The organism is Pedobacter sp. 22163 (assembly GCF_052045595.1).
GTDB lineage: Bacteria > Bacteroidota > Bacteroidia > Sphingobacteriales > Sphingobacteriaceae > Pedobacter.
This window is the reverse complement of sequence record NZ_JBQEPM010000009.1, coordinates 57,672-173,014: the sequence shown is the minus strand read 5'-3', so window position 1 is coordinate 173,014 and position 115,343 is coordinate 57,672. Positions and strand designations below refer to the sequence as shown.

Sequence of the window (115,343 nt, the reverse complement as noted above, 5' to 3'; positions counted from 1 at the left end):
GCCGAAGGCGGTCGTTACCAGCCCGATGTCGTGATTGACCTGCCAGACAACAAACATCTTGTAGTCGATGCTAAGGTATCTCTGGTTGCTTATGAGCGTTCGGTATCAGCTGAGAGCGATGAAGAGCGTGAAGGTTATGTAAAACAGCATTTAGCCTCTATTAAAAACCACATCCAGGAATTATCTGCCAAAAATTACCAGGATTTATATAAAATAAACTCTCCGGATTTTGTTTTGTTATTTGTACCGATCGAATCTTCTTTCAGCATTGCGGTGCAAAAAGATGCTGAACTTTTCAATTTTGCCTGGGATAGAAGGGTAGTGATTGTAAGTCCATCAACACTTTTGGCAACTTTACGCACCATAGCCAGCATGTGGAAACAGGAACGCCAAAACCGGAATGTAATGGAAATTGCCCGTTTAAGTGGCGGTATGTACGATAAGTTTGTAGGCTTTATTTCGGATATGGAAAATATTGGTAAACACATCAAAAATGGCCAGGATGCCTACGATAAAGCCATTAATAAATTGTCAGTGGGTTCGGGAAATTTAACCAATACTTCAGAAAAGATTAAAAAATTGGGAGCAAAAACCACCAAACAGATTGATACGAAGTATTTAGATCTTAACGAAGATTAGAATATTTACCCTTTATCAGTGAGTAGAGTAGTTATTTAAACTTAGAGCCGTCACCCTGACCTGTAGCGTAGCGGAAAGCTACGGAGTAAACCGAGCCTTAAGCGAGCTCACCGAAGGTAATTTATTTCAGGGTCTATCTTGCAGAAAAGATGCTGATCCCGAATATTTGGGACAGCATGACGATCGCGTTATACAAAAGAGCTAAAAAATAATTTGCAAAATAAAGACTCATTTGCAAAAATAGTCATTGCTAAAGAAATTTATATTTTCCTAGCAATATCGACTACAAAGTAAAATCGTCATCTCGACTGAAACGCAGTGGAATGGAGAGATCTGCCTATTAAGATTTAGCTTCGCTGAGCCTTCGGGTTCTCGACTTCGTTGCACTCCGCTCGAAATGACGACCTATTTTTACTTATTAAAAGCATTCCAGCCTTGAGCCTTCAGTTCATGTACTTTTTCTGATTTAGAAACCATTTTACAACCTGAGTTTTTATCTGTAACATGTCCAATCACAGTAATATCTACATCATGTTTCAGTTTTTTATAATCATCCTGACTAATGGTAAACAACAATTCATAATCTTCGCCACCACTTAACGCACAAACCGTTGGATCCAAACCTAACTCACGCGCGGTTTCATATGTCATTGGATCTAAAGGTATTTTCTCTTCGTAAATGGTTATTCCTTTATCTGATTGTTCCGCCAAATGCAAAATTTCGGAAGCTAAACCATCCGAAACATCAATCATAGAGGTTGGCTTAATATTCATTTCATCTAAAAGTGCAATAATATCCATCCTTGCTTCTGGTTTCAATTGTCTTTCGATGATATAATCCTTACCTTCTAAATCTGGTTGGATCTGTGGATTTTCCAGGTAGATTAATTTCTCTCTTTCTAAAATTTGCAAGCCTAAATAAGCGCCACCCAAATCGCCTGAAACACACAATAAATCATGTTCTTGAGCGCCATTTCGGTACACTACTTTATCAGCATCGGCATAACCAATACTGGTAATACTAATTACCAGGCCTTGCTTGCTTGATGAAGTATCTCCGCCAATTAAATCAATGTTATATTTGTTGCAAGCCAGTTCGATTCCCTTATAAATTTCTTCAACAGCCTCTAAAGGAAATTTGCTCGACAAACCCAGTGAAACTGTAATCTGACTTGCTTTTCCATTCATGGCATAAATATCACTCAGATTTACCTGAACAGCCTTGTAACCCAAGTGCATTAAAGGCACATAAGCCAAATCGAAATGAATTCCTTCCAACAATAAATCAGTCGAAATTAAGGTCTGTTTTCCTTTGGCATCTAAAACAGCAGCGTCATCGCCAACACCTTTTACCGAATAATCGTTTTTAATTTTAAAATTAGTGGTTAGGTGTTTAATCAACCCAAATTCGCCTAATTCATTAATATCTGTACGCTCTTTATTTTCAAACATATGCAATAGTTAGGGGCGAAGCCCCCGATTTTATTTTTTAAAATTAATTGCCATTCTGAGCGTAGCGAAGAATCTTTAACTGCACTAGCTAGTGTTTCATCGCTTGCAGATCCTTCCTGCGTCAGGATGACAAATCCTTATTTTCCATCCAATTCTTACCCTCAGTAAACCGGGCAATTAACATGGCCGCAACATTATCACCAGTAGCATTTAATAAAGTAGCCATCGGATCAACTAAAGTTCCTATAATCATGGCTGGTGGTAGCGCCTCTGGTGGTAATTGGTAAGCCGAAATCATTAATAACTCGCCAATATAACCGCCATTTGGTATTCCACCTTCTACAATACTCACTAAAACAGTAATACCCAGTGCCAAAATAATGGTATCAACATGTACTAAATCTTTACCAAAAATGGCAAAAACAACAGCAATTTTAACGATAGAACTGATACTCGAACCGTCTTTATGCAAGGTTGAACCTAATGGAATCGTCACATTGGTAATGTAATCTGGTACCCCCATTTTTCGCGCACCATCTAAATTTGCCGGAATAGTGGCAATACTGCTACAGGTTCCGATTGAAGTTAAAGACGGCACAATATTATTTTTCCAAAACACTTTTATTGCTTTAAATCCACCTGCAACAAAGGCATATAAGGTGAAAAAAACGATAAAATAAAATGCTCCCACACCATAGTATAAACCTAAAGCTTTTGCATAGGTTCCAAAAAGCTGTGGACCAAAAACTCCAACCTGATAGGCAAAATAAGCGCCCAAACCAATCGGTCCTAATTTCATAATCAAAATGATGAGTTTTTTCATCACTTCATTACCCGATACCAAGAAGTTTTTAAATCCATCGCCCTCTTTCCCAGAATATAACGTAGAAAAACCAACCAGTACTGAAAAAATAATCAATGCAAGCATGTTTTTTCTACTTCCGATCTCGAAAAATTCTCCTACGGTTAAAAGTTGGGTCATTTGTTCACCAAACGACTGTATTTTCTCAGGTTCAGTTGGTAAAGGCGTATTTCCTAATTGCTGGTGGATAGGAAAAATCCATGTAGCAACCAAGGTTAATACCGCAGAAATGAGTATGGTAGAAAGAAAAACCAAAACCATAATGGTTAATAATCTTCCCAATTTTTTTGTCCGATCTATATTCGCAATTGCTGAGGAAACTGCAAAAAATACCAATGGAATAACAGCTGTAAACAACAGGTTTAAAAATATATCGCCTAATGGTTTTATACTTTCAACACTTTTCCCAAAAATTAAGCCCACAATACTTCCAACAGTTATTCCTGCCAAAAGCCATAATAAGCCTGAGTAATTTTTAAGGATGTTGTTTTTTTCCATAAATGTTAAATTAGACATCCGAAGTTTTGCTGGCCATAAGCCCTTGTAAACTTCGGATGTCTTTTACACTATCTTTTACAAGCCCAATTCTGCAGAAATATCAAGCATGCGCTGTATCGGTTTACGGGCAAGTTCTATAATATGCTCAGGAACAGTCACCTCAGGCAAGCCATTTTTAATACATAAATATAGTTTTTCTAAAGTATTTCTTTTCATGTATGGGCAATCGTTACAAGCACAGCTATTATTCGGTGGCGCCGGAATAAATGTTTTTGTTGGATTTGCCTTTTCCATCTGGTGGATAATTCCACTTTCGGTAGCTACAATAAATTCGGTAGCTGGATTGGTAATGGTATATTTTAGAAGTCCTGTTGTTGAACCAATATAATCGGCCATTTTCAAAACCACTTCTTCACATTCCGGATGCGCAATAAATTTAGCGTTCGGATGGCGTTCTTTTAGTTTTGTAATTTTCTCCTGCGAAAAAATTTCATGTACCATACAGGCACCATTCCACAATACCAGATCCCGTCCTGTTTTCTTTGCTACATAAGCACCTAAATTTCTATCGGGACCGAAGATTATTTTTTGGTCTTTAGGTAAACTCTCTACAATTTGAACGGCATTCGTACTGGTACAAACAATGTCACTTAAAGCTTTTAATTCGGCTGTGCAGTTTACATAAGTGATGACCAGGTGATCTGGATATTTTTCTTTAAACTTTCTAAACAGGTGGGGCGGACAACTATCTGCTAATGAACATCCTGCTTTTACATCTGGTAATAAAACGGTTTTATTTGGCGATAAAATCTTTGCTGTTTCAGCCATAAAATGCACACCAGCAAACACAATTATATCAGCATCTGTTTTTGCAGCTTCTTGCGACAGGCCTAAACTATCACCAATATAATCTGCAATATCCTGAATGTCAGGTTCTTGATAATAATGTGCAAGAATAATGGCATTCTTTTCCTTTTTTAATTTCTCAATCTCGGCAAAAAGATCGAGTGTAGGATCAATTTCTTCTTCTGCGAAACCTTTTTTATTGATTTCTTCTAAGACATCTATGTTCATTTTAAAATTTTCCTTTTTTGAATTTTGACGTTGGCCAAAGATAAAGCTTTCAACGTCTCAATAATTAATAAGTATTTTTAAATAAATAAATCTTGTTTGTTTATTAGTGTGTTAGTATTGTTGACAAGTTTCGAAAAAAAGTTCTTTTATATAAGTTGTTAATCGTTTACTAACATTTAGATTACATTTCTCTAATATCATGAGTTTGATTTTCAGCACTATCGAAAAGTCGTTCAATTTTTATCAATACCCGAATGTTAATTGTTTATAAGTGGGTAAAAAGTTAATTACTTGTACAAAGGTGCTTAAAAATTACTTAAAAGATTGTGGCAAATTGTCTTTTTAGAGTAGCTTTAAACATTCAAATTTATTTGTTAGGATAATTTAGACACAGAGTTAACATTTATCAACTAGTTGTTAACATCGTGGATAAAGTAAATGTTTTTATTAATGAGGAAAGTAGATTTTCTGGTAATTGGTTCAGGTATAGCGGGTTTGAGTTTTGCACTTAAAGCAGCAAAGTTTGGTAAGGTTTTAATTGTTACTAAGTCGAACGAAGACGAATCGAATACAAAATACGCTCAGGGCGGTGTTGCAGTTGTGGTAGATAAAGGTGATTCTTTTGAAAAACATATCGATGATACTTTGATTGCCGGCGATGGATTATGTGATGAAAAAATTGTGGAAATCGTTGTAAAAGAGGGGCCTCAGCGTATTCAGGAGATCATTGATTATGGTATAAATTTCGATAAGGATAACTCCGGTTTCTATGATTTAGCCAAGGAGGGAGGACACTCTGAACACCGTGTTTTGCACTACAAAGACATCACCGGATACGAGATTGAGCGGGTATTGCTGAATGAAATTCATGAGAATAACAACATTGAGATATTAACACATTACTTCGCACTAGAGTTAATTACCCAGCATCACCTGGGTGAGTTTGTGGATAAACGTACCGAAGATATTAACTGTTATGGTGTATATGCCTTTAACACAGAGCTTAACGATGTGGAAAAGATTGTGGCAAGTGTGACCGTAATGGCTTCGGGTGGTGCCGGACACGTGTATTCGGCCACCACAAATCCGGTTATTGCAACGGGCGATGGTATGGCAATGGTTTACCGTGCAAAAGGAAAAGTGAGGAATATGGAGTTTATTCAGTTCCATCCAACTGCTTTGTATCATCCAGGAGAGTACCCGTCGTTCTTAATATCGGAAGCTGTTAGGGGTTTTGGTGGTGTGTTAAGACGGAAGAATGGTGAGGAATTTATGCATGAATATGATGAGCGTAAATCGTTGGCACCACGTGATATAGTAGCCCGTGCGGTAGATAATGAAATGAAGAAATCAGGCGATGACTTTGTTTACCTGGATATTACCATGCGCAAGAAAGCTGATATTCTGAAACACTTTCCTAATATATATGCTAAATGTTTGTCAATAGGGATAGATATGACGAAAGATTATATACCTGTTACACCAGCATCTCATTATATGTGTGGTGGTATCCTTGTTGATGAATATGGCCGCTCTTCAATTAAAAATTTATATGCCTGTGGAGAATGTTCTTCTACAGGTTTACATGGCGCTAACCGTTTGGCATCCAATTCCTTATTAGAAGCTACAGTTTTTGCACACCGTATTTACCAGGATGCTATCGAGAACTTTAAAAATAATATTATTCCAGATCACATTCCCGAATGGGATTCGAAGGGCGTTACCCAAAGTAATGAGGATGTATTGGTAACACATAACCTTAGGGAGCTACAGAAAGTTATGGGTGATTATGTGGGCATTGTCCGTTCTGATTTCCGTTTGGAAAGAGCACACCGTCGTTTATTTTTAATTTACCAGGAAACAGAAGAATTTTATAAAAAGAATAAGGTTTCAGTTAAACTTTGCGAATTGCGTAATGTAATTCAAACGGCTTATCTGGTGATCAAGTCTGCCATGCAACGCAAAGAGAGCAGGGGATTACATTATACTACTGATTATCCTGAACATGCGAAGGAATTGGTAGATACTGTTTTTTAACCCCTAAATCCCCTCAAGGGGACTTAACCAATCGTCCATTATCCATCAACCATATACATTAAAATGCCTTTAATACTACCCGTAAAAGATAAATATCCTGAAATTGGAAAAGACAATTTTATTGCAGAGAATGCCACTATAGTTGGCGATGTTATTATTGGTGATAAATGTTCAGTATGGTTTAATGCTGTAATCAGAGGCGATGTAAACGCCATTACAATCGGAAATGAATCAAACATACAAGATGGTGCAGTAATTCATGCAACGTACTTAAAAGCTTCTACACACATTGGTAATAGAGTATCTGTAGGGCACAATGCCATAGTACATGGGTGTACGGTCCAGGATAATGTTTTAATCGGCATGGGTGCCATTGTAATGGATCATGCTGTTATAGAAGAATATTGTATTATTGCAGCTGGATCTGTAGTACTGGAAAACACCATTTGTGAAACGGGTTATCTATATGCTGGCACACCTGCAAAAAAAATAAAGCCCATTACTGATGAGCAACGGGTTTTATTGAATAAATTACCTGATAATTATATCATGTATTCGGGCTGGTTTATTAGTTAGGTTCGTCATTTCGACTGGAGCGAAGCGAAATGGAGAAATCTTTCTCGAGATAGATCTCTCCGTTCCACTGCATTACAGTCGAGATGATGATTTCTACGGTGTTGGCGGAGGGATAACCAATGGATCTTCACGTTCCCAGTTCGGTTTTAAATCCATTAAAGCCTTTAAATACCAAACTTTTTCGGGTTGATATCCCTCTTTAACATTTCCTGTATCCCAGATTCCATTTTTATTATCATCGTAAATTACCCGGAGCATATATTTGCCTGCCGGATATTTAGAAAAAGTAATTTTCGAATTTTTGCTGACCGGGAAAGATTTTATGACATCCTTTTTTTCACTTAGAAACTGTACGACATATCTTTTCGAGGTGTCTGGAACGGTTACATTTAATACCAGGGTAGTATATGCATCTGGGCTTTCGAGCGAAAAGCGTTTGGTTACATCTTTATTTTTAGCATTAAATATAGCTGTAAATGCACCTGCAGCTAATTTTAAATCATAAGTCCTTTTATTTTTCCAGGGATATTTAATGTAATATTTAAGAAAATCTACACTGTCTTTTACCACCTCAAAAGTTGTCCTTTTTACTGAGTCTTCTAAAAGGGTGATTTTAGATGGATCTGCAGCAGCCATTGGAAAAGGAAAGGTTAGGGTTAACTGTTGGAAAGGGTTTAACTTACCGCCTAATAGGTTATCTGAAATAGCAAGCTCGCGTGTATAGGTGTCTTTTTTACCCCTGGTAAAATTTAAGGTCTGTAAAACTTTACCTTGATCTTGTATGGCAACTTTAACCGAATCGAAACTCAAATCCTTTAACCATATTTTCGCAGTATCATTATTTTTAGAAAAATGGACAAACTTACCCACGTCAACAGCTGGTGGATCTGTAATCGTTATTTTAGGGCTTTTAAGCTGCTGGTTAAAGATGATTGATATACTGCCATCGTTATTTAGTTTTCGGTCTAATACGCGGAATTCTGGTGCCAATTCTTTAAATATCTGCAGATCTATGTTCTCTATATTTTTATCTATTACAATAGGTTCTTTCACAAATCCAACTTCGTCAGAAATCTGCTGGTATATTTTATCTCCACCTCCGCTACTTTCTTTAACTGCATATACTTTATAGGTACCTTTTCTTAGGTTATTCAATTTGTAGGTTCCTGCGCTATCAGTAGTGGTATATATTGATGGACGTTTTTTTCCAAAAATGGTATCTCTTTCTAAAGGCAGAATAAATACGGTAACTTCTTTCTCAGGTTCGTCGGTTAGCGAATTGATTACTTTACCGCTTAATGATAACGAATCTATTTCCGGGCCGGTAGAAAAAACATAAGATAAATTTTTAACTACGTTTCCTTCATTAACATCGGCTACAGATTTTCCAAAATTTAAAGTGTAGGTTGTATTTTTTTCTAAAGAATCTTTGAGAATAATTTCTAATCTTTTTTGCCGCTTTTTTAACTCCGGAGTTTTTTCCTGATCGGGTGAAATAGAAAATTCTTTAAACTCATCTTTAAGATTAAAATATTCATCAAACTCGATCACAATTTTTTTAGCATTAAAATTCCTCGTTTGATTTTTTGGAGTCATGCTTAAAACTTTTGGTGGCTTCGTATCTTTTGGCCCACCTTGTGGTGTTTGGATACTTGCACAACCAAAAAATAGGAGCAAGGTTGTTGCAACCGCTAAATTTTTAAGGTTAAAATACTGAGCTTTTAAATTTGGCATATTTTAAACGTTCTGACGAATTTTTATACTTTTTGGAACCGTAACATTAAAAAATCTTTTTTTTAGCTTATATCGCTTTATTTTAAGTCTGTTTTAAAATAGTTAAAGTATTGATTATCAATTACTTATTAATATAGACCATTAAAACTGATATGTCTGAAGGAGAAACACCCGAAATTCGTGATGCCTGACCTAAAGTACGTGGTTTAATCTTAAATAATTTTTCTCTGGCCTCTTTTGAAATGGAAACAATTTTATTGTAATCGAAATCTGGTTTAATTTCTTTGTCTTCCATCTTCAGCATTTTAGCTACAATTTCATTTTCCTTTTCAAAATAACTTTCATATTTAATTTTGATTTCGGCCTGCTCAATCGTTTCATTGTCTAAATCTTTTGTAGCCTCAGCAAGCGCTTTGCTTACTTTAATCAGATCGGGTAAACCAACATGAGGCCTACCAACCAAACTGTGTATTTTTACATTTTGATTTAAGACACTCGATCCTAAACTTTCGAGCATTGGATTTGCATCGCTCATTTCAATACCCTGGTTTCTGGTGAACTTAACCAAAGCGTCAGCGTTTGCAATTTTCTGATTTACCTTTTCTAAACGCTCGTCAGAAATTAAACCCAGCTCATGCCCGATAGGAGATAAGCGGATATCGGCATTATCTTGTCTCAATAACAAACGATGTTCGGCTCTCGATGTAAACATACGATAAGGTTCTTCCGTTCCTTTTGTTACCAGGTCATCAATTAAGACACCAATATAACTGTCAGATCTTTTCATGATCAGTTCATGTTTATCAGTGATTTTTTGGTGTGCATTTATACCAGCCATGAAACCCTGACAAGCTGCTTCTTCATATCCTGTAGTTCCATTTATCTGTCCGGCTAAAAATAAATTGCTGATCAATTTAGTTTCTAGTGTTAAAGATAACTGGGTAGGTGGGAAGAAATCGTATTCGATGGCATAACCTGGCCTGAACATTTTTGCCTGCTCAAAACCTGGAATTAATCTTAGGGCTTTAAATTGTACATCTTCCGGAAGTGAAGTAGAAAACCCGTTTACATAAATTTCGCAAGTATTCCATCCTTCAGGTTCAACAAAAATCTGATGTCTGTCGCGTTCTGCGAAACGGTTAATTTTATCTTCAATAGATGGACAATATCTCGGGCCTAAACCTTTAATTCTTCCAGTAAACATTGGTGATTTTTCGAAACCTTCCTTTAGCGTTTCATGAACATCTCCATTGGTATATGTGATCCAGCAACAACGTTGGTCAGTCGAAACTTCGGTATCCGTATATGAGAATTTACCTGGATTTTCGTCTCCCCATTGTTCTTCCATTTTGGTATAATCCAAACTTCTTCCGTCCACGCGTGGGGGAGTACCTGTTTTCATTCGGCCTGCTTCCATACCTAGTTCTACTAATTGCTCAGTAATTCCTGTTGATGCTCTTTCGGCAGTTCTACCTCCTCCAAATTTCTTTTCTCCGATGTGCATTATACCGTTTAAGAAAGTTCCATTGGTCAATACTACTGCTGTACTTTCTATCTCGATACCTAAAGATGTTTTAACACCGTATACCGTATTATTTTTAACCAATAGGCCGATAACACTGTCTTGCCAGATATCAAGATTAGGCGTTCTTTCTAATGCTAAACGCCATTCTTCTGCAAAGCGCATTCTATCAATTTGTGCTCTTGGACTCCACATAGCAGGGCCCTTTGATTTGTTGAGCATTCTGAATTGAATAGTCGATTTATCAGAAATAATTCCTGAGTAGCCACCCATCGCATCCACCTCGCGAACAATCTGTCCTTTAGCTACACCACCCATGGCAGGGTTACAACTCATTTGGGCAATGGTGCCCATGTTCATTGTTATTAATAAAACAGATGATCCTAAATTGGCAGCAGCAGCAGCAGCTTCACAACCTGCATGGCCAGCGCCAACAACAATCAAATCGTATTTTGAAAACATTTTATTTTATATTTCTGTAATGTTCCACGTGGAACATTTGGTTTTTATCCTAATATTACGTCGTGCTAAAAATAATTTCAGTACGGCGATTGTGTGATGTTCCACGTGAAACATAACGTGGAAAATATCTTTCAATTGTATTTTGGTTATTCTGAAAGTTCTAGCCAACGCATGGTTAATTCATCAAGCTTTGCCTGAAGCAATTCTATCTCATTGGAAACTTCCTGGATTTTTATATAGTCGGCCGCATCAATTTTAACTAAGCTTTCGTTAAGCGAAGCTATTTTATTCTCCGTTTCAGCAATACCTTTTTCACTATCTTCTAGTTCTTTTTGCTCTTTGAAACTTAATTTTTTTGCTGCTTTAACGGGTGCTTGTTCCACGGCAGGAGCAGGGGTTTTCTTTGTTTCTGCTTTTACTTTTGGTTGCTCTAAACTCAAACGGTATTCAGAATAATTGCCGTTATAAATTTTAACTACACCTTCACCTTCCATGATAAATAGTTGGTCGCTCATTTTATCAAGCAGGTATCTGTCGTGAGAAACCAACATTAATATGCCAGGGAAGTTCTCTAAAAATTCTTCGAGAACGTTCAGGGTATCGATGTCAAGATCGTTAGTCGGCTCATCCAAAATTAAAAAGTTTGGATTTTGCATCAACACTTTCATTAGGTTCAAACGTTTCTTTTCACCACCACTTAATTTCTCTACCATGCCATGTTGTTTCTTCGGCGGGAAGAGAAATAAGGTTAAGAGGGCAGAAGCCGTAATCACTGAACCGTCAGCCATCTTAATATATTCAGCATCCGATTTTACAATATCAATTACCCTTTCCTTTGGGTCGAAAGTTAAACCACCTTGTTTGTAATATCCAAAAACGGTTGTCTCCCCAGTATCAACGTTACCAGCATCTGGCTTTAATTGACTTGTTATGATATTTAGTAAAGTAGATTTACCCGTTCCATTTTTTCCTGCTAAGCCAATTCTGTCTCCTTTTTTAAAGGTATAGCTAAAATCGTTGATGATCGGACGTCCATCAAATGCTTTTTTAATGTGTTCTATCTCAATGATCTTCCCGCCTTGACGAGACATCTTCATTTGGAGGTTAATGCTCTGATTATCAGACTTTTTCTTCGATTTTTCTTCTAAATCGTAAAAAGCATTGATTCTGGCGTTAGATTTGGTTCCACGTGCCTGTGGCATGCGTCTCATCCACTCCAATTCTTTCTTTAATAGCTGTTGGTTCTTATGTAAAACCGTTGCGTCCAAAGCTTCTCTTTCGCTTTTCTTCTCTAAATAATAAGCGTAGTTTCCGTTATAGTTGAAAATCTTACCTCGATCTAATTCAACAATGGTGTTGCAAACATTATCCAAAAAGTACCTATCGTGGGTAACGAGTAAAATTGTTTTTTGTCCGGTAGTTAATAATTTCTCCAACCATTCAATGGTATCGATATCCAAATGGTTGGTTGGCTCATCAAGCACCAGAATTTCCGGATCTTCAATTAATAGTTTAGCCAGGGCCAAACGTTTCTTTTGTCCGCCAGATAGGGTAGCTATTTTCTGTTGAAGATGAGTAATGCCCATTCTGTTTAAAATGGTTTTAATCTCATGTTCATATTCCCAGGCATTGTGTTCGCTTAATTCTTCATATAAACGATTAAGCGTTTTTTCGTCTGGATTTGGGTTTTCAATTAATTCTTCATATTCCTTAATTAACTGTTGTTGTTTATTCTCCAGAGAGAATATGTGGTCGCTAATAGAAAAACCTTCAGTAAATTGTGGTTCCTGATCGAGAAAACCGATTTTAACAGCTTTATTTTTTACAATTTTACCTTCGAGCGGAGGGAACCTTTCTGCCAATAATTTCAAAAGTGTACTCTTACCCGCACCATTAATTCCAACCAACGCCACGCGCTGACCAGAGTTAATACCTAAGGTTAAATTTTTAAATAGCCATTCGTCATGATAACCATGACCTAAGCCTTCTGCCGCAATTAGTGTGCTCAATTTTTTTGTATTTCGGATTTATAAAGGAAAATTAGTGCAAAAGTAAGTATAAAATATTTGGAACGGCATAATCAAATTGTAAAGGGCTTCTGTATCAGCTAAAAATGGCAGAATATTGATGCATTGGGTTGTCTGTTCAGTGGTTCATTGGTAAATGGTCTCTATAAAAGAAAACAGCGGTCGACTCGCTCCACCGCTGCTTCAATCATTAACTAAAACTAAACTTTATCTTGATGTAATGCCCATTATATAAATTCTGGCACATTATGTAATTGTTGTTTTTGAATATAAGACTGTAGTTGATTAGAAATGTTGCAGAAGATCTGGATGTATTATACCAGTATCGCCTAATTGTCGACGAACGCCCGTAACTGTTAGACGAACGGGACCAAGGGCCAGAAGGTACTGCTAATCTGATTGAAAGAACTGGGCAAAAAACTTATCGAGAAATTAACAGTTAAGACGGGTTTAGTTCGGAGTTAGTTCGGACTTAAGACGGAGTTGTGACAATGTTATCCGAACAAAACCTGTTTAAACTCCGAGATTTATGCATTAAAAAATGCAAGTAATAGTTTACGTGAATGGAAGTTAAATATAAGGGCGTTGTTGTGGTCAGTTGGTTCTGCCATGCAAAATATAAAGGCTAGTAGATAACCTGAAAATGAATAAAATGTGCGGCTAAAGAAACTTAGATTAGGGCAACTTCTGCTCTATAGCTTAAATATTCATCTTCTTTCTGCGTCATGAGGCTTTTGGCGGCTTTTCCTTTGTCTTTATAACCCAGTAAATGGAGCGTACCATGGATCATAATGCGGCAAACCTCGTCAAATTCTCGTGTTTTGAAGGTTTTGGCGTTTTCTTTAACGCGCTCAATACTGATGAAAATATCGCTTACAATCTGTTTTTCTTCTTCTGAGTTATCGAAAGTAATGATATCGGTATAAGTATCATGGTTTAAATATTGTTGGTTGATACCCAAGAGGTAGTCGTCGCTACAGAAAATGAAATTAAGTTCCTGCAGTTTAAAGCCTTCCTTTTCAATCGTAGCTTTAATCCACTTCTTCACTTTAAGTTTCTGTGGAAGATTATAGCTAACTGATTCTGTGAAAAATGATATTGCAGGCATATTGTAGTTTTATGGCTGCAAATTTAAGAAATATTCTAATAGTTGCGCTAAACCTGATTCAGCACCTAATTAGATGTTTACTTTTTTTTGAACTTAAATTTAGGACTTCTTGCCGTGTGAAACCGAAAAAATTATGATTTCCTCTCCTATAATCTCGAATATTAGAACATATGGAAATTTATTAAGGACTAAATGACGATAGTTCTTTTTTAGTTTTTGATAAAAGAGCGGATTCTTCTCTAACTTGATATAACACCTGCTTATTTCTGCCAAAAATAAGTCTCCCAATCCTTTTTTTTATTCTTCATACCAATCATAAGCATCTTTTGCCATTTGAATAGCATTGGGCTTTATCAGAATGGTGTACATTACAGTGCTTTAAGGCCTTTAATGATATCCAAAGAATCTTGTTTACTGTAAGATTTAGTTTCACCTTTTAAATGGAGTTCCCGTTCTCTATCAAGTATATCCAGATGTTACTCCGACAGGTTAAATGATTGTTCTTCTTCAATTTCTCTTTCAAGAAGCGTATAAATTGCCCTTATTTTATTATCCTCCGCATCAGATAGATAAGTAATTAATCTTTGTCTTATGGCTGTGCTTGTCATGATATCAAATATAATAAAACTATGTGAATTTATGTCTCTTTAAGCCATGTCTTGTGTACTCGCGAATCAGTTCTATTATTTCGAAATTGTTCACAACTTTTTGACAAGGCCCTGAAATAAATTACCTACGGTGAGCTCGCTTAAGGCTCGGTTATTCCGTAGCTTTTCGCTGCGCTACAGGTCAGGGTGACGCAACTCCTAACATCATCGTTCCATATTCAACGACTTCAAATATTCTGCGATCTTGTTTTTATAGTAATAATTTAAGCTTGGGGGCAGTTTTTGCAGCATATCATTACCGTTTTGTTGTTGTTTTTTAAACTGATCGACCATTTTTTGATAGGATGGAGGAAATTCCTTAGCTGCTTTACTTTCCCGTTTAGCATCTTCTTCCTGATCACGTTCAGCTTTTTCTGCCTCTAATAACTTTGTTAAGAGGTCTTTTTGCCTGTTTAGGGTTTCTTGTTGCAAACGTTTATTAACCAGATCGCTCTCGGTCTGTTTCATTTCTTTAATGGCTTCGTTTAGGTTGCCCATTTTACCTGTGCCATCTTTGTTCTCTTCACGATTGATCTTTTCGAGCGCCTGACGGATCATTTGCTGCTGCTGGGCCATCTTACCAAACTCCTGGCTCATTTGTCCTTTGCCAACTTTACCTTGATTATCTCCCGATTTTTGCATTTGCTCGCGGGCCTTTTGCATGCTTTTGTTCAACTGTTCCTGCATCTGCGAAAGCTGCTTCATGCCTTGCTTTTGCTTCTTTCCACTGCCACCCTTACCATTTTTCTGCATATTTTGCAGCTGACTCAAGGCCTCACTCAACATCAGGGTTAAATTATTGATAGAAGTCATGGTAAACTGCTGAAAACGGTTAGCCTCAGGGGTTCTTCTGTCACCCAAACTTTCCAAACTTTTATCCAGGTTGAAATTAATCTTGTTCATCTCCTCGTTAACCGTCGATTCTATCTGCGGAACGCGCTTGCTTAAACTGTATAAGCTATCGGCAATAGTTTTAAGGTTATCTTTAATACTACGCTGTTTCTGAACATTGCTGGTATAAGAAGGATCGGCCGCTGTCATTTTCTTTAAAGCAAGCATTACTTTTTCCTGATCAAAAGAAGTGGTCAATAAGTTTTCCAAGAGGCGGCGTAACTCTTTAGCATTCAGGTTGTTTTCCATTTCTTCACCCTGCTGCTGCATATCGCTCATTTTTTTTGAGAGCTTTTCTATCTGCTCGCCAGCTTTTTGCTGTTTCTGGCTTGCATTTTTCGAATCCTTTTTATCTAAAGCATCTTTACTGTCCTGCTGTTCTTTTTGTATATCCTGTACATCTTTTTCAGGATTTTCGAAAGGATTTGGTCTTTCAAGGGATTGATTTTTTTCTTCCAGTTTTTTTAGATCATCTTTCAGGTCTTTCATCTCCTTGTTAAGTGCATCCTGTTTTTGCTTTAACGATTCGTTATCCAGCTTTTTATCTTTGGTTTGCTCAGCAAGTTCCTTTTGTTCTTTAGCCAGTTCATTTAAACGATCGATATCGGTTTGAAGGTTTTGTTCAAATTCTAATTGTTTGTAGAGTTCTAAGATTCTGTCGAGTTCGTTTTTGAGGGTTTTATTATCCAGTTGCATTTTCGAGAGCTCATTTTGCGTTTGGTCTTTATTTTTCTCATTCATCAGATTTTGCAACTTTTGCAAAAGTTCTTTTGTTTTCTCATCCAGTACATTATCAAACAGGTCTTTGATCTGCTTCTGTTTTTCAAGGAGCTCTTCTGTTTGCTTTTGGTCTTCCTGTTGTTGGATATTTTTATCGTTTTGCTCTTTTATTTCTTTTACAGCCTCATCAAGCTGTTTTTGTTTGTCTAAAAGGGCTTCAATCTGTTTTTTATCTTCGAAAGAAATCTGTTTTTTATCGATGAGGCTTTCGGCCACCTTTTTACTTTCTTTTTCAATAGTATTGGCCAGGCGTATTGCCGATTGCATTTTCTGTTTTAAAGCCTGGTTGCTTGCATTTACCTGTTCGGCAGTTTCTTTTTTAGTAGGCTGTTTAAAGGTTTTGATTTCCGATCGGGTTACTTTTGCACCATTTACACCGTCGTTATCGGCTACTTCGAAATAATATTCAATTTCCTGGCCGGGCTTGGCCGATGCTGTTTTTAGATCCCAGAAATAGAAGAAGGAATTTTCTGTAGCATTGCTTTTTATGGCAATGTTCTTTGTAACTGTACCAACAACCTGGTTGTTTTCTTTGATGTTGTATTTAAAACTTAATCTGCTAAAACCATAATCGTCAGTTACTTGTCCGCTAAAATATAAAGCTTTATTACTCACTGAGTCGGGCTTTTCTTCAACGTTGATACTCGGCGCTTGATCTTTAACTACGGTAATTTGGTGTGAAAGCGAATCCCTTATCGTAACGTATTGGTTTTTAGGTATGATGCTATATTTTGAATTATTCCTGATGATAGCATTAAAGGCCGATTCGTTATCTTCAACTTTTAAAACATTTTCTGTCCCATTTAAAATAAACAGCAATGAGCTGCTCTGGCCGGTTTTAAAGTTCCAGGTAACTTTTGTGCCTTCGGGTAGCAGCATATCGCCAACATTGGTAATCAGTTCCTGTTTTTTACCCAGATAAGCAGGGTAATTTAAAGTTGCGGTTGCATTAAGTAGTTCAGGCCGTGGTTTAACGGAAACCGTAAACACCGATGAACTAAAGCCACCACCTTTAAAAACCAGTTTTTTATCGCTCTGTATATTTTTGATGCTGTAATTAAACTTACTGATATTCTCTTTTTCGAGTTTATAGGTGTTTTTCCCGTCTTCAACATAAATTTCGGCAGGGAGTTCATCACCGGCCAGTTTAATGTTTAGTGTTAAATCATCACCTTGGGTAACGGTTAAACTTTTATTTAAAACAGTAAAGCTGAAAGGCGCTTTAGGTGCAATGTATTCATCGTACTTAAAAAAACTGTTTGTGCCCTCTCGTAAAATAGCGGGAGCGATAATGGCAATTAGGAGAATAATAGAAAGGGGAATAAAGAGATACTTTAAATACTTCCGGTTATCGTTAATGCTAATGGCCGTGTAAAAGGGGACAGGTTTGAGTTCTAATATTTTTTGATCGATACTGGCAATAATGAGATGATTGTTATTTGGATGATTTTCAGAAAGGCGGTGAAGTTGTAAGGTGTTGAGCAATTTATCCTTAATATCGGAAAAGTGATTTCCGATGATAACCGATGCTTCGTCGAAAGTAAGGTGTTTGCCCAATTTGAGCATTGAAAGCAATGGTTTGATAATTAGAAAGCCAATAAGTAAGGCTCCAACAAGTAAATAGGCAAAAAATACAAAGGTTTTAAAACCAGCGGTTGGATTGAGGTAATAAAGACTCAAAAAAACAACGAGATATAGCCCTAAAAGTATGGCAGCTGCATAAATACTCCCGCGCAAAATTTTATTCAGGTAAAATTTGCGGATAAACTCGTCTATCTTCCGTAATAAATCGCTGTAGTTATTGCTCACCATATCACCGTAAATGTAAAAATAGTTCTAATCAATTGAAAGAAATCTGATATTAGCATAACGTGTTTATTACAAATCGTTTATCTTTTGCTATTTATTGTGTTATTCGTGATGATTTGTTTTCAGAGCTCCAATAGCCCGCCACCACCAACTAGCAGTAATCTAAGCAGTACATTAATTTAAAAATCTTTATCTTGTTTTTATTAATACAAAGGTTACATAGATTTTAAACTAGTTTTCTGATAAAAATCTACTTTTGATTTTTTGTATAATCATACCAAAATATGAAACGAGTATTTATTTCTACACTAATGTTATTCATTTTTACCGCCTCTTTCGCTCAAAAATTTAACTGGAACAAAAACCAGGTAATTGCCCATCGCGGAGCATGGAAGAAAAATAATTTCCCTCAAAATTCTATCGCTTCTTTAAACGAAGCTGTAAAACTGGGTTGTTATGGATCGGAATTCGATGTGTGGATGACCGCAGACAATGTTTTGGTCATTAATCACGATCCGGAATTCCAGGGTTTGGTTATCGAGAAAGTAAACTATGCAGATTTATTGACCAAAACGATGAGCAATGGCGAAAAAATTCCAACACTTGAGGCTTACTTATTGGAAGGTAAAAAGCAAAGAACAACCAAACTTATTTTGGAGATCAAACCTTCGTTAATCAGTAAAGAACGTGGAATTGAGGTGACCAATAAATGTGTTGAAATGGTTCAGAAACTCAAGGTAGTGGAGTGGACGGAGTATATCAGTTTTGACTATGATTACTGTAAAAGGATTTTAGCGCTTTTGCCAAAAGCAAAAGTGGCCTACTTAAAAGGCGAAATCAGTGCTGAGCAAATGAAAGCAGATAAATTAACCGGGGTAGATTATCATTTTAGCGTTTACCAAAAGGATGGATGGATTGAAAATGCCCACAAATTAGGATTAACGGTAAATGCCTGGACGGTAAATACTGCTCCCGAAATTCAATGGCTCTTGGCACACCAGGTTGATTATATCACCACTAACGAACCAGAATTAACTTTCGAAGAGCTTAAAAAAACACCTGTTGCAACGGGTTGGAAACTGAAATGGGCTGATGAATTTAACGATGCCGGATTACCTTTAGCAAAAAACTGGAGTTACGATGTAGGTGGAAAGGGTTGGGGCAATAACGAACTTCAATATTATACCGATGCAGATAGCACAAATGCAATTGTAAAAAAAGGGAGTCTGAATATTACCGCGGTAAAAGCAGACAAGGAAAACAACCATTATACTTCGGCCAGATTGGTAACGAAAAATAAATTTGATTTTAAATACGGAAGGGTAGAAGTTCGCGCCATGTTACCAAAAGGCAGAGGCTTATGGCCTGCAATATGGGCCTTACCAACCGATTCGAAATATGGAGGCTGGCCAAAAAACGGCGAAATTGATATTATGGAACATGTAGGTTATGATCCGGATAGTGTTCATGGAACGGTACATACTGGAAAATTTAACCATGTAATTAAAACGCAGCTTGGCAAGGCCTTAAAAATTAATAATCCTTATACCGAGTACCATGTTTATGCTATAGAGTGGTTTGCAGATCGGATCGATTTCTTTATTGACGATCAAAAATACTTCACTTTTAACAATACCAAAAAAGGATCTGACGATTGGCCATTCGATCAAAACTTCCATCTTATTCTAAATGTAGCCGTAGGTGGTGGTTGGGGCGGAAAAAAAGGAGTAGACGAATCTATTTTCCCCGCAAGTATGAAAGTGGATTATGTGAGGGTGTTTCAGAAGTAATGGTTTGTTGGTTCAATAGTTCATTGGCCATTAGTTTATTCGTTAATCGACTCTGGGCCCCAGAGCGGGAAATTCTGACTAAAGTTAACTGTAAACTGAGAAATGCTAACTGAAAACTTTAACTTACGGTATCTAAGCTATATTGTATAATTTATGGACTCACGTAGAGAATTTCTAAAAAAAGCGGCCTTGTTTGCCGGAGCCACTGGTATGGCCAATACCTTGCCCAGTTCGGTGCTAAAAGCCATGTCGATTAACCCTGAACCGGGCAGTACATTTTACGATGCAGAACACATTGTTTTCCTGATGCAGGAGAACCGTTCTTTCGACCATATGTTCGGTAAAATGAAAGGTGTTCGCGGATTTAATGATCCGCACCCACACATTCAGCCTGACGGAAATAAAGTTTGGTTGCAAAAAGATGGACAGGGTTATACTTATGCACCTTTTCATGTGGATATTAACAAAACGAAAATCACCTGGCAAGGTGGGTTGCCACATTCCTGGAATGATCAGGTTGCCGCACGGAACGGGGGGCGTTATGATAAATGGTTACCCGTTAAAACACCAATGACATTGGCTTATTATGATCGGAATGATATTCCTTTTTATTATGCCATGGCCGATGCTTTTACCATTTGCGATCAGCATTTTTGCTCATCGCTAACCGGAACAACACCAAACAGACTGTTCTTTTTTACAGGAACCGTTCGCGGAGAAAAAAGTGCAAACCGGGTTGCGGTAGTCAATAACGATCAGGCCGAATCGCAAAATAATGTATTTGTAGATTGGCCAACTTTTCAGGAAACATTAGAAGATAGTGGTATCGATTGGCGCATTTATCAAAACGAATTATGGACCTCCAAACTTCCGGAAGGCGAAATAGATGATTGGTTGGGGAATTATGGCGATAATCCCATAGAATACATCAGTAGACACAATGTTAAATTATCGGCTTACTTTAGAAAAAATGGTGATAATACCGTTAAACCGGCTTTAACAGCAAAAGAGGTTCAGGAGAAATACGATAAATTATCTCAAAAGGAAAAAAACTTAGTAGATAAAGCGTTTACTACAAATATTTCTCAGAAAGATTATCTCGATCTTGAACCATTTACTTTTAAGAATGACCAAGGGAAGTCGGAAACGATTAATGTGCCGAAAGGCGATATTTTCCATCAGTTTAGAAAAGATGTAGATAGCGGAAAATTACCAACGGTTTCGTGGTTGGTTGCGCCTCAACGTTTTTCTGATCATACCAGCTCACCATTGTATGGAACCTGGTATGTAAGTGAAGCCCTCGATATTTTAACCAAAAACCCAGAGGTTTGGAAAAAAACAATTTTTGTTTTAACCTACGATGAAAATGACGGGTATTTTGATCATCAGCCCCCTTTTGTGGTACCAAACCCTGATGATTCAACCAGCGGAAAGGTATCTGAAGGAATAAACTATAGCACTGATTTTGAAGCAAGAAAGGGAAGTCCGATCGGCTTGGGCTATCGTGTACCATTGGTTATTGCCTCACCTTGGAGCAAGGGCGGTTTTGTAAACTCTCAGGTTTTCGATCATACGTCATCATTAATGTTTATGGAAAAATGGCTGGCTAAAAAAACAGGCAAAACCATTAAAAGTAACAACATTAGCGATTGGCGAAGGAATATCTGTGGCGATCTAACCTCGGTGTTCAGGCCGTACAATGGAGAAGAAATTAAATCTCCGGAGCCGCTAAAACGCGATGTGGTAGTAACGAATATTGGGAATGCTAAAAATAAGCCTGCACAGGTTGGCCCTACCGCACTGAATAAAACAGAAGTTGCAAAAATAAATAAATTCGAAGCCTTTTCTGCTGAAACATCTAATCATGCCCCTAAGCAGGAAAACGGAACGAAAAATGCCTGTGCCTTGCCTTATCATTTAACTGTTGATGCAAACCTGGTTAACAATGAATTAGCACTTACTTTTCAATCGGTAAAAACCTTGTTCGGTAGCGAAATAGAAACTGTTGGTGTGCCTTTCAACATGAATACCATTGCCAAATTTAAAGGTGTTGCGGGCAAAACATGGGCCTATGCTGTAAAAGCAGGCGATGTGTTAAAAGACAGTATTAAACTGGATGATTTTGATAATGAAGTTTATGATCTTACAATAAGTGGTCCGAATGGTTTTTACAGGCATTTCGTAGGCGGCAAAAAAAATCCTTCCGTTTTTGTAAAAGCATATCCAGAGCAAGCTGGTTTGGTAAGCAAAAAACTTACGGGTACTCTGGTTTTCGCTATTGAGAACAAGGGCGCGAGTTTAGTTACGCTTCAAATTGTAGATAACAAATACAAATCAGGGAGCAAAACGGTAACAATTAAGCCAAAATCGAGTACAAATATCTCGCTTAATCTGGCTAAAAATGCGAATTGGTACGATTTCAGTATTGTGCAGACGGGCAATACAACATTTAAACACCGCTATGCAGGTAAAATAGAAACCGGAGAAATTACCCAAACAGATCCATATATGGGCAACGCATCATAAATATCCCCCAAAAAGGGGGATGGCTTTTGAAAGAAATTATGCTTATTTTGTATTACATGTGCAGTAAACTGTCTATAATCAAAATAAATTTCATAGTTTCTTTCATTTTGCTTTTTAGCCTTAAGCTATCGGCCCAAAGCTATAATTTTACCAATTACAGTCTAAAGGATGGCTTGCCTCAATCGCAGGTAATGGTAATTTATCAGGCAAAAGACAAGACGCTTTGGCTGGGCACTTTCGGTGGGGTAAGTAATTTCGATGGCAGGCAATTTACGTCGTACAGCAAAGCCGATGGGCTAGGATCAAATTCAGTAAACTGCATTGCAGAGGACAACCAGAGCCAAATGCTTTTTGGTACCGAAACCGGTATCAGCATTCTTAAACACGGAAAAATAAGCACACTGTTTTCGGGTAAAGGGGTAAGCCATTTGCTTAAAGACAAGCAGGGTGTTATGTGGGGAATAAGTGAACATAAATTATTCAAAATTGAAAAGGATAAAATTGTTTTTTATTCCATTGCCGGTAAAAACATTCATACCATAAACAGCGATAGTGCTGGAAACCTATATGCGGCTGTATCAGGAAAGGGGATTTATCAATTAAAAAATAACAATTGGGTAATCTACCAGGAGTTGCCCACAGCCATTAATAATTTATCTATCCAGAAAATTTTATTCGATAAAACAGTAAAGAATAAGGCCTATCTCTTAACCAACCGTAGCGGAATTTATGTGCTGGAGAGCAGAATAGTTAAACCGTTTTTTAAAAAACAGGGCATTGATACCTATTATTCCATCGCGCAGGATCATCGTGAAAATATGTGGGTAGGCTCTGAAAAAGGTGCTTACCTGGTCAATAAAAACGGTTCGATCATTAATTTTAATGGAGAAAATGGATTAAGCGATAACCAGGTAAACGAAATATTTAGCGATGCCGAAAATAATATCTGGATATCTTGTTTTAGTGATGGCATTTACAAATATGAAGGCGATGCTTATATTCGGTACAATAGGTTTAAGGGCAAGAACCTGGCTTATCCAATAAGCGGGATAGCGGCAGATAAAAATGATAACCTTTGGTTTGGCACTTTTAACAAAGGTGTTTTTAAGTATGATGGTAAAGATGTACAAAGCATTGATATCCCTGCTTTTAAGGATAAAAAAATATACTTCGTTTATGCCGATAAAGCCAAAAACATTTGGTTTTCTACCTATGGTAAAGGCATTTGGAAATTCGACGGACAGAAATTTAGTCAGGTATTAAAGCCAGAGAAATTTGATAACAGCTCGATAGCTGAAGATGAGGAAGGAGGGATCTGGATAAACGGACTCATGTCGTCTACTTATTTAAAGGACGGGAAAACCGAAAGAATAAGCGGATTTGATGGTTATTTATCGTGTATTTACCCCTTGCGGAAGGATAGCGTGTTTCTTGGCACCTCCAACGGCGTTACACTTATCAAAAACAAAAAGATAGATAAAACATTTCGGATCAAATCGCTCACCAATGTTTACGTACTGAGCATTATAAGACAAGATGATAATTTAATTTTTGCTACGCTTGGCGACGGGATCATTACCTGGAATTTAAAAACGAAAGCCATTAAACGTTATGTTGTTGCTGATGGGTTAAACTCAAATGATATTTACAGCCTTGCAACCGATAAGAATAATAATTTATGGGCCGGAACAGGGCGGGGGATTAACAAATTAACTTTTAATAAGCAGCAACAAAGTTATGAGGTTTTCAGGGATCATCCGTTAATTGTTGAGTGTAACCAAAACGCAATTATCAATTACAAAAACAGCATATTGGTGGGTACTATAAACGGACTCATTCAATGCAAAACCAATGTACTTCAAGAAAACAAAAAGAATCCTTTTATTCATATTCAACAGGTAAGTGTTTTTCATAAAAATGATCGGACAAAGGATCTTTCAGTAGATCTGAATGGAAAAGGAGATAAATTTTATAAACTTAACTACAGTCAAAATCACGTTTCTATAAGTTTTAAAGGAGTTTATCTCACCAATCCAGAAAGTGTACTTTATCGCTACAAACTGGTTGGGGTAGATAACGATTTCAGTAAGCCTGTACCCAATACGGAGATCGAATACTCGGCCATAAGGCCAGGTAGTTATACTTTCCAGGTTTATGCTATTGCAAATGGCCAGCAATCAAATATAGAACAGTTTAGCTTTACCATTGTACCGCCGTATTACGATACCATTTTATTTAAGATTGGCGCATTTTTGGTGCTTATATTCCTGATCTGGCTTATCTTTTACTTGATTTTTAAAACCAGAGAACGCAAAAAACAGCAGTTCGAAAAGTTAAAGTTAAAAGAACAAGAGAAAATAAGAAAGCAAACTGCAGAAGATTTTCATGATGATATTGGCAATAAACTGACCCGGATTAATGTTTTATCCGAAATTTTGGATAAAAAGGTAGCTGGAACCGAAAAAGAGCAAAAAGAACTCATAAGGTTGATCAGAGAAAATGCCAGCCTGCTTTATACCGGAACTAAAGATATCCTTTGGGCACTAGATCCGCATAGCGATAATCTTTTTGAGATATTGATGCACATTAAAAATTTTGGAATCGATCTTTTCCAAAACACGGGCGTTACATTTAAAATGGAAGGCGTGTTAAGCAAATATCAAAAACTACACCTATCGATGGAGTTCAACCGGAACCTAACATTAATTTTTAAGGAGATGTTAAATAATGTGTTAAAACATGCCAAAGCAAGCCAGGTGTTGATTATGGTTATTGAAACCGATCATGATACAGTAAACATCTTAACAACAGACGATGGCGAAGGTTTTGATCTTGAAACGGTACAGAAAGGAAGAGGATTAAACAACATTCAAACCCGCTGCAAACGTATAAAATCGACCTTTCAGATATCTTCTGTCAAAGGGAAAGGTACCACAACAACAATTTCTACCAGAATTCCTGTTACAAAATAGCACTAAAACCGTCTTAATTAAAACCAACCACAAAAATGAGCCAGAATTTACGAATTGTTCTAATCGAAGATGACGATATTTTAAGAATGGGTTATGAATCGTTATTAAGCGATGTAGAAGATTTTGTAGTCGTTAACGCTTATGCTTCATACGATTTAGCTAAAAAACACTTAGAGGCCGATCATCCGGATGTGATTTTGCTCGATATTCAAATGCCCGGCACCAATGGGCTGCAAGCTTTGCCTTTTATCAAAAAAGCCTTACCTAGCGCGAATATTATTATCCTCACCGTTTTCGATTCGCCCGAATTGGTATTCGAAGCCCTAACCATGGGCGCAGGTGGCTACCTCACCAAAAATTCGAGCGCCTCAAAAATTATAGATGCAGTAAGAGAAGTGAGTACAGGCGGAGGGGCCATGAGTACCAATGTAGCGCGCATTGTAATGCATTCTTTTCAAAAAAACCTGAATTCTCCTTTAACTAAACGCGAAACTGAGATTTTAGATCGGATTGCAAATGGACAAACAAAATCTCAAATCGCAAACGATCTGTTTATTGATCAGGAAACCGTAAGGAGCCATGTAAAAAATATTTACATCAAACTCGATGTAAACTCCAAATCAGAAGCGATTAAAACAGCCAAAGAAAAGCGCTTTATTTAATCTATACCTATATTTTACTAAAAAATAATGCGAAAATCACCCTTTTTGGGTGATGCTATGGGTTCAATTTCAGTTTAATTTTACATCATACAATTAAACAAGGCAATGAACCAATCTGCAAAATTCTTTTATGTGCAAGTAAAGCAACTAAATGATGCAGATGCATTTTATGCCAACTGTTTAGGGATGCCTACAGAATCGACAATGATTTCTGAAAAGGAAAAAGGAATTATGGTTAAAGCAGATCATGAGACCAATATTTTCCTGTCAGAACACAAGCATCAAAACCAGACAAATAAAATTGTATTAACCAGCGATGATTGTTTAGAAGATTATTGCAGACTAAAATCGAGAGGGGTTATTTTTAAGAATAGACCAGCTTACCTGAGTGAGGGTTTAAGTATCGAATTTTCTGATCCTTATGGTAATCGTTTTATCATATTGGAGCAGCGTAACTACAATGAGGATTAATGTTATGAGATACGTAAAAGAATTAAGCAATAGGAATAAAATAATAAGCGATAGCACCTGCGAAGCCCTTTATGAGCAACAGAACGATGCTTATACCATTAAATTCGTTTTTAACGGAACCGAAGATTGCGAAATTAACAAGCGTAAGTTTAGCATTTACCCCGATACTTTTGCCGTAGTAAACGCCGGAACAAATTTTAGCAGCAAAATAGATTCGATAAGCCCGGTAAATACATTTTCAGTTTCTTTTGGCGAAAATTTTATTAAAGATTTTCATCATACTTTTTCGAACAGTAACGAAAATTTACTTGCTGGAAAAGAAGCCCAGGAAACACCTCCGTTTATCGAATCACTTTATCCGTTTTCTGGCGATATGCGCTTTAATGTGCTGCATTTAAAAAGTCAGCTCGATAAAGGTTTGAAAGACGAAATGCTGATTAATGAATACCTGTACCACTGTCTTTTAAACTATTATAAAATTTATGATAAAGAGGTGGCCCAGAAATTGGATAAACTCAGCTTTATCAAAACAAAAACCCGCGAAGAGGTTTTAAAAAGATTAACATTTGCTAAAGAATACATTAGCAGCAACTATAATCAGAATATAACATTAGAAAACATCGCCGAACAGGCATGTTTATCGGTTAACCATTTGCTAAGAACATTTAAAGAAGCATATGAAATTAGCCCATACCAGTTTTTGGTGCAGTTAAGACTAAACAGGGCTAAAAAACTATTGCAAACTACCACTTATTCCTTAAGCGAAATAGTAGGTTTAGTAGGGTTTGAATGCCCAAGTTCATTCATCAGGTTATTTAAGCACACGTTCAATATTACCCCTTTAAAATATAGAAAGAGTAGGTTGAACTAAAGTATAAATGGTGATTTCTGCATATTTAGAATGTTGGGATGAAACTATTTTTGAAGCTCTTGCAGGACAATTTGTAGAAGTTTTTTCCTGTTTAGGTTAATAATGATTAAAAAAGCAAACTGCCAGGATTGGGGTTTGCTTTTTTGCGTTTAAAGCCTCTTTCTATCCAGAATGGTGATTTTCGCACATTTTCGGATTTTCTCAGCACCTAAATTGCTTATTGATTTGGTTTACGTGCACATCTGCTAAGAACCTATTGAACTAATTAATTACTAACTATTTATTCCCAAACATGAAACAAAAATTACTATTGATTTTAATGGTGACGGTTTTGTCTTATTTAAATGCCGTAGCGCAAAATAGAACAATTACCGGAAAAGTGGTTGATGCGGATGATGGCTTACCATTGCCAGGCGTATCTATAAAAATAAAAGGGACCGCACAATTAACCCAAACCACCGGGCAAGGAACCTTTTCGATTTTGGCACCAGCAGATGCACAGAGTTTAGTGCTAAGCTATGTTGGTTATACTGAGCAGGAAGTAAGAATAACAGGCGAAACCTTGAATATTCGCATGGTTTCATCTTCTAAGAACCTGCAGGATGTAATTGTCGTAGCCTATGGAACAAGCAAAAAAGAAGCAATTACAGGCTCTGTGGCTACTTTGAGTGCCAAGCAATTAGATAATCGCATTATTACGAACGTTACCAACGTTTTATCTGGCGTTGCACCTGGCGTTGTAACAACTTCCGGAAACGGCCAGCCGGGTAGTAGTTCGGCCATCCGTATCCGTGGATTTGGTTCTATATCGGCATCGAATAGCCCTCTTTTTGTACTAGACGGTTCAGTTTATGATGGCGAACTTGGCGATATAAATGCCAACGATATAGAAAGCATTTCTTTGCTGAAAGATGCATCCTCATCGGCACTTTATGGTTCAAGAGCTGCAAATGGAGTGGTTATCATTACCACAAAAAAGGGTAAATCGGGTACACCAACATTAAATGCAAGCTACAGTCAAGGCTTTTCTAAGCGGGGCATACCAGAATACGATCGGGTTGGGGCATTAGATTACTATCCTTTGATGTGGCAGGCTTTAAAAAACAGCCTGGTTTATCCCGCTACAGGAACTGGCATAAGCGAGTCTGCGGCAGCTACACAAGCTTCTAATACCATTCAAGGCCAATTGATATATAATCCGTTTAACGTACCGAATAACCAGATTGTAGGTGTTGATGGCAAACTGAACCCTAATGCACAATTGCGTTACGATGACTTCGATTGGTTTAAGCAAGCTTCGCGTGTTGGAAAACGGACAGAGTTTAATGTTAATTCGAGCGCTAAAAATGAAAAAACGGACTATTATTTCTCTATGAATTACCTGAAGGATAACGGTTATTTAATTAAAACAGATTTCGAGCGGTTTAATGCCCGTGTTAATGCCAATACCCAATTACGGCCTTGGTTAAAAACAGGTGTAAACCTTTCGGGAAGTTTATCGAACGGAAATTTAGCGCAAGACGCCTCAACCGGGAGTGCCACTGCTTTTGTGAATGTTTTCAATTTTGCCAGAACTATTGGTCCTATTTATCCAATACATGCTTTTGATGCCAATGGTAATCCGGTTTTAACTACCACAGGCGAGCAATGGTATGATTACGGAGGAAACCCTGGTTCTGTTAATAGGCCACAAGGTGCCTTAGCTGGTCGAAATGTAATTTACGAGACTTTGCTAAACGATGTAACCAGCCGCAGGCTTGCCTTAAATGGTAGAGCATATGCCGAGATTAAGTTTTTAAAAGATTTTACTTTTAAACCGACCTTCAGCATCGATTTCATTAATTCGTACAGCAGTGAATACCGAAACCCGATTGTAGGAGACGGGAGTACCGTTGGTGGTTCATCAACAAAACGGAGCACACCAACGCAGAGTTATACATTCAATCAGGTATTATCGTACAGCAAAACATTTGGCAATCATAGTGTAAATGCTTTGGCCGGACATGAAAACTACGACTACGATTGGCGCAGGTTAAGTGCAACCAAACAAAGCCAGATTTTGGATGGAAATACGGAATTCCCGAATTTTGTAACCCCTAGTGATGCGGGAGGATATAAAGATACTTATCGTGTAGAATCTTATTTCGGTAAAGTGGGTTACAATTATTTGGAAAAATACTTTGTAGATGCCTCTATCAGGCGCGATGGTACTTCGCGTTTATCATCAAAATCGAGATGGGGAACATTTTTCTCTGCGGGAGCATCATGGGCAGTTAACAAGGAAGATTTCATGAAAAACATAGGTTGGATCAGTGATTTACGCCTGAAAGCTTCTTATGGTGAGGTAGGAAATGATAATTTAGTTGATGCAAACCTTTTTGAACACAATAGCCTTTACTACAATTACCAGGCTTTTTACGAATTGGGCTGGAACAATGGCAGCGAGCCAGGTTTGTTATTGGCCACAGCTGCAACGCCAGAGTTAAAATGGGAATCGGTAAACACTTTTAATACCGGAATAGCTTTTGGTTTATTTAGAAATCGTCTGAGGGGTGAGATTGAGTATTTCAAACGTGGCTCATCAAACTTATTGTTTGCGGTACCTCAGCCATTGTCTGATCCAATTACTTCTATCCGTCGCAATATTGGTTCTATGTATAATACAGGAATCGATCTGCAATTAAGCGGAGATATTCTAAAATCTGAAAACTTCAACTGGACCTTATTAAGTAATTGGTCCTGGTTAAAAAACAAGATCACAAAAATGCCGGCAGAAACGCCAACCGTAACCAGTGGAACGAAAAGACTTGAAGTTGGCCGCGATATTTACGCCTATTATCTGCGCCAATGGGCCGGAGTAGATCCAACAGATGGTTCGGCTTTATTTGAGCCTAATGCTGGCGTAACAACCAATCTGCGTACGGTTAATGGCCGTGTTTTAACTACGGATATTAACAATGCCCGTTCTGATTATTCCGGATCTGCCATTCCAGATTTATACGGATCGGTTACCAATACTTTTAATTATAAAAACTTTGGGCTATCATTCCTAATCACGTATCAGATAGGGGGTAAATTCTTCGATCAGAACTATCAGGGGCTAATGGCTACCACCTATGGTTCGGCCTTGCACGTTGATGCATTAAACTCATGGATGACACCTGGCCAGGTTACCGATATTCCACGATTGGATATTGGTCGTTCCGGCCAGTTTAACGGTACCTCCAGCCGTTGGTTGGTCGATGCCTCTTACATTGCTTTCCGCAACGTAAATCTATCTTACACTTTGCCACAAAGCTGGATTAGAGGTGCTACTTTAAGCAATGTTAGGGTGTTTGCTGCAGGCGAAAACTTAGGTTTAATATCCAAACGCAAAGGAATGGATCCGACCGAATCGTTCACGGGTTTAAATACAACTAATTATGTGCCTTCGCGGATGATTAGTTTCGGAATCAATGTTTCACTTTAAAAGTTACTATCATGAAATATAAAAAATATTTACTTTTTGCAGGTTTCAGCCTATTAAGCATTACGGCCTGTAAAAAAGATTATCTCGATACAAAACCGACAGATCAGGTTGATAATTCGGCTTTATTTACTTCAGCAGCAAATGCAAAAAATGCCTTAAACGGTGTTTACCGGTATATGTACGAACGTACAACAACAGTGGTATCCACATCGGCACAGAATAAGCCTGGTGTAGGCGGAATAATGCTTTACATGGACTTTATGGGTGAAGACATTGGCATATCTTCATCCAACTGGTATACCTCTGATGGGGGATCGTGGATTAGTCACCGTACCGATAATAGTACCATGCTGGAATATATGTACCGTACCTATTACCGTATTATTGGAAATGTGAATTACATCATCGATAACATTGATCAGGCCTCTGGTGCAGCTGCAGATAAAAACACAGTTAAAGCGGAAGCCCTAACTTTAAGGGGATACGCTTATTTTGGTTTGATACAGCTTTTTGGTAAACGCTACGATGCAGCAGCGAAGCCGAACAATCAGCTTGGTGTGCCACTTTTATTGGCCTCAACCGATACCAATAAACCACGCGCAACTGTAGAAAGTGTCTATGCTGCAATTGTTAGCGACTTAGAAACTGCTATTTCGCTAAATGCCACAGCATCGAATAAGAGCCATGCAGGTGCAGCGGTAGCAAAAGGCATTAGGGCGAGGGTTGCCTTGGTTATGCAGGATTATCCCAATGCCATTAAATATGCCAAAGATATTGTAGATGCCAACCAATATCCGCTATTGTCTGTTACTGATTATCAGGCGGGCTTTAATAACGCAACGTTAGGCGAATTTATATGGTCTTCTATGCCAACATTAGATCAGGGTGATACATTTGGGTCGTATTTTGCGCAGATTGCTTATAACGCAAATACAAGCTTTATGCGTGGAAATCCAAAAAGAATTAATTCGGCGTTATATAATCAGATATCAGCTACGGATGTTCGAAAAAAAATGTGGGAACCAGTACCAACTACCGTTAATTTTCCGTTGCCGGCCACAAATTTTGCTCGTCAACCTTATATGAGCCGTAAATTTTCAGTTAAAGAAGTTGGCGGGCCATCTTTAGGTGATGTTCCTTTAATGCGTACCTCAGAAATGTACCTGGTTTTGGCTGAGGCTTATGCAAAAACTCCTGGAAGTGAGGCAGCTGCCAGAACGGTTTTATTTAACCTGGTTAAACAGAGAGACCCAAGTGCGGTGATTTCGGTAAATACAGGACAGGCCTTAATTGATGAGATTCTTTTTAACAGAAGAATTGAACTTTGGGGAGAAGGCCACAGGTGGTTAGATTTAAAACGTTTAAACCTACCGCTGGATAGAACGGTTGTTCCTAACTACGTTTCTGCTTCTGTTGCAGGCACATTAACTATACCTGCCGGAGACGTTAAATGGCAGTTTTTAATACCAAGGGCAGAAATGGAAGCTAATTCTGGCTTGGCCGGACAGCAAAACCCATAATAATTAAAGCCCTGAAAGAAGGTTATGTTATCATTTAATCAAACAAATGGTAACATAACCTTTTCTTTTATCACATTTTAGTTACCTCAGCATTATGGTGTTATCGGCATATTATTTTTATCAGTTCCGCCCGACCTTTAATAAAAAAAACACAGATAGTTATGAGACTAAAAGCTTTAGTGATTTTATTACTAGGTATTACAATCACAAATAATGTTTTTGCAGCTGAAAAACCAACTGCAAGCCATAAATCGGTTATAAATTATTATATGGACAGCTACATGAATTCTGACTATAAAAAGTTAAAAGCGGTTTTAAGCGAGGATGCTGTTTTTACTTCGAATAGAGATATAAGGGTAATTAAACATAAAGCAAGTGATGTGTTAAGCCAAATGAAGAAAAATGAAGGCGTAGTACAGCGCGACTGCAATATTAGTTCAACCATCGTTTCTGAAACCGATGCCCTGGTGATTGCACGTGTAGATATCAATTACGAATTGTTTGATGGCGCACAACAAAACTTTGTAATCATCGAGAAGGATAAAGAAGGCGAATGGAAAATCACCCAGGTTTACAAAGTATTCGTCACTGGGGAAAGCGAAGCTAAAAAACTCGTTTCAAATTAAGGTCGTCATTCTTAGATGCGAAGAAATTAAAAGCGAATAAAACAAAAAAGCCCTGGTTATTGGGGCTTTTTTGTTTTATTTCTTATTTTTTTAGAAACTAATTGGTAACTCTACCTGCGTTCTGTCCCAGCCAATAACCAGATTAGCACCTCCGGTAATCTCTGTAAAGGTTAAGGAGAAATATTCGATCGGTTTAGCCAGGGTTTTAACCGGAACATTTACACGAACAATATCCTTAGCCTGATTGTAAGTAAAAGCACCCCATTTATCGGTTTCGCTATTTACAATAATCGTCCAGGTATCTTTATTTGGAATAGCGAATAAGCTATAGGTACCAGCTTTGATTTTTTTGCCGCCAATACTTACCTTTTTGAAGAAACGAACCTCTGTACTTTCGTTGGCACCAAAACGCCAAATATTTCCATACTGTTCTAAAACGCCAAAAATATCACGTCCTTTTTTCTGTGGGCGCGAATAAACAATCTTTATAACCGGTTTTGTTGGGTCGCCAGCCTTTGCCTTTGGGGCATTAAGCGGAAAATAAACAATATCTGCAGGACTTGGGTCTGCAACGGGAAATTTTACTTCAGCGGTAGCGGGCTGTTGAGCCTTTGCGCTAAAACAAAGAAGAGCGAAAACAACAATGAAGATATTTTTCATTTGTAGGTTTTTGTTTTCAGTAGCGATGAGCAATCATGATTTTACAGCTATTGGTAAAATCATAACGGTCTCATATGCTGTGGAATTAAATTTTAATCCTTAAAAGGATCTAATTGTATAAAAGGCTAAAAACTAGTATTTTCTTCCTTTTACGATAGCGTTTAAAAATAAGCCTGCTGTTAACAAACCTAAAACACCACCTAACAAAGCGAAAATGTAGTTTTGCGTAATGATTGCTCCGGTTAAAACTCCGAAGAATAAACCTAATGCATAATATAACCAGTTGAAATTATTGCTGCTGTTCTCTTGTACACTCATGTTTTTTGTTATTTGGAGGCAAAGTTAATATTTATTTTAAATTTTAATTTGTCATTGTACCCAATATTCTAATTAATTATCAATTCTAGCCAATTTATAATCATCCTTTTTCAGATAAGTAATCAATTTTGCCAACTTGTTATAAAATTTATCAGTTCTTCTGGCATCGGTACCGATGTGCAACAGCAAGATAAAACCATTTAAACCATTGGGTTTTGTTTCGTTAAAAGTTGTAATCGATCTGTATATCTCATCGCTCGATCGATAGCTTTTTCCCATTTCGGGGTAGGTATAATCAGCATTGGATCGTGTGCCCGGAGTGAAATTGATCAATTGCAAGCCCTGGGCTTTGGTCCAATCTGCTATAGTTTGGTTGTACCATTCGTAAGGAGGCAAAAAATAGCTTGCCGCTTCTTTATTGATTCCAAAATTGGCGATTGCCTGATAATTGTTACTTAAATCGGTTTCAAAATCTGTTTTTGTAACGAGGAGGTTGTCGCGTTTATTCCAATCGCAGTACAATAAATGTTTATCAGAATGTGGACCGAGGTAATGCCCGTCGTTTTTTAGTTTTTTGATCAATGATTGGAAATTTGGGTTCCGATAAAAATTTCCGGTAAGAAAAAAGGATGCTTTAACTTTCTCCTGTGCCAGCACCCTGCTTATTTTTTCACCGCCATCAGCATATTCGTCACCCGTAAAAACCAGGTAGATTTTCTTTTGGGTAGAATCGCCCCGAATGTTCGCGCCCAAGCTATAAGTTTTATGGTCGGATTTAGCCTGTGCTTCCTTGGCCGCTAATAAGTAAATAAGAGATGCTGTTCCATCCATTGTGGGTTCGTTGGTGCTATAATCTCCATAATCATCGTGGTAAACGGCCAGGTCGCTCTGAAAGTCAGCATATTCATCAGTGTCATTGAGTTTGATTCCGATTAATCCTTTATAGATATTCGTATAAACAGGTCCATCAACCAATCCGCCGTTTATGGGATAATTTTTTAAATGGGTAAAGGCAGAATGCGGATCGCTTGGCGTATCTCCCCATTGAGGCAGACCATAAACCATGCTCGTTCCCCAGGGGTTACAGCCAAAAAGCCAATCGAAGTTGGCCTGTTCCAGCTCGGTATAAGTTTTATCGCCACTTAATGCCGAGTACCAGCTGCACTGCATGGCAAAGGCAACGGTTAAGTTATTACTGCACCAAATAAAAGGAATACCACGATAAAAGGCATTGTTTTTTGCACGGCTCCAAACCTGCGATATGCCTTGTTGATAATAGTTGATGGCTGTTTTGCCTTTCGAATCTTGCTTGGCAATTTCGTAATGGCCAAGGTTAATGAATGGGTAATATTGATAGTGCGCTGCGGTGTCTTTTTGTAGCCAGGGCGTGGTGCTTTCTTGCTGGGCGTAGCTTAGGGCCTGCGTTATTTTCTTTCGATCGATCTTTTCTCTTCCGAAATTGAATGATGTTTCGGCCAGTTCCATATCATCAACCCAATTGTCTTCAGCATAAATGTAAGGCGACTTTACGGATGCAGTTTGCGTTACCCCAGGTTTTTGTAATGCAAATTTATAGGCGGTTTTGGCTTTTTTAGCAAGTAATCTGGCGTAATCTCGATCTACATCTTTAAATAAAACCGATCCTAAATTAAAAGCACTCGTAAATTTAGCTGCAGTAGAGCTGGTCCCGGTAGTGTTGTTCATAAATTTGCCCCGCTGCTGTGTTTCGCCGGTAATAAAGTAGAGCGGACGCTCAAAACCTTTTCCGTATTGATTATCTTCTTTTGGAATCCGCATATTGATGTGATCGCGGTCATCGGCCAGTTGGTTAAACATGATTTTTTTTTGTGGGTGCATTTTCAACAGCCAATCCAATCCCCATTTAGCTTCGTCCAGAACATCAGCAAGGCCGTTTTTTCCATCTAAACCATTTGCCTGTTGTTGGTCGCTAAATATTTGAGGGAAGTCGCGATAAGCCATTAACAGGTGATAGGCCGCATTTGCCGAAGTAGTTGAATATTGGAGGTAATCGCTGGCGTCGTGCCAACCACCAGAAGCATCAAAGTGTGTACTGTCTTTAATGCCAGCTTTGGCGCCATATAAAACAAAGCCATCGTGGGTATGGCAGCTATCTTTTAAGTACGGATTAAAACCACTCCGTTGCTGGCGCATATATTGTAGACAGAAATCTGCCGCACCTTTGTACACATCGTTGTTGATCAATAACAGGGGAGAAACAGTACCATTTACCCTGAGGTAGAAATGCCCTGCACTTTTAAAATCACTGAAATTTAATCGGGCGGTTTGGCTAAAAGGACCATAGCTGCCAAAGCTTTTAATATTGGTAGAGGTATAAACAATTTTATTGGTTTCCTTTTCTACAATTTCAAATTGGATAGGAATCTCGCCTGTTTTGCTTGCCCACACAGCAACTTTAACGCTTTCGATGGGGTAGCCAAGCAAATTGATTCTGATCCAACTCTGTTGAATTTTTCTTTGGCTGCCAATAAATGAACATAAGAACCATAGGGCAAATGAGAAAGTTAAAGCTAAAAAGAACTTATTTTTCATTGTAATGGATGGTTATTTCATTTAAAAATAGGGTTTTATCAAGATAATGTAAAAGAAGTAGGGAAACATTTGGAAATTAATCAATCGTTTGATTAATTTTGTGCCGTCAAAAAGAAATGAAAACAGAAAAAGTAGATAAAAGACAGGCCATTCTCGAGGCAGCTGAAAAGTTGTTTTGCGAGACCGGGTATGAGGGTACCTCCACCCGCCAGATTGCCAAGGAATCTGGAGCAAACATGGCAATGATAAATTATTATTTCGGTTCTAAAGAAGGGGTTTTTGTAGAGATTATGAACGAGCGTATTGCTGGTTTTGCATCTCAGTTAAAAATCATCAATGAAGATAAGATTTCGGCATTAGAAAAATTGCACAGGGTTATAGAGGGCTATGTAAATAGGATTCTGAATAACACTGCGTTTCATAAAATGATGCACAGAGAGCTTTCTTTAACCCAAAGGCCAGAAATGTACGATAAGATAAAAGACGCCATGAGCCACAACATGCAGCTTATCGATCGCATTATTACAGATGGGATTGAAGATGGAACCTTTAACAAGGTAGACGTTCGGATGGTAATCGCCACTATTATGGGCACCATAACCAACATTGTTATTGCTCCCCATAAGGTGATATCATGCTCCAACTTCGACTTGAATAACCCGAAAGATAAAAAAATGATTAAGGAGCGGACAATCGCTCACTTACAAGATCTAACAACAGTTTATTTAACAACAAAAAAATGATACCCAGATCAATAAGATTAATGCTTGTGGCATCATTAATTCCAGGAGCTTTGTTTGCACAGGGCCCGAAAGAATTAAACATTAACCAGGCAATAGAACTTGGCATAGCCAACAGTAAAAACTTAAAACTTTCTCAAAACAAAATCGATCAGGCTGTTGCACAGCTGGAGGTTGTAAAAGACAATGTTTTGCCTACGGCAAATGCAAGTTTTATGTACAATCACGCTGAAATACCAACTACTACTTTTACATTACCCGGTAGTGAATCGTCTTTTCATTTACCTAAAAGAGCAGATGCTTTTGTGGGAACAGCAGCAGTACAAGAATTGGTATATGGTGGAGGTAAATTAAGGTACGCTAAAGAATCGACTAAATTACTGGCAGATGTTGCACGTTTAGATGCTGATAAAAGCAAAGAAGAAATTACCTATGCTGTTATTAATACTTATTACGCTTTATACAAAGTATTGCAAAGCAGAAAAGTGGTTGATCAGAATCTAGAATCAATTGCTGCACAGATTAAGCAGGCACAACGTTTCTTCGAGCAGGGCATTGTAACTAAAAACGATGTATTGCGTTTTCAATTGCAACAGGCAAACGTTACGCTAACGCAAATGGATATCGAGAGCAACCGCAAAGTGATTAATTATAACCTGGATATCTTACTAGGTTTACCAGAAGATACTGAAGTGAAAATTGTTGATCCAACAGCTGGCTTAAAAACCCCAGGATCGTTAAATGAATACATCGGGCAGGCAATGGCTAACCGCCAGGAGCTAAAACAACTTGATGTGCAGAACAAAGTTGCCGATTTTAACATTAAAACCATCAAAGCAAATACGTTGCCTACCGTTGGTGTTGGTGCAAACTTATATTACATTAACCCAAGTGGCAATTTTATCCCGCCAACCAACCAATATTTAATGCCCATTACATTAGGCGCAACAGTTTCCTGGAATTTCGGCAACCTTTGGACAAACAAGAACAAGGTAAGCGAAGCGAAGGTTCAGAAAAGTGCAATCAACATTCAGAAAGACATTTTATCTGACCAGGTAAAAACAGATATCAACAAAAACTTTCAAGGTTACCAGGTGGCGATGAACAAAATCCAGGTATTGGAAACCTCTATTGCACAAGCAACAGAAAACGATAAGTTATTGGCCTCAAAATATAAAAACAATGTGGCTTCGGTTACCGATCGTATCGATGCTGAAACCTTATTGTACCAGGCAAAAATAAACTTAGAGATAGCTAAGGCAGACGCAGGTCTGGCTTACTATACCCTATTAAAATCAACAGGAAAAATAACGCAATAAATACAGCAATGACAACTGAAAAGAAAAAAAAGAACATAGTAGTACCCATCATTTTAGGTGTTTTACTAGTAATAGGCATAATCTTCGGGATTACAGAGTGGAATTATTATAGCAAACACGTAGATACGGATGATGCCCAGATTGATGGCGATATCAGTCCTGTTGTTGCCCGTGTTGGCGGTTATGTTGCGGCGATTAATTTTGAAGAGAATACACATGTAACCGAAGGACAGGTTTTGGTAAAGCTCGATGACAATGACTATAAAGTTAAATTAGAGCAGGCACAATCTGGTCAGAAAGGTGCAAGCGCAGGTGTTGGTGTGGCGCAATCGCAAATTGTAGCTACCCAGGCAAATACTGGAACCGCAAAAGCAAACGTTGATGCTGCAAAATCAAATGTTGAGGCTGCCAATGTTAAATTAAATTTAGCGCAGAAAGATTATAATCGCTACGAAAATCTGGTAAAAGACGGTTCAATCACACAACAAGCTTTCGATCAGGCTAAGGCGAGTAAGGAATCTGCAGAAGCGGCCAGACAATCTGCTCTGGCAGCATATCGTGCAGCGCAAGATCAATATAATGCTGCGGTTAAACAAGTTGGTACCACACAATCACAGTTGGCAGTGAGCAGCAATGTAATCAGCCAACGTCAAAGTGATATCGATTTTGCTAAACTTCAATTATCATATACAGATATTAAAGCCCCTGCAACCGGTATTGTGTCTAAAAAGAATGTTCAAAAAGGACAATTGGTTCAGGCTGGTCAATCTTTATTTTCTATCGTGAATGACGGAAGCATTTATGTAACGGCGAACTTTAAAGAAACTCAATTGGAGAAAATTAAAGAAGGTTCTAAAGTAGAAATTGAGGTTGATGCTTATCCAGACGAAAAAATTGAAGGTGAAGTGTATAATTTCTCTCCAATTACCGGTGCAAAAGGATCTTTATTACCTCCTGATAATGCAACTGGTAACTTCGTTAAAGTTGTTCAGCGTGTACCAGTTAAAATCAAAATCCATCCATCAAAAGAACTGTTGGCTAAGTTGCGCCCAGGAATGAGCGTTAAAGCATCAGTATCTACTAAATAAGTACTAAAATGGCCGAAGTAGGTTTAAAAAAGTGGATTATTACGTTTACGGTAATTACAGCGTCATTATTGGAGCTGATTGATACGACTATCGTAAACGTGGCGATTCCACAAATACAGGGAAACCTGGGCGCTACCCTGGAGGATATCGCCTGGTTATCTACTGGATATGCCGTTGCGAACGTAATCGTCCTGCCTATGTCGGGCTGGTTGGGGAGTCGTTTCGGGCGTAAAAATTATTTCTTAACCTCCATTATCGTTTTTACCCTTGTTTCCTTTTTATGTGGAAACGCAACATCTTTAAATGAACTTATTTTGTTTAGGATTTTGCAGGGAGTAGCCGGCGGCGGATTAATTTCAACAGCACAAGCTATTCTGATCGAAACCTGGCCACGTGAGGATGTGGGTATTGCTACTGCACTGTTTGGTTTAGGTGCCGTTGTTGGTCCAACCGTGGGGCCAACGATTGGCGGTTATATTTTGGAGATAGCAGATTGGCCTTGGATATTTTATGTAAATATTCCCGTCGGAATCCTCGCCGCCTATTGTACCTACACTTTTATTCGAGAGACGCCAAAAGATGGAAAAGGTAAACCAGTTGATTGGTGGGGGATAGCACTATTGGCGATTGCAGTTGGTAGTTTGCAGACGGTACTTGAAAAAGGCGAAAGTGAAGACTGGTTTTCTACACCATATATAACCGCTTTAGCTGTAGTATCTGTTTTTGGTTTGCTTTTATTTATCTGGAGAGAAACCGCTACCGAATACCCGATCGTTAACCTGAGGATTATGAAGAAACGGAGTTTTTCTATCGGTATGTTTACCTCCTTCATTTTAGGGTTTGGGTTATATGGCTCAGTATTCGTGTTCCCCGTATTTGCGCAAAACCTTTTAGGCTTTACCCCTCTACAAACAGGTAAGCTATTTATTGCAGGTGGTATTTGTACGATCGCCATGATGCCTTTCATTGGTATTATGCTTAAAAAGGGTGTTCCTGCACAATTTATGGCTACAGGAGGCATGTTTTTATTCTTCGTTTTCTGTTGGATGTTAAGCAATTCTACATTGGCTTCCGGAACAGGAGATTTCTTCTGGCCATTGGTGATCAGAGGTTTTGGTATGGCTTTATTGTTTGTACCATTAACAACTTTAGCCATGCAGGATTTGTCTGGCGCAGAGATTGGCCAGGGTTCTGGTTTGAATAACATGAGCAGGCAATTAGGTGGGTCTTTTGGTATTGCCGCGTTAACAACACTAATTCACATCCGTTCAGGTTTCCATAGAAGTAGCTTACTTGCTAATGTTAATGAATATAACCCCGCATTTGTTCAGAAATTAAATGCATTAACAAGTGGTTTTATGGCCAAAGGATCATCGTTTATTGATGCCAAATTAATGGCCATGAAAGCAATTGAAGGTTCGGTAATTAAACAAACCATGCTACTTACTTATAACGATGCTTATTGGGTTGCAGGGTTGATCATGTTGTTCTCTATCCCCTTGCTTTATCTTCAAAAGTTTAAGAAAAATGCAAACATTCCTGCCGATGTACACTAAAATTTGCAAAGAAATGCCCTAAAAAATGGCAAAAAACAAAAACAGCCGGTGTATTTTATTACATCGGCTGTTTTAACCCAAAAAATTAACAATCAATGCAATGCCCTTAAACATTGCAAATGTTCTTACTTAACCACATAGTAGCCAAATAAGATTCTAAAATTAAAATTTATTCTACAATTTTCCAAATTGTAAGCCTTAGAATTTTAATACCTTATGCATTTTTTGTAGTATTACGGTATACAAAACTATTGCATAAGCTATGCCTAAACTTCGTTTAACTACGCAACGAGAATCTATTTTTAATAATGAGGTAATCTCAAAATTCGAACTATTTAACAGTTTATTTCTCACCTTGCCTTTTTACAAAATTAAAGATACCGGAACACTGCTTCCGCTGTTTTTTAAGAGCTGTGAAGAAGGCATTGCAAACGGAGAAAAACCTGCACAGATTATCGAAGAATTTTTTGCCAAGTATACAAGTTATACCGACCCTAAGGACATTGTTGACCTGCTTTTCCGTTTTATCCAGTATATCGAACGTCAGGTGGTACTTTTTGATGCCGTTGAAGATGCTTCTTTTACCAAGTTAAATACCACTGATGAACAGAGTACGTTGGCATTTATATTAAAAAAGAATGCCGATAACAAACCGATGTTATCAAAAATTGAGAAGTTGATTGACGAACTTTCGCTTCGTTTGGTTTTAACTGCACACCCAACCCAATTTTATCCTGGAAGTGTATTGGCTATTATTACCGATTTAACTAAGGCCATTCGTGATAACGACCTTACTTCGATGAACTCACTGTTACAGCAACTGGGTAAAACGCCATTTTTTAACAAAAAATCGCCAACACCGGTTGATGAAGCCTTAAACCTGGCCTGGTTTTTAGAAAATACGTTTTATTTCGCTGCGGCGAATATTCAGGAAGAGATAGACCAGAACCTTGATGAATATAACCTGGAGACCAAGAAAATTTTAGAGCTGGGTTTCTGGCCTGGGGGGGATAGAGACGGAAATCCGAACATTCATGCCGATACGACTTTGGAAGTTTCTAAAATGTTGCGACAGATCCTTTTCCGTTGTTATTACCGCGATTTCAGGGTAATTAAACGCCGCATCACCTTTAGAGGTGTTGAAGAAAATATCGCAAAACTGCACGACGTACTGTATCTAAATGCTTTCGACCAGACCTGTGAGCTTCATGATATTTCTGATGAACTAAGGGATAACCTGAATAAGATTAAAGAAACATTGTTAGCCGAACACGAAGGTTTGTTTGTTGACCTGGTTAACGATCTGATCCGTAAGATAGATTTATATGGTAACTACTTCGCGTCGCTTGATATTCGCCAGGACAGCCGTGTGCTGAGAAGTGTACATGCCTATTGCCGCTCAAATAAGCCGATTTCTTCGCTGTATCCTACTGATTATGATAAACTATCCGAAGCGGAGAAATTAGCTTTAATCTCTTTTAAAGAGGCAACGGTTGTTTATGCCAGTGAGCCCGATGCCTTAACAAAAGATACCATTGAAGTAATCAAAGAAATTAAAGGCATTCAAAGACGTAATGGCGAAAAAGCATGTCACCGTTTTATTATCAGTAATTGCCAACAGGCGAGCGATATTTTGCAATTGATTGAGCTTTTCCTTTGGAATGGCTGGAGTAAAGAATCGTTGACTATTGATTTTGTGCCGCTTTTTGAAACCGTTAACGATTTAAAGGGAGCCGCTGCAATTATGGATACGCTTTACAGCAATCCATTCTATAAGGCACATTTAGCCAGCCGTGGAAATAAACAAGACATTATGCTTGGTTATTCTGACAGCACCAAAGATGGTGGTTACTTAATGGCCAATTGGTCTATTTTTAACGGAAAGACCTCATTATCTGCGGTTTCTGCCAAGCACAATATTCAGCTGGCGTTTTTTGATGGCCGTGGTGGGCCGCCTGCGAGAGGTGGAGGTAAAACACATCGCTTTTATGCTTCTATGGGCAAGGAAATTGCGAACAAGAATATGCAGTTAACCGTTCAGGGGCAAACCATCAGCTCTCAATATGGTTCGGTAGAAAGTGCTGAATTTAATATCGAACAATTAATCAACGCAGGACTTACTTCCGGATTAAAAGAAAAACATAATATTCTGTTAGATCCTGAGAATAAAACGCTGCTTGATGAAATGGCTGAAGAAAGTTATAAAGCTTTTGTCGACCTGCGTGAGCACCCATTATTTGTGAGTTATTTAGAGAAATTATCTCCTTTAAAATTATTGTCGCAAGCTAACATTAGTAGCCGCCCGGTTAAAAGAAACGGTGGAGGCGAAATGAAGCTCGAAGATTTAAGGGCCATCAGTTTTGTTACCGCCTGGAGTATGCTGAAACAGAATGTTCCTGGCTTCTATGGAATGGGAACAGCTTTAAAAAATCAGGAAAAAGCTGGAAATTGGGATAAAGTGCTTAAAGTTTATCAGGATTCTGATTATTTGAAAACGATTGTAGATAACTGTATGATGAGTATGAGCAAATCAGACTTTACCATTACAGCGCATTTGGCCGCAGATGCGGCGTTTGGTGCTTTTTGGACGCAACTACACAACGAATTCGAATTAGCCAAGGAGATGCTTTTAAAACTCTCAGGACAGCCAACATTAATGGCTAATTATCCTGTAGATAAAAAATCAATCGCCACCCGCGAAAAAATCATTTTACCATTGGTATTGATTCAGCACTTTGCTTTAGAGAAACTGCAACATGATCAGAACGAGAAAGACCAGCACGCTTTAGAAAAACTTGCCGTTAGAACGGTATTTGGTATTGTAAATGCGGGAAGGAATTTGGCTTAATTAAGCCAAACCTTCAGGTTTTGAAATATAATCCAAGGTCTGTGTCCCCACAGGCCTTTTTTTTATTCCTGTCATTCTGAGGTACAAAGAATCTCATGCATAGCAGCAGGTACTGAAATAGCCACTTTTTGTTAGTCTTGTAATTTTTAGGTTAGAGATTCTTCACTGCGTTCAGAATGACAGATTGCTAACAAACAAAAATCCCCCGCTGATTTTCATCAACGAGGGATTTTATATTTTGAAAAGTCAGATTAAGCTTTAAAACGATTATCGATCAATCGAACCCATTACCTTTTGGCCGAAGGCATTTAATGCGTCCTTTTCGGCTGCACCTTCGCTTACCATCTGATGTACTTCTAAGGCACCACAGATATTGGTAATCATTTCGCCCGCAACATCAACTTCATGTTCACTAACCCCTCTGAATTCGCAAAACGCCTCTAAAACCTCCAAAGTTGTCTCCAGTTGTGCTGGAGTGGTGTTTTGAAATAATTGTCTTATAACCGGAATCTTCATTACTTTATCTTGTTAAATAGTTCAATTAAACCTTCTGCTTTGTTGGTTTGCACCTGATCTACCAAGCTACCGCCTTCAAAAGCTGCGAAAGTTGGTAAATTATCAACATTTGCAAATTTGCGTGAGTTTGGAAGTTTTTCGGCATCAACAATCAGGAAAGCTACATCTTCATTTTCTGAAGCCAGTTTTTTAAACTTCGGTTTCATGATTCTGCAGTTTCCGCACCAAGATGCAGCATACTGAACCATCACCTTTGAGTTATCGGCCAAATACTGTTGAAGATTATCTTCTGTTAATTCTAAAAACATAACGTTTAGTTTAATTAGTTAGCGGCTAAATATTCAGCTACGCCAGTTCTGTTCGCATTCATTGCTTCTTTTCCTTCTTCCCAGTTTGCAGGACAAACTTCACCATGTTTTTGAACGTGAGCATAAGCATCGATTAAACGTAAATATTCTTTAACGTTTCTGCCTAATGGCATATCGTTAACACTTTCGTGGAAAACTTTACCAGTTTCGTCGATTAAATAAGTAGCTCTGAAAGAAACATTTGATCCTGAGAAAGATTCGTTTCCTTCTTCATCATAGTTAACTTCCTGATCTAAAATATCAAGGATGCCAGATAACTGTCTGTGTGTATCAGCTAAGATCGGGTAAGTAACACCTTCAATACCGCCGTTATCTTTTGGTGTATTTAACCAGGCGAAGTGAACTTCGTTGGTATCGCAAGATGCACCAATTACAATTGTATTTCTTTTTTCAAACTCAGGTAAAGCAGCCTGGAAAGCGTGTAGTTCTGTAGGGCAAACGAAAGTAAAATCTTTTGGATACCAGAACAATAACACTTTGCTATTTTTGTTTACAGCTTCTTCAAATACATTGATTTTCAAGTCATCACCCATGTCTGACATTGCATCAATACTAACACTCGGGAATTTTTTGCCTACTATTGCCATAATTTTTTTGTCTTTAATTTTATGCCACAAAGGTAAGGCTAAAACAGGTGTTAAGCAACCCAGTTTTACTAATTGTCAATTGTATTTATTGATAACGATATAGATGAAAACTATATTGTTTTCGTGAAATATAGTTGTGTGCTATTTGCGCCTTTAGTCGTCATTTCGAGCGGAGTTCAACGCAGTCGAGAAATCTAATGAGATAGATCTCTCCGTTCCGCTACGCTTCAGTCGAGATGACGACCAACTTAGGGGAAAGCTACTTCTTCAGCGTATTCTCATACAGCTTAAATATCCTTTTATACTCGTCAGTCCAGCTGCTAGGCTCGATAAAACCGTGGTCTTCAACAGGGTAAACGGCCAGTTCCCAATTGTTTTTGCCCAACTCTATAAAACGTTGACTAATGCGAACAATATCCTGAAAGTGAACATTCACATCAACCATTCCATGCGCCATTAAAAGGTTGCCCTTTAATTTATCGGCGAAATAGATCGGCGAGCTTCTTTTATAAGCAATTGGATCGTTATAAGGTTCGTTTAAAATATTTGAAGTATAACCATGGTTGTAATGTGCCCAGTCGGTAACCGAACGTAAAGCTGCGCCACTGGCAAAAACATCCGACTGGTTAAACATCGCCATTAAAGTAATGAAACCGCCGTAGGAGCCGCCATACAAGCCAACATGTTGGGGATTAGCACCATATTTCTCTACCAAAAATTTAACGCCATCAACCTGATCGGTTAAATCTTTTCCACCCATGTGGCGGTAAATGCCTGTACGGTGATCGCGGCCATAACCAGAACTCCCGGTGTAATCGATATCGATTACGGTATAACCGTTATCGGCCAATAAATTATTGAACATAAACTCACGGAAGTAGGTGCTCCAGCCGAAATGCACATTTTGAAGATAGCCTGCGCCATGAACAAAAACTACCGCAGGGTGGTTGGAATGTGGATTATCAGATTTATACACCCTTGCATAAACATCTGCACCATAGCGGTTTTTAAAGCTTACCATGTCCGGTTGACGCCACTTGTAAGAATTAAATTCGGCAGAAGTAGATTGGGTAATTTTTTCGGCTTTAGCACCAACTTTATTTGGCTGAAGATATAACTCTCCAGGCTTATCCATGAAGGAATAATTAATGGCTATGTATTTTTCGTCAGGAGAGAGGGTAATATCATTTAAGCCTTTCATGGTGGTAATCTGAACAAGCTCACCACCGTTTACACTGATTTTAAAGAAATTTGTAATCCCTGGGTGCTCCTTATTTGTTTTAAGATAAAATGTACTTCTATCCTTTGAGAGCTGAACAGATTGCACTTCCCATTTGCCAGAGGTTAGTTGTTTTTTATCGCCTGTGGCAATATTCGCCACATAAAGGTGCGAGTATCCGGTCGCTTCGCTTTGATAGTAAAAGCGGTTATTGTCTATCCATCCGGTGTTGCCCTGGTAAAAACCACTAATGCCCGGGCCACCAATCCAGGCTTCATCCCGTTGACGGTCTATTAAAGAAAACTTCCCTGTTGATGCATCCAGTTTTAAGATCCAGCGGTCTTTATTGTCGGTAGACGTAGCCACGACAATTGCAGTACTTCCGTTATCATTCCAAAGCGGGCCGAAGAAATTTACAGGTCTGTCTGCGTTTTTCTTTTTTAAAGTATCCAGTTCTTTAGGGTAATCTTTAAGGTAATCAGGAAGATCTTTAATGCCCGGTATGGTAGCAGTCTGAATTGTATAAACAGAATCTTTTTGAGTATCGTAGATAAAGCCCTGCGAAATATTTTCATTTTCCCCAACCTTTGTTCTGCCAGGAATATCTTCAGTATAGCCTGATGATGTGATATAATTCGGAACAACGGTACTGTGGTTATTTTGGGCTGGCGTGGTTAGCTTATAAGTAATAAAATGCCCATCGGGACTAATAGTTACACCATTTAAGAATTTATCTTCGGTGTAAAGCTCTTTTAATGGTTTTGAATCTGCAGATGTAGCGCCAGAACGGCCTCTTCCACCACGGGCACCACCTCTGGTTTCCGCATTTCTTTTTTTAATGATATCAAACAATTCGGTTTGCTGTGCCTTTAACCAGTTATCCTGCTCGGTAAGCTGCTTGGTTTCTGGTCGACCTGCTTTTTTACCTTTAACGAAATTGGTGAGCTGTTTGATTTCGGCAGATTTTAAATCTACTTCAAACAAATTATCACCCAATTGATAAACGATATTTCCATTGGTTAAAAAAACAGGGCTGTTTTCTCGCTCTTGCGTGCTGGTTAGCCGCGTTTCTTTATTGTTTTTGAAATTCTGCAAATAGATATCGCCACTTTTTTCGATTAAGCCAAGCGAGCGGTCATTGTTATAGGTATAGTTTAAACTTAAAAGCTTTTCCTCTTCCTTTTCTGCCGCTTTAGCGGGTTTGGTAGCTGCTGCCGAAATTTTAAATAACTCTTCTTTAGCTTTATTTTCAGGGTTCCAGTTGAAGTACAGGGTTTTGCTATCTGCAGTCCAACGGAAATTGGTTGGTGAAACACCCATCCACTTTGGATCGCGCATTATCTTTTCGACGGTTAAAGGCGCTAATTGTTGTGCAAAAGCATATTCGCCTGTGCAAAGCAAAAGGAAAAGTAAATATTTCTTCATGAATTTTAGGTTTGGCTGCAATTTAGGGAATGGACTTGCTAATTTTAACAGGAAATGGAAATGTTACAACAACCTCACCCTATGAACCGTAGTGCTTTCAAAGGCTGTTCATTCCCTCTCCTCAAGTAGAGGGATACGGAAGGCAGAAGTAGCTGCACCAACTTACATAGGGAGAGGTTAGCGGATTACCCTTCCGGTTTTATCTACATTCACCCGATCAAAAGGTTCCAGATATTCGTTAATGATTACTGCAAATTCTCTTCTGGTTAATACTTTTTTAAGGTCGTATTTAGAATTAAACTTGTAATTTTTGTTCCATTTTTTTTGCAGCTCGGTCTTGGTTGCCTCAATAGATTTATTGCCCACATAACAAATCATAGCAATGGCATTTTCTAAATTTATGGGGATATTCTGATGATCATCAAACCAGATCTGGGCCTTGTAATAATAATCTTTGATCGGCTGCTTAATTTCATCGTAGGTAACATCTTTTTCGGGATTGAAATAGGCTTTATCTTGTTTTATTTCTGCTTTGATAATTCCCGTTATACCCACTTTTTGGATGGCCAGCCAGTTAGAATCAATTGTTTTTACATCTTCAAAGGGCATTAACGTGTGTTTATAGGCTAATAACTCACCCTGGATCCTTTTTAAATTTGATAAACTGGTTTTGGTGTCGAAAAATGCAGCATAGGCCGCGGTGGCGCCAGCAGCAGGACCAATTTCGAACTGATCGGCAGAAATATATAAAAGGTTTTCTTGGTTGGGGATGAGTAAGCTGTATAATGATAAAAAACTGGCCCCTTTGGACGAAACACTTGCTACTGTTGTTCTATATAAGTTTTCATTATAATTTAATTGGCTTGAAATCGCAGGGTTTATACTAGTGATTTTTAATGCAGCTAATAATTGATCTGGTTTATCGGCCATAACCAGAACTTTTGCCCTAATGCTTTTGTCTTTAGTGAGCTTCACTTCCCAGCCATTGCCTGAGCGTTTAATTTCGGTGTAAGGAATACCATTGATTACATTTAAAAGCTGAGTGCTATCAACCGTCACCTTCACAGGTTTCTTTTTATCAGGTTTTGGCTTAGGGATTTCTAAGCTTTTTGCATTTTCGATTTCCCTTTTTAAAAAGCTTTGATAGAAAAGAGTTACTTCTTTGGGCTTGCTTTCAGAAATTTTCTTAAGATCAAGCTGTTCCTTTTGTGTAAGCAGAATTGTTTTAACACCAGATCTGAACGATTGAAAAGATGCTGAATAAGCGGCATCGCCACTACCAATAACCAATACATCTGTTTTTAGGGTTTGGGCATGTATAACCATCGGAATTATGAATGCGAAAACAAAAAACAATCTTTTCATCTTGAATATTAAAATTTGCTGCAATATGCTTTAAATGAATGAATTTTTAATGAAATGAGTGCATTTTAACTAAATTAATGCAAAACTTTAGCAAGTTCGATCAATCGCTTAATTTTCCTATAACTTCACCAAACTTATATTTTCTTAAATTGCTTATACAATAAAAATTGTGAGCCTTTGGTAATTATGGAAGAACAGATAAAATCAGTTTTTGATTTACAGCAGCAACGTAAATTTGGATTGCGAAAATCGGATACCAAAACCCGCATCGCAAAACTAAGGCAGCTTAAACAGGCATTAGAAAATGCTGAGGAAGAAATTTTTGCAGCATTGGAGCGAGACTTAAGCAAAAACCGCTTCGAAACCGCAGTGACGGAACTGTTTTTTACTTATGCTGAAATAGATCACGCCATAAAAAATCTGCATAACTGGATGAAACCCAAATCGGCAGGCAGGACTATGAGCAATCTTTTTGCGCGCAATAAAATTTATTATGAACCAAAAGGTGTTTGCCTGATTATTGCTCCTTGGAACTATCCGTTACAATTGATTATGAGTCCGTTGATTTCTGCCATAGCAGCAGGAAATTGCGTTATACTAAAGCCTTCTGAATTGAGTGCTGCGACGGCAGGTATAATCAGCAAATTGATCTCCAATACGTTTGATCCAAAAGAAATTGCCTGTTTTGAAGGTGATGCCGAAGTTTCTACAGTGTTATTAAAACTTCCTTTTGACCATATATTTTTTACCGGAAGTACCGCAATTGGTAAGGTGGTTATGGAAGCTGCGGCAAAAAATCTTAGCTCAGTTACCTTAGAGCTTGGCGGTAAATCACCAGCTATTATAGACGAAACCTGCGACCTAAAAAAAGCCGCAGAAAAAATTGCCTGGGGCAAATTGGTTAATGCTGGACAAACCTGTATTGCCCCGGATTATGTGTTGATTAAAGAAAATAAGCTCGCCGATTTCGCAGCGCATTATGAAAAAGCTGTTCGGAAAATGTTCTTTAACGGAGCTGAAATTAACAAAAATGATTATGCTAAAATCATTAATCTAAAGCAGTTTAACCGTTTAAATAAATTAATTGAAGAGGCTGTTCGTGATGGAGCAATATTGGCCTTTGGTGGAAAATCGAACGAAAAAGATTTAACCATTACGCCAACACTTTTAACTTCGGTAGCCGAGGGCAGCAGGATTATGCAGGAAGAAATTTTTGGACCAATTTTACCTGTTATTACTTACAACAATCTACAGGAGGCAATTGATTTTGTGAACAGGAAAGAAAAGCCTTTGGCACTTTATGTTTTCTCAGGCAATAAACAGAACCAAGATAAAATTATTACTGAAACAAGTGCAGGCGGGACCTGTGTAAATGATGTATTGGTCCATATCGGTAATCCTAATTTGCCTTTCGGGGGAATAAACAGTAGCGGCATAGGCAGTTGTCATGGTGTTTTCGGTTTTAAAACCTTTTCGCATGAAAGAGCCGTGGTTTTTCAGTCGGAGTTGGGGTTAACCAAAATGATTTATCCGCCTTACGAAAAAAAGATGAGCTTGTTAAAATGGTTGAAGAAATTGATGTAATTCAGTTCCCGCTGATTTAAGGTGATTTTCACAGATATATATACCCAGCTCTTTGCCCTCTGTGTATTCCCTCTGTGATAAAAAACAACAATACTTATTCCTAAAAACCTTATTTTGGGTTCATGGATTTAGAACAGCTTAAATACCCAATTGGCCAATTTTCAATGCCGGAAATTTTCGATCAAAAACAAATCGATATATGGATTTCCGAAATAGAAGCTTTGCCTAGCCAGCTTAAAAACGCTACCGAAAATTTGACCGAAAAAGAATTAAACCAAACTTATCGCCCGGAAGGATGGACGTTGAGGCAAGTTGTTCACCATATTCCCGATAGCCACATTAATGCTTATATCCGTTTTAAACAAGCCATTACCGAAGATGTTCCCGTAATCAGGCCTTATTACGAAGAACGCTGGGCCGAAACGGGGGAAGCAAAAAATGGTGATATCAAATTATCTGTTGATTTATTGGCTGCTTTGCACCAACGTTGGGTTGCTTTTTTAAAAACATTGAAACAAGAAGATTATCAGCGAAAATACATTCACCCAGCTCAGGGAAAAGAACTTACATTAGCCAACATGTTGGGTATGTACGCCTGGCACGGAAAACATCATTTGGCACACATTACAAATACGATAGCAAAATGAAAAGAACTCATTTAAATTTTATGGTCTTAATCCTTATTGGATTTTGCACTAATGTTAACGCGCAAAAAAATCCTTCAAAAACCTTTGCTTTCATTTTAGGTTCATGGGAAATGCAAACTGCCAAGGGTAAAATTATAGAGCAGTGGGTGCAAAATCCGGATAAAACACTCAGCGGGAAAAGCTATCGAATAAATGCAAAAGGTGATAGTTTGCTTACCGAAACCCTTAAGATTAAAAAGATTGGAAAAGATACTTTTTACTGTTCAACTGTAACAGGGCAGAACGAAGGGAAAGAAACTTGTTTCAAACTTATCACCACAAAAGATGAGACCTATGTTTTCGAAGATAAAACACACGATTTTCCGCAGCGGATAGTTTACCAAAATCAGGGCAAAAATGATCTGCTCGCCTGGATTGAAGGCGAGCTTAATGGTAAAAGCCGAAAATCGGAGTTTAGGTATAAACGGCAAGAGTTGTGATCTTATTTTACCTGTAAATGCATATATTTATAGAGCAAGTTGAAATTAATAGTACGCTCTGAAAGAATACTATTTTAACATTTTATTTTAGGATCGTCACCCTGAATTTATTTCAGGGTCTTCATATGAGAGATGCTGAAATAATTCAGCATGACGACCGCCGCCTAGCGCGAACCCTAAAATGATATGTTTAGTTAAAATATTAATCAGATTCATTTAATAATACTAATTATGAATATCAAGCAAACATTAACAATAAGGCCAGATAAACAGCGTTCTAAACGAGTAGAAAATAATAGGCTAGAAGAGAAATCTATTTCGTCATCGAAATTAAACGGTGTGGTGGGAGCAATTGAATTACCCAATGATTTTGACGAAGAAATAGAGCTCCGTGCTTATTTTGAAAGCAAACACTTATAGAATAAATTTAAGTACCTTCTCTGATGGGTTTTAACTAATTTAATTACATCAAAATCAGCATTGCTGCGCTCATGGCAATCATAATGGCATCTTCAACAATGGTTACGGTGCTCATAGGTAGATTGAAAACGGCACCCAAACAGGCACACTGAATCTTTTTCTTGTTTAAAACACTTTCTAAAACACCAAGGATGCTTACCGTCATTACAATTAGCGTAACCCAGTTTACTGCAACTGGTGACAGGTTTAATGCAAAAGATAAGCCTAATCCAAGTTCGATAAAAGCATAGATGTAACCCCACGCACCAAATTTTTTGGCTATGATATCGTACATGGCATAACTTTCGGCAAAAGCTTTCAGATTAAGCATTTTAAAGAAAGAGAAGGTGAGGAAGAAACCCGCCATAAAAACGCGCATGAACACCATGAAATTAATTCCGCTTGATTGCCACGAAACCACAAGCGATATGGCAGTAACATAACTGAATATCAATAAAATGGGTTTATAAGTTTCGGCCCACGATTTTGCTTCTTCAAGTGTTTCGCTATGGTGGGTGGCAGAAATTTGATATTTGCTGTCTTTGCCGCCCAAAGCTTGTTGGAGTGTATCTAAGCCAATATGTTTATCCATGCTAATGGTGGCAGAATTGGTATCTTTCGAAACCTCAACAGAAGTTACATCTGGTAAAACGAGCAGGTTACTTTTTACTTTATTTTCGCAACCGCCGCAAGTCATGCCGGTAAGTTGATAGGTATGTGTCATGATTAAAATCTTTATACAAATTTACCGCTTCCTAGGGCCATAAGCGTTACAGAATAATCATAAAGTTTTATAGAATTTTAGGCTGCTGTCATTCTGAACGCAGTGAAGAATCTCTATCTGCGGGGGACGGTTCTCTGTGATTGTGCGATAATTCCCTCACCGTTTAAATAGTTATCATTAAGAAATTAAGGTCATTAAGGTTTGATCAACGTTTTATAAACAAAGCAAACAAGCCATTAGACAAGTTGTTTTCCCTAAACCCTAAACCCTAAACCCTAAACCCTAAACCCTAAACCCCTGCTTATCCCACCAAAACAGAAGTCATGGTTAACGAACCGCCAACAGCTTTGTCATTAAAGAAAGAAACTTCTTCCTTGTCGTTTTTCATTCCGAGGGTATAAATCAGGGGTAAATAGTGCTCTGGTGTAGGGATGGCCAACATCGCATCGGTACCCAGGTTACGATAATTAATTAAAGGTTTGTGGTCGCCATTGGCAATTAAATTTTTAAACTTATCATTCATTTCAATCGCCCAATCATAACCGCCACCATTAATCATTTCCCAGCTTAACATGCGGAGGTTGTGTACCATGTTTCCGCTGCCCAAAACCAATATCCCTTTTTTACGGAGCGCATAAATTTCTTTGGCTATTTCATAATGCTGTTCCGGCGATTTGGTATAATCGATACTTAATTGCAAAACTGGAATATCGGCATTTGGGTACATGTGTTTTACCACTGTCCAGGTGCCATGATCTAAACCCCAATCGTGGTCTAAACCAACGGGAGTGGAGTGAATTAAATTCGGAATTTCTGCGGCCAGTTTTGGATCTCCTGGGGCAGGATATTGAACATCAAAAAGTGCTTGCGGAAAACCACCAAAATCGTGAATGGTGCTCGGGAAATCCATTGCAGTAACAAAGGTTCCATGTGTGTACCAATGCGCCGACACCACTAATACTGCTTTTGGCACTGGAATATTTTTTGCCAATTCAGCCCAGCTCTGACTAAACTCATTGTTTTCGATCCCGTTCATTGGGGAGCCATGACCAATAAAAAGTGCAGGCATTAATTCGGTTTGAGGTAAGCGCTGGGTAAAACTTCTGAATTGAGATAGTGTAGACATGATTATTGGGTTTGTCTGATAGAAATTTAAATAATCGTCCTCCTGAACTTGTTTCAGGATCTAATGAGAAAGATTCCGGGTCAAGCCCGGAATGACGATCTCCTCAATTATTTCGCCTGAACGAATTCAAGGTTTAATTTAATGGCTACATCTTTTGCAACGCCGGCGCCAGTTGGATCATATTTAATGTTATAATCTAAACGGTTGATGGTTGTTGTAGCACCAAATCCGGCTTTAGTATTGCCTTGCTGATCTTTAGCCGTACCACCGTAAACAACAGCAAATTTTACATCTTTGGTTACATCGCGGATGGTTAATTTACCACTTAATTCATAGTTGTTTCCACTTAATTTTTTGAAGGAAGTGCTTTCGAACTTCATCGTAGGATAAGTCGCCACATTAAAAAAATCGTCAGTTTTTAAGTGGCCGTCTCTCATGTCAACACCAGTTGTAATGCTGTTTACATCAACGCTAAAGCTGATTTTAGCATCCGTCAAATCTGGTTTAGAAGCCGTAACCGTTCCGTCGAATTTTTTAAAAGAACCGTCAACGAAAGAAATACCCATGTGTTTAACCGAAAAGTTAACAAACGAGTGCATCGGATCTATTTTCCAGCTTGTTTGTGCAAATGATGCTACACTGATTGAGGTAGCGATCAGAAATAAGAATAACTTTTTCATAAGTTTATAATTTAGTTTTAACTGTGATGAAGCTATCAGATTTTTCACCAATGTGGTTTGAAAAATCATGATGGTTTCATAATAGTAAATTTATTTAGATACAAATGTAGTTGAGTATCAGCCGATCAGTCTTGACGTATGATAAGAAATTTGAGGTTCGTATACGACTTATAGCCTATCGACCATAAGCCATCAACTATTTCACCTCGTCCAGTGTTTTCCTGCTATCTGTCGATGCTGCTTTATAAACCGAGGGTGTAATTCCCGTTACTTTTTTAAACTGTGCCGATAAGTGTGCAACACTGCTGTAATTCAGTTGATAGGCAATTTCACTTAATGTGAGTTCACCATAAGTGAGCATTTCTTTTGCTTTTTCTATTTTTTGAGCAATAAAATACTTCTCGATAGTTTGATTTTCCACTTCCGAAAAAATAGCACTTAAGCTTGTATATTCCAGTTTTAACTGCTCGCCGAGATAGGCAGAAAGATTGATTTTTAATGGCTCTTGGGTATAGTGTACCAGATTAATAATGGCGGTTTTAATCTGCTCTGCAATCTGGGTTTTCCTATCCTCAAGTAATTCGAACCCAAAACGAGTCAAATTATCCGATATCTTGATTTTCTCCTCCGGAGAAATATTTTCAGCCAAGGTAACTTCGCCAAGTTCAACCAATAATGGTTTAAAGCCGAGCTTTTCAAGCTCAGCTTTAACCACCATTTTACAACGGTTGCATACCATGTTTTTGATATGCAGCTTCATTAGTTCGATTTTATGGTTTCAGAAACGTCACCGCAATCAAACATCATACTTCCATAATATGGATTTTCGATGTTCTCTTTTTCGTTTAACCAGCTTGCCTTTGCCATTGGGCAATGTTGAATGTAAACGGTCTTGCTATTAAACTTTAAACCCTTTAAGGTCTTGATCATGGCATAAGAAATTCCTTCAAAAGCTTTTCTTTGTGTTTTAATGTCATTAGAGCCTGCAAGTTGCGCCGCTTTACTTTTAATGATGGCCGCTTGTTCCATAAATGTTTTATGCTGATCGGCAGGTAAATCTTTATGGTTAACCGCATTTACTTTTGCCGATAAAACCTTTACTTTTTCGATGGCTAAGTCTTTTTTGTCGGTTGCTAAAGCATTTTTCACATCGTAATAAGCTGTTAGCACCTGATTTAAAGCTAGATCTGTTTTGCTTTGTGCGTAAGTGAAAGCTGTTGTTGCGATTGTCATGATGGCAACTATTCCTAATATTTTTTTCATCTGTTATTTTATTTTAAAACGTTAAAGAAATTAAACTCTGCCCTAAGCAGGTACATATTTTTGGTATATCGGTTATCCATATTTCCAGTCGCCTGAAAACGGTAGCCCAAATCGATACGGGTTGTGCTATTTAAAATCATCTGTATGGCTGGGGCTATATCCAAGTACGATTGGCCGCTACTTGGGTCTGTTTTTCCCAACAACTCTAAATATACGTTAAAGTTTGGCTGCTTGTAATCCTTATAAATCACTGGCAAAACCAGGTAACCCGATGATAAACTGTAAGAAAGCATTTTGTCAGGCTGAGGTGTATTTAATCTCAAAACCTTATCAGTAATGATGGCATCAGCGTAACCCAATGTGGCCGAAAGCGCTAGTTTGTGCAAAAGCTGCGTGAAAATTAAGCCTGTTTGCCATCCGCTGTTATCCCCCTCTAAGTTAATATCTCTCGTAAAATTAGGGCGATTACTTGAACTTATTCTCCCAAAAGCTGCAGCCCTGAAGTGGCTATGTGCTTCATCCAGTGATAAAAAGCGATACTTGGCGTAAAGACTCCCACCTTCTAAACGGTATTTTCCGTCCATATCAGATAAAAAACCTTGTGCATGCATCATCAGGTTTTTATTAAAGCCAATCATTACTTCTGGAATAGTTCTGCTTACAAAACCGGGATTGTTGAACATGCCTTCATTCGTAATTCTTACACCTATCGATTTGGTTGGCATATTACTGGCGGGCTCGGTAAATACATAGAGTTCTTGCGTAAAACCATTTGTATAGGCGCCGATAACCATCAGCGCCAATACGAGTATCCTTTTCATCTTAAGAAAGAACTAAGTGATAAATACGCGTTTTTTTTCCGTTAACTACGCCAGTACCACTCGCATAAGCATCAGAATTAGCCGTTGTGGCTTGTTTTTTAAATGCTGAACCTGAGATGAAATTTTTGTCCACTACACTGGCTTTTATAAGCCCATTAAGTGTTTTGCTTTTCGCATTTACAAAACGGTACACATTGCCATCAACAACCGCCTGACCTTTATCGTCTATTTTTACCTGATTAAAATTGAAACTTGCGGTTAAACCACCAACCGAAAAACCAGCATCCTGAACCTTTTTGCGAACCAGGTCAAGGTTAATGTTAGCGTCTTTTTTAAAAGTTAAAACAAAGATATTTTTGTTCAGATCGGGTTTTACGCTACTGATAAAGTTTAAAGTCTCTAAAGATTTTTGTGTAGCGTTAGAACACATAGAACAGGTTAAACCTGTTACCTGTAAATCTGCTGAAGATATTTGTTGCGCCGATACTTTAACGGCGAAGAATAGCATAATGATGCCGAATATTTTTATTGCTTTCATGATTTTTTTGAATTAGAATAATTTTTTAAGCTATCATCTCCTTTGAATTCATTTCAGGGGCACATAGCAAAATGGATCCTGAACCAAGTTCAGGGTGACGAAGAGATTAGAAAATCCTAATTCCTAAAAATACAATTGAAAATATGCAGGGCGATCCGCGAGGAGAGTGGCGGGGCTTTATTCGAAATTTTACTGAAAAACTTCGGCGTAATGTTAGTGAGAAATTCTAAAACCGGAGGATGAAGAAAAAGTTGGATCGAAAACAACTTCGGCATTTGCACCTGTGCCGCTGTTTGATGACTATCTTTAACTTTTACGGTTACCTGTGTATTTTTGCAACAACCGTCGTCTTTCTTTTCGGCAGGAATGTCTTTGCAGAATTTGCAGGAAACTTCATTGCTGAAAAGTTTAACATTTTCCAGTTTGCCTCCACAGAAATGGAGACTTAAAGCCAAACCCATAACACTAACTGCATAGAATACAGCCAAAGAAAGTGCTATTTTTTGTTTTAACTTCATTAATACAAAGGTAAAGGAAAAAATATCGAATAATGCCGGTAATTATTTATTGAATTTCATTTTTTAGCTTACTTTAGCCTTAAACACCAATTAAATGAAGAAAATATTATTATTCCTTTGCACCTTTTCGATACTTTCAGCCTTTGCTGCAAAGCCCAAAAACCAATATGTACGCATTAAAACCGAATTTGGAGAATGCATTGTTAGGTTATATAATCAAACTCCTTTACACCGCGATAACTTTTTGAAATTAACCAAATCGGGATATTACAACGGTGTTTTATTTCACAGGGTGATTAAAGATTTTATGATCCAAGGCGGTGATCCCGATTCTAAAAATGCAAAACCTGATTCTTTATTGGGTGAGGGTGGACCTAAATATACCATTCCGGCAGAGTTTAATGATAGCTTGTTTCACAAGAAAGGCGTTCTGGCTGCGGCCAGGGAAGGTGATGATGTTAATCCGGCCAAAGCATCAAGCGGTAGTCAGTTTTACCTGGTTCAGGGAAAAGTTTTTACCGATCAGCAATTGGATAATGTAGAAGAAAAACGACTTAAATTCAAAATTCCTGAATGGCAGCGTGTGGTATATAAAACGATAGGTGGCACGCCTCATTTGGATAGAAACTATACCGTTTATGGTGAAATAGTGGTTGGTTTGGATATGGTTGATAAAATAGCTGTTCTGGCAACTGATAAAAACAATCGCCCAAAGCAAGATGTAAAAATGGAAGTCACGGTTTTGAAAAGAAGAGCGGCAAAAAAATTGGAGAAACAGCTGTTACAAGCTTCTTGGAAAGATAAGGTGGTTATGTAATTAATGGATCTTGTCTGTTGTCGAAAAAGAATAAAAGCCGAATTTGATCATTTTGAATTTCATAGAACACGGAAGTCTGATTCGTTATCCTTCCTTTTCTACATTGATCGTAAATTGAAGCCTCAAAAATTTCAGGTTGTACTTTTATTATTTTAAGGATTTTATTTGCTTGTTTTAAGAACTTTTTTGCTGATTGTTCACTGAATTTATCCAGAATGAAGAAAAAAATAGCATCAAAAGTTTCTTTTGCTTCATCGGTCCAAAATATGGGCAAACTCATAAATATTTAGCATACCGTTTCATTACCTCGTCATGAGGTGTTAATTTCCCTTCTTCAGCTTGCTTTAATCCTCTTTTAATACCCTCTTGAACATGTTTCGGTAGTTCCTCTAAAACAACCTTTTCGCTGTAGTTTAAAAGCATGTCTAACTCTGACAAAAGATTTTCGTCATCTGTTTCGAATACTTTTTTTGCGATCTCTATTTTTAGCTCTTCAATGCTCATAAACAAATTTAACGAAAGCAAATCTGAATTACTAAGCATTTATTTAATTAATTTCTAAATTTACCGCCCACAACAATTGAAATTTACTGAATGAAGATTATCTCCTATAACGTTAATGGGATTAGGGCGGCAAGTACCAAAAACTTTTTTGGCTGGCTACAAGCTACAGATGCTGATATGGTCTGCCTGCAAGAAGTAAAAGCTTTGCCACTGCAGATTCCTGAAATTATTGCCCTGATTGAGCAACTTGGCTACCATCATTATTGGTTCCCTGCTGAAAAAAAGGGATATAGCGGCGTGGCAATTCTGACCAGAATTAAACCGAATCATATCGAATTTGGCTGCGGTGAAGAATGGATTGATAAAGAGGGTAGGATTTTAAGGGCCGATTTTGATGATTTTTCTTTAATGAGTCTCTATATGCCATCTGGCTCAAGCGGAGATGAACGTCAGGTTAAAAAGTACGAATTTATGCGGTTCTTTGATGAGTACATTGGAGCGTTACGTAAAGAGATTCCTAATTTGATTGTAAGTGGCGATTACAATATCTGTCATACTGCTATAGATATCCATAATCCTAAATCAAATGCCAATTCATCAGGCTTTTTACCGGAAGAACGGGAATGGATGCAGTTGTTTCTGGAAAATGGTTTCATCGATACTTTCCGTCATTTTAATAAAGACCCGCACCATTATACCTGGTGGAGCTACCGTGCCGGCTCGAGAGGAAAGAATTTGGGTTGGCGGATCGATTACCATTTGGCTACAAAGCCTATGGAAAACCGTTTGAAAAATGTTAGAATTTTACCCGACGCAATCCATTCCGATCATTGTCCGGTTCTTTTAGAAATCGATTAATGTATTTGGTTAACCGTTTTGTTGTTCACGATTAACCGATTTAAATAGTTAACCAATTAACCTTCAACTAACCAAATGTTAATCACAAATATAAAAGGCCTGGTGGGCTTACATTCCAAAGATAAATTAGTGCTGCGTGGCGGTGAATTAGATTCGTTACCTGTTCTTGAAAATGCCTGGCTTTTAATTGAAGATGATCTGATCAAGGATTTTGGAAAGATGGATTCAATCCCATCTCACATCTCAAATCTCTCCCCTCAAATCTCTGCAGAAGGCAGGTATGTTTTCCCTTCATGGTGTGATAGCCATACACACATTGTGTTTGCTGCTTCGCGCGAGGAAGAGTTTGCCATGAAAATCCAAGGCAAAAGCTACGAAGAAATTGCCGCGGCGGGTGGTGGGATTCTAAATTCGGCTAATAAACTCCAAAAAGCTTCGGAAGATGAATTATTTGAAAGTGCATCTGTGCGGTTAAAGCAAATGATCCGTCTGGGGACCGGCGCCGTTGAAATAAAAAGCGGGTATGGATTAACCACGGAGAGTGAAATCAAAATGCTCAAGGTGATCCGCAGGCTAAAAGATCAGTTCCCGATTCCCGTAAAAGCAACTTTCTTGGCTGCTCATGCTTATCCAGCTGAATTTAAAAACAACCATCAGGGATACATCGATTTAATTATCAATGAAATGCTGCCTCAAATAGCAGAAGAAAAACTGGCTGATTATATTGATGTTTTTTGCGAAAAAGGGTTTTTCTCTGTCGAAGAAACCGATCAGTTATTAAAGGCTGGTGCAAAATACGGACTAAAACCAAAAGTACATGCCAATCAGCTTTCCGTTTCGGGGGCAGTGGAAGTTTCTGTGCAAAATAGCGCAATTTCAGTTGATCACCTCGAAGAAAGTGATGAAGAAACGATCCGAACGTTAAGAAATGCTGATACCATTGTAACATTACTCCCTTCTTGTTCGTTTTACCTAGGTATTCCTTTTGCTGATGCCAAAAGCTTTATAAGAGCCGATTTACCTGTTGCTTTGGCTACCGATTACAATCCAGGTTCAACACCTTCAGGAAATATGAATTTTGTAGTGTCACTTGCGTGTATTAAAATGAAGATGTTTCCTGAACAGGCGATAAATGCTGCAACATTAAATGGTGCGGCAGCAATGGAGATGAGTGAAGATTATGGAAGCATTACCGTTGGTAAAAAAGCGAACCTGTTTATAACCAAACCGATGCCTTCAATAGCCTATTTGCCATATAGTTTTGGTGAAACGCAAATAGAAACGGTTATTTTAAACGGTGAAATTTATAATGGATAACCTTAAAATATATTCGCAGGGCGACATCGACCGTTTAATCATCGCTCGTGATGGCGAAACCAAACTGGGCGAAAAAGTTGCTGTCTTATCCTCATGGGATGAATTAGAAGGATCAAGTGCGAAATTTGTATTGTTGGGTGTTCCAGAAGACATCGGCGTGCGTGCAAACTTAGGCATTGCAGGTGCAGCCTCTATGTGGCGGCCAAGTTTGGTGGCTTTTTTAAATATCCAGAGCAATCGCTTTTTAAACGGAGAGGAGGTTTTGGTTTTAGGCCATTTCGAAATCGATGAGCCTGAAAATTCTTCCTTAATGGGTTTAAGGAACAAAGTAGCACAGATTGATGAGCTGGTTTATCCTGTAATTGAAAAAATAGTGGCTGCAGGCAAAATACCTATTGTAATTGGTGGTGGCCATAATAATGCCTACCCAATAATTAAGGGGACCTCTTTAGCACATAAAAGCCCAATAGCGGTTTTAAATGTGGATGCACATGCTGATTTAAGAGAACTGGAAGGTAGGCATAGCGGGAACGGATTTTCTTATGCGATAAAAGAAAACTACCTGAATAATTATTTCATGTATGGCTTGCATCAAAACTATAATAATGAAGCTATTTTAAATCAAATAGATTCGAACCCAAAGCTTAAGACTCTGTTTTTTGACGATATTTTAACCGGGGCTGACTTTACTGATATGGTGAATGAAATAGGTTCAGTTGCAGGTTTGGAAATCGATCTTGACTGCGTTCAAAATGTACTTTCCAGCGCCGAAACACCATCTGGTTTCGCAGTTAACGATATTAGAAAGCTGATTTTAACTAGCGCAAAGAAGTTTTCTTATTTGCACTTATGCGAAGGGGCAGCCCGAATGTTGGATGGGAGGGTGAGTAGGTTAACCGCTAAACTGGTTGCTTATCTGGTGAGCGATTTTGTTAAAGCACAGAGTTCTTAGGCCTTTTATCCTTAGCCACGGAGGCACAGAACGCACGGATTATTCCTGTGGTGAGTTGTTCGCCAAAGCCGTCATTTCGAGCAGGGTGTAACGTAACCGGGAAATCTGTCTCGAGCTACTTTTGATTTAGATCTCTCCGTTCCACTGCGTTCCAGTCGAGATGACGAAAAATCGGGGAAGAGTGAAGACTTTTTTATAAAGCACCCAGACCAAAAAATTAAAGGCCACTGAACTACTGAGCCCTTACAGGTGCTCAGCTTCGTACTTCTCACCAGCTTTCAGCATCAACTCAATCTGTTTCAGGTCTTCAGCAGTTAATTCCTCCTTTTCCTGTAACTCGAATACCGCAATCATATTGTCTTCGTATTGTTTTTCGGTTTTGATAACGATTTCCTGTGGCATGCTGGTAAGCTTAAAATTTTATAATTTCTGTTGGCGTAATGCAAAAATCCAACCTGATGTCGTGTTCATTTACATCATCGATTTTTTCAATAGCAGGGGACAAAGATAAGCCTATTTTTTGAGCATTTATATCCTGTAAAAAACGATCGTAAAAGCCCTTGCCATAACCCACCCGGTAACCTTGTTTATCGAAAGCTAAAAGCGGAATAACAACAAGATCTACTTCGCCCTCATGTAGGTTTCCTTTTTGCGGTTCCAGGATGTTATAAAGGTTTTTCCTTAAATCGCCTGCACCTAAATATTCGTGATTGGTCATTAAAGCGGTTTCAAAATCGGCTTTAGGTACAATGATTTTAATTTCTGGGTGATTTTTATTAAGCCATTCGATCAGTAAAAAAGTATTGGGCTCTTTTTTTTCGGTAATAGGCAAAAAAATGTGGAGGGTTTTAATTTGGCTAAAATCGAGCGATTTAAACTCATTTAAGAGGGCTTCGCTTAGGCTTTCGTATGCTGTGTCGCTCAGCAATAATCTTTCTTTTAGCGCTTGCTTTCTGATTTCGGCTTTTAACATAATAACAAAGATAATGTTTTTCAAACCTCGCAGGTTTCGAAAACCCGCGAGGTTTTGTGGCCTAAGATCTAAAGGCTTTGGTTAAATAAACCCGATAGCAGCGTAAAATCCGAAGGTGAGGCACGAGCCAAGGTTTTGAAGCGAATAGCGGGACTGTCGTAGCCCAAGCGCACGAACCTTGCTTTTCTAAAAAATGACCACCTTAGTCATCCTAGTACATCAAAGAAATACTGTTATTTGACATTATGGGTTTAAACCTCACAGGTTTATTAAACCAAAAAGCCACTGAAGTATTCACTTTAGTGGCTTTCATATATTTTAATCAAATTATTTTACACGCTCAACGTACTCGCCGGTACGGGTATCGATTTTAATTTTGTCTCCTTGGTTTACAAACATCGGAACTTTTACCTCAACACCGTTTTCTAATGTTGCAGCTTTTAATGCATTTGTAGACGTATCACCTTTAACAGCTGGCTCCGAATAGGTAATTTCGAATTCAGCAAAGTTTGGCAATTGAGCCATAATCGCTTCTTCACTTTCCATAGAAACGATAATGTTCATGCCTTCCTTTAAGAATTTAATAGCCGAACCGAATAGTGATTTCTCAACGTTAAACTGTTCGTAATTGTTATTGTCCATTACTACCAGATAATCACCTTCTTCGTATAAATATTGATAATCATTGGTTTCAACGCGGCAGATTTCTACAGCCTCGTCGGTATTCATACGTGCTTCAACAATTCTGCCCGATTTGATGTTACGGAATTTACCGGTGTAAAATGCTCCACCTTTTCCTGGTGTACGGTGATTCCATTCGTCAACAGTAACCAGCTCGTTGTTTATGCGAAGAATGTTACCTGTTTTAATTTCTGATGCTTTTGCCATATTGTGTTATCCTAAATTGGATTTATATTTCAGTTTTTCGTGACGGCAAAGGTAAAATTATTTTGATAAAAACCTATAAAGGTTTAAGGTATAAGGCTTAGGGTTTAAGAAAATTTAAACCTTCAACTATGCTATTTTACCCGCTCCATATATTCGCCGGTTTTGGTGTCAACTTTAACCTTATCTCCCTGGTTAATAAATAGAGGTACCCTAATTTCAGCACCGGTTTCTACGGTGGCATATTTTTGTGCACTGGTAGAGGTGTCGCCTTTTACAGCGGGTTCAGAGTAGGTAATTTCTAACTCTACGCTATTAGGAAGCTGTGCGACAATTGGTTCATCACTTTCAAAAGCGATGGTAACATTCATGCCCTCCTTTAAAAACTTAATCGAGTTTCCGAAAAGCAACTTGGGGATATTATACTGCTCAAAAGTGTTGTTGTCCATCACCACCAAATAATCGCCATCTTCATAAAGATATTGATAGTCGTTGGTTTCTACACGGCAAATGGTCACCTCTTCATCGGTCCGGAAACGATATTCTACAATTTTGCCGGTTTTTACGTTGCGCATGCGGGCCTGATAAAAAGCCCTTAAATTTCCTGGAGTACGGTGAATGTACTCTTCTACACTTACCAACTCTCCGTTAAAACGAAGCACATTTCCGCTTTTTACTTCTGATGCCTTTGCCATTTTATAATGAAATCTAGTTTTGTTAATTTTTGAGCACCAAAGTTAAAAAAAGGAATGATGATTTGGAAAGGAAAAACCGTAGTTCATTGGTTCAGTAGTCATTAGTTCATTGGTATTGATGCATTCGCATGATGATTCAGATTTTTGTCTTATTGACTATTCACCGAAAAAAATCCCGTATAAAAGAAATGCCTTTGGGAACCACTCCAAAGGCATAATCAACCTAAACCTCAAACTAAACTATGAAAAACTCTTTGCCTTTTACGGGCTATATATCTTGATTCCGAAACACGGAAATATGATCTTTTACTTGAAGAGATAAATTAAATAATTGTTTCTCTTTTTGGTGGTGCAAAGGTAAGTATAATATGTGAATTACAAAATGTTTTTTAAAAAATTTATTTTTAATACAAATGTATGACAAAAAAGACTAATTGTAAGTGGTAGGTTTTAATCTTAACTTACTTGTAATCTGATATTTGGATCTGTTTTGTGCAGAAATCGTATTCTTGTATTTGGTTGGAGCCAATTATCATTAGCCGGTCCTTCCCAAAATTCTCGATCAGTTCGCGGTACCAATTTATTCCCTGAACGTCTAAATTGCTCGTTGGCTCGTCTAAAAATAAAATTGGTGTATCGGTACAACATGCCAAAGCTAGTTTGGTTCTTTGCTTCATTCCCGATGAAAAGTACTTTATTTCTTTGTTAGCTGCTTTTTCTAATCCCAGTATGGTGATCAGCTTTTTTGAATCGAGCCCCGGAGCAAAATTTTTGAACTTAAAATGGAAATCAATGCTCTCTTTTAAGGTAAATGTTTCCACCAGTTCGAGATATGGTGCAGCCAGGCTGATGTATTTATAGATATTTTCTACAGAAATCTCTTTGGTGTCTGAGAATGAAATTTCTCCTTCGGAAGGAGATAAGCTGCCCGTTAAAACGCTTAATAAAGTCGATTTGCCAGAGCCATTGGGTCCTAATATTGCATAACTGTTACCAGAGGTGAATTCAGTGCTTAAATTCCTGAAAATCCACTCTTTGTTAAACCTTCTGCCAGCATTTTGTAAAGTGATATTCATTTGGGTTAAGCGCTAGGCGTTTGGAGTTTGGCGGTGATCGTTTTTATCATGCAAACGCTATTATCAACACCAATGTATTGCCCGTAGTTGGGCGTGATGTGATAACCCACCTTTTGGTAAAGTGCAATGGCCTCAGGCTGTTTTTTGCCTGTTTCTAAAACGCATGTAGTAAAACCGAGTTCAGCAGCCCAGTTTTCCAATTCATTTAAAACTTTAGCAGCTATGCCTTGCTTCCTATGATCTGGGTGTACAAACATTCTTTTAACTTCGGCTTCTGTTGCTGAAAACGGCTTTATGGCACCACAGCCAACAGCAGTTTCATTTTGATAAGCTACAACAACCTCTTTAATGGTATCAACCTTGTTAAATTGAGCATAAAAAGAATGGTCGTCACCATCTCTAACAGCTAAATCTTTATCCAATAAAGCCACCAAAGTCCTAAAATCGGTGTTGTCTGAATCGGTTCTGATTAGCGTTAAATCACTCATGAATATTTATTTGAATTTGTTTAGGCAATGGTTTTTACCCTCCACCTTAATTAGCTTCCCATTCCAAAGCCCTTCATTACCCCACGGTTAGAATTACGGATAAAATCTACAATTTCATCACGGATTTCCGTTGGTTTAAATTCAGCCTCGATCATGTCTAAAGCTTTAGTTACATTATTGTGTTTTACGAAAAGTACACGGTAAATCTCTTGGATCTCGTCAATCTGTTCGTTGGTAAAACCTCTTCTACGCAAACCAACAGAGTTGATGCCCGCATAAGAAAGTGGTTCGCGCGCTGCTTTAACATAAGGAGGAACATCTTTACGTACTAATGAGCCACCGGTTACGAAAGCATAAGAACCCACTTTAACAAACTGATGTATTGCAACCAAACCTGCCAAAACAACATTGTTTCCAATGGTAATGTGGCCAGCCAAAGTAGTACTGTTCGAGAAAATGCAGTTGTTGCCAACTTCACAGTCGTGCGCAATATGCGAGTATGCCTGAATTAAACAATTGCTACCGATAGTGGTTTTCCATTTATCTTTTGTACCTCTGTTAATGGTTACACACTCGCGGATAGTCGTATTGTCGCCAATTTCTGCGGTGGTAACTTCACCGGCAAATTTTAAATCCTGTGGCTCGCCAGAAATAACAGCACCAGGAAAGATGCGGCAGTTTTTGCCGATACGTGCACCATCCATAATGGTTACGTTTGATCCGATCCAGGTTCCTTCTCCAATTACAACGTCTTTATGTATCACTACAAAGGGTTCGATTACCACGTTTTCGGCAATCTTTGCCTGCGGATGTATGTATGCTAAAGGTTGTATCATTATTGGGCGGGTTCTGCTTGTTTAATTTTTGAAATTTGGGCCATCATTTCGGCTTCGACAACGATTTTTTCGCCAACCATACCTACGCCTTTCATCTGGGCAATACCCCGTCTGATCGGTTCAAGTAAATCGCAACGGAAAACAATAGTGTCGCCAGGAAGTACCTGAGCTCTAAAACGTACGTTATCTATCTTTAAGAAATAAGTTAAATAATTTCTAGGATCTGGAACGGTACTTAGTACTAAAATACCGCCAACCTGAGCCATTGCCTCAATTTGGATTACACCCGGAAAAACCGGTGCGCCAGGGAAGTGACCTCTAAAAAACTCCTCGTTCATGGTTACGTTTTTAACACCAACCACGTGGTTTTTCGAAAGCTCTAATATTTTATCTACAAATAAAAATGGTTGACGGTGCGGCAAAATGTCCATAATCTGAACAACATCATATAATGGCTTTGCACTCGGATCGTACACCTTTTGTATTTTTTTGTTTTTCTCTTTTTTAATCGCTGCTTTAATTTTTTTGGCAAAAGCAACATTTGCTGCGTGGCCAGGGCGTGCAGCCATAATGTGGCCTTTTAAATGCATGCCAACCAAAGCTAAATCGCCGATCATATCTAATAATTTATGACGGGCAGGCTCGTTTTGGTAACGCAGTTCCATGTTGTTCAGAATTCCCTGTGGGGCAACATCGATATCTTTACGGTTAAATAATTTAGCAAGGTGGCTTAATTCATCTTTGGTAACCTCTTTATCTACAATTACAATGGCGTTATTTAAATCGCCACCTTTAATTAAATTGTGTGATAACTGGTATTCCAATTCGTGTAAGAAACAGAAGGTACGGCAAGAAGCAATTTCTTTCTTAAACTCTGCAATGGTATTAATACCGGCGTGCTGGCTGCCCAAAACAGGAGAATTATAATCGATCATACACGTAAAACGATAGTCGTCTAACGGCATGGCTACAATTTCTACTTTTCTATCTTCTTCGGTATAGGTAATGTTATGTGGAATGGTGAAATATTCGCGATCTGCATTTTGCTCAACTGTACCAACTTCTTCCAGTAAATCAACGAATTGGATAGAGCTCCCGTCCATAATTGGAGTTTCTGGCCCGTCTAATTTAATTAGTACGTTATCGAGGTCCATACCAACCAGGGATGCCATTACGTGCTCTACAGTGCTCACGCTGGCGCCATTTTGGGTAAGCGTAGTGCCTCGTGAAGTATCGGTAACGTTATCTGCATCGGCTTCGATAATCGGGTGGCCATCTAAATCAATACGCTGAAATTTAAAGCCATGATTTTCGGGGGCCGGGCAAAATGTTAAAGTAACATTAGCGCCTGTGTGTAAACCAACACCAGATGCTGATATTTCTTGTTTAATCGTTTTTTGTCTAACGTTCATTGTGTATTGTATTCTTTTCCAGTTCAGCTGTAAGCTTTTTCAATTCCTGTTCGAGCGCGTTTATTCTTTTTTCTACATCTGGAAGATGTTTGAAAATTACTGAGGCACGCATCCAGTTGCGCAATGGTTGCGCCGGACTGCCATGCCATTGTTTATTTTCTTCTGTAATATTAAAATTAATACCGGCCTGTGCGCCAATCTGAGTACCCTTAGCCAATGTTAAGTGTCCGGCTATACCAACTTGACCGCCAACAACACTGTTAGGGCCAATTTTTGTACTTCCTGATATGCCCGACTGTGCGGCTAAAACGGTGTTCTCGCCAATCTCTACATTGTGCGCAATCTGGATCAGGTTATCAATTTTTGCACCTTTCTTTACAATTGTTGATCCCATAGTTGCACGATCTACAGTTGTATTTGCGCCAATTTCTACGTCATCTTCGATTATAACGTTTCCAATTTGAGGGATTTTATTGTAAGTGCCGTCTTTTTGCGGGGCAAAACCAAAACCATCGCTTCCGATAACGGTATTGGAATGAATAACAACCCTGCTGCCAATTATTGAATTGTGATAAATTTTTACACCTGGAAAAAAGGTACTGTTTTTGCCGACTTTAGAATTCGCGCCGATAAAGGTTTGCGCATTTATTTTACAGCCGTCTGCTATTTCTACATTTTCGGCCACATAGGCAAAAGCATCTATAAATACGTTTTTGCCAATTTTCGCTGTAGGGTGAACGAATGCCAGTTTATCAATTCCAGATTGTGCAGTCTGGGCATTAATGGCTTCATTATATTTATCCAACAAGATTGTAAAAGCGCTATATGGATTTTCTACACGTATTAATGTACTGGTATAGGGTTGCGTAGGGGCGAAATCTTTTGATACGATAACGACTGACGCCTGAGTAGAATACAAAAAGTTTTCGTACTTAGGGTTCGAAAGAAAAGACAAAGAGCCTTCCTTTCCGTCTTCTATTTTAGAAAGTTCGGTAACGGCTACATCAGGGTTACCATCAATGGAACCGTTTAGAAACTGACTTATCTGCGTGGCAGTAAATTGCATCGTACAAAGGTATATGTTAAATTGATATGAACAAAAAAACCTGCTCGGGTTAAAGGGTGTATATTTTACACAATAATAAGACTTAAAACGGCACTAAAAGTTAAATATTTTGTTAAATAACCTTAAATCCCTCTGGGGTAGCAGAGGATATATTTCTCTACAGTTTTTTGCAGCGACTCGAGATTAGACAAATCAGACGCCTTCGCAATATCAACAATATCGTTATTTTTCATCAAAATCTTGATATTTCCAACCCCTGCGTTATATGCGCGGTTTTGAATCGAATCGGTAAAAACAAAATACCTTGCTTCCTCGGGTTTGATTTCTAACAAATTAACAGCCGCATCCTGTAAAAAAATTACGCGATCGAGATTGGCCATTTCGTTGCCCATCTCTACCTTATAAAGATTTCTGGAAGTAAGCATTTTACATAACGTAGACAAAATTTTATCGGGATGTTTGGCCCAAACCTTAACTGCTGCATAAATGTCCTGGTCATCCAGGTTGGTAAAATGTTCGAGATTTTCGTGCTGTGCAAAGAAATTGTCCTCGTTGATATCGTTTTTTAAGAAATAATTTAATGATGGTGAAGCAAATAAATCGGATCCAGCAGCTGATAATTCTTTTGCACGCTCTAATAGCTTTACCAAAATCATCTCGCCAGCAATAACGGTTTTGTGCAGATAAACCTGCCAGTACATCAGCCGGCGGGCGATTAAAAATTTCTCGATAGAATAAATGCCTTTCTCCTCAATCACCAGATCATCATCGTAAACGTTAAACATTTTAATGATCCGGTCGAAACTGATTACGCCTTCGCTAACACCCGTAAAAAAGCTATCGCGGTTTAAATAATCCATTCTATCGAGATCTAACTGACCGGAAATCAGTTGATGTAGAAATTTTTTAGGATAGGTGCCATTAAAAATTTCGATGGCATGAGTTAACCGCCCATCAAAATGCACATTTAAATCGCGCATCAGTTTTGCCGAAATATCTTCGTGCCTAATTCCAGTTACCAAAGAATGTTCTAATGCGTGCGAAAAAGGGCCATGGCCGATATCGTGCAGTAAAATGGCCAAAATGGCGGCTTCCTCTTCACCATCCGTTATGGTATGCCCTTTACTTTTTAAAAGATTTATGGCCAGACTCATTAAATGCATGGCCCCTAAAGCATGGTGGAAACGCGTGTGTAATGCACCTGGATAAACCAAATGAGTCATTCCAAGCTGTTTGATGTACCGCAAACGTTGGAAATAAGGATGTGAGATCACATCGTAAACTAATTCGGACGGGATACTGATGAAACCGTATACCGGGTCATTTATTATTTTCTTCTTGTTCAATCGTTAAAAATAGTTAAATAGATAGATACGGTACAAAAATTGCTATTTTTATTTATAGTTTGATTTACCTGCCACAATTAAAAGGCAATACTTACCTATTTTTACAATAACATGCAAGAAACTAAAATATTATGGGCCGATGATGAAATCGACTTATTAAAACCTCATATATTATTGCTCAATGATAAAGGTTACCATGTAACTACATTTACCAATGGGAACGATGCGTTGGAGGCATTTGGAAAAGCTCATTTTGACCTGGTTTTTTTGGATGAAAATATGCCGGGGATGAGTGGGATTGAAACCTTATCGGCCATTAAAAACCTGAATCCAGATGTTCCTGTTGTGCTGATTACTAAAAGTGAAGAAGAAAATTTGATGGAGGATGCGATTGGTAGTAAAATTGATGATTATCTGATTAAACCTGTAAACCCTAAGCAGGTTCTGTTAACCATTAAAAAACTGATTGATAACAAACGCCTGGTAAGCGAGAAAACTTCTATGGCTTACCAACAGGATTTCCGCCGATTGGGTATGACACTGGGCGACAGGCTGAATTACGAAGAGTGGGTGGATGTGTATAAAAAAATCGTTTTCTGGGAACTTGAATTAGAGAAACTGGATGATCCGCAGATGCATGAGATTTTAACCATGCAAAAACAGGAAGCGAATACACAGTTCACTAAGTTCATCGAAGAGCATTATCTCGACTGGATTAAAAATAAAGATAAAGCCCCCTTGCTTTCTAATGAGCTGTTAAAGAAAAAAGCCTTCCCTCATATTAACGATACCACACCTGTCTTTTTTATTCTGATTGATAATTTACGTTACGATCAGTGGAAAATCATTAATCCGCTAATATCTGAATATTTCAGGATCGATGAAGAAGATATGTACACAAGCATTTTGCCAACAGCAACGCAATATGCCCGTAACGCCATCTTTTCGGGAATGATGCCTTTGGATATGGAGAAACGTTTCCCTCAGCTGTGGCAGAACGATGATGATGAGGGTGGAAAAAATATGCATGAAGAAGCTTTTCTGGCTGATAACATTAAACGTAGTTTAAGAAAAGATTGTAAATTCAGTTATAATAAAATACTCACTTTTGAGCAGGGGAAAGATCTTGTTGATCAGACCAATAACTTGTTGCAGAACGATTTCAATGCCATTGTATTCAACTTTGTTGATATGTTAAGCCATGCCCGCACGGATATGCAGATGATCCGCGAACTGGCCAATGATGATGCCGCTTACCGTTCGTTAACCTTATCTTGGTTTGAGCATTCGCCACTTTGGGACTTATTGAAAAAAATCTCACAGAAAAAGGTAAAAGTAATCATTACCACCGATCACGGAACCATCCGTGTTAAAAAACCGGTTAAAGTAATAGGCGATAGAAGCACAAACACCAATTTAAGATACAAGCAAGGAAGAAACCTTAATTTTAATGCAAAAGAAGTGTTTTTGATTAAAAATCCTCATGATGCGTTGTTGCCTAAAATCAACATCAGCAGCAGTTATATTTTTGCGAGAGAAGATAGTTATTTCGTTTATCCGAATAATTACAATCAGTTTGTGAATTATTATAACGAAACCTTCCAGCATGGAGGCATTTCACTCGAGGAAATGATTATTCCGGTGGTGACGTATTCACCGAGGTAATGAATAGAATTGAGATAATAGATTTGAGACATGAGGCTTGTCATTTTCAATAGGACCGTCCTCCTGAACTTGTTTCAGGATCTGTCACGATGGTAGGGTCTTCGACAGGCTAGACTGACAAATTACAAAATAACCAGGCAAAAGCAATGCAATTATGTATTACTTTTGCCTTTATTTTTTAAAATGGATATCGAAGTTAACAGTTTAGCCGATTTACCTGCTGTTGCACAGCAGCTTTCAGATTTTGCCAGTGGCCAAAAAGTCTTCATTTTTGAGGGTGATATGGGTGCTGGGAAAACAACCTTCATTAAAAATTTCTGTAAACATTTAGGTATTGATGATGTAGTTTCGAGTCCTACCTATTCTATCGTTAATGAATATGAAAGTCCTAAGGGCCCGGTTTTCCATTTCGATTTTTATAGAATAAAAGATATTCACGAAGCTTATGATCTGGGCTACGAAGAATATTTTTATGGTGGTGGCATTTGTTTAATAGAATGGCCTGAGCGAGTAGAAGAGTTACTACCCGAAAAACATATTAAAATTGAGATAAATGTGCTGGATGAAAACCGCAGATTATTCAAATTTTCGAAGGTATAACAATTAGTTATCAATAAATTAACAGATTTTCCTTACCTTGAACAACCTAAAACTATCAAAATTTTAATTCAACATGGCTACAGGATTACGCGAAGGAATGGCCGATATAGCTCGTCAGGGTTTACTACAAACGCAAGAGGCAAAGCTAGAAACCAGAAATAAAAAAAACAGTCTATACATAGGAATACCCAAGGAAATTTCTTTCCAGGAAAATAGAATTGCATTAACCCCTTTATCTGTTGCATTATTGGTAAATAATGGGCACCGTGTTGTGCTGGAAAGCGGAGCCGGCATTGGGGCTAATTTTTCTGATACTGAGTATGCGGAGCAGGGCGCTAAAATTGCCTATAACAAAAAAGAAGTTTTCGATGCAGATATCCTGGTGAAAATTGCACCACCCATGTTGGAAGAGATTGAGATGATGCATAAAGGGCAAACACTTATTTCTTCGCTGCAAACCGGAACTTTAAAGCAGGACTATTTGAAAGCGTTGATGCATAAAAAAATTAACGCACTATGTTTTGAGAATCTTCGTGATGAAGGTAATGTACTCAGCGTAGTACGCGCCATGAGCGAAATTGTGGGGTCGACCTCTATTTTAATTGCTGCAGAATATTTGAGCAATGTAACGGGCGGAAAAGGTTTAATGCTTGGCGGCTTTACTGGCGTTCCTCCAACAGAGATTGTAATTTTGGGCGCAGGGACGGTGGGCGAATATGCCGCCAGAACAGCTTTGGCATTAGGAGCCGAGGTTAAAGTTTTCGATAGCTCCATTTACCGCTTACGCCGCCTTCAGAATAATTTAGGAAGCAGGGTATTCACTTCGGTAATGCAACCTATTGTGTTGAATAAGGCTATTGTAACCTGCGATGTAGTAATAGGCGCCATTAGAGCTACCCACGGACGGAGTCCATGCATAGTAATGGAAGAAACGGTTGCCAGGATGAAACCACATTCGGTCGTAATTGATGTAAGTATTGATCAAGGGGGCTGTTTTGAAACTTCTGAAGTGACAAACCATACCAATCCGGTATTTAGAAAATACGATGTAATTCACTATTGTGTGCCAAATATTGCTTCGCGTGTACCAAGAACAGCATCTTATGCTTTAACGAACATTTTTGCTCCTATTTTATTGGATATTGGTGAGTTTGGAGGTTTAATGAACATGGTATGGAATAATCCAGGCATTCGTGAGGCGCTTTATATTTACCAGGGTAATTGTACCAATAAAGATCTCGCTGATATGTTCAGTCTGCCATTTAAAGACCTTGAATTGTTGGTCGTTTCGAATCAGTAGAACATAATCCGTCATTGCGAGGAGGAACGACGAAGCAATCTAAATATAGACGTTTATGAAATTCAATTTATTGATATTTTTTCTCATTATTTCTCTTTCGGGTTTTTCCCAAAATAAACCTTCCGCTATAAAAAAACTGGTGGTGGTGAGTTCCTATAATCAATACCTGGCATCTATAAAAACTGACCCGAATAACGAATTGGTTGAAATCAAAAAAGCCATTCCAAATATAAAATTAGATATCCGCTACGCCACTAAGAATAATTTTATGCAGCAGGTAATGTATAAACAGGCAAGGGCTTTTGCCCGAAAACCAGTAGTAGAATCGTTAAAAAAAATCCAAAAGGAACTAAATAAAAAAGGCTATGGCTTGAAAATATTCGATGGTTACCGGCCTTATGCCATTACCATTGAGTTTTATAAAAAGGCCAGTGATAAAAACTTTGTGGCCAATCCGGCAAAGGGATCTAAACACAACAGAGGTTGCGCGGTAGATTTAACATTGATCAATTTAAAAACTGGTAAGGAAATACCAATGCCGACACCTTACGATAGTTTCTCGGCTGCCGCTGCCGCAAAATATGAAAAGGTATCGCCAGAGGCTAAAAAGAACCGCGATTTTTTAATTGCAATAATGGGTAAATATCAGATGAATGTACTGGAGAATGAATGGTGGCACTACGATTTTTCGGGCTGGAAAAACTACGATTTAATGGATATTCCCTTCGAAAAACTTTAGTGGCTAGTTGGGTTCATTAGGCAGGGGAGCTTGGTTGCATTCTCTCCAAGCGGTTGTCAGTCTGAGCGTAGTCGAAGACTTCTGGAGCATTTCCGTGGTGTAAGATGTTACCATCTTACACTAAATTTAGCTCTCCAATTGATGGTAACGCCTAACATCACAAACTACAAATGATGCGGCCTCCCGTATTGTTCCATTTTTACCTTCGCTTTATCCTCTTTTACAGCCAGTTCAAAAATGTAATCGTAATCATCATCTGTTAATTCCTCTTTAGGTTTTTTGCCGCCAAGGGCTTCAATAATCTCGAGAACGGTATTAGAATGGCCTGCTACAATAATAGTTTTGCCAGTATAATTGGTTTTAATGCTGTCTACAAGCGATTTAATGTCTTTATAATCGATTACCTTCGGAACCACCAATGAATCCAATGTTTGGTGCGTTCTTTTTGTTGGCGTGGCAAAAGCAACATCAAATTTTACCTTTTTTAGGTAGGTTGCTAAATCTCCCGCTCTTACTCTTCCTTCATCAGAGAGATTAGGGTTGGTATCCTGTGGGTTCGATTTATCTTTTTCTGCGTGCCTAACAATCCAAACTGTGGTAGTTTGTGCTGAAATTATGTTGGCAAAGAGAAGCGTTAACGACAGTAATACAAGCAGTTTTTTCATGTTATAAATATTGAAAAATTAATTGGATAAGAAAAGCTTTAAAAAGATATGGCAGCGATTAGGTTTTCAATATCCTCCTTTTCATGCCAGGCAGAAAGCACTATACGGTTTAAAGTTTCGTCGGTAGGGTTCGGATAAGGGAAAGACGAAATCAGAACCTGCTTTTGCAAAAGACGTTGTGAAAAATTTACATCACCCAGTAGATATACAGGGAAATCACATTCGTGTTTCCAGGTAAGATTAGCTGCTTTTTCAAGCATTACCATGTTGTTTTTCAGTTTATTTAGGGCCTTTCTATATATATCTTCTGCATGGATAAATGCATAAAGTGCGGCCGGACTAGATGGAGAAGCGCCAATAAAGGTATTCGTACTTTTAAGTTTATTGATTATTTTATTGGAGGCCAAAACAATTCCCGCATCTACACCCAGTGCTTTTGCCATAGAGGCAACCACTACATTTTCGATATTTTCTTGTTTGGGAAGATTTACCATGGCACCCATACCATCATTGTTTACGCCTATTCCATGGGAATCGTCAACAATAAGGATTATATTTTTATCCTTACGGATCTCTTTTACAAAGTCGAAGTCATAAATTTCGGGTACCAGATTATTCATGGAATTACTAATCAATATCCAGGTTTTTTCTTCAGATGAATTTATTTTTTCAATCGTTTCCTGTTCCCAATCTTGAAATAATTTTACGTTTTTGGTTTGATTTTCTACTAACCAAAGTGCAGGGTGTGCTGCAGGGCCATAAATTACTTTCCCTAATCTGGATAAATCCTTAACGGTAAGCTGCGCAGCTAGATATCCGCTTGAAGTAATTAGCGCAGCTTCTACTCCATACCGTGCTGCAGCTACTTTTTCAGCATCATCATAAATGCCAAGCTGAATGTTGTTGGTACGGCTTGTTCCGTTATTTAAGCCGAATTTTTTAATCCCTTCGATATACAGATTAATAAAGTCATGGTTTTTAGGAATGCCCAAATAAGCCGTCCCTCCAAAATATAAATAGGTGTTTCCTTCAATATTTATGTGGTTATAAAAAGGTTGATCAATCGATTTAAAGTTTGGCTTCATATTAATTGTAGTTTCTTCCAAGCTCATCATTTGCAGCACGGATAATAGATTTATCGCTATTGTCATCATGGTAAAATTCCCAGAACATGATTCCATTTGCAATATCTTTGGCGAGTTTAGCTTTTTTCTTGGTGGTTATGGTTCCATTAAAGTAAAATTGAACGCCATCAATTAATGCATTATCTAAACTCACATCAGCCCCCGCTGTTACAAAATCGCGATAGGCCTTAGCCGAGTTATTGGCATTTTTACCATAAGCCGGAATACCCAGAACGGCTTTCTCCTTTGGCATACCGCGGGTGTTTAACCAATAATTTAAACTGGCAACGGCCATGTTATAGGACGCATGCTGTATAGGCTCATTTTTATCCCAGCCAATGCCATCATACACCATAATATTAAAGAAATCTACAGCAGGAAAAACTTCCGATTTTAATCCATCCCGAATACTGCCGGCGTATACGCCAGGGGTTATGGCCGCACTTAAAAATTTATGGTATTTGTGTAGCGAATCTGAAAGCTCTTTCATTAACAACACGTAATTATCTGCAGATCCATCGCTGGTGCTTGGATATTCCCAATCCATATCTACGCCGTCCAGATTATTTGTTTTGGCAAAAGTTAGCACATTTTTTACGAACAGGTTTCTGGCCGTTGCAGATGCCGCCATGCTTACAAAAATACTTTGCGTACCTGATATCGAAATGCCTGTTTTAACGCCATTTGCCCTTGCTTTTTGCATTACGGTTGTAAATCGACCGGGTTGTTCCAACGCAGCTAAACTTCCATCGGTATTGGGATTTAGAAAGGCATAAAAGAGGTGCGTAATCATTTTGAACTTCGAATCGGCAACACTGGTTGGATCCCGGTAACTTGGGAAATAGCTTACAATTTTAAAGCTATTGTCGGATACATATGGTGTAGTAGGGGTAGGAGGTTCTGTGGGCCCTGTTATAGGATCATTTTTCTTACAAGATGATATAATGAGCATGGTAGAGATGCCAATCAATAGGTAGAATTTTTTCATAGGTTAGGTGTTATTTGATGTTACATAATGCTTAAAAAGTATTGTGTATATAAGTGATTATCCTCACCATTTCTGCGCGTACCTCGGCAGTTGGTTTTACAAAGCTGTTGTTCATGAAAGAATAAATGTACGTTTTACCCTTTTTTGTGAGTACATATCCACTTTGATTATGAACGCCACCGAGCGAACCTGTTTTTCCGAAAACAAAAGGTTTATCGGTTTTAGGGTAAGCGTTCTTTAAAGTACCACTTTTACCGCCTGCTGGCAACAGATCAAAAAGCTTTTCCGGATTGTTTACCAACCTGTAAATGGAATCAAGGAGGTATACATTATCACGCGGCGTAAATAAATTCTGACGGGACAAACCAGATCCATCAGCCCATTTTACTTTATCAGGCAAAAAAGAAAGGTAGTTTTTCGTAATATAATCAATGGCTTTTATTGTACTCAATGTATCGCCAATCTGATTGGAGCAAACCAATAACAAATGTTCGGCGATAAAATTATCGCTGGGTAGCATCATGTGTTTTAAAACTGAATCACGCTTTGCGCCCGATAAAGTTTTAGCATACGATGGTATTTTTAAGTTTATAATGCCGACAGGTTTGTGCAGGGTATCTGCTAATATTTCGACGGTAGCCTGTGTACTGGTTTTATATGGGTTTTGCTGATTGTAGCCCGGTTGCACTGAAACAGCGGGATAATGAAAGCGGTTGCTTAAAAAATCTCTGCTTACCTGAAAACTACCTGTTTTTTTTGTAGAATCAACTTCAAAACAGGAGGCAAAAACCTTTGGTTCAATATTGATTTTATTTGGACTGGCATAAGTAGAAGTAACCATGTTATCCATAATAGGCATTTCGGTAATTTCGGGCTGATAATAATAATCGTAATCATCCCACGACCAGCCATCGCCAAAAAAACTACCAGAATATCGTCCGGGAGAAAAGAATAGTTTTTTGTTCGAAGCCAAAAGAAAATTGTAAGCCGATTTATCTTTTACTGCAAATTGTAAAAAAGCCGGATCGCCTGTACCCCAAAAAATCAATGAATCATTACGTTCAATATATTTTAAAGCTGGCATCAAATCTGGCAGCATTTTTAAGCTTGCAAAAAAAGTACAAAGTTTCGTGTTAGATGCTGGGGTGAAATACTTATCGGCATCTTTCTGAAAAATCATTTTTTTATCTGCGGGATTGTAAAGGGCAAAGCCAACCTGATATTGTTTGATTACCTGCGAATTTTTAAATTCTTTAGCTACTTTTTTTGAAATGATTTTATTGGTTGAGCAACTTGTTAACAAACAAATAGATAGCGCAAATACAGGAAAAATAAAATTATGATTTTTTAAGGGAAACATGTTCTAAATTTAAGGGACATAATTATCAACTAATTTATTAAATTTAGTTTAATGTTAACCAAATATAACCCCGGTGTAATAATCTGTTTACGCAAACTAACAATTTGTTTGGGGTTGGTATTTCTTGCTTTTTCTGGGTTCGGCCAGGAATTTCTTTTTAAAAGGAACCGGCAAAAACAGTCGATTACTTTTAGGTGCATCAAAAACCTAATGGTTATCCCGGTGTATGTAAATGGTAAGGGGCCGTATGATTTTGTTCTTGATACTGGAGTTGGACCGATGATTATTACCGATCCATCCATTATCGATTCGTTAAATTTTAGTAAGCTCCGTAAAATTAAGGTATCTGGCTTAGGCATTGAATCAGTTGAAGCCTATGTTTCTCAAAGTTTGGATGTTAAGGTAGGCAGTACAAGCATTAAGAATATACCAACGGCAATTTTAAAAGAAGATCTCTTTAACCTGTCGGGGCATTTGGGACTGAAAATTTACGGCCTGTTGGGCTTCAGTTTTTTTAACAGCTTTATTGTTGATATAAGGTATAGTGAAAATAGGCTGATTATTTACGACCATGATGCCAAAATTAAATACCGCGGTAAAAAAATACCCATTGAAATTCAGAATCAGAAGCCGTATATTTTAGCTACTGTTGATATTCCTGGCGGTAAAACCGTTGAGGCAAGGTTTTTAATGGATACAGGAGCCAGCCATGCTTTATCGCTCGAAATGCTCCATGGAACCGAATTCCCGCTGCCTGAAAAAAAAATCAAAGCAAATTTAGGGATGAGCCTTAGCGGTCAGATTAAGGGATATGTTGGCCGTGTAGACAAGTTTACTGTAGGTGGCCATGTTTTTAAAGATGTTATTGCAGGATTTCCTGATTTTAAGAGTATTGCAGATAAGATCGATTTATCCAAACGGAATGGTAATGTCGGAGCTGATTTGCTGCGGAAATTTAATATTCAGTTTAACTACCAGGGAGGTTTTATTTATGTTAAGCCTAATGGTTTAAGCAAAACCCCTTTCGAACACGATATGATAGGTATGGTGATTTATCTCGATCAGAAAGAGTATAAAAGAGTTCTGATTGGAGAAATAGACGAAAATAGTCCGGCAGAAAAGGCAGGATTATGCCCTGATGATGAAATTATTGCTGTAAATTTCAAAAGCATAGATGCCTATTCTTTAAATGAGCTTACCGAAATGTTTAAATCAAAAGCAGATAGAAATGTAATTTTTGAGATTTTTAGGGACAATCAAGTTTATTTTAAAGTGGTTCGCCTTGAAAAGAGGATCTGAAAAGCGTAATTTTCCGGTTACAAAAGAATTGTCGTGTAACAAGGTTCTAACTTTAACCTCTTATTGCCAAGCAAACTAACTTTTATATACACATGAAGAAAAACTTTAAGGTACTTGCCCTCGCAGGTATCGTAGTACTTGGTGTAGCCGGATCAGGTTCGGTATATGCCCAGAAAAAATCTAAAACAACAAAAGGGGCTACCCCTGCGGCCCCAACTGCTGCCCCGGCAGCAGCACCAAAAAAAGAAGGAATTAAACCATTTTCTGAAGTAATTACCGCAAAAGCGAAAACAACAAACGGTTTATTTAAAACACACAAGGTAGACGATAAATGGTATTTTGAGATACCAGATTCAATGATTAACCGCGAAATGCTTGTGGTTACCCGTTTGGCAAAAGTACCAGCAGGAGTAAAAGTTGGCAACCAGCAATATGGTGGTGAACAATTAAATGAGCAGGTTTGGAAATGGGAGCGCAGAGGTAAACAAGTTTACATCCGTGTACCAAGCTATTCAACAAAGGCCGATCCAAACAGCGATATGTACGAATCGGTACAAAATTCTAATCTTGCACAGATCTTAGCCAGCTTTGAAATTAAAGCTTATAACAAAGATACCACTGGTGTTGTAATTGATGTGACCGATTTTTATAACGGTGACGTAATGGCCATTGGTGCTACGGATCAGATCCGTAAAGCTTATAAAGTTACGATGTATGATGCAACACGTTCTTATATCGATACGGTAAAAACTTTCCCAATTAACGTTGAAGTAAAAACCGCTAAAACATATCGCGCAGCAGAATCTCCGACCGATAACAGTAATGGAGCCGTTACTTTCGAATTCAATACATCGATGTTATTATTGCCAAAAATCCCTGTAAAAGCCAGAATAATGGATAGCAGAGTTGGTTTCTTTGGTCAATCGCAAATTGATTATGGAAGCAACGCACAAAAGGCAGAGCGTACCGCTTACATTCACCGTTGGAATTTGGTTCCAAAAGATACCATCGCCTATAAACGTGGCGAATTGGTAGAACCGGTAAAACCGATTGTAATTTATATTGACCCTGCAACGCCTAAAAAATGGGTGCCGTTTTTAATCCAGGGGATTAACGATTGGCAGGTAGCTTTTGAAGCCGCAGGTTTCAAAAATGCCATTATAGGTAAAGAAGCGCCAACGCCTCAACAAGATCCTCAGTTCAGTGTAGAAGATTCCAGGTATTCAGTTGTTCGCTATTTTGCATCAGATATTGCCAATGCTTACGGTCCGCATATTAGCGACCCACGTACAGGACAGATATTAGAAACGCACATTGGTTGGTACCACAATGTAATGAATCTATTGCACAACTGGTATTTTGTTCAAACGGCAGCCATTAATCCTGAAGTACGTAAAGCTAAATTTACGGATGCGCAAATGGGCGAATTAATCCGTTTTGTTTCTTCACACGAAATTGGCCATACTTTAGGTTTGCCACACAACTTTGGCTCGAGCTATGCTTACCCGGTTGATTCATTACGTTCAAAAGCATTTACAGATAAACATGGTACAGCACCATCTATTATGGATTATGCGCGTTTTAACTACATCGCTCAACCTGGTGATGGCGTAACCAAACTTCATCCGCAAATCGGAGAATACGATAAATGGGTAGTGAAATGGGGTTATTCCTGGATTCCTGGAAACAAAACTGCAGAACAGGAAAAAGAAATTTTAGACCAGTGGACATTGAAGAATGCAGGTAATCCTTTGTATTTCTATGGCCGTCAGGGAACTTCATTAGACCCCCGTTTGCAGAGTGAAGATTTGGGCGACAACGCAATGAAAGCCAGTACTTATGGTATTGCCAACTTAAAACGTATTTTGCCTAACGTAGAAAAATGGACCTATCAAAAAGGAAAAGATTACAGTGATTTAAAAGAAATCTACACCGAAATTGTTGGCCAGTTTAACCGTTATATGGGACATGTGGCAACAAACGTTGGTGGATTAAGCGAAAACTTTAAAACCTATGAGCAAAAAGGGCCAGTTTACGCCTATTTGCCTAAAGCAAAGCAAAAAGAAGCCATTACTTTTTTCAATCAACAATTATTTACTACCCCACTTTGGTTAATCAGCAATGATCAACTCAGTAAATTTGATAATGGCGTATTGTTAAACCGCATTAAAAGTGTTCAAGCAAATACTTTAGGTAATTTATTATCTGCTTCACGTATTGCTCGTTTGTTGGATAACGAAACTAAAAACGGTGCAGCAAAAGCATACACCTTACCTGAATTATTTACAGACTTAAGATCGTCGGTTTTTGTTGCAGGAAGAGCAGATGCATTTAAACGTAATTTACAACGTGCTTATGTAGACCGTTTACAGGATTTAATGACCAAAGAATCAGAACTTCCGGTTGGATTCCCTGTAGATTATGCAGCAAGTTACGGTTTAACGCCAATCAACGTTGGTTTATCTGATATCAGACCACTGGTTAGAGCAGAGTTAAAAACCTTGTTGGCTACTACAAAAGCCAGAGCAGCTGCAGGTGATGCCATTACCAAAGCACATTATGAAGATTTGAATATCAGAATTAAAGATATTTTAGATCCTAAGAAATAAATGATTGAATGATAAAATGAGTGGGTGATTGAATGAAAAGCAATGCGCCATTCAATCATTCAATAACTCACTCATTCAATCATTAAAAAAGCGGAGCAGGTCATTAAATTGATCGCTCCGTTTTTTTATAAGTCAAACCTATCAGGTTTACAACTCGATTCGTCATCCTGAACTCGTTTCAGGATCTATTTTGCGATTAAAATTCATAGGGTTTTCAACAAAAGAATCTTTCTCGACTGCAGCGAAACGGAATGTTCCAAAGGAACTCCTTCGGAGGAGAGATCTATTGTAGCAGATTTAGCTTCGCTGAGCATTCGGGTTCTCGACTTCGTTGCACTTCGCTCGAAATGACGAATCTATTTAACTCCCTTTGTATAATTTTTGATGCTTTAAGCTAAACACATGGCAGTTTTTTATTTTTATGCTTAAAACAGCTATTATGCTTAAAAGATTATTATTTGCCCTTACCTTATTTACGTATAGTTTATCTGCTTTTGGCCAAAGTGCAGATTCGTTAACGGTTATAAAAACCAAATGGCATAAGAGCAGGATTGCCAAACAGGTGGTTTTATTTCAGCATCACTTTGATCAGAAAAATCTTTTCGCTGCCAACGAAAACATTTCGTTTTTAGAAATAATAAATACTGGCCGGAAGGCGGCTTTTGCCATTGGGGCTGAAGAAAAGGAACTAATTACTACCAGCAATTTTGGACTACGTGATACATCAATTGCCGCCGTAAATGGCAATTTTTTCGATGTAAAAAATGGAGGCTCGGTAGATTTTGTTCGTGTTAATGGAAAAACCATTAATACTAACCGCTTGGATAAAAATGGAAATCGGGCAAGGCATCAGGAAGCGGCGGTTGTAATTGAGAACGGAAAAATTTCGATCCAAAAGTGGGATGGGACAAGTGACTGGGAAACAAAACTGGCCGCTAAAGAAGTTTTGTTAAATGGCCCCTTATTAACTTTAAACGATATTGATGAAAAGCTGGATACGACCGGATTTAGCCGCTTGCGCCATCCGCGTACCTGCTTAGGCATAAAGCCTAATGGCAGGGTGATTTTGTTAACTGTTGACGGAAGAAATGAAAACTCGGCAGGCATGAGTTTGTTCGAACTAACCAAGTTAATGCGTTGGCTAGGCTGTGCCAGTGCCCTAAATTTTGATGGTGGAGGTTCTACAACTTTGTGGGTAAACGGAATGCCTGGTAATGGTGTTGTCAACTATCCAACTGATAATAAAAAATGGGACCATGAAGGGCAGCGCAAAGTAGCTAATGTTATTTTGGTGAAAAAACAAACACGGAGATAAACCTGTATCTATAACAGCATGTTTAGCTCTGGTTAAAAAAACTTATTTTAGCCAAAGATTTTTGTTGAAATGATTAAAAATACGATATACTTTTTCTTTTTTGTACTGATGCTTTCTGCCTGTAAGTTTGGCACTAAAACCAGCGACCCAACTTTAAGGGATTTTACTTTCGAGCCTGTAAAAGGCATCCGTTATCAAGAGGTAAAACGCCGGTTTAAGAGTGGACTTTCTTTTAATACGGAAGGTTTTATGCAAAAACCATCCTGGATCATTGAAGTGGTTAAAGAAGATACCATGTCGGCCTGGAGTCCACAGAAACAACGAATGCAAAAATTCTACATGCAGTATGATCACGGGAATGTATATAATTTTGCTGCGGAATTTTTTAAAGTAAAACACATCAGTAAGGATAGTTTGGTTTTTCAGCGGATTCAGGTTGATGGAAAAGTAATTGCTTCAGATGTTCGCTCGGATGTAAATATGACTTTTTACGCGCAGGATTATATTAAAAACAAATTGAAGGTTAAGGCTGCCGACCTGCAAAAACCAAGCAAGGCTGATACTGCTTTTATAGAGAAGCGTGCTGCCAAAGTTAACTTAAATAGTGATAGTGCTTTTGCTGCAACAGATCCGGTTCAGTTTATACCAAAAAGTAAAATTGTAAGGGTAGAAAAAATCAGGACGGTTGATCGGGCCAATAATAGGACCGAAGCTTACGATTATATGTTTCCGCAGTATATTATCAGGATAGATAGGGCTTATAAAGATTTTGCTTACCAGGTTGCAGCCGTGATAGATTTTCAGGGAAGGATACACGTAAAAACGATTTATAATGTGCTTCCCGAGAACGTTGAAGCTAAAAAAAAGGTGGCCCAGGGGATAGCAGATATCTATGTTAGAAACCTTTTTGATGTGGCTCCCGGAACAACACTCGGGATTCCGCATAATAGTGAAATTACTTTAACAATGATTGGGAAGGCAATTAAAAAGCCTTAGTAATCTGCTATTTACAAAATTTTAACGTTAAAAAAATGTTAAAATTTATTTTGATTTTAAAAATTAAAACTTACCTTGCATACTTAATTTTAATATTTAATACAATGCAAGAAGGCACAGTAAAATTCTTCAATGTAACTAAAGGTTTTGGCTTTATCGTACCTGCAAATGGAGATAGCGAAATTTTTGTTCATTCAACAGGTCTTATCGACGAAATCCGTGAAAACGACAAAGTACAGTACGAAGTTGCTAACGGTAAAAAAGGCTTAAATGCCGTTAATGTGAAAGTAATTTAATTTATTTATCATATTTACAGAGAAGGCTGCTTTCTTGCGATGGCGGCCTTTTTTTGTTTTATTTTTCGCAGCCTGAATCCATTCAGGAATTATTCTCACTTTTATGACCTACTATTTTATTGTTCCTGGCTTGGGTAATTCAGGCGCAGATCATTGGCAAACGCATTTCGAAAAATCCGGAGATCATTTTATCCGGATTAATCAGCAAGAATGGGATACACCTGCTAGCAAAGATTGGATTGAAACAATAGATCTCGCCATTTCTGACTATAATTTGGCTGATGTGATTTTAATTGGCCATAGTCTGGGTTGTACCGCAATTGCCAACTGGGCAAAACAATATCAAAAGAAAATTAAAGGAGCTTTACTCGTTGCACCAAGTGATTTGGAAGCTCCCCGATATAACTTCTCAACGGTGGGTTTCGATCATGTACCGCTAGATAAAATAAACTTTAGAACCATTGTTGTAACCAGTTCAAATGATGAATGGGTAACAATAGAAAGGGCTGAATTTTTTGCCGAAAATTGGGGCAGTGAGTTTATTAGTATCGGTAATGCTGGCCATATTAATGCTGATGCCGGATTTGGTGAGTGGCCAAAGGGGCTAGAGATTTTAAAAACCTTGGGGTAATATTCACCTTGCTGAGTTCCCGCAGATTCGGGACAAGCGCAGATGAGCATAAATCTGCGTAAATCAATTTGATCTGCGGGAGCAATTTAAGCGTCCTTACTTCTGCGCCATTTTCTTCCTTAAAAACTGATCGAGAAAAATTAATCCGATCACCAGATCTGCAAAAAGAAAGGCATAAATCGTTGTAGGCGTAATGTATTTCTCTAAATTGAAATCGAAATTCACCTTTAAATCGAATTGAGGCATTGCGAGGTTAGCGTTATAAAACACATAACCCAATAAGGCGAGTAATGAGACCACAAAAAAGCCCCCAATGCTATAAATAATCTTTTTGTCGACCTTTGTTTTCATCGCTACCGGGGCAGGAGCTAAAGCAATACTTTCCATTACATTCCTGTTGAAAGACATAGAAGGTTCATCAAGATCGAGTTCATTAAAAACTAAATTAAGCTTTAGCAGATCCTCGTACTGCGATTTAATCTCAGCATTCGATTCAATTTTTTCTTCGATGGCTTTTTTTGAAGCATCATCCAAATTCCCATCAATATAATCCCAAAGCTGTTGTTCTATTGTATTCATAGTAACTCCTTTACTTCATCTTTTAACAAATATTGTAATTTTTCTTTAAGTCTTTGCCTGGCCCTGTGCAACTTTACTTTTATCGTATTGGGTTCCATGTGCAGCGCTTCGCCAATTTCTTCTAAACTCTGTTCGCCTTTATAAAATAGGGTAATAATAGCCGCATCGTCTGGTAAAAGCTGGGTAATGGCAATATTTAAAAAAGTATGGCTATCCTGCCGCTCGTAGCCATTTGCATTAAAGCTCGAGGTATGGTTTTCGAGCTGTAAAATGGTGCTTTCATCATGTATTGACGTAGTGTCTAAACGGTTTTTCCTTAAAAAAGTCATCGCCGTAGTATAGGTTATCGTGTACAGCCAGGTACTAAATTTAGCTGTTTGTTTAAAGGTGCCCAATGCTTTATATGCTTTTACAAAGCAATCCTGAGCAATTTCTTCCGCGTCTTCCCTGTTTTTCGAAAACCTTAAAGCAAGCGTAAATACAAATCGCTGATGGCGCTTTACCAATAAAGCATACTGATCGGTTTCGCCGTTCAATACTTTCTGGATCAGCTCTAAATCTGTAAGTTTTTGCTCCATGTTTAGCAATAAGACTACATTAAAGATAAGGAGGTTACACGTGAAACATAATTAAGAAGATTTATTATTTATCCGTTGCCAGGTGAATAATATAAATAGGTTAGTTTTTTTGGAAACGAAAGGGCGGTTTTTCATTGGAGATTGCAGCCCTGCTGTTCGCTATAGCCCTCATGCTTCGGGGCTGCCGCTGCCATCAGGTTTATGAACAACGTGGGTGCGCCCTGCAGCCTTAAAAATGAAATGCTGTTTTGGCCATTTAGCCCTGGGTGAAGCGGTACCCTGCAGGCTGAGGTACGAAGACAAAGCGTACGAGTGCAACACGGGGACCAGGCTGGTTGCTTGCACAGGTACTGAGCTCCGAAAAGAAAACGATAAACCAAGCAAGCATTTTTTAGATTTTTCGGAAATGAAAGGGCAGTTTTTTATCGGAGATTGCAGTCCTGCTGTTCGCTATAGCCCTCATACTTCGGGGCTGCCGCTGCCATCAGGTTTATGAACAATGTGGGTGCCCTGCAACCTTAAAAATGAAATGCTGTTTTAGCCATTTAGCCCCGGGTGAAGTGTTACCCTGCAGGCTAAGGCACGAAGCCGAAGTGTATAAGCGGAACACGGGAACCAACTTGATTACTGCACAGGCATTGCGCTCCAAAAAGAGTTTTAAGCCCTGGCTAAACTTGCGAAGTTTTACCTACGCTTTGGGCTTGGTAAACTTCGCAAGCGCACGCTAATGCGAAGCAAAAAACTTTAATCCTGCAATTGATCCTATAAGCGTACAGATAAAAAATATCCGCCAAAAGGTTGCTGGTTCATTGAAATAAAAAATTCCGATAATTACTGTTCCTACGGCACCGATACCCGTCCAAACAGCATAGGCAGTTCCCATGGGTAAAGTTTGGGTTGCTTTATTTAACAATAAAAAACTCAAAATGATACAGACAAAAAAAGCCGTACTCCACTTTATATTCGAAAAATTGTTCGATAATTTAAGGCAGGTGGTAAAGCCAACTTCAAAAAGGCCGGCAATAATTAAGATAATCCAATTCATGATAGATGTGTTTCTGCAAATTTAAGGCACATTTATCAGGCAACATTTTACAAATGTTAAAAAATGAATTTATTTATGAGCTGCTCTTATTCTGCTTAGGGTAACCTGTGTTACTCCCAGGTATGAGGCAATATGTTTTAAGGCTACTCTTTTAATTAATTCGGGAGATTGATCTAGAAAATCCTGATAACGTTCTGCTGCACCTTTAAAAGCCCGGTCTATTAACCTTCTTTCAGTAGCAATTAGTTCCTGTTCTGCAATTTTTCTGCCCCAATTGGCAATTTCTAAATGTTGATCGTAAAGCGAAAAAAGATCGGTTAACCTGATTTGAACTAAACTGCAGTTTTCCAATAGCTCAATGTTTTCGTACCCTGGGCTGTTATTAATATAGCTGTTAAAAGAAAAAAGAACGGCACCACTTTGTCCGAACCAAAAGGTTATTTGCTGGTTTTCGCCGTCAGAATAGGCTCTGGCAATACCACTTTTGAGGATATAGAAATAAGGCTCTGTTTTATCTGCATAGATTAAAATCGTTCCTTTCTGATGTTCTACCCGCTTAGAAAAAGCAGCTAATCTTTCTAAAGCTTCATTGCTGAGCGGCTTAAAGACTTCTATATTTTTTAACTGACTGTACAAGGGAATTTTTAATGTTTGATAAAGCTATCGATTTTTTTTCGGCAAGGGGTGTAACCTGATTAAAAAGTGTGTAGTCATAATACACAGAACACGGTTCAATTTAAACAATAGAATATTTACAAATTAAAAAATTATAATCATGGAAGGTATATTAGTCCCAATCTCGCTTTTTTTAGGTGCATTCGCAATGGTATTCGGAATCCGCTACCTATCAAACAAAGAGAAAATGGCAATGATCGAAAGGGGAATCGATCCGGGTGTGCATAAGGCCACACCAAAACCGTTTTTAAGTTTAAAGTTCGGTTTGCTTTTGGTTGGTTTAGGAATCGGCCTGCTGGTAGCGCTATTTACAGTTAGAGGAGTGTTCGGCAGCGACATGACGCGTAGTGAGCAAGGGCAGTCAGTAGCCATTTACTTTGGTTTCATCGGAATTTTCGGTGGACTGGGTTTAATTGTTTCTTATCTGGTAGAAAAGAAATGGCTGGATAGCAATAAAATGCTTTAATATCAGAGAAGTCAAGTTTTCATAGGGCTTTGGCCATTAAACTTGACTTCTCTCGATTCTTATGTCGTTGGCATTAGATAACTTGCTTTTGGATTTAAGTAACTATCAGATATTAACATCTGACAGCACATCTACTGCGGTTTATTAATAATCGCTACGGTTAAACGGCTAATGCAGTTCATCTTTCCGCGTTCATCGTAAATTTTGATTTCCCAAACCTGGGTTTTGGCCCCAATATGTAAAGGTTTGCAAATACCTTTTACCAAACCACTTTTTACCGGCCGCAAATGGTTGGCGTTTACTTCTAAGCCAACAGCAACATACTTCTCCGGATCTATACACATATAAGAAGCAATACTGCCCAAGGTTTCTGCTAAAACCACTGAGGCGCCGCCGTGCAAAATCCCTGCAGGTTGGTGTGTACGTTCATCAACAGGCATGGTTCCGATAATAAAATCTTCGCCAATTTCAGTAAAGCGGATATCGAGCAGCGCACCTAAATGATTTTTAGGGCGGTTGTTCAGCTCATCAACCGTAAAGTTTTTAAACCACATGGTAACGTTCTTTTAAAATGTAAACATGATGGATAATATGGCCACCCACAATAAATAAAATAGATTTTACATTAATTTCCCTGCCCGAAGCAATTCCTTTTCTGTTTAGTTCTTCTTCGTTTAAAGATTTAAAAAGGTATAAATTGGCTTTACGAAGTGCAATAAATTCTTCGATCAGATCTTCCAGATCGCGCTCGGCAAAGCGGGCATTGGTTACATATTCATCTTCCTCGAAACCTGGTAAAGGCTGCTGTTCTTTTCGGGCAAAACAGGTAATGCGAAAGGCAAAAACACGTTCAGTATCAATAATATGGCCTAACATTTCTTTTAGTGTCCATTTACCTTCGGCATAGGCATAATCAGCTTTATCGGCGTTTGCCCTAAACAGGGCCGGAAGGCTTTGAATCTGATCGTTTAAAATTTCGAAAATATCTCGATCTACTTTACTGATATAGGTTTCACCCCAAGTTGGGTATTCGTTAGGCTGTGGTCGGTTCATATCTTAAACTACTTTTTAATATTATTCTAAAAGTTGTGCCTTTACCCAGTTCAGAGTCTTTTACAAAAATTTCTCCACTATGGTAATTTTCTACAATACGTTTGGTAAGCGATAAACCTAAACCCCAACCGCGTTTACGTGTAGTGTAGCCTGGTTGAAAAACCGCATCAAACTTAGATCTTGGAATACCCTTTCCGGTATCGCTCACATCAATAAATACCTGTTCTTTGGCTAAATTTTCTATAATGTTAATGGAGATCGACCCTTCATTTTCGATGGCATTTGCTGCATTTTTTAAAAGGTTTTCAATCACCCAATCAAATAATGGAACGTTTAACATGGCCCTTACCTGCTCATCGCCGGTAATGCTGAATTTAACCTTGTCTGAGGTGCGTACTTTAAAATAGCGGATAAAATCGCTGATTACAATGTAAACCGTATGATCTTCGAGTATAGGTTTAGAACCGATTTTCGAGAAACGGTCGGTAATAATTTCTAAGCGTTTAATATCGTTCTCCATTTCGGCAATCAGCGGATCATCTTCTGCATCAAATTTAGATTTCATGAGCTCTGTCCAGGCCATGAGTGATGATATTGGTGTACCCAACTGGTGAGCCGTTTCTTTGGCCAAACCTACCCAAACATGATCTTGTTCATCTCTTCGGGCCGAACTGAATGCTGCATAAGCTGTTAAAAGGAAAAGGAAGATAACAGCCATTTGGATGTATGGGAAATACCTCAATTGTGTTAAAATGAAAGAGTCGCGATAGTATGCCTTAAATTTTTTGCCGAAAAAATTCATTTCATCAGGTGGATGCTGCGCTTTCATTTGCCTTAATTGCCTCACAAAATATAAGCTGTCGTAAGTCAGCTTAGTATCCGCAGTAGGATAATTGGTTTTAGTGCTGTCCAAACCAAAAAAAGAGCTGATCATACCTGCAGAATCGATCATGATTACAGGTGTTTTTGTGTTTGCGCGTACCGTTTCTACAATTACACGATAATCGTCATTATCGTAAAGAAACATGGCTCTTTCCTGAATTTTCACCCAAAGATGAAACTGGTCTGCCTCTTCGCGTTCCATTTTTTTTACAAAAGAATCGGTGTAAAATACTGAGGCAATGCCAATTAAGATGGCAAAAATGAGAAGGAAAAACTTCCAGCGGCGTTTCTTTTGATAAGGATTCATGCTTTAGCTAGCCAAATTACAATAACAAAACGAAAAAAACATAAAACCATTATGCTTTTTCAAAAACCTTAAAGCAATCATTTCGAATGCATAATAGCTTCATCGCAGATGAAACACTATAAAATGGATGAAAAACATATCTTTGCAACGTCTTGCGTTTTGCGCAGAGCGGTAAGCGCTAGAGCGCCCAACGCCTAACGCCAACCGCTCAACAAACCAATTATGGATAAGAAAGTTAGAGTAAGATTTGCCCCAAGCCCAACCGGAGGTTTGCATTTAGGTGGTGTGCGCACTGCCTTGTTCAATTATTTATTTGCCAAAAAAAATAATGGAACTTTTGTACTTCGTGTAGAAGATACCGATCAAAACCGCTTTGTTGAAGGCGCCGAAGAATATATCGTTAACTGTTTAAATTGGTGCGGCATTACACCAGATGAAAGTCCGAGCAATCCCGGAGCTTACGGCCCGTACCGCCAAAGCGAACGCAAGCCCAGCTACCGTAAATTTGCCGAACAGTTAATTAGCGATGGTTATGCTTATTACGCCTTCGATACACCGGAAGATTTAGACGCCAAACGTAAAGAAATTCCAAATTTCCAATACGGGCAGGCCACACGTATGCAGATGCGCAATTCTTTAACCCTTACCATTAGTGAGGTTGAAGAGTTATTGGCGGCCAAAACACCACACGTTATCCGCATTAAAGTACCCGCTGATGAAATTGTACATTTTAACGATTTAATCCGCGGTGATGTAAGCTTCGAAACCTCGTTGGTTGATGATAAAGTATTGTTAAAAGCTGATGGAATGCCGACCTATCATTTAGCCGTTGTGGTTGATGATAAGGCGATGGAAATTAGTCATGCTTTTAGGGGAGAAGAATGGTTACCCTCGGCACCGGTTCATATTTTACTTTGGAAATATTTAGGATGGGAAGCGGAGATGCCTGCATGGGCACACCTGCCTTTAATATTAAAGCCAGATGGACATGGAAAATTAAGTAAACGCGATGGCGACCGATTAGGTTTTCCGGTTTATGCCATGAACTGGACCGATCCTAAAACTGGTGATGTAACCAAAGGATTTAAAGAAATGGGTTTTATGCCCGAAGCTTTTATCAATATGCTGGCACTTTTAGGCTGGAATGATGGTACCGACCAGGAGTTATTCTCATTAAAAGAGCTGGAAGAAAAATTCTCAATAGAAAGGATTAGTAAAGCAGGTGCTAAATTCGATTTCGAAAAAGCCAAGTGGTATAACCATGAATGGATTAAATTGCAGGGCGCAGCGCGCTTGGCGGCAAGCGTTAAAGCAGAGTTGCAAAAAGCTGGCATTGAAATAAACGACGATGCTTATTTAAATACCGTTATTGATTTAATTAAAGATCGCTGTACCTTATTGCCTGATTTTGTGGCTCAGAGCAGTTACTTTTTTGCTTCACCTTCAGAATATGATGTAAACTCGGTAAAACCAAAATGGACAGCCGAAAAAGCCGATTTTTTTAATGCTTTTGCTGATAGTTTAGCACTTACCGATGCGGGTACTGCCGAAGCTGCTTTTAAAGCCTTGGCCGAAGAAAAAGGTTTTAAACCAGGCGAATTGATGTTGCCTTTCCGCATTATGCTGGTAGGCGGTAAATTTGGGCCTGGTGTTTTTGATATTGCTGTGTTGTTGGGGATAACAGAGACTAAAACAAGGATAGCAAAAGCAATTGCCGTTTTTAATAGTTAGCATTCATTCTGCGAATGCAAGAATATAATACGGAGAAGTCAGGTTTAAAAACTCGGCTTCTTTTTTTGCAATAATCCAAAAGAATAAATCAATAAAAATAATTTATACTTTAGTATAACAATTGTCCCATAATTAAGGTTATTCATTAAACTAAAGAAGTAAATTATGCAATGGTTTGGTAAAGGGAGTAATAATGTAGAAGATGGAAGAAGCGGGGGCGGTGGGAAAACCATCCTCGGTGGCGGTGTAGGTATAATAATCGTGGTGCTCGGCCTAATTTTTGGCAAAGATTTAACCGGCCTGGTTAGTCAGCTTCCGGCTACTACAGGCACGGAAGAAGTTAAGCAGGGTGTTCCTGCTAACGATCCACAGGCACAGTTTGTATCGGGTGTATTGGAATCAACCGAGCAAGTATGGGATAAAGAATTTCAGGCGATGGGCAAACAGTATGAGTATCCTAAACTCAGACTATTTAGAGAAGCTGTACAAACCGCCTGTGGCAATGCAGGAGCCAATGTAGGTCCGTTTTACTGCCCCGGCGACCATAAAGTTTATATTGATTTATCATTTTACGATGATTTAAAAAACCGTTTCGGTGCTGCCGGAGATTTTGCGCAGGCTTATGTAATTGCACATGAGGTAGGCCATCACGTTCAAAATTTATTGGGAATTTCGGAAAAACTAGATCAGGCACGTGGCCAGGTGAGCGAAAAAGAATATAACCGCCTATCTGTGAAATTAGAGCTACAAGCCGATTTTTTTGCCGGACTTTGGGCGCACAATGCCCAAAACCTTAAAGATTTTAAATTGGATGAAGGCGACATAGAAGAAGCATTAACTGCTGCCAATGCCATAGGTGATGATAAATTGCAAAAACAGGCTACAGGCGATGTTCAGCCAGATTCTTTTACTCATGGTACCTCCGCACAACGGATGTATTGGTTTAAAAAAGGCTTCGAAACAGGAGATATTAAACAGGGTGATACTTTTAATTCAAACAATTTATAAAAAATAAAAACTTTTTTTACAACGCATTGTTTGTTTACAGTTAATGAGGTTTTTATCTCAAAACCAAACATAATTATCCCGGCTTCTTATTTGTTTTAATAAAAGATGATCCTTATAGTTGATGACAGGCCCGAAAACCTGATCTCGTTACAGAAAGTATTACAGGCACACAGTTTTGAGGTTGATACCGCATCGTCTGGCGAAGAAGCGCTGAAAAAAGTTTTAAAAAATAACTATGTCCTGATTATTCTCGATGTACAAATGCCAGATATGGATGGCTTCGAGGTAGCCGAAACCATTTCTGGTTTTAGTAAGGCAAAAGATACTGCCATTATATTTCTTTCTGCTGTAAATACAGAGTTAAAATTTATTACCAAAGGATACCTGAGCGGTGGATTGGACTACATTACCAAGCCAGTTGATATTAATGTGCTGCTCCTAAAAATAAAAACATTTTATCGCATTTATGAGCAGAATAGAAAACTTAACGAGGTGCAGGAAAAATTGCTTGAAGAAATCGAATTCCGAAAACAGGCCGAACATAAAAAAGACGAATTTATCAGTATTGCCAGTCATGAGCTAAAAACACCTTTAACCAGTGTAAAAGGATATATTCAGTTGCTACAGCGCAGCCTTAACAGAGATGATAAAACCATGGCCCAAAACCATCTCGAAAAAGCGAGTACCCAGCTGGAAAAACTAAACGAATTAATTGTCGATCTGCTCGATATCTCAAAAATTGAAAGCGGAAAGATGAAGTTTAACATGAAAAGTTTTTATGCTGATAACATGGTAAATAATGCCATCGAGATGTTGCAGCAATCTAATCCCGATTTTAAAATCAGCAAACTGGGCAAAACAGATGAAATGATATTTGGTGATGAAATGCGCTTGGAACAAGTGGTCATCAATTTTATTACCAATGCCATTAAATATGCTCCGGGTACCAATCAGGTTAATGTAACCACGAATATTAAAGATGAAAAACTTTATCTGGCCGTAAAGGATTTTGGTATTGGTATTTCAAAAGAGCAGCAGCACAAAATTTTTGATAAATTTTATCGGGTAGAAGATAACAGCAACCGCTTTAATGGCCTGGGGATAGGTTTGTACATCTGTTCGGAAATTATTAACCGCCACGGCGGCACAATTGGGGTAAACAGTGTGCCGGATGAAGGTTCTGAGTTTTATTTTATCATCCCAACTACAGAAGAGGAAATCCTTAAAAATCAAATCTAATTATCCTTAATCCATATAATGAAAACAACTCTTAAAAATAATTTACGTTTAGGCCTTGGCTTATCGCTAATTATTCTATTCATCAGTTCGCTTGCCTCTTATGTAAGTATTGGCAACCTTATTAAAAGCACCGAACTCGTTAAACACAGCGATGAGGTTATTTTAAATTCTGAGAATATTATATCCTATTTAAAAGATGCCGAAACTGGTCAGCGGGGCTTTTTATTAACTGGAAACAAGGTGTTTTTAACACCTTATTACGGCGCCAGCGATTCGGCCGCTTTGATACTAAAGAAAGTTGAACTCGATACCAAGGATAATAGCATTCAGCAAAAAAATATAGCAGCGCTTAAAAGTATTCTTTTTAAAAGAATGGATATCATTAAATCGACCGTAGAGATTAAAACTTTAGGCGGTGTTATTGATCCTACGGTTTTGTTTCAAGGTAAGGTTTATATGGATGAGGCCAGATCAATTGTAAGCAAAATTATAACCGAAGAGAAAAGACTGCTTGAAGAAAGAACCAACGAATTAAATAAACTTACAGCCTATACCCCGATACTGATTTTAATTGCAGCGCTCCTTGCCATTCTGATTACGTTGTTTTTTTACCGGAAAGTATCAATCGATTTCGATGAACGTGTTAAACTTCAACAGGAAATTGAAGATAAAAAATACGAGATGGAAAAACGTATTGCTGCCATTAAAGAAATTGCCTATCAAATTTCTAATGGTAATTACGGCGTAAAACTCGATAACCAGACACAAGATGATATTGGCGAGCTTTCCGAATCGCTAAATGCAATGTCATCATCATTGAAAAAATCTTTCGATACTTTAGAAGAGAATGAATGGTTGCAAACCGGCGTAGCTAACTTAAACGTAAAAATGGTTGGCGAAAAAGATGTTTTCCATTTAGCAGAAGATATTATTGAGTTTTTGGCCAATTATACCAAAAGCCAGATTGGTGCCCTTTATTTATTTAAGGATGATGGATATCTGCATTTAAAAGGTCAATATGCTTTGCAAGGACAAAATCTAACCCAAACCTTAGAACTTGGCCAAGGCTTAATTGGCCAGGCGGTTAAAACAGGTAAGCCAATACTATTGGATGATGTTCCACAGAGCGAATTAACCATTACACACGCTACAGGGAATATTAAACCAGCACAGTTAATTGTACTTCCAATTATTAGAAATGAAATTTCAATAGGCGGTTTAGAATTAGGCACTATCGGTAAATACAGCGACCTGCAGTTACACTTTTTAAACCTGGTTTTATCTGATGTGGGTACCGCACTGTTGGGCGCACAGAACAGGCAAAAGCTTCAGCAGTTATTAGAAGAAACGCAGGCACAATCGGAAGAATTGCAGGTTCAGCACAATGAGTTAGAAGGTTTAAATGCAGAGCTCGAAGCACAGGCACAGAAACTTCAGGCCAGTGAAGAAGAATTACGCGTACAGCAAGAAGAATTGTTGCAAAGCAACCAGGAGCTGGAAGAAAGAAGCAGTTTATTGGAAGAAAAAAATGAACTGATTGAAGAACGCAATATAGAAATTCAGCAAAAAGCAGAAGCTTTAGAGCTGAGTACGAGGTACAAATCAGAATTTTTGGCCAATATGTCGCACGAGTTAAGAACACCACTTAATTCGATATTGTTATTATCGAGATTAATGGCCGAAAATGAGGCTATGGATCGCGAGCATCAGGAATATGCAGAGGTTATCCAAAGTTCAGGTCAGGGGCTTTTAAGTTTAATCGACGAAATTTTAGATCTTTCTAAAATTGAAGCAGGCAAAATGGAACTCGACCGGGCAAATATTAAGGTTGATGAGATTATCCTTAACATGCGTTCGCTGTTTAATCCTTTGGCTAAAGATAAAAACCTAAACTTTGTTATCGAAAAATCGGCAGAAGTTCCTGAGTTTTTTCATACCGATAAAATGCGCTTAGAGCAGATTATTAAAAACCTGCTATCAAACGCTATTAAATTTACTACAGTAGGTGCAGTAACCCTAAATATTACTAAAAATGAAAAGTTAGGCGCACTGGTATTTAAAGTTACCGATACAGGCGTAGGTATTGCACCTGAAAAGCAAGGCATGGTATTCGAAGCCTTTCAACAGGCAGACGGCTCCACACGTCGCAAATTTGGTGGCACAGGCCTCGGGCTTTCAATTAGTAGAGAGCTGGCTAAACTGCTGGGGGGATATATTGATTTAAAAAGCACAGAGGGCGAAGGAAGTATTTTTACACTTACCTTGCCCATTGATAGAAATAAAGGTTTTGATGGCACTGTACCTCATGTAGAGAAGCCCGTAGTCGCTTTAGAGGCTCCGGTGAAAAAAGTGAGCCACTTAACTGTCGAAAATATTCCTCAGGAGATTGAAGATGACCGCGATAATATTCTGCCTGATGATAAGGTGATTTTAATTATTGAAGACGATACACCTTTTGCCAAAACACTTTTAGATTTTACCCGCAAAAGAAATTATAAAGGTTTGGTTGCCGTTCGTGGCGATGCAGGTATTGAAATGGCGAAAACCTTTAAACCACTTGCCATTTTACTCGATATCCAATTGCCTGTTAAAGATGGTTGGCAGGTAATGGAAGAGCTGAAATCGGATCCTTCAACACGTCCAATTCCAGTGCACATCATGTCTTCTTTACAGGTTAAGAAAGAAAGTTTGTTAAAAGGTGCAGTAGATTTTATAAATAAACCTTTTGCCTTTGAGCACATGCAAGAGATATTTTCAAAACTAGAACATGCCTTAAGCCGTCACCCTAAAAAGGTACTTATTGTAGAAGAAAATGAACAGCATGCCAAGGCTTTAAGTTATTTTTTAAGCAATTTTAATATCCAGACAGAAATTGTTAACCAGGTAAACGAGGGTGTTTCTGCCCTGCATAAGCCGGAGGTTAACTGCGTGATTTTGGATATGGGTATTCCTGATAAACACGCTTACGAAACCCTGGAAGTGGTAAAGAAAACACCTGGTTTAGAGAATTTACCGATCATCATTTTCACCGGTAAAAACCTTTCAAAGGGAGAAGAAAACCGCATTAAACAATATGCTGATTCTATCGTTGTAAAAACGGCGCATTCTTATCAACGTATTTTGGATGAAGCAGGTTTGTTTCTTCATCTGGTAGAAGAAAAAAGCAAGGAGAAAAGCAAAACACCTAAAAAGTTTTCCGAATTACAGGATGTATTGGTTGGTAAAACGGTTCTTGTAGCGGATGATGATGTGCGTAATATCTTCTCCTTAACCAAAATGTTAGAGCAGCACCAGATGAAAGTGGTAGCAGCTACCGATGGTAAGGAAGCCCTCAAGCTATTAAATGAAAACCCTGAAATTGATGTTGTTTTAATGGATATGATGATGCCAGAACTGGATGGTTACGAAACTACAACAGCCATCAGGCAGGATATCAAATACCGAAACCTGCCTATTTTGGCCGTTACGGCAAAAGCCATGATGGGCGATCGCGAAAAGTGTATTGCTGCAGGTGCATCCGATTATATCAGCAAACCAGTAGATATGGATCAGTTGATATCGTTATTAAGGGTTTGGTTATACGAAAATCATCATAAATCATAAACCATTTTTTATTTTTATGCCTCAAAAATTAATTCTCATAATTGATGATGATAACCGAAACATTTTTGCTTTAAAAGCTGTTTTAAAGGCCAAAGGTTTCGATTGTTTATCTGCTGTAAGTGCCCAGGAAGGGTTTGCTGTTATGGAGAAACACGACAATGTTGCCATCGTTTTAATGGATATGATGATGCCGGATATGGACGGCTATCAGGCTATTGCAGCAATGAAAAAATCGGCTAAAATGCAGAATATACCCGTGTTAGCGGTAACTGCCCAGGCCATGGTTGGCGATAAGGAACGTTGCTTAAGCGCAGGTGCATCGGGTTATGTTTCAAAACCGATAAATGTTGACGAGTTATTAATGCAAATCGAAAATTTTACAAAATAACAGGTGATAAGTGATGCGATAGATAATGAACAGGTAGAAATCCTGTTGAATGATGTTTTGGAAAGCCATGGGTATGATTTTCTGGAATATTCTCATGCATCAATAAAAAGGAGAATTATACGTCTTTACGGACTGGATAATTTTGTGAGTTTCGCCGAATTTCGTTACACGGTTAAAACAGATAAGCAATATTTTAAACGTTTTTTAGAGGAGATTACGGTTAATGTTACCGAAATGTTCCGCGATCCTTCTTTTTATAAATCACTACGAAACGATGTGCTTCCTGTGCTGGGTACCTATCCGTTTATCCGCATTTGGGTCGCAGGTTGTTCTACCGGAGAAGAGGCTTATTCGCTTGCCATTGTTTTAAAAGAACTTAATCTGCTTAATAAATCGCTTATTTATGCAACCGATATTAATCCATCGGTTTTGGATAAAGCAAAAAAAGGCATGTTTCCCTTAAATTATTTAAAGCAGTATTCAGAAAATTACCTGCAATCAGGCGGCTTAAAAGATTTTTCTACTTATTACACGGCGAACTACTCTTTGGCAAAATTTGATGAAAGCTTAAATAGTAAGATGATCTTTTCTACGCATAATTTGGTTTCCGATCATTCTTTTAATGAGTTTCAGCTAATTTTATGTAGAAACGTATTAATTTATTTTGATAAAGACTTGCAGCATAAAGTATTTAACCTTTTTGATAGTAGCATCGAGAAATTAGGATACCTTGCTTTAGGAAGTAAAGAAAGCTTGGAGTTTTGGCCAAAAGCCAAAGAATACAAAAGGGTTAAAATGGAAAAAATATGGCGGAAACTTTAGATTCTACGCCTTGCGGAGCATTAATTATTGGCGGCTCGGCCGGTAGTTTAGATGTGTTGCTCGAAATTTTTCCAGCCCTAAGGAAAGATATTGGTTTCCCTATTATATTAGTAGTTCATCGTAAAGCAAGTAACGAATCTCTTTTAACCGATTTGTTAAAATCTCGTACTATACTAGCGGTTGGGGAAGCAGAAGAAAAAGAGTTTTTAAGCCCTGGCAAAGTTTTTATTGCGCCTGCAGATTATCATATGCTGATAGAGGAAGACCAAAGTATATCTTTAGATTATTCGGAAAAAATAAATTATTCCCGACCATCAATTGATGTTACCTTTCAATCAGCAGCCGAGGTTTTTAGAGGGAAACTAGTCTGTATTTTACTTTCAGGGTCTAATGCAGACGGAGTAGAAGGATTAAAAAGTGTAAACAATTTTGGAGGCAGAGTGGTTATACAGAATCCAAATACGGCCATAATGCCATATATGCCGCAACAGGCGGTGCTGAATGTTGATCCACATGTGATATTGGATAGCCACGATATGGCAGATTATATAAATAAGTTAAATGATTAATTGCTTTTCGGAGGTTAATATGATAGGTACAAAAAAAATATTTGTTTTTGATGATAATAGGGATATCCTTGATCTCTGTACATTTATTTTGGAAGATGCGGGGTATGAGATAAAAACATCTGAAAATGCCAATAACATAGAAGAACAGGTTGCAGCATATATGCCTGATTTAATTTTTATGGATAATTGGTTGCCCGATCTGGGAGGGATACAGGCTACCAAGGCATTAAAAAACCATCCTGATTTAAAACACATTCCGGTAATTTATTTTTCGGCCAATAATGATATATCTTCATTAGCTGATGAAGCCGGTGCCGATAGTTACCTATCGAAACCATTTGATATTGCTGCACTCGAAGAAATTGTGAAAAAACATTTGAGCTAGCGCCTAAGACTCACGAAGTTTAAGAGGCTGGTGCACAGGAAAAACTTCGTGAGTCTATACCTGGGCTTTGCTAAACTTCCGAAGTTCTTCCTTCCTTATGGCCTAGTTAAACTTCGGATTTATTCCTTTCCCCAAATCCTTGTATTCAGATCCAGCTCCTTAACAATATCATACATAAACTTTATGGTGGAGATATCTTCATTTACCGTTTCGGGACTTAGCAATGATTTAAAAACTGGTGCTTCGAAATAGTTCCGGTTCAGCGGGAAAGCGATATACATCCTCGATTCGATAAAGGATAAACTGATGTTATATTTTGTTTGATGGTTGAGGTTTAATATCCGCTCCATCATGGCAGGTGTAAGGATGTATCTGGATTCGACCTGATCGGATCCATAAGTCACAAAAGTCTTATCAAAATCTAGATTCTCCAGTTGGATAACATCATTACTGCCAAAAGAAAACAGGTTTTTTGAAAACCATGCACCAAAAGCTGCTCCGAAATCTTTTGGCCTGACAATGGTTACACCATTAAATTTCTTGTTAAAATCGGCAGCAAAGATAATTCCTCTAAAAATGTCATGCCACTCGGTTCGGGTTCCGTTTTTTGTTTGGGTTACTGTTTTATATTCGGCATGTACCTCAGCAAAATAAAACCGGGTTTTATCAGCACATCCAGTTACGAGATCCTCTGTTTTATAACGATCTGGCTCATTGCTAAACAACTGTGTATACATAAACTCCGATGCTTCAATTCCCTCCTGGGGATTAATCAATAGGCTTTCGTCTAAAAATTTAAGGGCAGCACCAATTACATTGGTTTTGTAGGCATTTTGGTAAGCTGTTAAAGCATCATTGATTTTAAATAACAAAACACCGCCATAAATAACAGGAATTAAGCCGCCAATTACACCAGGGATAGGAAAACCTAAAAAGAAGCCTAAAACACAGAGCAGAATGCCCGCGGCAATAAAAATATAACCTTTGGTTTGGGTACCTGCAATTCTTTTGCGCTCTACCTCCATTGTAGCCAAAACTTGCTGTAAGGCTACATTATTTGCAATATCGAACAACATTAATTATTGAAAAGCTCTTTTGCGCTAATGTTTTTGCGCTCTTCAGCTGCGGTTTCTAAAACGGCAATGGGCTGGAAATTTAACATTCCAGCAAATAAACTGCCAGGAAACATCATAATCGCATTATTGTAATCGGTTACCGAAGCATTATAGGTTCTTCTGGCAGCGGCAATCTGTTCTTCGCTTTCGGTCCAGGTGGTTTGCAGACTAATAAAGTTGGTATTGGCTTTTAAATCAGGATAATTTTCGATATTAACCATTAAACCTTTAACACTGCTGCTCAATTGTGCATCTAAATCTGCTTTTTCTGCATTGCTGATGTTTGGTGAGCCTGCTTTAGATCTTAGTTCAACTATTTTGGTCAAAGTTCCCTGCTCGTAAGTAGTGTACTGTTTTACCACTTCAACAAGATTTGGAATAAGGTCGAACCGTTTTTTAAGCATTACATCAATGGCCGAGAAGGCATTGGTTACCTGGTTTTTCTTCCCGATGAGCGAGTTGTAAAAGAAAATCCCGATAAGGAATATAAATCCGATAATAACGAGGGCAATAATCATAATTTTAGTTTAAGGTTTAGAGAATAAAGATAAGAAAAGGTTACAAAATGTTATCGTTTTTCATTTTGTTGCCGTTCACGCCTTATCCGCCGTTCTAAGCGTTTCTGTTTCCTTTGCATATGATTGGCGCGCATGGCCTTAAACTTTGCAATATGCTCACGTACTTCATTTTGCTTTTCTTCCGTAATACCTATGCTATATTTTATGCCCGTAAAAAGGCTCTTCCAGATCATGTTAAAGAAAGATGTATTTGCAGGCCTGCTGTAATTTACGGTTACAGGTACCAGCTTTCCGTCTGCACCGGGGTTTTCTGATTTAATGATTAATGCATTTGCCAAGAAAGAAAGAAAACCGCGGGTAACCAGGTGATCTTTTTCAGGATCATTTTTCATCAGCGCTACAGAAAGGTCGTAGTAAGAGAACGCTACTGTACCTTTTGCGCCTAAATCATTCGCTTTAAAATTGAACTTCAATTTATCTACACTCCCGCGGTTAATTCGGACCAAGCCTAAGGGTTTGGTAATCTGATTTAAAACCCGAGCATTAAAATTGTGTAAAACCCCATTGTAAGAAAAGGCACCATCTTTAGCGGTAAGATCAAATATAAAGTTTACATCAAGCTTTCCCTGCCCAAATAGGTAAGTGTTTAGGTTAACCTCCATAATAGGGTTTATGGCTTTAATTTTTTCTAGGTTGGTGGCGTTTTTTATAATGCCCGAGGTATGCTCAAAACTAATCTGCCCTTTTTGGTTACTCTCATTGTTGTAAACCGCGTAATTCACATTTATATCCTTCAGCTGGATTTTCTGGACCAGAATAGGCGCATCAAGAAGCTGCAAAAGCTGGTGGGGAAACTTTCCGACTTTGTTTTCCTGGTGTTTTTTGGGGAGGCCGTTATGGTTAAATACTGAAACGAAACCATTGGTAATGGCCATTTCCTTTGCCCAAAGTTCTTGTTTGCTAATGTATAAAGGCAAATCAATCCCATTAAGCATGATGTCGCTCATCTTGATGTTGAAACGTTCCTTCGCAAACCCGGCAACTTTGCCAAAGTTCATCTCATCGTGCTGTGGTACTAAAGCAAAACTGTTAATCCTTAATTTACCCGTTGTTGCCCTGAAATCCAGTTTATCCAATTGTATATCGTACATCTTGTCTGGCGTACGGTATACATAGTTATTCAGATTGATCACAATATCTTTAAGCAGGTAAAATCTTGTAGGATCTTCGGCGGAAGTAGAATCTACCAGTAGGTCGGTTAAGGTAATATTGAGGTCATCAATAGAGAAAGGTACTGAATTGGGTACATTTTTATTAATGTATTTAAAACTTACATCCTTAAACCTGATGCTTTTGATGCTAAATTCATTCAGGCTTTTAGAGATGATATCGTAAGGCGATTTAATGGGCCTGGGTGCACGCCCCTCGTTAAAAGCAAATTGCTGGTTAACCATCGTCACCTCAGGTTTATCAAATATGATTTCTTCCAGCTGAAGTTTTTTTTCGCGGTATAAGGTTAATGGGTGAAAGTGCTTCACCACCAATTTTTTTAAAGACACCGTATATAAATTATTTGGTGCTCTTTTTAAGGCTATAAGTTGCTTAAACCGATTGGTATCAGGTATTATTTTTACATTCTGTAAGGTGGCATTGCCTGTAAAAACATTGGTAGAAACCTTGGTAAAACTAATGGTATATAAACTATCGGTTGATTTATAGAGGAGTGTTTTGATCCTATCGGTTAGAATAGGGCGCGACTTAACATTTAATAGCCAGGCAATACCTGCAAGTACGATAAAAACACTGAGTAATGTACACGCAATCCATTTAAAAACTTTATAACGGTATCTTCTGGTATCAGGCATTAAAAAATGAGAGGCTGTGGTTTTATTAGCAATATACGGTTATAAACATATATTTGAAAAATGTAAGATCAGTTTTTTTCTCTCCGCGCCTTACGTGCTGCTTTTCTGTCTGCCCGTTTTTGTTCCCTTATTTTTTTTGCAATTACTTTTTGCTGTTTTACCGGATTCTTTTCAGGTACCACACCAACGCCTACAATATCCTTTATGCCCACAAAAACGGTTTTCCACATCAGGTTAAAAAAGGAGGCCGAATTAATTCTCGTATTGGCCATATTTGCTGTTCTTGGTGCTTCGCCTTTTTGTGGATTTTCGTTTTTAACTAAAATTGCATTGGCCAAAAAAGACAAAAAACCTTTTTCCTTGGTTCCCTCTCCATCAATATTGTCTGATAGGAGTTTTACTTTCAGGTTTGTGTACAGCATGTTAATCTTGCCCGATGCAGATCTTAAATTTCCATTTGCGCTGAAATCGATATGTTGTACATCGCCGCCTTCTATTTCTATTAAACCCAGGGCTTTCGAGAGTGGGTTTAAGTTTTTCAGATCAAATTTTCCAAGGTTCCCGCTGTAGGTAAATGCACCATTATTATCGGTAAGGTTAAAATCAATTTTTACATTCAGCTTTCCGGCACCCATTAAAAGAGCGTTTAAATCTGCCACAGCATGGCTCTTTTTGCGCAATTGTAAACTATCGTTGGTTACGTTTAAAATGTTTCCGGTTAGCGCTTTAAAGTCAACCGATCCGATTTTTTTACTCGCCGGGTTAAATTCGGCATATTTAACATTAATGTTTCTCAGTTTTACCGTATCAATCAAGGTAGGCATGTTTAACCTTTTTAGGGCCATATGCGGGTAGTTTTTTCCTTTATCAAAGCCTGGAGGGGGCGGCGATTCGCGGCTCATAAAAACTTCTACATTTGCCGGGCCAATCCTCAGTGATTTTGCATGCAGTTTTTGGTCGGTGTTTAAACCAATAAAGTCAACCCCGTTAAATTCTATTTTATCAAAGCTGAGGTTATACCGGTCTTTCTGGATCTTGTATTTTCTCGCAAAAGTAAGCTCATCATACAATGGCGTTAGTTTAAATCCTTTAACCGTTATTTTTTTTGATGCAGTAGAGCCTTTAATGGTATCAACTTTCATTGAGTACATTTTATCTTTCGTTATCGATTTATAACCCGCAATCTGAAAGGATGCATCTTTTGTATAGTAAAATCTTGTTGTATCATTGCCCGAAAGTGAATCTAACAGGAAATCGTTGATGTTAATATCAAGGTGTTTGATTGAGTTTTTGGTTTTTTTTGCTGCAGTTTTGTTGATATAATCGAAATCTGCATCTACAATTTTAATGCTTTTAACGTGTACCGATTTAAAGGTTTTCGAAATCTGCTCATAAAGCGATTTTTCATCTTTTATGCTATCGGGTCTCTTGGTTACTTTGTTAAAAATCATATTGATAGATGGCTTTTGTAAAAGGATTTCATTTACATCTATCCGCTTTTTAAAGTAGGCCGTTAATATTCCAACACGGCTGATCTGCAGTTTCTTCAATTTAAGCTCGAAAGTATGGGCCGGAGCCAATTGTATTTTCCTTAAGCTGTCGAAAACGGCTGTATCGGGTGTTAGTGTAACATCGCGCAGCGCCAGGCTACCTGTAATTACGTTTAAATTAATGCTTTTAAAATCTATCCGGTATAAATGATGCGAGCCATTATAAACCCCGGCTTTAATTTTTTCGGTCAATATAGGTTTCCATCTGGCGCTTAAAAACATGGCGCCAAATGCAACAATTAAAATCAATATGCCGAATATGCTTCCTATCCAGATCCAAACTTTATTTTTATGCTGAGCTGTCATTTGTTATGGCTTATCGATATGTAACAGATAGAAGAGCGAAAGGTTTTTTGAAGCGGAACGCCTAAAGAAAAGGAATGTTAAATGCTTTATTACTAAAATTGTTTTTTGGAGCGCAAGGGCAGTATAAGCAATATTGTTTGCTCCTTTGCTGCGCTTGTACGCTTTGGCCGTCGTACCTCCTGCCTGCAGGGGTACCGCTTCGCCAAGGGCTAAATGGGTGAGGGCGGTAGCATGTAAAACCCCTCATAGTAGCAAGAACAGCTGTAATCTAAACCCGATAGTACGAATGCCGATTTTTTCTATCGGCAGTAGGGATAGCGGGGCTGCAGCCCACCATTGGCACCGGAGCCTACATTTTCAAAAACATCCTGACTTATTTTATAAAAAGGAATTATTAATTTTTTGGAGCGCAGGGGCAGTATAAGAAACACAGTTTGTTCCTTTGCTGCGCTTGTACGCTTTGGCAGTCGTACCCACAGGCCTGCAGGGTGCCGCTTCGCCAAGGGCTAGATGGGTTAAGGCAGTGGTATGGAAACCACTCATAGTAGCAGGAACAGCTGTAATCTAAACCCGACCGTAGCGGGATGTTACAATTTTTTCAATTGGGGCAGAAGCGGGGGCGGGACTGTAGCCCACCATTGGCACCGAAGCCGACATTTCCAAACTTTAATTCAACTATATAAAATATGGATTAATTAGGGCCGGCTAAATGTCTTATCATAATCGTACTGTAAACATTTAAACAATATATGTCAATTTGTCACTTTTAATTTTATTTATGTATTTTTGCAATCCCAAAATGTTTTTAAATAATGATTGATTTACAAGTACAGGATAAGACGCACGATGAAACAAGGCAAGGTGAAGCTTTAATTTTAGATACACCAGTTAAAGCCGATGCCCGTAAATTATACATTGAAAGTTATGGTTGTGCAATGAATTTTGCTGATAGCGAGATTGTTGCTTCTATTCTTTCAGAAACAGGATTTGAAACCACAGGGGATTATCACCAGGCCGATGTAATATTCATCAATACCTGTTCTATCCGCGAAAATGCAGAAACCAGGGTTAGGAACCGTTTATCGCAGTTTGGTGTCGAAAAGCGCCGTAACCCAAAATTAATTGTTGGCGTTTTGGGCTGCATGGCAGAACGTTTAAAATCTAAATTTTTAGAAGAAGAGCGTTTGGTTGATGTAGTAGTAGGACCAGATGCTTACCGCGATCTGCCTAACTTAATTGAACAGGTAGAAAGTGGGCATAAAGCAGTTAATGTACTTTTATCACGCGAAGAAACTTATGCAGATATTAGTCCGGTTCGTTTAAACAGCAATGGAATTACCGCCTTTATCTCCATTACCCGTGGTTGTAATAATATGTGTTCTTTCTGCGTGGTTCCTTTTACCCGTGGCCGCGAACGGAGCCGCGACGCCCATTCCATTATACAAGAAGCAAAAGGTTTGTTTGAAGCTGGTTACCGTGAGGTTACGCTTTTAGGCCAGAACGTAGATTCATATACCTGGACATCGGAAGATGGAACAGAAACCGTAAACTTTGCACAACTTTTAGAACAAACAGCTTTGGTTAGCCCTGATTTAAGGGTACGTTTTTCCACTTCGCATCCAAAAGATATTACCGACGAGGTTTTACATACCATTGCAAAATACGATAACATCTGTAATTATATTCACTTACCAGTACAATCGGGTAATACCCGCATATTGGAGTTAATGAACAGGACTTATACCCGCGAATGGTATATCAATCGTATTGATGCCATCCGTAACATTATCCCGGGTTGTGCAATTTCTACCGATATTATTGCTGGTTTTTGCACAGAAACAGAGGAAGAGCATCAGGAAACCCTGAGTATGATGGATTACGTAGAATATGATTTTGCATATAACTTCACTTATTCTGAAAGACCAGGAACTTTAGCTGCCCGTAAATTGGAAGATGATATTCCTGAAGATGTGAAAAAACGCCGTTTAGCTGAGATTTTGGCTAAACAACAGGCACATTCATTAATGCGTTTACAAGAGTGGGTGGGTAAAACCGTTCGTGTTTTGATTGAAGGCACTTCTAAAAAATCTGATCTGGATTATTGCGGAAGAGGAGATAGCGGAGCAATGGCCATTTTTCCTGCAATTGAAGGCGTTAAACCTGGTCAGTATGCAAATGTATTTATAGAAAAATGTACATCAGCTACGTTAATTGGTAAAATAGTTTAAAAAAGGTGGAAGGTAGAAGGCAAGAGGCGTAAGGTCTAATATCTCAAATCTCAATACTCAAATCTAAAGAATGGATACACAAAATATTAAACAGCGGTTCGGTATTATTGGCAACTCGCCATTGCTTAACCGTGCCATCGATATTGCAAGCCAGGTAGCACCAACAGATATGTCGGTGTTAATAACAGGCGAAAGTGGTAGCGGTAAAGAGGTGTTCTCGCAGATTATCCATCAAATGAGTGCCCGTAAACACGGTGCTTTTATTGCTGTAAACTGCGGCGCCATTCCCGAAGGAACCATTGATTCTGAGCTATTTGGTCACGAGAAAGGATCTTTTACAGGCGCACACGAAGCACGTAAAGGTTACTTTGAAGTAGCAAACGGCGGAACCATTTTTTTAGATGAGGTTGCCGAACTACCTTTAGGCACACAGGCACGTTTACTGCGTATTTTAGAAAGTGGCGAATATTTACGCGTAGGTTCATCTAAAGTTCAGAAAACAGACGTCCGTATTATTGCCGCAACCAATGTTGATGTATATAACCGCGTTAAAAACGGAAAATTCCGCGAAGATTTATATTACAGGTTAAATACCGTTCCATTGCGCATACCGGCTTTGCAAGAGCGTAAAGAAGATATCTATTTATTATTCAGAAAATTCTCTGCCGATTTTAGCGATAAATACCGCAGTCCTGCATTGCATTTGGAGCCAGATGCCATTCAGATCTTAACCAATTATAGCTGGCCGGGTAATGTTCGTCAGTTAAAAAATATTGCCGAGCAGATCTGTGTGTTGGAAAAAGACCGGAATGTAACCGGACAAGCTATTTTAAACTATATCCCGAACGAGGCCGGAAGTAACCTGCCAATGACGATTAATTCTCAGTCGAAAGAAGATTTTACAGAAAGAGATATTTTGTACAAGGTACTCTTCGATATGAAAAAGGATATGGTTGAGCTTAAAAAACTCGTTGCCGAAATTATTCAGCATGGCGGAAATACCGCTACCGTTTTGGCAGATAATCCACAGTACATCAATCAGCTATACCGCGATGTAGAACTGCCGGCAGGGCAAGAGCATGCCTTTACCATTCAACAACCTACACCAAGCAATAATAACAACAACAACAATAACAATGCTGATTATTTTGCACATGAGGCCGAAGAGGTAGAAGAATCTTTATCATTAGTGGATAAAGAATCAGATCTGATTAAAAAAGCATTAAAAAAACACAAGGGTAAACGTAAGTTTGCTGCGCAAGAGCTAGGCATTTCAGAGCGTACCCTGTACAGAAAAATTAAAGAATTAAATTTATAAATTCATCGCCTTTAAGAACATATTATATACTGATGAAACCATCATGAGCATACCGCTCACAAACAGAGATGAATATGCTCATGATCGCTTCATAACCGTTGAAAAACAATTATACAACTGATGAAAATAAAAATATTTGCTTTAATCCTTGTTGCTACAATACTAAGTGCCTGCTCTTATAAATTCAGTGGAGCATCAACAACAGGATTAAAAACGGTGGTTGTCCGGGTGTTTGAAAACAATGCACCATTGGTGGTACCAACACTAAGTAACCAGATTACCGAATCGTTAAAAACCCGGATCCGTAATCAGACGAAATTAATTATTTCTCCTACTGGTGAAGGCGATGCATCATTTGAAGGCAGAATAACGGGCTATGATATTAAGCCGGTTGCGCTTCAAAACAGTGCCACACCTACTTCGGGTGCAAACAGGTTAACCATAACCGTTTCGGTAAAGTATAAGAACAATATAAAAGAACACGAAAAAGAAAGTTTTGAAGAAAGCTTTACCAAATTTTTCGATTTTCCGATCAATGGAGCACCAATTCAAACCTTATTGCCTGGAGCTATCGAAAACATTAACAAACAATTATCGGAAGATATTTTTAACCGTGCATTTGCGCAATGGTAAATAAAGCAGGATTCTAAAAGACAAAATTTTCAAAACCCGTCTACATTTTTTTAACTTAGCGGCAAACCTCGATAATGGATAACAAAAAGCTACTGGCAGATTTAATTGCGCAACCTGGAAAGGTTGGACCAGAGCATGTATCCATGTTGCAGGAAATGGTGGCGCAATTTCCATATGCTCAGCCCATTCATTTACTGTTGGCCAAGGCTAATGCATCAGCAGTGCCAAAAGCAGCGCTTTATAGCCAGGGGCATGTACTGTTCCATGTATTAAATATGGTTTCAGTCCGCGAAACAGCAGAAGAAGAAATTAAGGAGGTAGATACTGAAAATATACAGGATGAACAGGTAGTTTTTGAAGAAATAGAAGAATCAGCTCCAGATCTTCAATCAGAAAACCCAGTAATCCCTATAGAAACGCCAAATCACCTGCCGGGTATTGATAGTCATCTAATGGACTTACCTGCAGATGATGATTCTTTTATTGAAAGTGTAGCTGCTACCGATTTCTTTGCCTTTGAACAGAAATTAAGTACCGATGTGGTTACGGCAGCACCAGAAATTGAAACGGTTGTTCCTGATGAGCCTGAAAGGAATTTTGTTTCGCAATATAACGACGATAAGCTTCCATACACGTTTTTATGGTGGTTGGCTAAAACCCGTAAAGCGCACGAGCAGATTTTTCAGCCTTATGCTCACCCTAACGCTGGCAAGGTAAAACCACAGCCACAGAATAACCAGCAGCAAGAAAGGGCTGAGTTTCAACAGCAGTATGTTGAGCATATTTTTCATATTCAAACACCTTTCGAGGTAGCCGATCATTTAGCAGAATATCCATCTGCTGAAATTAAAGATGCAAAGGGAGCCGAAATTATTGAGCGGTTCTTAAAAGAAGATCCAACAATCAAGCCGCCGAAGCCAGAACAGATAGACAATGAAAATAAGGCAAAGAAAAGCGCAGAAGACAATTACGACCTTGTTTCGGAGACTTTAGCGAAAATTTATATTGAGCAAATGCTTTATCACAAAGCCATAGATACTTATAAAAAATTAAGTTTGAAATATCCGGAAAAAAGCCGTTACTTTGCCGACCTTATCCAATCTATAGAAAAGAAATTTTAAAATATAATATTACCATGGTAACCTTTTTAATCATTTTATTAATTATTGCGTGTGTGGCCTTAGGCTTGTTTGTTTTAATACAAAATCCTAAAGGCGGAGGTTTAGCTACAGGCGGCGGCACCAGTAACATGTTTGGTGTACAACGTACTGGCGATGTTTTAGAAAAAGGATCGTGGGTATTGTTAACCTTAATCGTAGTGTTAACCCTTGCTGTTACTACAATTGCTAAAACCAGCGGTGGTACTGCTGCGGTTGGAAATTCAGCTATTCAGGAGCGTTTAAATAACACACCATCACCATCTCCACTTGGCGGAAACTTAAACAGCACTAAACCTGCAGCTTCTACTCCAGCTAAAACAGATTCGACAAAGAATAAGTAATACTTACCCGTATTTATAAAGCTTTCCTCAAAAGGGAAAGCTTTTTTGGTTTTTAACATTCGGTAAAAAATAAATCAACCCCTTGTCTCTTAACACACATTTAACATAAAAAGCTTTAAATTGCAGCATGAAATTAAGTGTGCTGGTTCTATTTACTGCTCTCGCCGTTGGTCTTTCCATCGGGATGGTTAATTTTTATTTTCAGCATAGCCTGTATTACATGGCTATTTCTTTTGGCGTATCGTTTCTGTGCAGTTTTTTAGTTTTTTATTACTTGCTGGAGAAATATATTTACACCAAAATTAAACTCATTTACAAGCTCATCCATAACCTTAAATTAGGTAAAGATTTAAAAGATGCACTTGGCGAGTACGTAAGTTCCGATCCGATTAATGATGTAGAGCAAGAAGTAAAGGAGTGGGCAGGCGCAAAGAAAAAAGAAATAGATTTATTAAAAAAACAGGAACAGTTTAGGAGAGAATTCCTCTCAAACGTTTCGCACGAGTTTAAAACCCCACTTTTTGCCATTCAGGGATATATTGAAACTTTACAGGACTGTTTGGTAGATGACCCGGACCAAGCTGTTTTATTCCTAAAAAAGGCAGAAAACAATGTAGAGCGGCTGAGTTATTTAATTAATGATTTAGACGTTATTTCAAAATTAGAAACAGGCGAATCGCCAATTAACTACCAGAAATTCGATTTCGTACAATTGGCGAAAGAGGTAATGGAAAATCTCGAAGACCGAGCCGAAGCGAAAAACATTAAACTCTTTTTTAAAGATAAATATACTGCCATTACATTGGTTTCGGCCGATCGCGAAAAGATTAGGCAGGTGTTAATTAACTTGCTGGTAAACAGTATTAAGTATGGCATTGATGGTGGCGAAACAGCCATTAAGATTTTTGAACTGCACGATCAGGTTTTAATCGAAGTTACCGATAATGGTATCGGCATAGAAGAAAAACATTTGTTGCGCTTGTTTGAACGTTTTTATCGCATTGATACCCACCGGGCGAGAGAAGTTGGAGGAACAGGTTTAGGTTTAGCCATTGTAAAACACATTTTAGAGGCACACCAACAAACCATTTCGGTAAGAAGTACGCCGGGCATAGGTACAACCTTTGCTTTTACACTACAAAAAGGAGGCTAGCCTCGCATTGATAATCATTCTTCCATTTTTGCCACGGAAACACGGAACACATGGAAAGTATGGCATCCGATTTCGTTCCGAAAAGCAATTTGCCGTTGTTGATAACCTATTTATTTCATTGTCAGCTACCTGAAAGTATAGAAATAAAGCACACCTGACTAAATAAGGTGAAAATTAGTTAATATAATTAAGAAATTAACATTAACTTAACATTGGGCTTGTAGCTTTGCAACATATTAAAAATTAACATGAACAATATTTTTAAGTTCTTTACACCTCAAGACAAAAAGTTTCATCCGCTTTTCGAGCAAGCAGGTAGCAATGCATTAAAAATTGCAGAAACACTTTTAGAAATGGTTAGCACAGGTGATGCTGAAAGCAGAAAAACAATTTTTAAAGAAATTGAGCGCTTGGAGCATGTAGGTGATGATATTACCCATTCAATTTTTCTTGAACTGAGCAGGAACTTTATTACGCCATTTGATAGAGAAGACATCCATGCATTGGCTACCGCCGTTGATGATGTTGCCGATTATATTTATGGTACTGCAAACCGTATGCAGATGTATA

The 115,343-nt window shown here is 38.3% G+C and carries 103 protein-coding genes (2 of these 103 cut by a window edge); 52 read left to right on the top strand and 51 right to left on the bottom strand.

Annotation, left to right across the window (positions count from 1 at the left end; all coding sequences use genetic code 11):
- Positions 1-639, top strand: partial view of a DNA recombination protein RmuC gene (locus ACTJKN_RS21845; RefSeq protein ID WP_440827834.1) — the final stretch only. It extends 738 nt beyond the left edge of the window; only the last 639 of its 1,377 coding nucleotides appear in the window; its start codon lies beyond the left edge, outside the window; it ends in the stop codon at positions 637-639.
- Between the two features lie 411 nt (positions 640-1,050).
- Here ACTJKN_RS21845 and thiL read toward each other — a convergent pair whose 3' ends face one another.
- From thiL to nadA, 3 genes are all read right to left on the bottom strand, one after another.
- The gene (gene thiL, locus ACTJKN_RS21840) at positions 1,051-2,091 is read right to left on the bottom strand and encodes a thiamine-phosphate kinase (RefSeq protein WP_440827833.1); all 1,041 of its coding nucleotides are present in this window, start codon (positions 2,089-2,091) and stop codon (positions 1,051-1,053) included.
- A 121-nt stretch (positions 2,092-2,212) separates the two neighbouring features.
- Positions 2,213-3,451 (bottom strand): dicarboxylate/amino acid:cation symporter, encoded by a 1,239-nt coding sequence (locus ACTJKN_RS21835; protein WP_440827832.1) that lies wholly within the window; start codon positions 3,449-3,451, stop codon positions 2,213-2,215.
- Between the two features lie 75 nt (positions 3,452-3,526).
- Entirely contained in the window at positions 3,527-4,525 is a 999-nt protein-coding gene (gene nadA / locus ACTJKN_RS21830) for a quinolinate synthase NadA (RefSeq protein WP_440827831.1), read from the bottom strand.
- A 450-nt stretch (positions 4,526-4,975) separates the two neighbouring features.
- Here nadA and nadB point away from each other — a divergent pair, with 450 nt between their 5' ends.
- Both nadB and ACTJKN_RS21820 read left to right on the top strand, forming a co-directional pair.
- Entirely contained in the window at positions 4,976-6,562 is a 1,587-nt protein-coding gene (nadB, locus tag ACTJKN_RS21825) for an L-aspartate oxidase (protein ID WP_440827830.1), read from the top strand.
- A 63-nt stretch (positions 6,563-6,625) separates the two neighbouring features.
- Positions 6,626-7,138, top strand: coding sequence for a gamma carbonic anhydrase family protein (locus ACTJKN_RS21820; protein WP_440827829.1), 513 nt, complete (start codon positions 6,626-6,628; stop codon positions 7,136-7,138).
- Positions 7,139-7,231: 93 nt separating this feature from the next.
- Here ACTJKN_RS21820 and ACTJKN_RS21815 read toward each other — a convergent pair whose 3' ends face one another.
- From ACTJKN_RS21815 to ACTJKN_RS21795, 5 genes are all read right to left on the bottom strand, one after another.
- Positions 7,232-8,872 carry an Ig-like domain-containing protein gene (locus ACTJKN_RS21815; protein ID WP_440827828.1) on the bottom strand — a complete coding sequence of 547 codons (1,641 nt, stop codon included), beginning with the start codon at positions 8,870-8,872 and terminating at the stop codon, positions 7,232-7,234.
- A 121-nt stretch (positions 8,873-8,993) separates the two neighbouring features.
- Positions 8,994-10,856, bottom strand: coding sequence for a tRNA uridine-5-carboxymethylaminomethyl(34) synthesis enzyme MnmG (mnmG, locus tag ACTJKN_RS21810; RefSeq protein ID WP_440827827.1), 1,863 nt, complete (start codon positions 10,854-10,856; stop codon positions 8,994-8,996).
- Between the two features lie 146 nt (positions 10,857-11,002).
- Positions 11,003-12,865, bottom strand: a complete 1,863-nt coding sequence (locus ACTJKN_RS21805) for an ABC-F family ATP-binding cassette domain-containing protein (RefSeq protein ID WP_440827826.1) — start codon at positions 12,863-12,865, stop codon at positions 11,003-11,005.
- A gap of 688 nt (positions 12,866-13,553) precedes the next feature.
- Complete coding sequence (ybeY, locus tag ACTJKN_RS21800) at positions 13,554-13,991, bottom strand: rRNA maturation RNase YbeY (RefSeq protein WP_440827825.1); 438 nt, start codon at positions 13,989-13,991, stop codon at positions 13,554-13,556.
- Positions 13,992-14,803: 812 nt separating this feature from the next.
- Complete coding sequence (locus ACTJKN_RS21795) at positions 14,804-18,121, bottom strand: DUF4175 family protein (RefSeq protein ID WP_440827824.1); 3,318 nt, start codon at positions 18,119-18,121, stop codon at positions 14,804-14,806.
- A gap of 281 nt (positions 18,122-18,402) precedes the next feature.
- Between ACTJKN_RS21795 and ACTJKN_RS21790 the strand changes: the two genes are divergently transcribed.
- The 9 genes from ACTJKN_RS21790 to ACTJKN_RS21750 all read left to right on the top strand — a co-directional run bounded on the left by ACTJKN_RS21790 (position 18,403) and on the right by ACTJKN_RS21750 (position 33,025).
- Positions 18,403-19,908 (top strand): glycerophosphodiester phosphodiesterase family protein, encoded by a 1,506-nt coding sequence (locus ACTJKN_RS21790; RefSeq protein ID WP_440827823.1) that lies wholly within the window; start codon positions 18,403-18,405, stop codon positions 19,906-19,908.
- Positions 19,909-20,061: 153 nt separating this feature from the next.
- Positions 20,062-22,434: a phosphocholine-specific phospholipase C gene (locus ACTJKN_RS21785; protein ID WP_440827822.1), complete on the top strand. Its 2,373-nt coding sequence runs from the start codon at positions 20,062-20,064 to the stop codon at positions 22,432-22,434.
- A 56-nt stretch (positions 22,435-22,490) separates the two neighbouring features.
- Complete coding sequence (locus tag ACTJKN_RS21780) at positions 22,491-25,406, top strand: ligand-binding sensor domain-containing protein (protein WP_440827821.1); 2,916 nt, start codon at positions 22,491-22,493, stop codon at positions 25,404-25,406.
- A 35-nt stretch (positions 25,407-25,441) separates the two neighbouring features.
- Positions 25,442-26,068, top strand: coding sequence for a response regulator (locus tag ACTJKN_RS21775; RefSeq protein WP_440827820.1), 627 nt, complete (start codon positions 25,442-25,444; stop codon positions 26,066-26,068).
- A gap of 105 nt (positions 26,069-26,173) precedes the next feature.
- Complete coding sequence (locus tag ACTJKN_RS21770) at positions 26,174-26,539, top strand: VOC family protein (RefSeq protein WP_440827819.1); 366 nt, start codon at positions 26,174-26,176, stop codon at positions 26,537-26,539.
- 4 nt (positions 26,540-26,543) lie between these two features.
- On the top strand, positions 26,544-27,410 hold the full coding sequence (locus ACTJKN_RS21765; protein WP_440827818.1) for a helix-turn-helix domain-containing protein: 867 nt from the start codon (positions 26,544-26,546) through the stop codon (positions 27,408-27,410).
- A 292-nt stretch (positions 27,411-27,702) separates the two neighbouring features.
- The gene (locus ACTJKN_RS21760; protein WP_440827817.1) at positions 27,703-30,879 is read left to right on the top strand and encodes a SusC/RagA family TonB-linked outer membrane protein; all 3,177 of its coding nucleotides are present in this window, start codon (positions 27,703-27,705) and stop codon (positions 30,877-30,879) included.
- A gap of 11 nt (positions 30,880-30,890) precedes the next feature.
- Entirely contained in the window at positions 30,891-32,399 is a 1,509-nt protein-coding gene (locus tag ACTJKN_RS21755) for a RagB/SusD family nutrient uptake outer membrane protein (protein ID WP_440827816.1), read from the top strand.
- Between the two features lie 161 nt (positions 32,400-32,560).
- On the top strand, positions 32,561-33,025 hold the full coding sequence (locus ACTJKN_RS21750) for a hypothetical protein (RefSeq protein ID WP_440827815.1): 465 nt from the start codon (positions 32,561-32,563) through the stop codon (positions 33,023-33,025).
- A gap of 90 nt (positions 33,026-33,115) precedes the next feature.
- Here the strand turns inward: ACTJKN_RS21750 and ACTJKN_RS21745 are convergent, their stop codons facing one another.
- From ACTJKN_RS21745 to ACTJKN_RS21735, 3 genes are all read right to left on the bottom strand, one after another.
- Complete coding sequence (locus tag ACTJKN_RS21745; RefSeq protein WP_440827814.1) at positions 33,116-33,685, bottom strand: DUF2911 domain-containing protein; 570 nt, start codon at positions 33,683-33,685, stop codon at positions 33,116-33,118.
- A 132-nt stretch (positions 33,686-33,817) separates the two neighbouring features.
- Positions 33,818-34,003 carry a hypothetical protein gene (locus ACTJKN_RS21740; RefSeq protein ID WP_025141696.1) on the bottom strand — a complete coding sequence of 62 codons (186 nt, stop codon included), beginning with the start codon at positions 34,001-34,003 and terminating at the stop codon, positions 33,818-33,820.
- Positions 34,004-34,075: 72 nt separating this feature from the next.
- Positions 34,076-36,574, bottom strand: coding sequence for a glycoside hydrolase family 9 protein (locus tag ACTJKN_RS21735; RefSeq protein WP_440827813.1), 2,499 nt, complete (start codon positions 36,572-36,574; stop codon positions 34,076-34,078).
- Between the two features lie 116 nt (positions 36,575-36,690).
- Here ACTJKN_RS21735 and ACTJKN_RS21730 point away from each other — a divergent pair, with 116 nt between their 5' ends.
- The 5 genes from ACTJKN_RS21730 (at position 36,691) to ACTJKN_RS21710 (ending at position 44,125) form a co-directional block, all read left to right on the top strand.
- On the top strand, positions 36,691-37,317 hold the full coding sequence (locus tag ACTJKN_RS21730; RefSeq protein WP_230142921.1) for a TetR/AcrR family transcriptional regulator: 627 nt from the start codon (positions 36,691-36,693) through the stop codon (positions 37,315-37,317).
- Positions 37,314-38,633 (top strand): TolC family protein, encoded by a 1,320-nt coding sequence (locus ACTJKN_RS21725; RefSeq protein WP_440827812.1) that lies wholly within the window; start codon positions 37,314-37,316, stop codon positions 38,631-38,633. The genes ACTJKN_RS21730 and ACTJKN_RS21725 overlap by 4 nt, the downstream gene beginning before the upstream one ends.
- Before the next feature lie 8 nt (positions 38,634-38,641).
- Entirely contained in the window at positions 38,642-39,721 is a 1,080-nt protein-coding gene (locus ACTJKN_RS21720; RefSeq protein ID WP_440827811.1) for an HlyD family secretion protein, read from the top strand.
- 8 nt (positions 39,722-39,729) lie between these two features.
- Positions 39,730-41,277, top strand: coding sequence for a DHA2 family efflux MFS transporter permease subunit (locus ACTJKN_RS21715; protein ID WP_440827810.1), 1,548 nt, complete (start codon positions 39,730-39,732; stop codon positions 41,275-41,277).
- 262 nt (positions 41,278-41,539) lie between these two features.
- Entirely contained in the window at positions 41,540-44,125 is a 2,586-nt protein-coding gene (locus ACTJKN_RS21710) for a phosphoenolpyruvate carboxylase (RefSeq protein ID WP_440827809.1), read from the top strand.
- Between the two features lie 267 nt (positions 44,126-44,392).
- On the opposite strand, the gene ACTJKN_RS21705 is transcribed toward ACTJKN_RS21710, so the two are convergent.
- The 5 genes from ACTJKN_RS21705 to ACTJKN_RS21685 all read right to left on the bottom strand — a co-directional run bounded on the left by ACTJKN_RS21705 (position 44,393) and on the right by ACTJKN_RS21685 (position 49,605).
- Positions 44,393-44,641 (bottom strand): DUF6952 family protein, encoded by a 249-nt coding sequence (locus tag ACTJKN_RS21705; RefSeq protein ID WP_010599336.1) that lies wholly within the window; start codon positions 44,639-44,641, stop codon positions 44,393-44,395.
- Positions 44,641-44,949 (bottom strand): thioredoxin family protein, encoded by a 309-nt coding sequence (locus tag ACTJKN_RS21700; RefSeq protein ID WP_025141703.1) that lies wholly within the window; start codon positions 44,947-44,949, stop codon positions 44,641-44,643. The genes ACTJKN_RS21705 and ACTJKN_RS21700 overlap by 1 nt, the downstream gene beginning before the upstream one ends.
- Before the next feature lie 14 nt (positions 44,950-44,963).
- Entirely contained in the window at positions 44,964-45,596 is a 633-nt protein-coding gene (locus tag ACTJKN_RS21695) for a peroxiredoxin (RefSeq protein ID WP_025141704.1), read from the bottom strand.
- Between the two features lie 259 nt (positions 45,597-45,855).
- Positions 45,856-48,240, bottom strand: a complete 2,385-nt coding sequence (locus tag ACTJKN_RS21690; RefSeq protein ID WP_440827808.1) for a prolyl oligopeptidase family serine peptidase — start codon at positions 48,238-48,240, stop codon at positions 45,856-45,858.
- 177 nt (positions 48,241-48,417) lie between these two features.
- Positions 48,418-49,605, bottom strand: coding sequence for a hypothetical protein (locus tag ACTJKN_RS21685; protein ID WP_440827807.1), 1,188 nt, complete (start codon positions 49,603-49,605; stop codon positions 48,418-48,420).
- A 186-nt stretch (positions 49,606-49,791) separates the two neighbouring features.
- Between ACTJKN_RS21685 and ACTJKN_RS21680 the strand changes: the two genes are divergently transcribed.
- From ACTJKN_RS21680 to ACTJKN_RS21665, 4 genes are all read left to right on the top strand, one after another.
- Positions 49,792-51,189 carry an aldehyde dehydrogenase family protein gene (locus ACTJKN_RS21680; RefSeq protein WP_440827806.1) on the top strand — a complete coding sequence of 466 codons (1,398 nt, stop codon included), beginning with the start codon at positions 49,792-49,794 and terminating at the stop codon, positions 51,187-51,189.
- Positions 51,190-51,311: 122 nt separating this feature from the next.
- Complete coding sequence (locus tag ACTJKN_RS21675; RefSeq protein WP_440827805.1) at positions 51,312-51,836, top strand: YfiT family bacillithiol transferase; 525 nt, start codon at positions 51,312-51,314, stop codon at positions 51,834-51,836.
- On the top strand, positions 51,833-52,315 hold the full coding sequence (locus ACTJKN_RS21670) for a DUF6265 family protein (RefSeq protein WP_440827804.1): 483 nt from the start codon (positions 51,833-51,835) through the stop codon (positions 52,313-52,315). Before ACTJKN_RS21675 ends, ACTJKN_RS21670 begins: the two co-directional genes overlap by 4 nt.
- A gap of 231 nt (positions 52,316-52,546) precedes the next feature.
- Positions 52,547-52,735: a hypothetical protein gene (locus tag ACTJKN_RS21665; RefSeq protein WP_230142901.1), complete on the top strand. Its 189-nt coding sequence runs from the start codon at positions 52,547-52,549 to the stop codon at positions 52,733-52,735.
- A gap of 43 nt (positions 52,736-52,778) precedes the next feature.
- On the opposite strand, the gene ACTJKN_RS21660 is transcribed toward ACTJKN_RS21665, so the two are convergent.
- The 8 genes from ACTJKN_RS21660 to ACTJKN_RS21625 form a co-directional block, all read right to left on the bottom strand.
- Positions 52,779-53,498 carry a heavy-metal-associated domain-containing protein gene (locus tag ACTJKN_RS21660; protein ID WP_440827803.1) on the bottom strand — a complete coding sequence of 240 codons (720 nt, stop codon included), beginning with the start codon at positions 53,496-53,498 and terminating at the stop codon, positions 52,779-52,781.
- Between the two features lie 301 nt (positions 53,499-53,799).
- Positions 53,800-54,624 carry a 4,5-DOPA dioxygenase extradiol gene (gene ygiD / locus ACTJKN_RS21655; RefSeq protein ID WP_230142898.1) on the bottom strand — a complete coding sequence of 275 codons (825 nt, stop codon included), beginning with the start codon at positions 54,622-54,624 and terminating at the stop codon, positions 53,800-53,802.
- A gap of 107 nt (positions 54,625-54,731) precedes the next feature.
- Complete coding sequence (locus tag ACTJKN_RS21650) at positions 54,732-55,304, bottom strand: YceI family protein (RefSeq protein ID WP_230142897.1); 573 nt, start codon at positions 55,302-55,304, stop codon at positions 54,732-54,734.
- A gap of 196 nt (positions 55,305-55,500) precedes the next feature.
- Positions 55,501-56,064, bottom strand: coding sequence for a helix-turn-helix domain-containing protein (locus ACTJKN_RS21645; RefSeq protein ID WP_440827802.1), 564 nt, complete (start codon positions 56,062-56,064; stop codon positions 55,501-55,503).
- Positions 56,064-56,567 (bottom strand): DUF3347 domain-containing protein, encoded by a 504-nt coding sequence (locus tag ACTJKN_RS21640; RefSeq protein ID WP_230142895.1) that lies wholly within the window; start codon positions 56,565-56,567, stop codon positions 56,064-56,066. Before ACTJKN_RS21640 ends, ACTJKN_RS21645 begins: the two co-directional genes overlap by 1 nt.
- A gap of 8 nt (positions 56,568-56,575) precedes the next feature.
- The gene (locus tag ACTJKN_RS21635; protein ID WP_440827801.1) at positions 56,576-57,388 is read right to left on the bottom strand and encodes a hypothetical protein; all 813 of its coding nucleotides are present in this window, start codon (positions 57,386-57,388) and stop codon (positions 56,576-56,578) included.
- A 1-nt stretch (position 57,389) separates the two neighbouring features.
- Entirely contained in the window at positions 57,390-57,926 is a 537-nt protein-coding gene (locus tag ACTJKN_RS21630; RefSeq protein ID WP_440827800.1) for a heavy-metal-associated domain-containing protein, read from the bottom strand.
- A gap of 116 nt (positions 57,927-58,042) precedes the next feature.
- Positions 58,043-58,444: an HYC_CC_PP family protein gene (locus tag ACTJKN_RS21625; protein ID WP_057931037.1), complete on the bottom strand. Its 402-nt coding sequence runs from the start codon at positions 58,442-58,444 to the stop codon at positions 58,043-58,045.
- 94 nt (positions 58,445-58,538) lie between these two features.
- On the opposite strand from ACTJKN_RS21625, the gene ACTJKN_RS21620 reads away from it, so the two are divergent.
- Positions 58,539-59,261, top strand: coding sequence for a peptidylprolyl isomerase (locus ACTJKN_RS21620; protein ID WP_440827799.1), 723 nt, complete (start codon positions 58,539-58,541; stop codon positions 59,259-59,261).
- On the opposite strand, the gene ACTJKN_RS21615 is transcribed toward ACTJKN_RS21620, so the two are convergent.
- Both ACTJKN_RS21615 and ACTJKN_RS21610 read right to left on the bottom strand, forming a co-directional pair.
- A complete protein-coding gene (locus tag ACTJKN_RS21615) occupies positions 59,254-59,541 on the bottom strand; it encodes a type II toxin-antitoxin system RelE/ParE family toxin (protein ID WP_440827798.1) in 288 nt (95 codons plus the stop codon). The two genes, ACTJKN_RS21620 and ACTJKN_RS21615, sit on opposite strands and share 8 nt — an antisense overlap.
- Positions 59,538-59,765 (bottom strand): hypothetical protein, encoded by a 228-nt coding sequence (locus ACTJKN_RS21610; RefSeq protein ID WP_116250436.1) that lies wholly within the window; start codon positions 59,763-59,765, stop codon positions 59,538-59,540. Before ACTJKN_RS21610 ends, ACTJKN_RS21615 begins: the two co-directional genes overlap by 4 nt.
- Positions 59,766-59,855: 90 nt before the next feature.
- Here ACTJKN_RS21610 and ACTJKN_RS21605 point away from each other — a divergent pair, with 90 nt between their 5' ends.
- The 3 genes from ACTJKN_RS21605 (at position 59,856) to ACTJKN_RS21595 (ending at position 62,892) form a co-directional block, all read left to right on the top strand.
- The gene (locus tag ACTJKN_RS21605; protein WP_440827797.1) at positions 59,856-60,623 is read left to right on the top strand and encodes an exodeoxyribonuclease III; all 768 of its coding nucleotides are present in this window, start codon (positions 59,856-59,858) and stop codon (positions 60,621-60,623) included.
- Between the two features lie 75 nt (positions 60,624-60,698).
- On the top strand, positions 60,699-61,940 hold the full coding sequence (gene hutI / locus ACTJKN_RS21600) for an imidazolonepropionase (RefSeq protein ID WP_440827796.1): 1,242 nt from the start codon (positions 60,699-60,701) through the stop codon (positions 61,938-61,940).
- Positions 61,933-62,892: a formimidoylglutamase gene (locus ACTJKN_RS21595; protein WP_440827795.1), complete on the top strand. Its 960-nt coding sequence runs from the start codon at positions 61,933-61,935 to the stop codon at positions 62,890-62,892. The genes hutI and ACTJKN_RS21595 overlap by 8 nt, the downstream gene beginning before the upstream one ends.
- A gap of 243 nt (positions 62,893-63,135) precedes the next feature.
- Here the strand turns inward: ACTJKN_RS21595 and ACTJKN_RS21590 are convergent, their stop codons facing one another.
- The 10 genes from ACTJKN_RS21590 to ACTJKN_RS21545 all read right to left on the bottom strand — a co-directional run bounded on the left by ACTJKN_RS21590 (position 63,136) and on the right by ACTJKN_RS21545 (position 71,669).
- A complete protein-coding gene (locus tag ACTJKN_RS21590; protein WP_157255332.1) occupies positions 63,136-63,294 on the bottom strand; it encodes a hypothetical protein in 159 nt (52 codons plus the stop codon).
- Positions 63,295-63,304: 10 nt separating this feature from the next.
- Positions 63,305-63,865 (bottom strand): 5-formyltetrahydrofolate cyclo-ligase, encoded by a 561-nt coding sequence (locus ACTJKN_RS21585; RefSeq protein ID WP_440827794.1) that lies wholly within the window; start codon positions 63,863-63,865, stop codon positions 63,305-63,307.
- 327 nt (positions 63,866-64,192) lie between these two features.
- The gene (gene efp, locus ACTJKN_RS21580; protein ID WP_029274299.1) at positions 64,193-64,753 is read right to left on the bottom strand and encodes an elongation factor P; all 561 of its coding nucleotides are present in this window, start codon (positions 64,751-64,753) and stop codon (positions 64,193-64,195) included.
- A gap of 131 nt (positions 64,754-64,884) precedes the next feature.
- Positions 64,885-65,445: an elongation factor P gene (efp, locus tag ACTJKN_RS21575; RefSeq protein ID WP_055904075.1), complete on the bottom strand. Its 561-nt coding sequence runs from the start codon at positions 65,443-65,445 to the stop codon at positions 64,885-64,887.
- A 461-nt stretch (positions 65,446-65,906) separates the two neighbouring features.
- Entirely contained in the window at positions 65,907-66,521 is a 615-nt protein-coding gene (locus ACTJKN_RS21570; protein ID WP_440827793.1) for an ABC transporter ATP-binding protein, read from the bottom strand.
- A 5-nt stretch (positions 66,522-66,526) separates the two neighbouring features.
- Positions 66,527-67,009, bottom strand: a complete 483-nt coding sequence (locus ACTJKN_RS21565) for a GNAT family N-acetyltransferase (protein ID WP_440827792.1) — start codon at positions 67,007-67,009, stop codon at positions 66,527-66,529.
- 50 nt (positions 67,010-67,059) lie between these two features.
- Positions 67,060-67,845 carry an acyl-ACP--UDP-N-acetylglucosamine O-acyltransferase gene (gene lpxA, locus ACTJKN_RS21560; protein WP_029274294.1) on the bottom strand — a complete coding sequence of 262 codons (786 nt, stop codon included), beginning with the start codon at positions 67,843-67,845 and terminating at the stop codon, positions 67,060-67,062.
- Positions 67,845-69,257: a bifunctional UDP-3-O-[3-hydroxymyristoyl] N-acetylglucosamine deacetylase/3-hydroxyacyl-ACP dehydratase gene (locus tag ACTJKN_RS21555; RefSeq protein ID WP_057931046.1), complete on the bottom strand. Its 1,413-nt coding sequence runs from the start codon at positions 69,255-69,257 to the stop codon at positions 67,845-67,847. Before ACTJKN_RS21555 ends, lpxA begins: the two co-directional genes overlap by 1 nt.
- The gene (gene lpxD / locus ACTJKN_RS21550) at positions 69,247-70,323 is read right to left on the bottom strand and encodes a UDP-3-O-(3-hydroxymyristoyl)glucosamine N-acyltransferase (RefSeq protein WP_440827791.1); all 1,077 of its coding nucleotides are present in this window, start codon (positions 70,321-70,323) and stop codon (positions 69,247-69,249) included. Before lpxD ends, ACTJKN_RS21555 begins: the two co-directional genes overlap by 11 nt.
- Positions 70,324-70,445: 122 nt before the next feature.
- The gene (locus ACTJKN_RS21545) at positions 70,446-71,669 is read right to left on the bottom strand and encodes an HD domain-containing protein (RefSeq protein ID WP_440827790.1); all 1,224 of its coding nucleotides are present in this window, start codon (positions 71,667-71,669) and stop codon (positions 70,446-70,448) included.
- A gap of 111 nt (positions 71,670-71,780) precedes the next feature.
- Here ACTJKN_RS21545 and ACTJKN_RS21540 point away from each other — a divergent pair, with 111 nt between their 5' ends.
- The 4 genes from ACTJKN_RS21540 (at position 71,781) to ACTJKN_RS21525 (ending at position 75,973) form a co-directional block, all read left to right on the top strand.
- Positions 71,781-73,334: a PglZ domain-containing protein gene (locus ACTJKN_RS21540; RefSeq protein WP_440827789.1), complete on the top strand. Its 1,554-nt coding sequence runs from the start codon at positions 71,781-71,783 to the stop codon at positions 73,332-73,334.
- A 183-nt stretch (positions 73,335-73,517) separates the two neighbouring features.
- A complete protein-coding gene (tsaE, locus tag ACTJKN_RS21535) occupies positions 73,518-73,934 on the top strand; it encodes a tRNA (adenosine(37)-N6)-threonylcarbamoyltransferase complex ATPase subunit type 1 TsaE (RefSeq protein ID WP_440827788.1) in 417 nt (138 codons plus the stop codon).
- Between the two features lie 73 nt (positions 73,935-74,007).
- Positions 74,008-75,234 (top strand): alanine dehydrogenase, encoded by a 1,227-nt coding sequence (locus ACTJKN_RS21530; RefSeq protein WP_440827787.1) that lies wholly within the window; start codon positions 74,008-74,010, stop codon positions 75,232-75,234.
- 55 nt (positions 75,235-75,289) lie between these two features.
- Positions 75,290-75,973 (top strand): M15 family metallopeptidase, encoded by a 684-nt coding sequence (locus ACTJKN_RS21525; RefSeq protein ID WP_440827786.1) that lies wholly within the window; start codon positions 75,290-75,292, stop codon positions 75,971-75,973.
- Positions 75,974-76,137: 164 nt separating this feature from the next.
- On the opposite strand, the gene ACTJKN_RS21520 is transcribed toward ACTJKN_RS21525, so the two are convergent.
- The 4 genes from ACTJKN_RS21520 to ACTJKN_RS21505 are packed head-to-tail and all read right to left on the bottom strand — an operon-like array spanning position 76,138 to position 80,110.
- Complete coding sequence (locus ACTJKN_RS21520) at positions 76,138-76,638, bottom strand: histidine phosphatase family protein (RefSeq protein WP_440827785.1); 501 nt, start codon at positions 76,636-76,638, stop codon at positions 76,138-76,140.
- A gap of 38 nt (positions 76,639-76,676) precedes the next feature.
- A complete protein-coding gene (locus ACTJKN_RS21515) occupies positions 76,677-77,723 on the bottom strand; it encodes an aminotransferase class I/II-fold pyridoxal phosphate-dependent enzyme (RefSeq protein WP_440827784.1) in 1,047 nt (348 codons plus the stop codon).
- Between the two features lies 1 nt (position 77,724).
- The gene (locus ACTJKN_RS21510; protein WP_440827783.1) at positions 77,725-78,750 is read right to left on the bottom strand and encodes a glycoside hydrolase family 18 protein; all 1,026 of its coding nucleotides are present in this window, start codon (positions 78,748-78,750) and stop codon (positions 77,725-77,727) included.
- Between the two features lie 31 nt (positions 78,751-78,781).
- Positions 78,782-80,110 (bottom strand): D-alanyl-D-alanine carboxypeptidase, encoded by a 1,329-nt coding sequence (locus ACTJKN_RS21505; protein WP_440827782.1) that lies wholly within the window; start codon positions 80,108-80,110, stop codon positions 78,782-78,784.
- Between the two features lie 210 nt (positions 80,111-80,320).
- Here ACTJKN_RS21505 and ACTJKN_RS21500 point away from each other — a divergent pair, with 210 nt between their 5' ends.
- From ACTJKN_RS21500 to ACTJKN_RS21475, 6 genes are all read left to right on the top strand, one after another.
- The gene (locus tag ACTJKN_RS21500; protein WP_440827781.1) at positions 80,321-81,409 is read left to right on the top strand and encodes an aspartyl protease family protein; all 1,089 of its coding nucleotides are present in this window, start codon (positions 80,321-80,323) and stop codon (positions 81,407-81,409) included.
- Positions 81,410-81,501: 92 nt separating this feature from the next.
- Positions 81,502-84,018 (top strand): zinc-dependent metalloprotease, encoded by a 2,517-nt coding sequence (locus ACTJKN_RS21495; RefSeq protein ID WP_440827780.1) that lies wholly within the window; start codon positions 81,502-81,504, stop codon positions 84,016-84,018.
- 439 nt (positions 84,019-84,457) lie between these two features.
- Positions 84,458-85,333: a phosphodiester glycosidase family protein gene (locus ACTJKN_RS21490; protein ID WP_440827779.1), complete on the top strand. Its 876-nt coding sequence runs from the start codon at positions 84,458-84,460 to the stop codon at positions 85,331-85,333.
- A 69-nt stretch (positions 85,334-85,402) separates the two neighbouring features.
- Positions 85,403-86,329: a hypothetical protein gene (locus tag ACTJKN_RS21485; RefSeq protein ID WP_440827778.1), complete on the top strand. Its 927-nt coding sequence runs from the start codon at positions 85,403-85,405 to the stop codon at positions 86,327-86,329.
- Between the two features lie 104 nt (positions 86,330-86,433).
- Positions 86,434-86,625 (top strand): cold-shock protein, encoded by a 192-nt coding sequence (locus ACTJKN_RS21480; RefSeq protein ID WP_025141747.1) that lies wholly within the window; start codon positions 86,434-86,436, stop codon positions 86,623-86,625.
- A gap of 103 nt (positions 86,626-86,728) precedes the next feature.
- Entirely contained in the window at positions 86,729-87,256 is a 528-nt protein-coding gene (locus ACTJKN_RS21475; protein ID WP_440827777.1) for an RBBP9/YdeN family alpha/beta hydrolase, read from the top strand.
- Between the two features lie 96 nt (positions 87,257-87,352).
- Here ACTJKN_RS21475 and ACTJKN_RS21470 read toward each other — a convergent pair whose 3' ends face one another.
- Both ACTJKN_RS21470 and ACTJKN_RS21465 read right to left on the bottom strand, forming a co-directional pair.
- Positions 87,353-87,835: an anti-sigma factor family protein gene (locus ACTJKN_RS21470; protein WP_440827776.1), complete on the bottom strand. Its 483-nt coding sequence runs from the start codon at positions 87,833-87,835 to the stop codon at positions 87,353-87,355.
- A complete protein-coding gene (locus ACTJKN_RS21465) occupies positions 87,832-88,413 on the bottom strand; it encodes an RNA polymerase sigma factor (RefSeq protein ID WP_440827775.1) in 582 nt (193 codons plus the stop codon). Before ACTJKN_RS21465 ends, ACTJKN_RS21470 begins: the two co-directional genes overlap by 4 nt.
- Before the next feature lie 235 nt (positions 88,414-88,648).
- Here ACTJKN_RS21465 and ACTJKN_RS21460 point away from each other — a divergent pair, with 235 nt between their 5' ends.
- The gene (locus ACTJKN_RS21460) at positions 88,649-88,909 is read left to right on the top strand and encodes a hypothetical protein (protein ID WP_440827774.1); all 261 of its coding nucleotides are present in this window, start codon (positions 88,649-88,651) and stop codon (positions 88,907-88,909) included.
- A gap of 228 nt (positions 88,910-89,137) precedes the next feature.
- Here the strand turns inward: ACTJKN_RS21460 and ACTJKN_RS21455 are convergent, their stop codons facing one another.
- Together ACTJKN_RS21455 and ACTJKN_RS21450 are read right to left on the bottom strand one after the other, a co-directional pair.
- A complete protein-coding gene (locus ACTJKN_RS21455; protein ID WP_057931064.1) occupies positions 89,138-89,458 on the bottom strand; it encodes a DMT family transporter in 321 nt (106 codons plus the stop codon).
- Positions 89,459-89,527: 69 nt separating this feature from the next.
- Entirely contained in the window at positions 89,528-90,094 is a 567-nt protein-coding gene (locus ACTJKN_RS21450) for a Crp/Fnr family transcriptional regulator (protein WP_440827773.1), read from the bottom strand.
- 139 nt (positions 90,095-90,233) lie between these two features.
- Here ACTJKN_RS21450 and ACTJKN_RS21445 point away from each other — a divergent pair, with 139 nt between their 5' ends.
- Entirely contained in the window at positions 90,234-90,599 is a 366-nt protein-coding gene (locus ACTJKN_RS21445) for a DUF6249 domain-containing protein (RefSeq protein WP_230142856.1), read from the top strand.
- 131 nt (positions 90,600-90,730) lie between these two features.
- Here ACTJKN_RS21445 and ACTJKN_RS21440 read toward each other — a convergent pair whose 3' ends face one another.
- Genes ACTJKN_RS21440 through ACTJKN_RS21430 form a run of 3 tightly spaced genes read right to left on the bottom strand, consistent with a single transcriptional unit; the run spans position 90,731 to position 92,841 of the window.
- Positions 90,731-91,153, bottom strand: coding sequence for a hotdog fold thioesterase (locus ACTJKN_RS21440; RefSeq protein ID WP_086548540.1), 423 nt, complete (start codon positions 91,151-91,153; stop codon positions 90,731-90,733).
- On the bottom strand, positions 91,143-91,652 hold the full coding sequence (locus ACTJKN_RS21435; RefSeq protein WP_440827772.1) for a DinB family protein: 510 nt from the start codon (positions 91,650-91,652) through the stop codon (positions 91,143-91,145). Before ACTJKN_RS21435 ends, ACTJKN_RS21440 begins: the two co-directional genes overlap by 11 nt.
- Positions 91,633-92,841 carry a sensor histidine kinase gene (locus ACTJKN_RS21430; RefSeq protein ID WP_440827771.1) on the bottom strand — a complete coding sequence of 403 codons (1,209 nt, stop codon included), beginning with the start codon at positions 92,839-92,841 and terminating at the stop codon, positions 91,633-91,635. The genes ACTJKN_RS21435 and ACTJKN_RS21430 overlap by 20 nt, the downstream gene beginning before the upstream one ends.
- 222 nt (positions 92,842-93,063) lie before the next feature.
- On the opposite strand from ACTJKN_RS21430, the gene gltX reads away from it, so the two are divergent.
- The 8 genes from gltX (at position 93,064) to ACTJKN_RS21390 (ending at position 102,586) form a co-directional block, all read left to right on the top strand.
- Positions 93,064-94,572 carry a glutamate--tRNA ligase gene (gltX, locus tag ACTJKN_RS21425; RefSeq protein WP_440827770.1) on the top strand — a complete coding sequence of 503 codons (1,509 nt, stop codon included), beginning with the start codon at positions 93,064-93,066 and terminating at the stop codon, positions 94,570-94,572.
- Positions 94,573-94,737: 165 nt separating this feature from the next.
- Complete coding sequence (ypfJ, locus tag ACTJKN_RS21420; protein WP_440827769.1) at positions 94,738-95,580, top strand: KPN_02809 family neutral zinc metallopeptidase; 843 nt, start codon at positions 94,738-94,740, stop codon at positions 95,578-95,580.
- A 105-nt stretch (positions 95,581-95,685) separates the two neighbouring features.
- Entirely contained in the window at positions 95,686-96,819 is a 1,134-nt protein-coding gene (locus tag ACTJKN_RS21415; protein WP_440827768.1) for a hybrid sensor histidine kinase/response regulator, read from the top strand.
- 18 nt (positions 96,820-96,837) lie between these two features.
- The gene (locus ACTJKN_RS21410) at positions 96,838-100,422 is read left to right on the top strand and encodes a response regulator (protein WP_440827767.1); all 3,585 of its coding nucleotides are present in this window, start codon (positions 96,838-96,840) and stop codon (positions 100,420-100,422) included.
- A gap of 16 nt (positions 100,423-100,438) precedes the next feature.
- Positions 100,439-100,810 (top strand): response regulator, encoded by a 372-nt coding sequence (locus ACTJKN_RS21405; RefSeq protein WP_440827766.1) that lies wholly within the window; start codon positions 100,439-100,441, stop codon positions 100,808-100,810.
- A 3-nt stretch (positions 100,811-100,813) separates the two neighbouring features.
- Positions 100,814-101,632, top strand: a complete 819-nt coding sequence (locus tag ACTJKN_RS21400; protein ID WP_440827765.1) for a CheR family methyltransferase — start codon at positions 100,814-100,816, stop codon at positions 101,630-101,632.
- Complete coding sequence (locus ACTJKN_RS21395) at positions 101,617-102,201, top strand: chemotaxis protein CheB (RefSeq protein WP_440827764.1); 585 nt, start codon at positions 101,617-101,619, stop codon at positions 102,199-102,201. The genes ACTJKN_RS21400 and ACTJKN_RS21395 overlap by 16 nt, the downstream gene beginning before the upstream one ends.
- Before the next feature lie 19 nt (positions 102,202-102,220).
- Positions 102,221-102,586 (top strand): response regulator, encoded by a 366-nt coding sequence (locus tag ACTJKN_RS21390; protein ID WP_440827763.1) that lies wholly within the window; start codon positions 102,221-102,223, stop codon positions 102,584-102,586.
- Positions 102,587-102,705: 119 nt separating this feature from the next.
- Here ACTJKN_RS21390 and ACTJKN_RS21385 read toward each other — a convergent pair whose 3' ends face one another.
- The 4 genes from ACTJKN_RS21385 to ACTJKN_RS21370 form a co-directional block, all read right to left on the bottom strand.
- Positions 102,706-103,662: a DUF3137 domain-containing protein gene (locus tag ACTJKN_RS21385; protein ID WP_440827762.1), complete on the bottom strand. Its 957-nt coding sequence runs from the start codon at positions 103,660-103,662 to the stop codon at positions 102,706-102,708.
- Positions 103,662-104,219, bottom strand: a complete 558-nt coding sequence (locus ACTJKN_RS21380) for a LemA family protein (RefSeq protein ID WP_440827761.1) — start codon at positions 104,217-104,219, stop codon at positions 103,662-103,664. Before ACTJKN_RS21380 ends, ACTJKN_RS21385 begins: the two co-directional genes overlap by 1 nt.
- A gap of 50 nt (positions 104,220-104,269) precedes the next feature.
- On the bottom strand, positions 104,270-106,084 hold the full coding sequence (locus tag ACTJKN_RS21375) for a hypothetical protein (protein WP_440827760.1): 1,815 nt from the start codon (positions 106,082-106,084) through the stop codon (positions 104,270-104,272).
- 68 nt (positions 106,085-106,152) lie between these two features.
- Complete coding sequence (locus ACTJKN_RS21370) at positions 106,153-107,940, bottom strand: hypothetical protein (RefSeq protein ID WP_440827759.1); 1,788 nt, start codon at positions 107,938-107,940, stop codon at positions 106,153-106,155.
- Positions 107,941-108,752: 812 nt separating this feature from the next.
- On the opposite strand from ACTJKN_RS21370, the gene miaB reads away from it, so the two are divergent.
- The 7 genes from miaB to ACTJKN_RS21335 all read left to right on the top strand — a co-directional run.
- The gene (gene miaB, locus ACTJKN_RS21365) at positions 108,753-110,168 is read left to right on the top strand and encodes a tRNA (N6-isopentenyl adenosine(37)-C2)-methylthiotransferase MiaB (protein WP_440827758.1); all 1,416 of its coding nucleotides are present in this window, start codon (positions 108,753-108,755) and stop codon (positions 110,166-110,168) included.
- A gap of 70 nt (positions 110,169-110,238) precedes the next feature.
- Positions 110,239-111,486: a sigma 54-interacting transcriptional regulator gene (locus ACTJKN_RS21360; RefSeq protein ID WP_230142828.1), complete on the top strand. Its 1,248-nt coding sequence runs from the start codon at positions 110,239-110,241 to the stop codon at positions 111,484-111,486.
- Between the two features lie 120 nt (positions 111,487-111,606).
- Positions 111,607-112,119: an LptE family protein gene (locus ACTJKN_RS21355; RefSeq protein ID WP_440827757.1), complete on the top strand. Its 513-nt coding sequence runs from the start codon at positions 111,607-111,609 to the stop codon at positions 112,117-112,119.
- Positions 112,120-112,193: 74 nt separating this feature from the next.
- Positions 112,194-113,240: a hypothetical protein gene (locus ACTJKN_RS21350; RefSeq protein ID WP_440827756.1), complete on the top strand. Its 1,047-nt coding sequence runs from the start codon at positions 112,194-112,196 to the stop codon at positions 113,238-113,240.
- A 14-nt stretch (positions 113,241-113,254) separates the two neighbouring features.
- Positions 113,255-113,620, top strand: a complete 366-nt coding sequence (gene secG / locus ACTJKN_RS21345; RefSeq protein ID WP_440827755.1) for a preprotein translocase subunit SecG — start codon at positions 113,255-113,257, stop codon at positions 113,618-113,620.
- A gap of 127 nt (positions 113,621-113,747) precedes the next feature.
- Complete coding sequence (locus ACTJKN_RS21340) at positions 113,748-114,773, top strand: sensor histidine kinase (RefSeq protein WP_029274249.1); 1,026 nt, start codon at positions 113,748-113,750, stop codon at positions 114,771-114,773.
- A 248-nt stretch (positions 114,774-115,021) separates the two neighbouring features.
- Positions 115,022-115,343, top strand: partial view of a DUF47 domain-containing protein gene (locus ACTJKN_RS21335; protein WP_029274248.1) — the 5' portion only. Its footprint extends 320 nt past the window's final position; 322 of the gene's 642 nt are visible here — the first part of the coding sequence; its start codon is at positions 115,022-115,024; the stop codon falls past the right edge of the window.

Excerpts from the sequence above, each read along its gene's own strand:
- ACTJKN_RS21660 (WP_440827803.1), bottom strand. The coding sequence starts at position 53,498 with ATGACACATACCTATCAACTTACCGGCATGACTTGCGGCGGTTGCGAA.
- ACTJKN_RS21790 (WP_440827823.1), top strand. The coding sequence starts at position 18,403 with ATGAAACGAGTATTTATTTCTACACTAATGTTATTCATTTTTACCGCC.
- ACTJKN_RS21645 (WP_440827802.1), bottom strand. The coding sequence starts at position 56,064 with ATGAAGCTGCATATCAAAAACATGGTATGCAACCGTTGTAAAATGGTG.
- ACTJKN_RS21520 (WP_440827785.1), bottom strand. The coding sequence starts at position 76,638 with ATGAAAAAACTGCTTGTATTACTGTCGTTAACGCTTCTCTTTGCCAAC.
- ACTJKN_RS21835 (WP_440827832.1), bottom strand. The coding sequence starts at position 3,451 with ATGGAAAAAAACAACATCCTTAAAAATTACTCAGGCTTATTATGGCTT.
- ACTJKN_RS21565 (WP_440827792.1), bottom strand. The coding sequence starts at position 67,009 with ATGAGTGATTTAACGCTAATCAGAACCGATTCAGACAACACCGATTTT.
- ACTJKN_RS21540 (WP_440827789.1), top strand. The coding sequence starts at position 71,781 with ATGCAAGAAACTAAAATATTATGGGCCGATGATGAAATCGACTTATTA.
- ACTJKN_RS21390 (WP_440827763.1), top strand. The coding sequence starts at position 102,221 with ATGATAGGTACAAAAAAAATATTTGTTTTTGATGATAATAGGGATATC.
- ACTJKN_RS21620 (WP_440827799.1), top strand. The coding sequence starts at position 58,539 with ATGAAGAAAATATTATTATTCCTTTGCACCTTTTCGATACTTTCAGCC.
- ACTJKN_RS21735 (WP_440827813.1), bottom strand. The coding sequence starts at position 36,574 with ATGAAAAATAAGTTCTTTTTAGCTTTAACTTTCTCATTTGCCCTATGG.
- ybeY (WP_440827825.1), bottom strand. The coding sequence starts at position 13,991 with ATGCCTGCAATATCATTTTTCACAGAATCAGTTAGCTATAATCTTCCA.
- ACTJKN_RS21510 (WP_440827783.1), bottom strand. The coding sequence starts at position 78,750 with ATGAAAAAATTCTACCTATTGATTGGCATCTCTACCATGCTCATTATA.
- ACTJKN_RS21795 (WP_440827824.1), bottom strand. The coding sequence starts at position 18,121 with ATGGTGAGCAATAACTACAGCGATTTATTACGGAAGATAGACGAGTTT.
- ACTJKN_RS21640 (WP_230142895.1), bottom strand. The coding sequence starts at position 56,567 with ATGAAAAAAATATTAGGAATAGTTGCCATCATGACAATCGCAACAACA.
- ACTJKN_RS21500 (WP_440827781.1), top strand. The coding sequence starts at position 80,321 with ATGGTTATCCCGGTGTATGTAAATGGTAAGGGGCCGTATGATTTTGTT.
- ACTJKN_RS21615 (WP_440827798.1), bottom strand. The coding sequence starts at position 59,541 with ATGAGTTTGCCCATATTTTGGACCGATGAAGCAAAAGAAACTTTTGAT.
- ACTJKN_RS21725 (WP_440827812.1), top strand. The coding sequence starts at position 37,314 with ATGATACCCAGATCAATAAGATTAATGCTTGTGGCATCATTAATTCCA.
- ACTJKN_RS21395 (WP_440827764.1), top strand. The coding sequence starts at position 101,617 with ATGGCGGAAACTTTAGATTCTACGCCTTGCGGAGCATTAATTATTGGC.
- lpxD (WP_440827791.1), bottom strand. The coding sequence starts at position 70,323 with ATGCAATTTACTGCCACGCAGATAAGTCAGTTTCTAAACGGTTCCATT.
- ACTJKN_RS21630 (WP_440827800.1), bottom strand. The coding sequence starts at position 57,926 with ATGAAAGCAATAAAAATATTCGGCATCATTATGCTATTCTTCGCCGTT.
- ACTJKN_RS21465 (WP_440827775.1), bottom strand. The coding sequence starts at position 88,413 with ATGGAGCAAAAACTTACAGATTTAGAGCTGATCCAGAAAGTATTGAAC.
- ACTJKN_RS21760 (WP_440827817.1), top strand. The coding sequence starts at position 27,703 with ATGAAACAAAAATTACTATTGATTTTAATGGTGACGGTTTTGTCTTAT.
- ACTJKN_RS21470 (WP_440827776.1), bottom strand. The coding sequence starts at position 87,835 with ATGAATACAATAGAACAACAGCTTTGGGATTATATTGATGGGAATTTG.
- ACTJKN_RS21475 (WP_440827777.1), top strand. The coding sequence starts at position 86,729 with ATGACCTACTATTTTATTGTTCCTGGCTTGGGTAATTCAGGCGCAGAT.
- ACTJKN_RS21670 (WP_440827804.1), top strand. The coding sequence starts at position 51,833 with ATGAAAAGAACTCATTTAAATTTTATGGTCTTAATCCTTATTGGATTT.
- ACTJKN_RS21595 (WP_440827795.1), top strand. The coding sequence starts at position 61,933 with ATGGATAACCTTAAAATATATTCGCAGGGCGACATCGACCGTTTAATC.
- nadA (WP_440827831.1), bottom strand. The coding sequence starts at position 4,525 with ATGAACATAGATGTCTTAGAAGAAATCAATAAAAAAGGTTTCGCAGAA.
- ACTJKN_RS21770 (WP_440827819.1), top strand. The coding sequence starts at position 26,174 with ATGAACCAATCTGCAAAATTCTTTTATGTGCAAGTAAAGCAACTAAAT.
- miaB (WP_440827758.1), top strand. The coding sequence starts at position 108,753 with ATGATTGATTTACAAGTACAGGATAAGACGCACGATGAAACAAGGCAA.
- efp (WP_029274299.1), bottom strand. The coding sequence starts at position 64,753 with ATGGCAAAAGCATCAGAAATTAAAACAGGTAACATTCTTCGCATAAAC.
- ACTJKN_RS21785 (WP_440827822.1), top strand. The coding sequence starts at position 20,062 with ATGGACTCACGTAGAGAATTTCTAAAAAAAGCGGCCTTGTTTGCCGGA.
- ACTJKN_RS21635 (WP_440827801.1), bottom strand. The coding sequence starts at position 57,388 with ATGAAAAGGATACTCGTATTGGCGCTGATGGTTATCGGCGCCTATACA.
- ACTJKN_RS21415 (WP_440827768.1), top strand. The coding sequence starts at position 95,686 with ATGATCCTTATAGTTGATGACAGGCCCGAAAACCTGATCTCGTTACAG.
- ACTJKN_RS21370 (WP_440827759.1), bottom strand. The coding sequence starts at position 107,940 with ATGACAGCTCAGCATAAAAATAAAGTTTGGATCTGGATAGGAAGCATA.
- ACTJKN_RS21435 (WP_440827772.1), bottom strand. The coding sequence starts at position 91,652 with ATGAACCGACCACAGCCTAACGAATACCCAACTTGGGGTGAAACCTAT.
- ACTJKN_RS21665 (WP_230142901.1), top strand. The coding sequence starts at position 52,547 with ATGAATATCAAGCAAACATTAACAATAAGGCCAGATAAACAGCGTTCT.
- ACTJKN_RS21355 (WP_440827757.1), top strand. The coding sequence starts at position 111,607 with ATGAAAATAAAAATATTTGCTTTAATCCTTGTTGCTACAATACTAAGT.
- gltX (WP_440827770.1), top strand. The coding sequence starts at position 93,064 with ATGGATAAGAAAGTTAGAGTAAGATTTGCCCCAAGCCCAACCGGAGGT.
- ACTJKN_RS21775 (WP_440827820.1), top strand. The coding sequence starts at position 25,442 with ATGAGCCAGAATTTACGAATTGTTCTAATCGAAGATGACGATATTTTA.
- ACTJKN_RS21440 (WP_086548540.1), bottom strand. The coding sequence starts at position 91,153 with ATGTGGTTTAAAAACTTTACGGTTGATGAGCTGAACAACCGCCCTAAA.
- ypfJ (WP_440827769.1), top strand. The coding sequence starts at position 94,738 with ATGCAATGGTTTGGTAAAGGGAGTAATAATGTAGAAGATGGAAGAAGC.
- ACTJKN_RS21680 (WP_440827806.1), top strand. The coding sequence starts at position 49,792 with ATGGAAGAACAGATAAAATCAGTTTTTGATTTACAGCAGCAACGTAAA.
- ACTJKN_RS21715 (WP_440827810.1), top strand. The coding sequence starts at position 39,730 with ATGGCCGAAGTAGGTTTAAAAAAGTGGATTATTACGTTTACGGTAATT.
- ACTJKN_RS21720 (WP_440827811.1), top strand. The coding sequence starts at position 38,642 with ATGACAACTGAAAAGAAAAAAAAGAACATAGTAGTACCCATCATTTTA.
- ACTJKN_RS21455 (WP_057931064.1), bottom strand. The coding sequence starts at position 89,458 with ATGAATTGGATTATCTTAATTATTGCCGGCCTTTTTGAAGTTGGCTTT.
- efp (WP_055904075.1), bottom strand. The coding sequence starts at position 65,445 with ATGGCAAAGGCATCAGAAGTAAAAAGCGGAAATGTGCTTCGTTTTAAC.
- ACTJKN_RS21505 (WP_440827782.1), bottom strand. The coding sequence starts at position 80,110 with ATGTTTCCCTTAAAAAATCATAATTTTATTTTTCCTGTATTTGCGCTA.
- ACTJKN_RS21700 (WP_025141703.1), bottom strand. The coding sequence starts at position 44,949 with ATGTTTTTAGAATTAACAGAAGATAATCTTCAACAGTATTTGGCCGAT.
- thiL (WP_440827833.1), bottom strand. The coding sequence starts at position 2,091 with ATGTTTGAAAATAAAGAGCGTACAGATATTAATGAATTAGGCGAATTT.
- ACTJKN_RS21780 (WP_440827821.1), top strand. The coding sequence starts at position 22,491 with ATGTGCAGTAAACTGTCTATAATCAAAATAAATTTCATAGTTTCTTTC.
- ACTJKN_RS21375 (WP_440827760.1), bottom strand. The coding sequence starts at position 106,084 with ATGCCTGATACCAGAAGATACCGTTATAAAGTTTTTAAATGGATTGCG.
- ACTJKN_RS21430 (WP_440827771.1), bottom strand. The coding sequence starts at position 92,841 with ATGAATCCTTATCAAAAGAAACGCCGCTGGAAGTTTTTCCTTCTCATT.
- ACTJKN_RS21405 (WP_440827766.1), top strand. The coding sequence starts at position 100,439 with ATGCCTCAAAAATTAATTCTCATAATTGATGATGATAACCGAAACATT.
- ACTJKN_RS21590 (WP_157255332.1), bottom strand. The coding sequence starts at position 63,294 with ATGCCACAGGAAATCGTTATCAAAACCGAAAAACAATACGAAGACAAT.
- ACTJKN_RS21360 (WP_230142828.1), top strand. The coding sequence starts at position 110,239 with ATGGATACACAAAATATTAAACAGCGGTTCGGTATTATTGGCAACTCG.
- ACTJKN_RS21605 (WP_440827797.1), top strand. The coding sequence starts at position 59,856 with ATGAAGATTATCTCCTATAACGTTAATGGGATTAGGGCGGCAAGTACC.
- ACTJKN_RS21555 (WP_057931046.1), bottom strand. The coding sequence starts at position 69,257 with ATGAACGTTAGACAAAAAACGATTAAACAAGAAATATCAGCATCTGGT.
- ACTJKN_RS21570 (WP_440827793.1), bottom strand. The coding sequence starts at position 66,521 with ATGAATATCACTTTACAAAATGCTGGCAGAAGGTTTAACAAAGAGTGG.
- ACTJKN_RS21625 (WP_057931037.1), bottom strand. The coding sequence starts at position 58,444 with ATGAAGTTAAAACAAAAAATAGCACTTTCTTTGGCTGTATTCTATGCA.
- ACTJKN_RS21380 (WP_440827761.1), bottom strand. The coding sequence starts at position 104,219 with ATGATTATTGCCCTCGTTATTATCGGATTTATATTCCTTATCGGGATT.
- ACTJKN_RS21445 (WP_230142856.1), top strand. The coding sequence starts at position 90,234 with ATGGAAGGTATATTAGTCCCAATCTCGCTTTTTTTAGGTGCATTCGCA.
- ACTJKN_RS21485 (WP_440827778.1), top strand. The coding sequence starts at position 85,403 with ATGATTAAAAATACGATATACTTTTTCTTTTTTGTACTGATGCTTTCT.
- ACTJKN_RS21480 (WP_025141747.1), top strand. The coding sequence starts at position 86,434 with ATGCAAGAAGGCACAGTAAAATTCTTCAATGTAACTAAAGGTTTTGGC.
- ACTJKN_RS21495 (WP_440827780.1), top strand. The coding sequence starts at position 81,502 with ATGAAGAAAAACTTTAAGGTACTTGCCCTCGCAGGTATCGTAGTACTT.
- ACTJKN_RS21685 (WP_440827807.1), bottom strand. The coding sequence starts at position 49,605 with ATGAAAAGATTGTTTTTTGTTTTCGCATTCATAATTCCGATGGTTATA.
- ACTJKN_RS21755 (WP_440827816.1), top strand. The coding sequence starts at position 30,891 with ATGAAATATAAAAAATATTTACTTTTTGCAGGTTTCAGCCTATTAAGC.
- ACTJKN_RS21525 (WP_440827786.1), top strand. The coding sequence starts at position 75,290 with ATGAAATTCAATTTATTGATATTTTTTCTCATTATTTCTCTTTCGGGT.
- ACTJKN_RS21745 (WP_440827814.1), bottom strand. The coding sequence starts at position 33,685 with ATGAAAAATATCTTCATTGTTGTTTTCGCTCTTCTTTGTTTTAGCGCA.
- ACTJKN_RS21460 (WP_440827774.1), top strand. The coding sequence starts at position 88,649 with ATGAAATGCTGTTTTGGCCATTTAGCCCTGGGTGAAGCGGTACCCTGC.
- tsaE (WP_440827788.1), top strand. The coding sequence starts at position 73,518 with ATGGATATCGAAGTTAACAGTTTAGCCGATTTACCTGCTGTTGCACAG.
- ACTJKN_RS21515 (WP_440827784.1), bottom strand. The coding sequence starts at position 77,723 with ATGAAGCCAAACTTTAAATCGATTGATCAACCTTTTTATAACCACATA.
- hutI (WP_440827796.1), top strand. The coding sequence starts at position 60,699 with ATGTTAATCACAAATATAAAAGGCCTGGTGGGCTTACATTCCAAAGAT.
- ACTJKN_RS21675 (WP_440827805.1), top strand. The coding sequence starts at position 51,312 with ATGGATTTAGAACAGCTTAAATACCCAATTGGCCAATTTTCAATGCCG.
- ACTJKN_RS21650 (WP_230142897.1), bottom strand. The coding sequence starts at position 55,304 with ATGAAAAAGTTATTCTTATTTCTGATCGCTACCTCAATCAGTGTAGCA.
- ACTJKN_RS21385 (WP_440827762.1), bottom strand. The coding sequence starts at position 103,662 with ATGTTGTTCGATATTGCAAATAATGTAGCCTTACAGCAAGTTTTGGCT.
- ACTJKN_RS21410 (WP_440827767.1), top strand. The coding sequence starts at position 96,838 with ATGAAAACAACTCTTAAAAATAATTTACGTTTAGGCCTTGGCTTATCG.
- lpxA (WP_029274294.1), bottom strand. The coding sequence starts at position 67,845 with ATGATACAACCTTTAGCATACATACATCCGCAGGCAAAGATTGCCGAA.
- ACTJKN_RS21690 (WP_440827808.1), bottom strand. The coding sequence starts at position 48,240 with ATGAAGAAATATTTACTTTTCCTTTTGCTTTGCACAGGCGAATATGCT.
- ACTJKN_RS21695 (WP_025141704.1), bottom strand. The coding sequence starts at position 45,596 with ATGGCAATAGTAGGCAAAAAATTCCCGAGTGTTAGTATTGATGCAATG.
- ACTJKN_RS21585 (WP_440827794.1), bottom strand. The coding sequence starts at position 63,865 with ATGTTAAAAGCCGAAATCAGAAAGCAAGCGCTAAAAGAAAGATTATTG.
- ACTJKN_RS21740 (WP_025141696.1), bottom strand. The coding sequence starts at position 34,003 with ATGAGTGTACAAGAGAACAGCAGCAATAATTTCAACTGGTTATATTAT.
- ACTJKN_RS21610 (WP_116250436.1), bottom strand. The coding sequence starts at position 59,765 with ATGAGCATTGAAGAGCTAAAAATAGAGATCGCAAAAAAAGTATTCGAA.
- ACTJKN_RS21750 (WP_440827815.1), top strand. The coding sequence starts at position 32,561 with ATGAGACTAAAAGCTTTAGTGATTTTATTACTAGGTATTACAATCACA.
- mnmG (WP_440827827.1), bottom strand. The coding sequence starts at position 10,856 with ATGTTTTCAAAATACGATTTGATTGTTGTTGGCGCTGGCCATGCAGGT.
- secG (WP_440827755.1), top strand. The coding sequence starts at position 113,255 with ATGGTAACCTTTTTAATCATTTTATTAATTATTGCGTGTGTGGCCTTA.
- ACTJKN_RS21815 (WP_440827828.1), bottom strand. The coding sequence starts at position 8,872 with ATGCCAAATTTAAAAGCTCAGTATTTTAACCTTAAAAATTTAGCGGTT.
- ACTJKN_RS21490 (WP_440827779.1), top strand. The coding sequence starts at position 84,458 with ATGCTTAAAAGATTATTATTTGCCCTTACCTTATTTACGTATAGTTTA.
- ACTJKN_RS21350 (WP_440827756.1), top strand. The coding sequence starts at position 112,194 with ATGGATAACAAAAAGCTACTGGCAGATTTAATTGCGCAACCTGGAAAG.
- ACTJKN_RS21765 (WP_440827818.1), top strand. The coding sequence starts at position 26,544 with ATGAGATACGTAAAAGAATTAAGCAATAGGAATAAAATAATAAGCGAT.
- ygiD (WP_230142898.1), bottom strand. The coding sequence starts at position 54,624 with ATGTCTACACTATCTCAATTCAGAAGTTTTACCCAGCGCTTACCTCAA.
- ACTJKN_RS21820 (WP_440827829.1), top strand. The coding sequence starts at position 6,626 with ATGCCTTTAATACTACCCGTAAAAGATAAATATCCTGAAATTGGAAAA.
- ACTJKN_RS21710 (WP_440827809.1), top strand. The coding sequence starts at position 41,540 with ATGCCTAAACTTCGTTTAACTACGCAACGAGAATCTATTTTTAATAAT.
- ACTJKN_RS21705 (WP_010599336.1), bottom strand. The coding sequence starts at position 44,641 with ATGAAGATTCCGGTTATAAGACAATTATTTCAAAACACCACTCCAGCA.
- nadB (WP_440827830.1), top strand. The coding sequence starts at position 4,976 with ATGAGGAAAGTAGATTTTCTGGTAATTGGTTCAGGTATAGCGGGTTTG.
- ACTJKN_RS21730 (WP_230142921.1), top strand. The coding sequence starts at position 36,691 with ATGAAAACAGAAAAAGTAGATAAAAGACAGGCCATTCTCGAGGCAGCT.
- ACTJKN_RS21530 (WP_440827787.1), top strand. The coding sequence starts at position 74,008 with ATGGCTACAGGATTACGCGAAGGAATGGCCGATATAGCTCGTCAGGGT.
- ACTJKN_RS21340 (WP_029274249.1), top strand. The coding sequence starts at position 113,748 with ATGAAATTAAGTGTGCTGGTTCTATTTACTGCTCTCGCCGTTGGTCTT.